This is a genomic window from Novosphingobium sp. PY1, from assembly GCF_017312445.1.
Lineage (GTDB): Bacteria > Pseudomonadota > Alphaproteobacteria > Sphingomonadales > Sphingomonadaceae > Novosphingobium.
The window spans coordinates 504,675-620,017 of record NZ_BLTI01000004.1; the positions used below are offsets into that span (position 1 = coordinate 504,675).

At 65.9% G+C, this 115,343-nt stretch carries 85 protein-coding genes (2 of these 85 cut by a window edge); 45 read left to right on the forward strand and 40 right to left on the reverse strand.

The annotated features are described in order from the left end of the window. From J3474_RS06545 to J3474_RS06595, 11 genes are all read right to left on the reverse strand, one after another. Positions 1-2,911, reverse strand: the 5' portion of a protein-coding gene (locus tag J3474_RS06545) for an LVIVD repeat-containing protein (protein ID WP_207093468.1). 1,193 nt of this gene lie to the left of the window's left edge; only the first 2,911 of its 4,104 coding nucleotides appear in the window; the start codon lies at positions 2,909-2,911; its stop codon lies beyond the left edge, outside the window. Next, the gene (locus J3474_RS06550) at positions 2,911-4,782 is read right to left on the reverse strand and encodes a hypothetical protein (protein ID WP_207093469.1); all 1,872 of its coding nucleotides are present in this window, start codon (positions 4,780-4,782) and stop codon (positions 2,911-2,913) included. The genes J3474_RS06545 and J3474_RS06550 overlap by 1 nt, the downstream gene beginning before the upstream one ends. 2 nt (positions 4,783-4,784) lie before the next feature. After that, positions 4,785-6,782: a heme-binding protein gene (locus tag J3474_RS06555; protein WP_207093470.1), complete on the reverse strand. Its 1,998-nt coding sequence runs from the start codon at positions 6,780-6,782 to the stop codon at positions 4,785-4,787. Then, positions 6,782-8,074: a multiheme c-type cytochrome gene (locus J3474_RS06560; protein ID WP_207093604.1), complete on the reverse strand. Its 1,293-nt coding sequence runs from the start codon at positions 8,072-8,074 to the stop codon at positions 6,782-6,784. The genes J3474_RS06555 and J3474_RS06560 overlap by 1 nt, the downstream gene beginning before the upstream one ends. A gap of 83 nt (positions 8,075-8,157) precedes the next feature. Next, positions 8,158-14,880, reverse strand: a complete 6,723-nt coding sequence (locus J3474_RS06565; RefSeq protein ID WP_207093471.1) for a hypothetical protein — start codon at positions 14,878-14,880, stop codon at positions 8,158-8,160. Further along, complete coding sequence (locus J3474_RS06570; RefSeq protein ID WP_207093472.1) at positions 14,877-16,625, reverse strand: ShlB/FhaC/HecB family hemolysin secretion/activation protein; 1,749 nt, start codon at positions 16,623-16,625, stop codon at positions 14,877-14,879. The genes J3474_RS06565 and J3474_RS06570 overlap by 4 nt, the downstream gene beginning before the upstream one ends. A gap of 158 nt (positions 16,626-16,783) precedes the next feature. Beyond that, positions 16,784-17,527, reverse strand: coding sequence for a hypothetical protein (locus tag J3474_RS06575; RefSeq protein WP_207093473.1), 744 nt, complete (start codon positions 17,525-17,527; stop codon positions 16,784-16,786). After that, on the reverse strand, positions 17,514-19,550 hold the full coding sequence (locus tag J3474_RS06580; protein WP_207093474.1) for an adenylate/guanylate cyclase domain-containing protein: 2,037 nt from the start codon (positions 19,548-19,550) through the stop codon (positions 17,514-17,516). The genes J3474_RS06575 and J3474_RS06580 overlap by 14 nt, the downstream gene beginning before the upstream one ends. Before the next feature lie 13 nt (positions 19,551-19,563). After that, positions 19,564-22,602 carry a CHAT domain-containing protein gene (locus tag J3474_RS06585; RefSeq protein ID WP_242528221.1) on the reverse strand — a complete coding sequence of 1,013 codons (3,039 nt, stop codon included), beginning with the start codon at positions 22,600-22,602 and terminating at the stop codon, positions 19,564-19,566. Between the two features lie 325 nt (positions 22,603-22,927). After that, positions 22,928-23,323 carry a group II truncated hemoglobin gene (locus J3474_RS06590; protein WP_086000013.1) on the reverse strand — a complete coding sequence of 132 codons (396 nt, stop codon included), beginning with the start codon at positions 23,321-23,323 and terminating at the stop codon, positions 22,928-22,930. Further along, positions 23,320-23,649, reverse strand: coding sequence for an antibiotic biosynthesis monooxygenase (locus J3474_RS06595; protein WP_013832038.1), 330 nt, complete (start codon positions 23,647-23,649; stop codon positions 23,320-23,322). The genes J3474_RS06590 and J3474_RS06595 overlap by 4 nt, the downstream gene beginning before the upstream one ends. Before the next feature lie 195 nt (positions 23,650-23,844). Here J3474_RS06595 and J3474_RS22895 point away from each other — a divergent pair, with 195 nt between their 5' ends. Then, complete coding sequence (locus J3474_RS22895) at positions 23,845-24,444, forward strand: carbohydrate porin (protein WP_256437827.1); 600 nt, start codon at positions 23,845-23,847, stop codon at positions 24,442-24,444. Next, positions 24,441-25,061 carry a carbohydrate porin gene (locus tag J3474_RS22900; RefSeq protein ID WP_256437828.1) on the forward strand — a complete coding sequence of 207 codons (621 nt, stop codon included), beginning with the start codon at positions 24,441-24,443 and terminating at the stop codon, positions 25,059-25,061. The genes J3474_RS22895 and J3474_RS22900 overlap by 4 nt, the downstream gene beginning before the upstream one ends. A 52-nt stretch (positions 25,062-25,113) precedes the next feature. Here the strand turns inward: J3474_RS22900 and J3474_RS06605 are convergent, their stop codons facing one another. Continuing rightward, entirely contained in the window at positions 25,114-28,338 is a 3,225-nt protein-coding gene (locus J3474_RS06605; protein ID WP_207093475.1) for an amidohydrolase family protein, read from the reverse strand. 100 nt (positions 28,339-28,438) lie between these two features. Further along, positions 28,439-29,047: an FMN-binding negative transcriptional regulator gene (locus tag J3474_RS06610; protein ID WP_207093476.1), complete on the reverse strand. Its 609-nt coding sequence runs from the start codon at positions 29,045-29,047 to the stop codon at positions 28,439-28,441. 217 nt (positions 29,048-29,264) lie between these two features. On the opposite strand from J3474_RS06610, the gene J3474_RS06615 reads away from it, so the two are divergent. The 5 genes from J3474_RS06615 to J3474_RS06635 all read left to right on the forward strand — a co-directional run bounded on the left by J3474_RS06615 (position 29,265) and on the right by J3474_RS06635 (position 37,483). Next, on the forward strand, positions 29,265-30,728 hold the full coding sequence (locus J3474_RS06615; protein ID WP_013832042.1) for a PLP-dependent aminotransferase family protein: 1,464 nt from the start codon (positions 29,265-29,267) through the stop codon (positions 30,726-30,728). A gap of 641 nt (positions 30,729-31,369) precedes the next feature. Then, positions 31,370-33,529, forward strand: a complete 2,160-nt coding sequence (locus tag J3474_RS06620; protein ID WP_207093477.1) for a TonB-dependent siderophore receptor — start codon at positions 31,370-31,372, stop codon at positions 33,527-33,529. A gap of 99 nt (positions 33,530-33,628) precedes the next feature. Next, the gene (locus J3474_RS06625) at positions 33,629-34,600 is read left to right on the forward strand and encodes an alpha/beta hydrolase (protein ID WP_242528222.1); all 972 of its coding nucleotides are present in this window, start codon (positions 33,629-33,631) and stop codon (positions 34,598-34,600) included. Between the two features lie 61 nt (positions 34,601-34,661). After that, positions 34,662-36,296: an NAD(P)/FAD-dependent oxidoreductase gene (locus tag J3474_RS06630; protein ID WP_207093479.1), complete on the forward strand. Its 1,635-nt coding sequence runs from the start codon at positions 34,662-34,664 to the stop codon at positions 36,294-36,296. Continuing rightward, positions 36,293-37,483, forward strand: a complete 1,191-nt coding sequence (locus J3474_RS06635) for an NAD(P)/FAD-dependent oxidoreductase (RefSeq protein WP_207093480.1) — start codon at positions 36,293-36,295, stop codon at positions 37,481-37,483. Before J3474_RS06630 ends, J3474_RS06635 begins: the two co-directional genes overlap by 4 nt. Before the next feature lie 48 nt (positions 37,484-37,531). Here the strand turns inward: J3474_RS06635 and J3474_RS06640 are convergent, their stop codons facing one another. The 4 genes from J3474_RS06640 to J3474_RS06655 form a co-directional block, all read right to left on the reverse strand. Further along, complete coding sequence (locus J3474_RS06640; RefSeq protein WP_207093481.1) at positions 37,532-38,719, reverse strand: hypothetical protein; 1,188 nt, start codon at positions 38,717-38,719, stop codon at positions 37,532-37,534. A gap of 127 nt (positions 38,720-38,846) precedes the next feature. Next, on the reverse strand, positions 38,847-39,521 hold the full coding sequence (gene msrA, locus J3474_RS06645; protein WP_207093482.1) for a peptide-methionine (S)-S-oxide reductase MsrA: 675 nt from the start codon (positions 39,519-39,521) through the stop codon (positions 38,847-38,849). Positions 39,522-39,625: 104 nt separating this feature from the next. Then, positions 39,626-40,672 (reverse strand): LacI family DNA-binding transcriptional regulator, encoded by a 1,047-nt coding sequence (locus tag J3474_RS06650; RefSeq protein ID WP_207093483.1) that lies wholly within the window; start codon positions 40,670-40,672, stop codon positions 39,626-39,628. An 87-nt stretch (positions 40,673-40,759) separates the two neighbouring features. Continuing rightward, positions 40,760-42,079 (reverse strand): MFS transporter, encoded by a 1,320-nt coding sequence (locus tag J3474_RS06655; RefSeq protein WP_207093484.1) that lies wholly within the window; start codon positions 42,077-42,079, stop codon positions 40,760-40,762. 501 nt (positions 42,080-42,580) lie between these two features. Here J3474_RS06655 and J3474_RS06660 point away from each other — a divergent pair. Beyond that, positions 42,581-47,323 carry an NAD-glutamate dehydrogenase domain-containing protein gene (locus J3474_RS06660; RefSeq protein ID WP_207093485.1) on the forward strand — a complete coding sequence of 1,581 codons (4,743 nt, stop codon included), beginning with the start codon at positions 42,581-42,583 and terminating at the stop codon, positions 47,321-47,323. Positions 47,324-47,388: 65 nt separating this feature from the next. On the opposite strand, the gene J3474_RS06665 is transcribed toward J3474_RS06660, so the two are convergent. After that, on the reverse strand, positions 47,389-47,850 hold the full coding sequence (locus J3474_RS06665; RefSeq protein ID WP_007012129.1) for an Lrp/AsnC family transcriptional regulator: 462 nt from the start codon (positions 47,848-47,850) through the stop codon (positions 47,389-47,391). Positions 47,851-47,957: 107 nt separating this feature from the next. Here J3474_RS06665 and phhA point away from each other — a divergent pair, with 107 nt between their 5' ends. The 6 genes from phhA to J3474_RS06695 all read left to right on the forward strand — a co-directional run bounded on the left by phhA (position 47,958) and on the right by J3474_RS06695 (position 52,968). Further along, on the forward strand, positions 47,958-48,824 hold the full coding sequence (gene phhA, locus J3474_RS06670) for a phenylalanine 4-monooxygenase (protein WP_207093486.1): 867 nt from the start codon (positions 47,958-47,960) through the stop codon (positions 48,822-48,824). Continuing rightward, positions 48,821-49,936: a 4-hydroxyphenylpyruvate dioxygenase gene (gene hppD / locus J3474_RS06675; RefSeq protein ID WP_207093487.1), complete on the forward strand. Its 1,116-nt coding sequence runs from the start codon at positions 48,821-48,823 to the stop codon at positions 49,934-49,936. Before phhA ends, hppD begins: the two co-directional genes overlap by 4 nt. Positions 49,937-50,051: 115 nt before the next feature. Continuing rightward, positions 50,052-50,621, forward strand: coding sequence for a VOC family protein (locus J3474_RS06680; protein WP_013832052.1), 570 nt, complete (start codon positions 50,052-50,054; stop codon positions 50,619-50,621). A gap of 14 nt (positions 50,622-50,635) precedes the next feature. After that, positions 50,636-51,271 (forward strand): maleylacetoacetate isomerase, encoded by a 636-nt coding sequence (maiA, locus tag J3474_RS06685; RefSeq protein WP_207093488.1) that lies wholly within the window; start codon positions 50,636-50,638, stop codon positions 51,269-51,271. 129 nt (positions 51,272-51,400) lie between these two features. Then, entirely contained in the window at positions 51,401-52,366 is a 966-nt protein-coding gene (locus J3474_RS06690; RefSeq protein ID WP_242528223.1) for a GGDEF domain-containing protein, read from the forward strand. A gap of 95 nt (positions 52,367-52,461) precedes the next feature. After that, complete coding sequence (locus J3474_RS06695) at positions 52,462-52,968, forward strand: phosphatase PAP2 family protein (protein ID WP_242528224.1); 507 nt, start codon at positions 52,462-52,464, stop codon at positions 52,966-52,968. Positions 52,969-52,986: 18 nt separating this feature from the next. Here J3474_RS06695 and J3474_RS06700 read toward each other — a convergent pair whose 3' ends face one another. The 10 genes from J3474_RS06700 to zwf form a co-directional block, all read right to left on the reverse strand. Beyond that, on the reverse strand, positions 52,987-54,249 hold the full coding sequence (locus tag J3474_RS06700) for an N-succinylarginine dihydrolase (protein ID WP_207093490.1): 1,263 nt from the start codon (positions 54,247-54,249) through the stop codon (positions 52,987-52,989). A gap of 9 nt (positions 54,250-54,258) precedes the next feature. Next, positions 54,259-55,278 carry an arginine N-succinyltransferase gene (locus tag J3474_RS06705; RefSeq protein WP_207093491.1) on the reverse strand — a complete coding sequence of 340 codons (1,020 nt, stop codon included), beginning with the start codon at positions 55,276-55,278 and terminating at the stop codon, positions 54,259-54,261. Beyond that, on the reverse strand, positions 55,275-56,480 hold the full coding sequence (locus J3474_RS06710; protein WP_207093492.1) for a hydrolase: 1,206 nt from the start codon (positions 56,478-56,480) through the stop codon (positions 55,275-55,277). The genes J3474_RS06705 and J3474_RS06710 overlap by 4 nt, the downstream gene beginning before the upstream one ends. Continuing rightward, on the reverse strand, positions 56,480-57,895 hold the full coding sequence (gene astD / locus J3474_RS06715; protein ID WP_207093493.1) for a succinylglutamate-semialdehyde dehydrogenase: 1,416 nt from the start codon (positions 57,893-57,895) through the stop codon (positions 56,480-56,482). Before astD ends, J3474_RS06710 begins: the two co-directional genes overlap by 1 nt. Then, entirely contained in the window at positions 57,892-58,923 is a 1,032-nt protein-coding gene (locus J3474_RS06720; RefSeq protein WP_207093494.1) for a 2-oxoadipate dioxygenase/decarboxylase family protein, read from the reverse strand. Before J3474_RS06720 ends, astD begins: the two co-directional genes overlap by 4 nt. A 182-nt stretch (positions 58,924-59,105) precedes the next feature. Beyond that, on the reverse strand, positions 59,106-61,892 hold the full coding sequence (locus tag J3474_RS06725) for a phosphoenolpyruvate carboxylase (RefSeq protein WP_207093495.1): 2,787 nt from the start codon (positions 61,890-61,892) through the stop codon (positions 59,106-59,108). Beyond that, positions 61,889-62,515 carry a bifunctional 4-hydroxy-2-oxoglutarate aldolase/2-dehydro-3-deoxy-phosphogluconate aldolase gene (eda, locus tag J3474_RS06730; protein WP_013832060.1) on the reverse strand — a complete coding sequence of 209 codons (627 nt, stop codon included), beginning with the start codon at positions 62,513-62,515 and terminating at the stop codon, positions 61,889-61,891. Before eda ends, J3474_RS06725 begins: the two co-directional genes overlap by 4 nt. After that, positions 62,512-63,486, reverse strand: coding sequence for a glucokinase (locus J3474_RS06735; protein WP_207093496.1), 975 nt, complete (start codon positions 63,484-63,486; stop codon positions 62,512-62,514). The genes eda and J3474_RS06735 overlap by 4 nt, the downstream gene beginning before the upstream one ends. A 14-nt stretch (positions 63,487-63,500) precedes the next feature. Beyond that, positions 63,501-65,315: a phosphogluconate dehydratase gene (edd, locus tag J3474_RS06740; RefSeq protein WP_013832062.1), complete on the reverse strand. Its 1,815-nt coding sequence runs from the start codon at positions 65,313-65,315 to the stop codon at positions 63,501-63,503. Between the two features lie 78 nt (positions 65,316-65,393). Further along, positions 65,394-66,836, reverse strand: coding sequence for a glucose-6-phosphate dehydrogenase (gene zwf, locus J3474_RS06745; protein ID WP_207093497.1), 1,443 nt, complete (start codon positions 66,834-66,836; stop codon positions 65,394-65,396). A 297-nt stretch (positions 66,837-67,133) separates the two neighbouring features. On the opposite strand from zwf, the gene J3474_RS06750 reads away from it, so the two are divergent. After that, on the forward strand, positions 67,134-68,132 hold the full coding sequence (locus J3474_RS06750) for a cell wall metabolism sensor histidine kinase WalK (protein WP_013832064.1): 999 nt from the start codon (positions 67,134-67,136) through the stop codon (positions 68,130-68,132). A 49-nt stretch (positions 68,133-68,181) separates the two neighbouring features. Here the strand turns inward: J3474_RS06750 and J3474_RS06755 are convergent, their stop codons facing one another. Next, entirely contained in the window at positions 68,182-69,606 is a 1,425-nt protein-coding gene (locus J3474_RS06755; RefSeq protein ID WP_207093498.1) for an OprO/OprP family phosphate-selective porin, read from the reverse strand. Between the two features lie 349 nt (positions 69,607-69,955). Here J3474_RS06755 and J3474_RS06760 point away from each other — a divergent pair, with 349 nt between their 5' ends. The 7 genes from J3474_RS06760 to phoB all read left to right on the forward strand — a co-directional run bounded on the left by J3474_RS06760 (position 69,956) and on the right by phoB (position 77,100). After that, positions 69,956-71,359: a porin gene (locus J3474_RS06760; protein ID WP_207093499.1), complete on the forward strand. Its 1,404-nt coding sequence runs from the start codon at positions 69,956-69,958 to the stop codon at positions 71,357-71,359. Between the two features lie 261 nt (positions 71,360-71,620). Then, a complete protein-coding gene (locus tag J3474_RS06765) occupies positions 71,621-72,667 on the forward strand; it encodes a substrate-binding domain-containing protein (protein WP_013832067.1) in 1,047 nt (348 codons plus the stop codon). An 18-nt stretch (positions 72,668-72,685) separates the two neighbouring features. Continuing rightward, complete coding sequence (gene pstC / locus J3474_RS06770; RefSeq protein ID WP_013832068.1) at positions 72,686-74,059, forward strand: phosphate ABC transporter permease subunit PstC; 1,374 nt, start codon at positions 72,686-72,688, stop codon at positions 74,057-74,059. Beyond that, positions 74,052-74,942: a phosphate ABC transporter permease PstA gene (pstA, locus tag J3474_RS06775; RefSeq protein ID WP_041558732.1), complete on the forward strand. Its 891-nt coding sequence runs from the start codon at positions 74,052-74,054 to the stop codon at positions 74,940-74,942. The genes pstC and pstA overlap by 8 nt, the downstream gene beginning before the upstream one ends. A 4-nt stretch (positions 74,943-74,946) precedes the next feature. Continuing rightward, positions 74,947-75,708 (forward strand): phosphate ABC transporter ATP-binding protein PstB, encoded by a 762-nt coding sequence (gene pstB, locus J3474_RS06780; RefSeq protein WP_207093500.1) that lies wholly within the window; start codon positions 74,947-74,949, stop codon positions 75,706-75,708. Positions 75,709-75,721: 13 nt separating this feature from the next. Next, a complete protein-coding gene (gene phoU / locus J3474_RS06785; protein ID WP_007012105.1) occupies positions 75,722-76,417 on the forward strand; it encodes a phosphate signaling complex protein PhoU in 696 nt (231 codons plus the stop codon). Further along, positions 76,414-77,100 carry a phosphate regulon transcriptional regulator PhoB gene (gene phoB / locus J3474_RS06790; protein ID WP_007012104.1) on the forward strand — a complete coding sequence of 229 codons (687 nt, stop codon included), beginning with the start codon at positions 76,414-76,416 and terminating at the stop codon, positions 77,098-77,100. The genes phoU and phoB overlap by 4 nt, the downstream gene beginning before the upstream one ends. A 177-nt stretch (positions 77,101-77,277) precedes the next feature. On the opposite strand, the gene J3474_RS06795 is transcribed toward phoB, so the two are convergent. Together J3474_RS06795 and J3474_RS06800 are read right to left on the reverse strand one after the other, a co-directional pair. Next, entirely contained in the window at positions 77,278-78,348 is a 1,071-nt protein-coding gene (locus J3474_RS06795; RefSeq protein WP_207093501.1) for a glycosyltransferase family 1 protein, read from the reverse strand. Next, a complete protein-coding gene (locus J3474_RS06800; RefSeq protein ID WP_013832071.1) occupies positions 78,345-79,250 on the reverse strand; it encodes a UDP-2,3-diacylglucosamine diphosphatase in 906 nt (301 codons plus the stop codon). Before J3474_RS06800 ends, J3474_RS06795 begins: the two co-directional genes overlap by 4 nt. 179 nt (positions 79,251-79,429) lie before the next feature. Between J3474_RS06800 and J3474_RS06805 the strand changes: the two genes are divergently transcribed. After that, positions 79,430-80,104: a response regulator transcription factor gene (locus tag J3474_RS06805; protein ID WP_013832072.1), complete on the forward strand. Its 675-nt coding sequence runs from the start codon at positions 79,430-79,432 to the stop codon at positions 80,102-80,104. 3 nt (positions 80,105-80,107) lie between these two features. Here the strand turns inward: J3474_RS06805 and J3474_RS06810 are convergent, their stop codons facing one another. The 3 genes from J3474_RS06810 to J3474_RS06820 all read right to left on the reverse strand — a co-directional run bounded on the left by J3474_RS06810 (position 80,108) and on the right by J3474_RS06820 (position 85,400). Next, positions 80,108-80,683, reverse strand: a complete 576-nt coding sequence (locus J3474_RS06810) for a TMEM165/GDT1 family protein (protein WP_207093607.1) — start codon at positions 80,681-80,683, stop codon at positions 80,108-80,110. 328 nt (positions 80,684-81,011) lie between these two features. Then, entirely contained in the window at positions 81,012-83,711 is a 2,700-nt protein-coding gene (locus tag J3474_RS06815; protein WP_207093502.1) for a TonB-dependent receptor domain-containing protein, read from the reverse strand. A 90-nt stretch (positions 83,712-83,801) separates the two neighbouring features. Beyond that, on the reverse strand, positions 83,802-85,400 hold the full coding sequence (locus tag J3474_RS06820; protein WP_007012097.1) for a hypothetical protein: 1,599 nt from the start codon (positions 85,398-85,400) through the stop codon (positions 83,802-83,804). A gap of 289 nt (positions 85,401-85,689) precedes the next feature. Here J3474_RS06820 and J3474_RS06825 point away from each other — a divergent pair, with 289 nt between their 5' ends. From J3474_RS06825 to virB11, 8 genes are all read left to right on the forward strand, one after another. Beyond that, positions 85,690-86,064: a hypothetical protein gene (locus J3474_RS06825; RefSeq protein WP_207093503.1), complete on the forward strand. Its 375-nt coding sequence runs from the start codon at positions 85,690-85,692 to the stop codon at positions 86,062-86,064. Positions 86,065-86,311: 247 nt separating this feature from the next. After that, positions 86,312-86,668 (forward strand): TrbC/VirB2 family protein, encoded by a 357-nt coding sequence (locus tag J3474_RS06830; RefSeq protein ID WP_207093504.1) that lies wholly within the window; start codon positions 86,312-86,314, stop codon positions 86,666-86,668. An 11-nt stretch (positions 86,669-86,679) separates the two neighbouring features. Then, on the forward strand, positions 86,680-86,961 hold the full coding sequence (locus tag J3474_RS06835) for a type IV secretion system protein VirB3 (protein ID WP_007012094.1): 282 nt from the start codon (positions 86,680-86,682) through the stop codon (positions 86,959-86,961). 29 nt (positions 86,962-86,990) lie between these two features. Next, positions 86,991-89,423 carry a VirB4 family type IV secretion/conjugal transfer ATPase gene (locus J3474_RS06840; RefSeq protein WP_207093505.1) on the forward strand — a complete coding sequence of 811 codons (2,433 nt, stop codon included), beginning with the start codon at positions 86,991-86,993 and terminating at the stop codon, positions 89,421-89,423. Between the two features lie 7 nt (positions 89,424-89,430). After that, a complete protein-coding gene (locus tag J3474_RS06845; protein ID WP_207093506.1) occupies positions 89,431-90,663 on the forward strand; it encodes a type IV secretion system protein in 1,233 nt (410 codons plus the stop codon). Beyond that, positions 90,660-91,499, forward strand: coding sequence for a TrbG/VirB9 family P-type conjugative transfer protein (locus tag J3474_RS06850; protein ID WP_207093507.1), 840 nt, complete (start codon positions 90,660-90,662; stop codon positions 91,497-91,499). The genes J3474_RS06845 and J3474_RS06850 overlap by 4 nt, the downstream gene beginning before the upstream one ends. Before the next feature lie 3 nt (positions 91,500-91,502). Continuing rightward, positions 91,503-92,591, forward strand: a complete 1,089-nt coding sequence (locus tag J3474_RS06855) for a TrbI/VirB10 family protein (RefSeq protein ID WP_207093508.1) — start codon at positions 91,503-91,505, stop codon at positions 92,589-92,591. A gap of 6 nt (positions 92,592-92,597) precedes the next feature. After that, entirely contained in the window at positions 92,598-93,641 is a 1,044-nt protein-coding gene (virB11, locus tag J3474_RS06860; RefSeq protein WP_007012089.1) for a P-type DNA transfer ATPase VirB11, read from the forward strand. 48 nt (positions 93,642-93,689) lie between these two features. Here virB11 and J3474_RS06865 read toward each other — a convergent pair whose 3' ends face one another. Both J3474_RS06865 and J3474_RS06870 read right to left on the reverse strand, forming a co-directional pair. Further along, the gene (locus J3474_RS06865) at positions 93,690-95,183 is read right to left on the reverse strand and encodes a Ppx/GppA family phosphatase (protein WP_207093509.1); all 1,494 of its coding nucleotides are present in this window, start codon (positions 95,181-95,183) and stop codon (positions 93,690-93,692) included. Positions 95,184-95,228: 45 nt separating this feature from the next. Continuing rightward, complete coding sequence (locus tag J3474_RS06870) at positions 95,229-97,412, reverse strand: RNA degradosome polyphosphate kinase (protein ID WP_207093608.1); 2,184 nt, start codon at positions 97,410-97,412, stop codon at positions 95,229-95,231. 144 nt (positions 97,413-97,556) lie between these two features. Between J3474_RS06870 and J3474_RS06875 the strand changes: the two genes are divergently transcribed. The 4 genes from J3474_RS06875 to J3474_RS06890 are packed head-to-tail and all read left to right on the forward strand — an operon-like array spanning position 97,557 to position 104,625. Beyond that, positions 97,557-100,958 carry a DUF2126 domain-containing protein gene (locus tag J3474_RS06875; protein WP_207093510.1) on the forward strand — a complete coding sequence of 1,134 codons (3,402 nt, stop codon included), beginning with the start codon at positions 97,557-97,559 and terminating at the stop codon, positions 100,956-100,958. Beyond that, positions 100,948-103,437: a circularly permuted type 2 ATP-grasp protein gene (locus tag J3474_RS06880; RefSeq protein ID WP_207093511.1), complete on the forward strand. Its 2,490-nt coding sequence runs from the start codon at positions 100,948-100,950 to the stop codon at positions 103,435-103,437. The genes J3474_RS06875 and J3474_RS06880 overlap by 11 nt, the downstream gene beginning before the upstream one ends. Continuing rightward, complete coding sequence (locus J3474_RS06885) at positions 103,437-104,318, forward strand: transglutaminase family protein (RefSeq protein WP_013832085.1); 882 nt, start codon at positions 103,437-103,439, stop codon at positions 104,316-104,318. Before J3474_RS06880 ends, J3474_RS06885 begins: the two co-directional genes overlap by 1 nt. A gap of 13 nt (positions 104,319-104,331) precedes the next feature. Beyond that, positions 104,332-104,625 (forward strand): DUF1294 domain-containing protein, encoded by a 294-nt coding sequence (locus J3474_RS06890; RefSeq protein WP_007012083.1) that lies wholly within the window; start codon positions 104,332-104,334, stop codon positions 104,623-104,625. A gap of 123 nt (positions 104,626-104,748) precedes the next feature. On the opposite strand, the gene J3474_RS06895 is transcribed toward J3474_RS06890, so the two are convergent. The 3 genes from J3474_RS06895 to ccmA form a co-directional block, all read right to left on the reverse strand. Beyond that, positions 104,749-105,198, reverse strand: a complete 450-nt coding sequence (locus J3474_RS06895; RefSeq protein ID WP_207093512.1) for a hypothetical protein — start codon at positions 105,196-105,198, stop codon at positions 104,749-104,751. A 323-nt stretch (positions 105,199-105,521) separates the two neighbouring features. Further along, positions 105,522-106,181 carry a heme exporter protein CcmB gene (locus J3474_RS06900; RefSeq protein WP_207093513.1) on the reverse strand — a complete coding sequence of 220 codons (660 nt, stop codon included), beginning with the start codon at positions 106,179-106,181 and terminating at the stop codon, positions 105,522-105,524. Then, positions 106,178-106,756, reverse strand: coding sequence for a heme ABC exporter ATP-binding protein CcmA (gene ccmA, locus J3474_RS06905; protein ID WP_013832088.1), 579 nt, complete (start codon positions 106,754-106,756; stop codon positions 106,178-106,180). Before ccmA ends, J3474_RS06900 begins: the two co-directional genes overlap by 4 nt. 14 nt (positions 106,757-106,770) lie before the next feature. Here ccmA and J3474_RS06910 point away from each other — a divergent pair, with 14 nt between their 5' ends. Continuing rightward, the gene (locus tag J3474_RS06910; RefSeq protein ID WP_255327361.1) at positions 106,771-107,103 is read left to right on the forward strand and encodes a 4a-hydroxytetrahydrobiopterin dehydratase; all 333 of its coding nucleotides are present in this window, start codon (positions 106,771-106,773) and stop codon (positions 107,101-107,103) included. Positions 107,104-107,121: 18 nt separating this feature from the next. Then, entirely contained in the window at positions 107,122-108,228 is a 1,107-nt protein-coding gene (locus J3474_RS06915) for an acyltransferase (protein ID WP_207093514.1), read from the forward strand. Here J3474_RS06915 and J3474_RS06920 read toward each other — a convergent pair whose 3' ends face one another. Beyond that, on the reverse strand, positions 108,229-108,846 hold the full coding sequence (locus J3474_RS06920) for a DNA-3-methyladenine glycosylase (RefSeq protein WP_207093515.1): 618 nt from the start codon (positions 108,844-108,846) through the stop codon (positions 108,229-108,231). Positions 108,847-108,951: 105 nt separating this feature from the next. Here J3474_RS06920 and ddmB point away from each other — a divergent pair, with 105 nt between their 5' ends. The 8 genes from ddmB to J3474_RS06960 all read left to right on the forward strand — a co-directional run. Continuing rightward, complete coding sequence (gene ddmB / locus J3474_RS06925; RefSeq protein WP_013832091.1) at positions 108,952-109,269, forward strand: dicamba O-demethylase ferredoxin subunit DdmB; 318 nt, start codon at positions 108,952-108,954, stop codon at positions 109,267-109,269. Positions 109,270-109,353: 84 nt separating this feature from the next. Beyond that, on the forward strand, positions 109,354-110,364 hold the full coding sequence (locus tag J3474_RS06930; protein WP_207093516.1) for a cysteine synthase A: 1,011 nt from the start codon (positions 109,354-109,356) through the stop codon (positions 110,362-110,364). 40 nt (positions 110,365-110,404) lie between these two features. Next, complete coding sequence (locus tag J3474_RS06935; RefSeq protein WP_013832093.1) at positions 110,405-110,767, forward strand: hypothetical protein; 363 nt, start codon at positions 110,405-110,407, stop codon at positions 110,765-110,767. Then, complete coding sequence (locus tag J3474_RS06940) at positions 110,757-111,542, forward strand: GldG family protein (protein ID WP_242528225.1); 786 nt, start codon at positions 110,757-110,759, stop codon at positions 111,540-111,542. Before J3474_RS06935 ends, J3474_RS06940 begins: the two co-directional genes overlap by 11 nt. A 330-nt stretch (positions 111,543-111,872) precedes the next feature. Beyond that, positions 111,873-112,370, forward strand: a complete 498-nt coding sequence (locus tag J3474_RS06945) for a division/cell wall cluster transcriptional repressor MraZ (RefSeq protein WP_007012071.1) — start codon at positions 111,873-111,875, stop codon at positions 112,368-112,370. Further along, positions 112,367-113,386, forward strand: coding sequence for a 16S rRNA (cytosine(1402)-N(4))-methyltransferase RsmH (gene rsmH, locus J3474_RS06950; protein ID WP_007012072.1), 1,020 nt, complete (start codon positions 112,367-112,369; stop codon positions 113,384-113,386). Before J3474_RS06945 ends, rsmH begins: the two co-directional genes overlap by 4 nt. Continuing rightward, the gene (locus J3474_RS06955) at positions 113,383-113,934 is read left to right on the forward strand and encodes a hypothetical protein (protein ID WP_013832096.1); all 552 of its coding nucleotides are present in this window, start codon (positions 113,383-113,385) and stop codon (positions 113,932-113,934) included. The genes rsmH and J3474_RS06955 overlap by 4 nt, the downstream gene beginning before the upstream one ends. Next, on the forward strand, positions 113,931-115,343 hold the 5' portion of the coding sequence (locus J3474_RS06960) for a penicillin-binding protein 2 (protein ID WP_013832097.1). It continues 363 nt past the right edge of the window; only the first 1,413 of its 1,776 coding nucleotides appear in the window; its start codon is at positions 113,931-113,933; its stop codon lies off the right edge, out of view. Before J3474_RS06955 ends, J3474_RS06960 begins: the two co-directional genes overlap by 4 nt.

The window sequence follows — 115,343 nt, forward strand, 5'->3', positions numbered from 1 at the left end:
CGCGAAGCTGGAGGCAGCCGACCTCGCCGCTGGTGCCTTGCGTCACATTGCGGAACTGCTCGAAGGGATGGGTTTCGCCCGACAGGTTCTTGTCGAAGGCCTTGCCGCGCGTCCAGTTCTTCAGCTCGCGCCCGTTCCGCTCGACGTGGAGCTTGTAGTAGTCGGGGTAGGCGTACTTCTGGAGGTAGGAGCCGATCACGGCCTGCGGTTCGTCCCACTCGGTGACGCGCACGGCCTCGAAGCCGCCGTCCAGGCCGACCCATGAATTGAGGCCGACGAAGTTCACGAAATTGGTCCCGAGCAGCAGGGTCTGGGCCATGATCGCGTTGTTATCGTCCTTTTCGGACAGGTGGCAGTCGCTGCAGGTCTTGGTCTCGGTCAGGCGCACGGTGTGCGGGAAGTGCGGCGCGAAGGCCTGGCTGGAGAAGCCCGCCGCGCTGATCGGCGGCTGCTGGATGTAGATGCGCTCGCGATTGACGTTGGTAGAGGACAGGACCAGCGCCGAAGTCGACCGGATCGGGGCGACTTCCGCGCCCTTGGTCGTCATGTGCTTGCCGAGCTGGAACATCTCGTCGCGCGCGACCTGCGGGTTGTAGGTCGCGAAGTTGCGCGTTTCCTCACCCTCGTAGTGGTGCAGCGTGGTCTTCCAGTTCGCCTCGATCGGCAGGTGGCAGCCGCCGCAGCTTGTGGTCCACGAGAGGTGGCAGGTGAAGCACGCCATCTCGCCGTCCTTGTGGGCGCGGTCGCTCATCGGCACGCCGGGGCCGAAGCCGAAGGTGCCGTCGTCCGCGCCGGACTTGCTCATCAGCTTGGCGCGCGCCGACTTGGCGTTGAAGGTGGGAGAGGCGGGATCGACCGCGTCCCTGACCAGCGAGACTTCCCACGAAAGGTCCGGATCGACGATGGAGCGCTGGATCAGGTGCTTTCGGCCCGAGGCGTCGGTGTTCCACTCGAAGCGGCGCTTGCCGTCGGGATTGCGCAGCAGGGCCAGGTCGGTGCCCTTGGGCGGCGCGGCCGGGCCGCTGGTCAGCAGCGTCGGATAAGCGTCGGCGGTGCCGTGGCAGTCCTTGCAGCCGATCTCGACCGCGTTGGCGACTTCGCCATAGATCAGCCCGTTGCCGTGGCTGTCCTGCGAATAGTGGCAGTCTGCGCACTGCATGCCCTTTTCGGCATGGATGTCCATCATGTGGACGGTCTTGCCCGGATTGGTGCCGACGGGGACGAACTTGCCTTCACCCTCCTTGCGCCACTTTTCCGGATCGTCGGGCGAGACGATGTGTTCCTTGTCGGTGCCCCAGGTCGCCTGGTTGCCGCCGGCATCGAGCAGGTTGCCTTCGCGGTCGCGCTTGAAGATCGCGCGGAAGTTCCAGCCATGGCCGTGGTAGTCGGCGAACTGGGTATCCTTCAGTTCCGGATTGAGGTCGTAGACGTTGCGCAGGAAATCGAGGTCGGCCCACTTGCCCTTGGGTGATGCGCCCTCGGGGTTGCGTTCCAGCACCTTGTGGACTTCCTCGGCGGTCGGGTACTTCTGCTGCTTGGGCCACATCTTGGGCGCATCGGCCTCATAGTCCCACATGGTGTAGCCGAGGTAGCTGTTCAGGAAGATGTTGGGCTGGTGCATGTGGCAGTTCATGCACTGCGCAGTCGGGATCGCCCGGGTGAACACATGCTGGAGCGGGTGGCCTTTCTCCCGATCGTCGGCGGGCTTGGCGATGCCGTGATCGTCGGCCTCGTGCCCGGTCTTGAGCGAGCCGTGCCCGTTCTCGCCGTAGCCTTCGCCATGGCTCTTGAGCGCGGCGATGGTCGGGTCCCTGGTGACCGTCTGCCCGTCGCGGCCGAGCTTGGCGTAGATCAGCGAGTGGCGCGGTTCGCGGTCGTTCGCATAGATCACGTGGCACGCGGTGCAGCCGGATGAGCGGTAGTCGCCGGGCTGATCGTTGGTGCCCATGAACCAGGTATAGGGATCGTTGAGGCGCGTCTTGTGCAGGTTGAGCACGGGGATCGCCACGCGAAGGCCGGTGCCCGGGCCACGGTTCGACTGCTTGATGTCCGGGCGGCCCGGTTCCTCGAGCCGCTGGATCGAGCCGGTCGGGTTGGGCAGGCCGACTTCGGCGAATGTCGAGTTGATGACGCGCCCGCCGCGTTCGAACACGCGGAACACGTCGCCCGGCGGCGTGACGTTCCAGCGCGGCAGCGGATAGAGTGCGGCCAGCGCGCCGCGCGCCTTCTGCTCAGCGGTGACGGTGCCCGGCGGGTTGCCGGCCGAGACGATCTTCGCCGGCTCGCCGTCACGGGTATAGGCTTCGCCGAAGATGTAGTTCTTGTAGGGGACGATGCCGTTGTTATAGGCCGCGCCGCCGAACAGCATCGCGCCCGAGGCCATCAGCGAGCGTTCCGCCGCCTCGATGGCGGGCAGGTGGCAGGCGCCGCAGCTTTCGCGCGCGACGCGGTAGTCGCCCGGATTGACGAAACGGATGTATTCCGGCGCTTCCTTGTTGAGCAGGGTATAGCTGCGCTGCGGGTTGGCGGCGCTCGGCCAGTGCCAGCTTTCTGGGAACTGGGGCAGGACGTGCGCCTTGTCGCGCGCGGCGATGTAGTCGGGATGGTCGAAGCCCAGTTCGGGCCGTCCGGTGATCCGCGCATTTCCGCCGTGGCAATCGGTGCAGCCCAGCTTGACCGCGGGCGTCGCATGCATCGTGGGCGCATCGCTGGCGGTGTGGCAGGTGAGGCAGCCCGCCGACTTGGCATCCATGTCCACCGCCGACTGGCCAGCGGGCGCAGCGGGCGCGCGGACCAGCGAATAGTCGCGCTCTACCGGCTTTTCCTCCTCGCTGGCGAGCAGGCGTCCGGTGGGGATGGCCAGCGCCAGCAGGAGCGCGAAAGCGAGGAAGATCCGGCTGAGGCGCTGCATCAGTAACTCACGATGATGTTGGCGAGGACGGAGTAGTAGTTCCGGTGGCCCTCGGAATTGTCGAAGAGGTCGCGAAAGCCCTTGCCCGGAACGAGCGCGGCGGCGCTGAGGCGCGCGACGATGTTCTGCGTTGCCTTGGGGCGCCAGATCGCGGCGGCGGAGAGGTCCCAGCCGATGTCCTTGGGGATCGAGCCTTCATTGCGCAGGGTCTGCAGCGTGGCGGTGTTCTCGAACCACAGGTGATTGGCGTTGGTGGACAGGCGCACTTCGGGGCTGAGGTCGAAATCCGCGCCGGCGCCGACCAGCACGGTCCCCGGGTTGTTGAAGTTCGACTGGCCCTGCTCCTTGGAGGAGCGCAGCGAATTCAGGATGCCGTTGCGCCCGTTGACGCTGACCACGCGGCCGCCGCCGGCGAAGGGGATCGTCTGGCGGATCCAGTAGCTGGTGTCGGCGCCCGCGAAGATCGGGTTTTCGAACACCGCGTCGAAGCCGGTTTCCTTGTTGTCGTAGGGATCGCCGTCGCCGGTGGCGTAGAGGCCGGACAGGCGAAAGCGCATCCAGTCCTTGTCGTAGCTCAGCTCGGCAGCGCCGAAAAAGGCGCGAATATCGGCCTTGCGGTCGGTGAAGAAGCTGTTGCGGTCCTGTCCGAGCGCACCGTAGGCCGATGCCGTCAGGTTGATCCGGCCGACGCGGCCATCGGCGTTGTAGCCAAGGTAGACGACGTCGTAATTCCGGCCCTTGAGAGTGCCGAGCAGGGCCGGGCGCACCGGGAAGCCGTTATCGTCGACTTCGATCCGGCCGGCCTCGCGGTTGCGGTTGTAGGCAACGGTGAACTGGCTGGTCAGCGCCGGGATCAGGAAGTCCTGCCGGTAAATGTTGGCGACGAAAAGGAAATCGTCGCGCGGGCGCTGGACGACCGAGTTGAGGCCCGAGTTGGTGTCCTTTTCCAGACGCCAGAATGCGGCGAGGTTGTACTGAACCCGGTTGTTGTCGCGGTTGCCGAAGAAACGGATGCCGAGCTGGTTGTCGTTGAACAGGAAGCCCCGGAAATCCGCCTGGAAAGGCTGGATGCCAACGCGCACGGAATCGAAGTCGTAGCGGTCCGAGGTATTGCGCAGGTGGTAGTCGATGAAGGCTTCCTGCACGCCGACGAAATGGTCGGAGCGGTGCGAGGGCTTGCTCGGCTCGACGAAGAGCACGCGCTTTTCGGGCACGTTGACGTAGTTGTAGTTGAACGCCAGCGCGACGCGATATTCGACTGCGGGCGGTTTGAACGCGGTATTGCCCTTGGTCAGGCCGAGCCCGAGGATGAAGGTCTGCGAAAAGACGAGGCTGGCGTCCTTGCCGAAGACGTCGATGGATCCCGGTCGCTCGGTCGTCTGCACGCCCACCGGGATCGGGAAGGTGCGCGGTTCCAGAACGGTGTCGGAGATCAGGTTGAGGCCGAAGAACCAGTCGTCGCCCTTGATCGGCAGCCACTTGACCTTCTTGGGATCGAGCGGACGGTCACCCTTCAGCGTGTTCTGGTGATAGGGGTCGAACCAGCGTTCCTTGACCACGCCCAGCGTCTCGATCAGGCGCCAGCGGTCGGGGATGGGGACCTGGTCTGTCGGAAATGCCTCGGGCGGGGGCGCACGCACCGCGCCTTCGTTGTTCTGCGTCACCCGCTCGGGCAGGGGCGGGTTGTAGCCGGGGCGGCGACGGCCGTCGATCACGCCGGGATCGACGTCTTCGGGAGGGGTCTCGGTGCCCGGCGGTTCGAGGATCGGCTGCTCGGGCTGCGTATCCTCCTGCCCGAAGTTGGGGTCGGGGATTTCCTGCGGCGCGGCTTGCGCCGCAACCAGGGGGACCAGAAGAACCGGCACAGGCATCGTTACAGGCCCTCGCAGACGTTCTGGTCGCTGGAATCGAGGAACGGCGCGAAGGGACAGTTGACGAAGCGCAGGCGCACCATCGCGCCGTTGACGTTGACGACGATCCGGTCGGCGCGGATCGCTGCCGGGGCATTGCCGGTGGTGCCGAGGCGCACGCCGGCATTGTGGTTGCCCAGGAAGCTGATCATGTCGTCCTGGTCGATGCCGTCACCCGATACGCCGATGCCGCCGACCAGCACATTGCCGCGATAGACCGGGACCGAACCGGGGAAGATCTGGATGCCGTTCTGCAGCCGGTTCTGGTTCGTGGCGACGTCGGGCAGGAAAGTGCAGCGCTGCTGCGTATCGGTGGCGCTTGCCCCGGTGACGTATTGCAGGTGCTGGGCGAGGTTGGTCAGCACCAGCGCCGATTGCAGGCCGGTGGAGAACGGGCTCCACTGCGCGATCGGGCGCGAGAGCGGACCATTGGGATTGCCGACTTCGCCGTCGGGGAAATAGGGGCGCGACAGGTTGCCGCCCGAGCGGTCCGCAAAGGCGAAAGTGCCGGTCAGTGCGCTTTGGTCATCGAGGAAGGTGCGCACCTTGCCGACGAAGGCCTGCACATCGCTGCTGGGATCGGCCAGAAGCTGGGCGCCGGCCTGCGCGGCGGAAAAGAAGGTGGCCGTGCGCGCCTTCTGCAGCGAGACGTCGGTGCCGAAGATCGGCGCATCGGGTGAGCGCACGATGCCCAACACCTGTCCGCGCGTATCGACCAGCGAAATCGAGACTTGCGCGCGGCTGTCGAGCGGCTGGCGGATCTGCGCCCGGGCGCGGGTCATGACCTTGAAGGCTTCCTCGAGGATCGCCGTCGCCTCGTCCGCCGTGATCGGCTGGGCGATGTCGGCGCCGTCGGTTCCCGCGCGGATCGGGTAGCGGTTCGTGCCGCTGCCGTCGGTCAGGACGTAGGCGTCGCGGTCCGAGAATTCGGCGGTGGTCGAGGCGCGGATGCCCGAGGTTTCCGAGCCGTAGGCGGTACCGGCGCGCAAAGCTGCGGTTTCGAAGTAGCCCTTGACCGCCACCAGGCTGCCGAGCGCCGGGGCGGTCTGCGCATAAGTCGCTCCGGCCACGTCGAACAGGCCGGAATAGGTCGCGTCCGAGTAGCGCAGCTGGGTACCATCCACGTAGATGCGGTTGGCGCGGATCGCCTCCGGGGCCTCGAAGCCCACGGTGCCGGCCAGCGCGATCTGTTCCTCGAAGTCGGTGTCGGTGTCGAGCACGTTGTCGTCGAGGCCGTAGACCCCGTCGCCGCTCACGCCGATGCCGCCAACCAGCACGCCGTTGATGTAGAGCGGAAAGCCGCCGGGGTCCGCCGACAGACCGAGCGGCGACCGCTTGGGCCCGATCAGCGCGTCGGTGCCGGAAGCCTTGAAGCGTGATGCGAAGTCCGAACAGGGAAGCTGGCTGAACTGCACGCCGAACAGTGGCCCGCTTTCCAGGCCGACGGTGCTGGGCGCGGGCGGGAAATGCTCCTGCACGATCATGCTGGCAGTGCGACTGGTGAAGGCGTTGCCCGCGCTCGACAGGTAGGCGCCGGTGACTGCCTTGGCGATGGCCGCGGCTTCGGCCGGGACGGACAGGCCCTGGATGTCGACGTTGTCGCCATTGGGCGCATCGGGGATCCTGGCGTTGGCGGGCGCGCCATTCATGCGGAACACGGCAAGGACGTTGCCGACGCGGTCGACCACGGCGATGACCGAGGGATGGCCGGACTGGTTGGCCTGCGCCGCCGCCTGCGCCACGATCTTGCCGACATTCGCGCTGCTCAGCGACAGTTGCGCCGGGGCCTCGTAATCCTCCAGCGTCGTGCCGCTGCCCGAGGAGCCGCCACCGGAGCTGCCGCCTCCCGAAGAACTGCCGCCGCCGCCTGAACCGCTGGACGTACTGCCGTCTCCCCCGCCACAGGCGGCGAGCATCAGGGTCGCCGCGAGCGCTGCAATGGTGCCCCCCCGCCAGCGCATCAGCGCAGGGCCTCGATCGAGCGGGCAGCGCTTCCCAGTGCCGCGCGGAAGGAGCCGGGATCGAACTTCTCAGGCGCGGATACGGCGACGTAGGCGCGGTTGATCTGCGCGCGGATGCCGGCCGCAGCACCGACCGTGACGCGGCCTTCGCGGACCAGTGCATTGAGGAGGGTATCGACGGCCATGACCGCCTGGGCCGAGCCGGTGTAGTCGGTCAGGCGCGGGGTGATCGCCTTGCCGGAGATCGCCGCGATCACCTGGAAGGCGGTATCGTTCGAATAGTGGCGAGCGGCCAGCGCGTCCGAAAGCGTGCCCGCGGCGAAGGACAGTGCTCTCGCGGCTTCGGCGGCCTGCGGGCGGCCCCGCGCCATGGCGGCGTGGAAGGCCTTTGCGGCGGCGTCGTAGCGGGCGGCCTGACCGGGCGCGAGCGTCGAAGCGACGGCGGAGAGCATGATCATGTTCTCGTCGTTGTAGGGCGGGTTGCCGAAGGGGATCGGGCGCCCCGGATTGGTCTCGAACGTGCGCTTCGCGGCCGGATTGTCGGTGATCTGGCGGTGGCAGGAGTGGCAGTCGTAGAAATAGAACTGCGGGAACATGCCTTGGGTGGCGAGCGAGGTATTGGTGAACAGGCGCGTCGAGCGTTTGACCGCTTCGGCCTGGCCCACGGCCCAGAGCTGCAGGCTGTCCAGCCTTCCCTTGCGCTTCACGTAGTCGGCGTCGAGGTTGTAGTGGGCCTGCAGCGAGGAAAAGAGGTCGAGCTCGAAAGACACGCGCGGGTGGCCCGCCGCCATCATCGAATGCGTGACGAACTGGCCCGGCTTGTCGCTGCCAAAGTGGCAGTCGAGGCAGACCGAGGCGCGCACTTGCGGTTTTTCGAGCGGGATCATGCCCGCCGCGACGTTCGAGGCATGGGTAGCCGGCATTGCGTAGTGGCTGGAGAGCCAGCCCGAAGCCGGGCCATGGCAGGATTCGCAGCCCACCCCGTCGGATGCGAGGAAGCGTCCCCCGCGCGCGGCATTGGGCGCATTCGTGGCATGGCAGCCGAGGCAGGCAGAGGCCGAAGCGGCATTGCCCAGCCCCAGAGCCGAGGCGATGCGCTGGCCGCGCGGGGTGGAAAGGACTGCAGTGGCACGGCTGTGCGCGCCGGTCTCGCTCGACGGTTCCTGCCAGATGCGCAGTTCGTCCTGGCGCACGACCTTGCCGTCGCCTTCGCTGCGGCCGTGGCAGGTCGACCCGGCGCAACTGGCGACACCCTCGTAGCTGTCGGCCGTGGCGGCGTTGGACCAGACCATGACCAGAGCGGCTAAGATCGCCGCGATGGTCAGGTACAGGCGCGTCCTTGCGCGAAGTCCGGTTCCGATTACCCCCGAATGGGTCACTTGGATTGCCCCCCTACGCAGCCCTCCGTGTCCGGAGAACAGCTATCGCCCCATAGATCCTCGTTGCCAACCCCTGTAACCGGCTCGTCGACCAAGGGCAACGTAAGGTTACGTACAAGTTCCGGCAAATCCACGTTAATTTGGATTGGCGGCGGTGAAAGTAGTGCGGCGACATTATTTTCGGGCGTTACCGGATGTTCGATATCCGTCTTGGTGCGGATGATTGATTCGAGCCCATTGTCTGTTTGCAGCAAAGTACAGGGCAGCCCGATCACGCACCCGTTAACCGTCGAGAGCGGGTTGAAAGGTCCGCCCGCAGCCGCCGGATTGCCGTTGACGGTAACCAGGGTCACGGTGTCGAGGCCGGTCAGTGCGTTTCCGGCCGAATCGATGAGCACCCCGTTCACGACGATCCTTGTGCCCGTCCCTGCGGTGGTGATCGAAAGGGCATTGGCTGTGAAGCCGCGCCGGTCGGCGAAGGCGGTGGTTGTACCCAGGTTCTGGATGAAGATGCCATCGGTGACGCTGGCCTCGATCGCGCCGGCCAGCAGACCGCCTGCCGTACCCGCCGCCGGTTGGCCCATCAGCCCATCGATCGCGGTGATGTCCGGTGCTGTGTCGATCTGCCCGATGGCGCCCGAGGTGGCGGCGGTGAAGCGGTCGGCCGTGACCCGCAGGAGGCCAAGCGCGCCGCCATTCGCGTTGGTCATGGCGATTGCGCCCAGGTCCGTGGCGACTTCGACTCTCGGCGCAGCAAGGGCCAGTGTGTCGAGCGCGCCGGAAGTGGTGAGCGCGACGTTCCCGATGACAGAGATGCGCCCGTTCGATGTCAGCGAAAGCGTCCCGCCGGTGCCGAGCGCAAGGCCGGGGCCGAAGCCCAGCGCGATGTCGCCAACCCGGACTTCGCCGGTTCCGGTCTGGACCGAAAAGGCGATCGCACTGTCGGCGAAGACCTGTTGCAGTTCTCCATTATCGAGACTGTAGCCGCTCCCTGCAGCAGCACCGCCGATGCTGCTGAGGTTGGCGCCGTTGCTGTTCGTGAACGTCACGCTGGTCGTCCGCCCGCGCTGGCCGACCTGTGCGTCCGGCCCGATGACGATATCCTGCGAAGTGGCGGTCATCGTGCCGCCGACGGCGAACCCGTCGATGGTCAGGGTCTGTCCCGCGCTCATCGCAAGGAGGCCGCTTGCCGTCGCATTGCCGGCGATGGCGGCATTGGCACCCGCATCGACCGCCAGATCGGCGCTGGAGTTGAGCGCGCCGGTTGCCGTGACGTCCTGCCCGGCGGCAATCGCGATGCCGGCGCCCGATACGTTCCCGGTGTTCGAGAACGAGCCGGCCGTGCTTGCGAGGTCGACGCTGCCGGTGGCGCTTGCATTGACGATGTCGAGGTTGCCTTGCGTGCGAAGCGCCAGGTTTCCGCCTGTTGCAGTGGCATCGGCGAAGGCAAGACTGCCGCTCGAGGCGATGTCGAGCGAGGTGCCGCTTGCCGTGACCGGACCGGTCGAGAGCAGGTCGGCTACCGCCAGGGTACCATTCGCCTGCAGCAGGGTGCTTGCGCCCGACGAAAGGCCCTGCAGGCTCAGCGCGGTGCCGGACGTGATCGAGGCCTGGCCGCCGCTGACGATGGCGCCGCTTGCCGTGACCGCGTTGCCGGCCGCAGCCGTGAACGCGCCAGTGAGGTTGACGCTGGCAAGGCCAATGTTCTGGGCGGCGCCGATGGTGGCGTCGGTTCCGGTCAGTGGCCCGGTGAGGGTCACGGACCCGCCTGAACTGGTCAGCTGCGCGCCGCCGCCGGTCGCGAGGCCCTGGAGGGCGATGTTCCCGGTTGATGATAGGACTGTCTGCCCGCCGGTGACGATATCGCCTGTTGCGGTAATGGCGTTGCCCGCCGTGCCCGTGAGCGCGCCGGTGAGGTTGACGCTGCCGAGGCCGACGTTCTGCGAAGCGTCGATGGTGACATCCGGACCGGTCAATTGCCCGCCGATGCTTACCGAACCGGCCGTGCTGGTCAGCTGGGCTAGGCCGCCCGAGGTCAGGTCCTGCAGCGCGACATCGCCGGGGGCGGAGATCGTGGTCTGGCCCAGGGTGTTGATGGCGCCGGTGCCTGTCACCGTGTTGCCAGCCGTAATCGCCAGCGCATCGGCAGAGGTCAGGCTGGCGAAGGTCACGTCCTGTGCGCCGTTCAGTGTAACGCCGGTCCCGCTCAGCAGGCCGGTGATCGCGATGGAGCCGCCAGTGCTCGTAAGCTGGGCGGTCCCCGTTGCGTTGCCGTTGCCCAGGGTAAGGTCGCCTGCAGTCTGGATCGACAGGTTGCCTGCCGTGGCGTCGGCGGAAGCGAAGGTAAGTGCACCGGTCGAGGCAATGTCGATCGACTGGCCTAGCGCCGTGACAAGACCCGTCGAGGTGAGCTGGGTCACCGCAACCGGACCGGCGCTCGACTGCAGCAAGGTGGTGCCGCCCGAAACGAGGCTTGGCAGCGAAATTCCTGCGTCGGCCACGATCGCAGTATTGCCCGTCGCCGTGACGAGTGCGGTCGACGAGAATGTCCCGCCCGCGGCAACGTCAAGGGTTCCGCCAGAGGTGAGATTGGCGTTGGCGGTGACGTCCGTGCCCGCACCAAGTGCGATGCCGGCGCCATTGACCGCGCCGTTGATGGTGACCGCGCCATTGCTGCTGGTGAGCGTCACCGCGCCGGTGGCATCGACTGTCGCGACGACGAGGTCGTCGGTGACGGCCAGGGCCAGATCGCCGCCGGTCGCATCGGCATCGGCGAATGTCAGGCCGCCGCTGGACCCGATCGAGACCGACAGGCCGGAGACAGTCACCGGACCGGTCGAGAGCAGGTCGGCAATGTTTACCGGGCCCAGCGCGGAGAACAGGCCGGTTGTCCCACCCGAACTCAGACTCCCGAGATCGATGCCGGTCGCGCCGTCGATCAGCATGTTGCCGGCGCTGGTGATCAGGCCGGTGCCGGTGATCTGGCCTTGCGTCGAGGTGATCGTCAGCGCGCCGCCGGCATCGAGGCTGCCGGTGCCGAGAATATCGAAGACGGCATCGCCGGTGGTGGTGAAGGTCGTATCGCCCACGACCGATATCGCCGCGTCGGCGGTGCGCAGATAGAGGCCCTGGCCATCGGCCCGGGCGGTATCGCCGGTCGCGGTTGCATCGAACGTACCGAAGACGGTCAGCGCCCCGCTGGGGGTGGCCGCAGAGCTGCCGATCTTCAGGAATCCTGCGACGGTCGGCGGAGCGGTGCCGCCCGGATTTGTCCCGCCCGTGGCATCTGCAGTGAGGACTGCATTGCCTACCACGTCGAAAGTGCCCCCTTCCGAGGCGAGGCCGGCACTGCCGCCGCTCGCCAGGCCCTGCGTCAGCGAATCCACGCTGTTGGCGCCGCCCGTCGCGGAGCCGTCGACGCGCAGGTCGGTGCCCACGGTCATCGAGCCGGTGCCCTGCTGTCCGGCACTGGCGCTGCCGCCGAAGGCATTGCCGCCCAGCGCGCCCGCTGCCGAACCGTCGCCGCCGATGGCGTCGGCAAGGACGGAGACGAGGCCGTTGAGCGTAACAATGCCGCCGCCGCTGCCGGACAGCACGGCGAGGCCGCCGGTGCTGTTGCCGCCGATGCCGCCCAGACCGGCTGCGCCGGCAAGGCCCCGTGCAGTGACCTGGGTGATCCCGGCGACTGTGATGGTGCCGCCAGACCCTGCCAGCCGCGCCTGTCCGCCAGTACCGTCGCCGCTGCTGCCGTTGGCCGCAGGATCGACGTCGAGGCTCGAACCGCTGGCGTCCACCGAGATCCCGGTGCCGTTGACGATCAGGGCGCCTCCCGTGACGTCGACGCCCGCAAGGCCGCCAGTGCCATTGCCGCCCTTCGCGCCGCCGGTGACCGAGCCGCCGATGCCCTCGGCCGAAACGTCGAGCGTGGACGCCAGCGTCATGGTGCCGCCGCCGATCGCAACCTGTGCCGTGCCGCCGGTCCCGCTACCCAGCGAATCCGCGCCGCCGACCGAGGTGAAGATCCCGCCGATGGCCCCGGCGTAGACGAGAGCCGGGTCCGCCACGTCGATCGTGCCGCCATTGAGGATGAGGCTGGCCGTCCCACCCTGCGCAGCCGCACCATATTGGTCGGCGCCCGGCGAGGCGAAGAAATCGACGTAATCGCCGTAGGCTCCGGCCAGAATGTTGAGGCCGGGCAGCGAAGGCGAGAACACGCCAAGTGCGCTGTCGACGACGAGGCTGCCGTTGTTGGCAACCGAAACGGTCGCGGTTCCGCCCGTCGCGGTCCCCGCGCCCGATTGGCCGCCCGTGGTCTGGGCCTGCGCTTCGACCAGCAGGCTGGGCAGGGTGACTGCGGCGTTGTCGATTGTGAGTCCGGCCGTGCCTGCGGTCATGTCCGGTGAAAAAATGGATGGACCTGCCGAACTTTCCACCTGGAAGCCGGCATTGGCGGTGATGGAGGTGTCGGAGCCGACCGTGAGCGATCCGCCCGATCCCACGCTGACCAGCGCGTTGCCGCCGTTGGCGAAGCCGCCGGAGACGGTGTTTGCGGCGGTGTAGGAATCGGCATGGACGTCAAGACTGAATCCGAGGTTCAGCGCCGCGCCCTGGACGTTCACGTGCGCGCCGTTCACAAGGTCCGCAGTGGCATTGCCCGAGAAGCCGCCGCCATAGCTCTCGCCGCCATAGGCGCTGGCCTCGATGTACAGGCTGCCCCAGCTCTGGCCATTGCCGCTCAGCGAAACGAGGCCGGTGCCGCCGAAGCCGTCGCCGCCATTGCCGCTCCCGCCCGATCCATAGCCGCTGGCGTAGAGCCCCACGTTATCGAAGTCGAGCAGGCCGCCGTTGTCGGTAATCGTGATGGCCCCGCCGGTGCCGTCGCCGCCCTGAACGTCGGAATATCCGCCGTAGGAGGTTGCGTAAGTATAGAAGCTGGCGGCCGATCCCAGCGACCCGCCGGTATCGACCAGCACGTCGATCTGGCCGGCGGTGCCGTTGCCGCCGACATTGACGCCGTCACCGCCGTCGCCAGAAGCGTCCAGGCTGAAGTTCGTGGCGGGCACCGTTCCGCCGCCGGTGGCGGTAAGCTGGATCGTGCCGCCGAACCCGTTGCCGCCGGTATCGCCGCTGCCGCCGCGCCCGTAGGCGCTGACGTTCAGATCGTCCGCAGCCAGAGTACCGGCGCTGACAATGGTGACGCTGCCGCCGTTCCCATTACCGCCGATGCCGGCCGCAATGTCCTGTCCATAGCCGCTGACGTCGATCTCGAGATTGGGCGCGGTGATCGATCCGGCGCCCAGGTTGATGGCCACGCTGCCGCCCTGACCGTTGGCCGTGAGCGCGGCCGTGCTTGTGGCATCGCCGATTGCGCGCAGGCGAATGCGGCCTGCCGCAGTCAGTGCGCCGCCGCCGTCGACGTTGATGGCCACCGCGCCGCCCTGGTCGGCGTAGCCTGCGTTGACGTCGAGCGCATAGGCAATGCCGAAGGGCGGAAAAAGCAGGTCCGAAGGCAGGCCGGTCGTGTCGTTGGCAACGATCTGCGCACCGCCCAGTGCGTCGAGCTGGACAAGGTTGATGGCACTCAGCGTCGTGAAGCGATCGAACTGCGTCAGGGTCGTCGGCGCGACGGTGATCGTGTCGGTCGCCGATGCGGTGGTCACCGAAGTGAACTGCGCATCGCCGATGGCGATATTGCCGGTTGCGACAAGCGGATTCCCGGCATCGAAACCGATGCCATGTCCGGCCGAGAGCACGACCGAGCTGCCGTCGTCCGTAGCGACTGCGGCGGCGTCGTAGCCGATGCCGCCGTTCAGCAGCATCGTCAGGCCGTCGTTCTTGCCCACCGCCACCATGTAGGCGGTCTTGACGTCGGCCGCGCTGGTCGAGGCCGAGCCGCCGGTCGTGCCGGTATGAACCACGCCGTTGGCATCGGTGGTGCCGGTGGTGACGTTGATGTCGAACAGGCCGGCGTTGATCGTGATGTCCGCCACTTCCGCCGCGACATAGGCGATCGATCCGTCCGATCGCACGGTGCCGCCTTGCTCGATGCGCGGCGCGACGAGTGCGACGTAGGCCGCGTTCGTGGGCACTTGCGGGTTGAGCAGCGCATTGATCTGTGCCCCGCTCTGGATCGTTACCGGGGCCAGCGATCCGGCCGCGCCGGCGAACCGGATCTGGCCGGTCGGTCCGTATAGCCCGCCGGTCGTGTCGATCGGATTGGTGGTGAGCACCAGCCCGCCGACGTTGAAGGTGGCGGTCGAGCCGACGATCACGCCATTGGGCGAATAGAACCAGACATTGCCGCCGGTCCCGCCGGCCAGGGTACTGTTCACGGTGCCGTCGAACTGGATCGTCGAACTCGTGGGATTGCCCGTGCCATCGACGGGCACGATCCGGTTGAGCACCGTGTAGTCGGTGCCGTTGATTCCCGAATCGGTGAAGTTGGCGGTGGTCCCGCCAGTCTGGAAGATGACGTTGCCGCTGCCGCCCGGATCGTTCGTCGTCCAGTCGATTACGACTTCGGTGGAGCCGATGAAGACATCGGTCGTCCCGGTGCCGTCGACGATGGAGGCGATACCGGAGTTGACCGTCCCGGTGCCCTGGAAGGACTGCGCCGCGACCGGGGTGGCGGCGATGGCCAGGACCAGCGCGGAGAGGCTCGCTCCGCAAAGCGAGGCGCGGTGTCGGCGGACGATGGCGGTATGGGGCTTCATGGTCATGACGGATCCTGCGGCCAGAGCCGTGCCCTTATTGTGAAAAGAACGCGTACATCGCCGCGTTCCTGCTGGAACCCGGCGCGTCGCAGCGGAACTGCGAAAGAGAGGTTGGCGTCGATCTTGCCGCCCCAGCGCGCCCTCAGGCCGCCACCGGCGGAGTAGGCGCTCTGCCCGTCGCTGCCGTGGCGCCAGGCGCGCGCGGCATCGAGGAAGGCATAGGGCTGCACTGCAAGGGCCTTGTCAACGGCCCGGGCGATGCTGCCGTAGCGCAGCTCGAACGAGGAACCGATGCCGCTGTCGCCCAGCACCGTGCCGGGATCGAAGCCGCGCCCCACGGTGTAGTTGCCGATGCTGAACTGCTCGTAGGACAGCAGGCGATCGGGCGAATACTGTGCGCGGGGTGAAACCGCGAGGGCCAGCCTGGGCATGGGGCGGAATTCGGCCGTGGCCTCGGCCCGCAGCACGAAGGCACTGGGATCGGCGAGCAGGTTGCTGATCGGAACGTGCGGGGTCAGGCAGTTGGAGAGGGGCGAACAGTCCCGGCTGGCGCCCAGCGCATCGAGCCCGTGCCGGGCCTCGACCTGAACCCCCAGGCGCCAGCGCGGTTCGGCCGCGGTATAGCCGCCGTGGCCGACAAGGCTTGCACCGTCGGCGGTATCGGCCGCGAGTCGCGCGTAGAGCACGCGCAGGTGATCGCGGGTGAGCGGCGTGGTTGCGAAATCGATGTCCTGGTTGACGATTTCGAGGCCGCCGGCCGCCTTCACCGAGACGGCGCGCTTGCGGATCAGCGGATAGCTTACCCCGATGTCTGCGGCGATGGTGTCGCTTTCGAAGGGCAGGGCGCCCGACGGCTCGCTGCGGCCCCACAGCAGGCTGCCGCCCACGCGCAGCCCGCTGGCTCCCAGCGCGAAGTCGTGGGTCGCCTGCAGGACCGTCTGTTCCTTGAAGTCGAAAGTGTTGAACAGGCTTACGGTGGTCCGGTCGGCGAGGCCGGTGACACCGTTGAAGGTCGCCTGGATGAAGCCGCCTTCGCGTCCGTTCGCCTTCGAGCCGAGATTCTGGACACCGCCGACAAGCTCGAAGGGCTCGCGGCGGACGAGAACGTCGCCGATCACCTCGCCGGGCGCGCCCCGCGCCGGCTTGAGCGTCAGTCGGACCTGGTAGCCGGGCATGTCGCCCAGCAGCAGGAGCTGGCGTTCGGCGACATGGGTGTTGAACCAGGGCTGCTCGGTCAGCTGGGCCAGATGCGCCGCGATCGCCTTGTCGTTGGCGCCGACGTCGCCGCGCACCTGCACTTCGACCAGTCGTGCGACAAGCACGTCCATCTGCACCTGTCCGCCCTTTTCGATCCGCTGCGGCGGGATCTGCACGGCGGCCAGGTAGCCCATCTCGCGCAGGGCCGTGGCGGCGCGGTCGCGCACTTCGCACAGGGCGGCAACGGGCAGGTCCTGCCCGGCCATGTCGCTCCAGGTGTCGTCCAGTACGCTGGGGTCGACGGCTTCGAGATGCGCGAAATTCACGCGCGAGAACGTGACGCGGGTCTGGGCGAAAGCCGGGTCGGCCAGCGGGCAGGGTCCGCGCTCGATCTGGCTTTCGACTTCAAGGCGCGGACGCGGTGCGGGCAGCCTGTCGAGGACGCGGCCGGGATCGAGGGATTCGCGCGTCTGCGGCTGGGGTGTGGGCGCGGCCGTCTGTGCCCGTGCCGCCAGCGGGAATGCGGCCGCTGCAATCGCCGGGCCGAGCATCATGCTCCGCCGCAACGGACCGCTCCGCGCGCCGCATTTCCGTTTCAGATCCGCGATCGCAATCGCCCTCATTCTCATTCCCCCGGCCGGACCTGTCTGTCCGGCAAATCCTTCGTGTCAGGGCCCCGGCCGGGACCCCCTTACCCCTGTGTGCCGCGTGCTCAGTCGGTCGGCAGGACCAGCGAGCTTGCCAGCAGTGAAACCTGACTCTCGCAGCCCTTGGCCAGAAGTGCCTCGGCAAGGTCTTCGGGTGCGTAGTCCAACTGTGGCAGCAGTTCGAAGGTCACTTCCACATCCGACTGGCCCCTGCGCGAAATGACGTAGGATGCCCCGTCGGTCACTGGCATCGCGACTTCCCAGGGCGCGACCATCGAGCCGGTCTGGAAGGCAAGCGTCGTGGCGCTGCCGCCGCCGGCCGGCTTGACGCTGTAGCTTTCGTCGCCCTCGTTGCTGGGCCGCCAGGCGCGCACTTCGGCCGGATCGACCACGCAGACCGGGCCGGGGCTGGTGACATCGACATACCACAGGTTGGGGCGCAGGGGCTTGCCGTCCGGACCGCTGCCGCGAACGGCCCCGGTACGCACCCGGCTGGCGCTGCGCTGGGTGGTCAGCGCGACAAAAGTCGTCGTGCGGCTGGGGCCGGCGGTGGAGCCGACCGGGAAGGTGCCGGCCCCGCGCAGGACGCGGGTGCCGCGCTTGTCGAGGATGGTCACGCTGTCCGATGCCTTGAGCGTGATTTCGCCGTCGTCGGGCAGCTTGGTGCCCGGCGGGTAGGACTTTGCCGAGGGGCCGCTGGAGGCGACGACGATGCCGGCCATCGCGGTGGCCGGAAGGGCCATCAGGGCGATGGCGGTCATGCCGCGCAGTGCGGCGCGGGCGGCGTAGTGGCGCTTATCCGAGGACATAGGCCTTGTTCCCTTCAAGTTTACGGGTTCGTTCCGAGAGATTGCGCAAGGCCGGATCCTCCGGGTGGGCACTGGCAAGCGCGTCGATGCGGTCCGCGGCGGCGGCCGGGTCGCTGTCGATCAGGGCGACGGCATCGGCCAGCGCTTCGCGATCGGCGGCAGGAAAATCGGGGGCAGGCTCGAAGATGTCGACCGGCTTGGCCCGGCCGCGCAGGACGACGCGGCCCAGCGGGCGCCACCAGTCGAGGCCCGAACGCTCCGCGAATTCGCCGCTGGCGACGACCGAGGTCCCCAAACTCTTGTTTGCGGATTCTAGGCGGGCGGCCGTGTTCATCGCATCGCCCAGTGCGGTGTACTGGATGCGCCGCTCGCCGCCGAAGTTGCCGACCACCGCCTCGCCGAAATGCTGGCCGACGCGGGTGCGGCCGATCGGCGGCAGCGATGGATCGACTGACTTGCGGAATTCCTCGCCCGCCTGCCACATGGCATACGCGCATTTCGCGGCCTTCTGGGCATCGTCCGGCCTGGCGATGGGCGCCCCCCAGAAGGCGACCACGGCATCGCCCACGTATTTGTCGACGATCCCGCCATGCTCGAGGACGACCGTGGTCAGCTTGTCGAGATATTCGTTGAGCAGCTTGGCGACGACTTCCGGCTCGAGCTGGTGGGACAGCTTGGTGAAGCCCTCGAGATCGCTGAACAGGATGTAGAGTTCGCGCTTGCTGCCCGAGAGGGTCAGCCGTTCCGGGTTGTCGATGATTTCCTGCGCAATGTCGGCCGGCAGGTACTTGCCCAGCGCGCCCTGTGCGAAGCGGCGCTCGACCGCGCCCGACGCGCGCACCGCGCTGGATACGCCGATGAAGGCAAGTATCCAGCCGGCGATCCAGCCGAAGGCGGGGGTGCCGTAAGTCTCTACTCCTGAGGCTTCCAGGTAGAAGGGCAGGCCGATCATCATCGCCAACTGGAGGATGAACAGCGGAACGATCTTCCAGGTCCGTCCGTCCAGCAGTGCGGTCAGCGACGCAGCAAAGACGAAGATGAGCCCGACCGCCCAGCGTTCCCACCCGGTGACGGGGGTGCGGTGCGCGCCGTCGAGCATCTGCGCGATCATTGCCGCATGGACCTCGATCCCGGGTACGGTGGTGCCGGTATAGCTGGTGAGGGTGGTGGTGACCTGGTCGGTATCGATGATCTGGCCGCCGATCAGCACGTAGCGCCCTTCGACTTGCGCGGCGAAGGCGGCGGCCATTTCGGGATCGTCGAGCGAGGCGAACAGGTCGATGGGGATGGACGAGAAGACCGGCGCATCGCTGTTCGCGCGGCGATAGCGGATCGATCCGGTATATCCGGCGAAGGCCTTTTCCTGCCCGGTGCCGCCCGCGGCGACCATGGCGCGTCCGAGAAGCTGCGGCAGGCCCGGTTCGAGCGAAGGCCAGACGCGCGTCGCGCCCTGGTAGTTGCTCAGGCGGATGCTGGCCGGATGCGCATTGCTGCCCTTGAGCTGGCCGAGCAGGCTCTTCAGGTACTGTTGCTGCTCGTAGTTGATGTCGTCCTTGTTCGTTGCCTGATCGGCATAGGCGACGAACGTGGGCGTACGCATCGCCCGCAGGGTCTGGACGAGCTGCGCGTCCTCGTCCTGCGGCTGGTCGAAGAGGATGTCGATGCCGATGGCCTTGGCGCCCATCGCGTCGAGCGTGCGCAGCGCCGCGGCAAGCATGCCGCGATCGAGCGGCGAGCGCTTCTTGGCGTTGATCAGGGTCTGGTCGGTATAGGCGACGATCTGGATGCGCTGGTCCTGGTCGACCTGCGGGGCCATGACGAAACTGCGCAAGTCGTAAAGCGAATCCTCGGCATCGCCGACGACCGGAATGTTCCAGCTGAAGCGGGCCAGGATCACCCCGACCAATACCAGCATCACGGTCGCGGCCATCTGCCGCTTGCTGGCTGCGCGCACCTTGCGCCAGCCCTTGCGCAGCAGGGTGGCGGTGGGGGGCTGGGCCGTTGTGTCGGGAGTGCTTGCCATGGCCGTGCCGCGCTCAGTGCGCCGGGACCGGCCGCGCCGCGTCGCCGACGATGGCGAAACCTGCCCAGTAGTAGGGATGCGAGGTCAGCGGATCGTCCATCAGGCTTGTCTGCGAGGTACGCAGGGCATTGCCGATCGAGGCGTTCTTGGCCTTGTAGAAGCCGTTGAACAGCCGCTCGGTCGCGTCGAAATCGTCGGGTGCGGGCCAGTGGCTGGCGATCACCTGCCGTCCGCCCGCCGCGATGAAGGCGCGCACGAGGCCGTCGAGCGCCTCGCCCCCGCCAGTGGCAAGGCCGGCTTCGCGCGTCGCCTCCAGACCCGCGCCCGCTGCCGTGTCGCAGGCCGAGAGGATCACGAGGTCGGCGTCGAGATGCAGGTCGAAGATTTCGCGGAAGGAGAGCAGTCCGTCCGACCGGGAATCGCCGAAGGAAGTGAGCAGGGCCGGGCGTACCGGGCAACCGACGCGCGGGGCTGTGACAAGGCCGTGGGTGGCGAAATGGACGATGCGGAAGGCGCCGAGGTCCGGCCGGGCCATGATCGCCTCGTCGGTGAAATTCGCGCCGGTCATCAGGTCGGTACTGCCCGAAAGCAGGCTCGCTGCCTCGTTCAGTTCGCGCGGGGAAATCGGCTGGTTCCAGGTCGAGAGCGGCCAGGTGCAGTCGGCATCGATGGCCACCCCTTCGCCCGAGCGGATGCCGGGGCGCACGCTGACCGGGCCGAGCGGGACATTGTTGCCCAGGCCCAGGTATTCCTTCTTGGCCGCCGATCGCGGTGCGGCGCGGGCATCGCGGAAGCTGGCGGCGGACAGCGCGGTCGACACCTCGCGATCGCGGCCAAGCCAGTCGATCCCGGTGAAGTCGTACTCGTCGCCCCCGGCCTTTACCCTGGCATGGTAGGCGGCAACGCCCCCGGCATCGTCGGTCAGCAGGTTGATCGGCAGCTTGAGCATCGCGCCTGCCGGTTCGAAGATCAGGTGCGAAAGCGAGGCGATCTCGACGCGCGCGGGGCCGAGCAGAGCCGTGTCGAGGCTGACCGCGGTGTCGATGTCGAAGGGGTAGGTGGACTGTACCCCGTTGATCGTGAGCGAGATGGAATCGCGCAAGGTGTCGACCGCGTCCTCGGCCTCCTGCGCGCTCATCGCGACTTTCCAGCCGCGCGCCTGCGTTGGGGTGATGAGAACGCCGTAAAGCGAACCGGCCAGCTGGGCCAGCTTGAAGTAGCCTTCACCCGGCCTGAGCGAGGCGCGCAACTGCTCCACCGTTGCCGTGCGCTGCGCGACGGCGCGATAGCGCGGGAACTTGGCGAGCGCGTCCATCGCTTCGAGCTGCGCGCCGGCAAGCTGGTCGCGCCGGGCCCGCAGGGCGTCGATCCGCGCATCGGTCTCGCCCGGCTGCTGCGCGGCGGTGAGACGCGCGATCTCGACGCGGGTGCGCTCCAGTTCGCGCGAAATGCCGAGCGAGCGGCGATAGAGGCCGGCGGCATCGTCCGAGCCGCCTTCCAGCTGGCGGGAAAGCTGCGTCAGCGTTTCCGCCGCGCCGGGCTGCTGCAGCAACTGGCTGGCCGTGAACAGTTCCTCGACCCTTGCCGGATCCTGCGTGGCCTCGCCGGCCAGCAGATCGAAGTAGGGTCGCATGAGGTGTTCCATGCCGACCAGCACGCCCTGGTCGCGCTCGACGTCGGCGATGACGCCGCGATAGATCGCCAGCGCTTCGTCGGCCTTGCCGCGCCGGGCGAGGAAGCCCGCGAGGCGGGCGCTCACGACATGGACCGAGGCGCTGTCCGGATAGGTCGTCTCGACAAGCTCGAGTGCGCCGCGAAGGTTGCTCTCGGCCTCGCCAAAGCGCCCCTGTGCCTCGTAGCCGAGTGCGAGTTCGGACATGATCTGCGCGCGCAGGCGGGTGATCGAGATGATCCGGCCGTCCTGCACTTTCATCGCATCGGCATAAGCCCGGGCGAGCGCCTCGCGCGCTTCGTCGGGCTTGCCGTTCAGGCGCAGCGCTGTGCCGCGAAGTTGCAGGGCCTGCGCATCGATCACGGCGGCGCGGTCCTGCGGCGAAAGGCGGGTCGGCTGGCCGAGCAGTGCGGTCAGGCTTGCGCCTGCTGCCCCGTTGAGGCTTGCCGCCGTCTGCCGGTCGATGCTCAGGGCGCCATCAGCCGTGACGGTGGGCGTGAAGGGCGGGACTTCCCGCGACAGGATCTCCAGCGCTTCCTGCGGGGCGCCGCGGTTGAGCGCATCGATGGCGGCGTAGTTGCGGGCGAGGCGCGTCTGGACCGGATCGCGCAGGTCCATGCCCTGCGCCTCGGCGAAATTGCGCCGGGCCTGGCCGAAAGCGCCGAGGTTGGACAGCTGCAGAGCCCGGTTGACCAGCGCTTCGTGGATCTGTGCCTCGTGCGATACGGCGCCGTCCTGCGTGGTATCGGCCAGGATCGCCGGGGCTGCGGCGAAGAATTCGGCCGCTTCGGCATAGGAGCCGGCGCTGTTGCCGCGATACCCCTGGCCGAGAAGCAGGCCGGGATCGCTGTTCTCGGCGCGGGCGCGGGCAAGGCTCAGGCCGTCGCTGGCTGCAAGGTTGGCAATCGAGATCGGTCCTTCGACGACGCGGTCCGCAACAAGGGAGCGCAGCGTCAGACGCAGCGCGTCATCGTATGCGGCCAGCCCTTCGACCGCGACGGTACCGCGCTCCGTCTCCTGGATGTAGATACGCCATTCAAGGCCGGACTGGCTGTCCGTGCAGGTAAGGCCCTGCGCGCCCGGCGCATCGCTGCCTGCGGGGCAAACCAGCTTCTCCGTGCGTCCGGCAGCCGCGCGCTGGATGGCGTCGGACTTGTCGCGGAAGGTATAGGCGGTGCCCACGGCGCGGGACACGTCTGCGCACAGGATCATCCACTTGCGGTCGAACACGGAGCGGCGCTGGTCGCCCATCGCCGTGCCCTGGACTTCGCAGGCCGGCCCGGCATTGCCGATCGGGAAGCTTTCCTCCGCCGAAGGGCGAAGCGGGGCTGGCGAAGCCGCGGAGGCACCAGCCGGGACGGCGAGTGCAGCGACAGCCAAGATCGACCGAAACGTACGCACCTCAATATCCCCCCAATATATTCGCCATGTATTTCCGCACCGAAGACTTGATGCGGAACTTGACCAGTCGCGGCGTAACCCCTTGCGCCGAGCCTCGTGGCCAATAAGTGCGATGCATTGTAGACCGCAACACGCTATTTGTTAAAGCCCGGTAATAAGTGATTTTTATCACCTGCTGCGCGCTTGCATCTCTGTTGTACTAGCGCAAAAAGCACGCAGGTGCGCGCAATCGACAAGTTATCCGCGTGTTAAGCATCATTTTCTGGAATCGTTGCGCCTATTCCGGCCATGGCCTGAAACTGCGTCAAGCCGGCGAATCGTCGGTATTTCGCATCCAGTCGGCCAGCTTGGCCATCGCTTCGTAGATCGCGGTGCGCTCGGCCTCGCCCGATACGGTTTCGTCGAGCGCCCCGCGCATGCACAGCAGCCAGGCATCGCGCGCGGCGCTGTCGATCGGGACATGCATGTGCCGCATGCGCATGCGTGGATGACCGCGCTCGCTCGAGTAGGCAGGCGGTCCGCCAAGCCATTCGGTCAGGTAGCGCTTGAGGATCGATCGGCTCGGTTCAAGGTCCTCGCGGTGCATGGCGCGGATTGTTCGCGCCTCTTCGAGCCGTTCCATGCGGCCATAGAAACTGTCGACGAGGCGGTCGATGGTGTCGCCGCCGCCGATGCGCTGGAAGAGGGGGGCCTCGCTCAGCTGATCACTCCATCGGCATCAAGGGTCTGGATCGCCTCGAATCCCTCGAAACGCGGTGGGCCCAGGTAGCGCGGCTTGGCGGAACCCGCCCCGGCATGCGCCTTGCGGAATGCTTCCGAACGGGTCCAGCCTTCGAAGTCCGCCTTCGATTGCCAGACGGTATGCGTGGCATAGAGGGTGTGGTCTTCGCCCTGGGGGCCACGAAGCAGATGGAAGGCGACGAAGCCGGGCACTTCATGAAGGAAGCTCTCGCGGCTCTTCCACATGGTCTCGAAGCCTTCTTCCTCGCCCCGGATGACCTGGAAGCGGTTCATCGCGATGAACATGACGGTGTCCTCCTGCAGGTTCGTGCGGCGCGCTTAAGCCAACGGCACCGAAAAGGCGAGCGTGCAGTCTGTGCGGCGGGCTGCAATCGTGCAAGACCCGGCTTCGAGGTCCGAGCGACGGCACGGTGATTGGACCATCGCTTTGCGAAAATCTTGGATGTTTCACGTTCCAGCATAAGAAGTAGCCATTGCGGTATGCCTGAGACTTCATTCCTCGAAAGACGTGCCTGCTGGACAGGCGCTGCAGCGTTCGCCGCCTTGTTTGCCGTGCCTGAAAAGACCGGGGCGCAGGAAATGGACCCGGGCCATCCGGTGCAGACCACCTCGGAGCGGCGGCAAGGCGAAGCCGAACGGATGAAGCGCACCGAGGCGCCGCTGGACATCGCCGCGGCCTATACCGCCGATGTCTGGCACAATTCGGGCGGGATCGGCAGCGGTTGGCGTTATCTCGACAATCTGGACGTCACGGCCGAGCTCGATCTCGACGCCGCCGTGGGCTGGAAAGGCGCCCGGGTCTTCGGATACGTTCTGTATAACAACGGGCGCTCGCTCAGCGAACTGACCGGGGATGCCCAGGTTGTCAGCAATATCGAGACCGGCGTGCGGGCCCTGCGCCTCTACGAGGCATGGGTCGAGCAGGACATTGCGCCGGGCGCTTCGGTGAAGGTCGGGCTCTACGATCTCAATTCGGAATTCGATGCGCTCGACACCGGGGCCCTGTTCATCGGCAGCGCCCATGGGATCGGTACGGACATCAGCCAGTCGGGCGAAAGCGGCCCATCGATTTGCCGGTGACGAGCCTGGCGCTACGGGTTCAGGCCGATGTGGGCGAGGGGCTGACCGTGCGCTTTGCCGCGCTCGACGGCGTGCCGGGCGATCCCGATCATCCCAAGCGCACCGCGATCGAGCTGGGTCATGGCGACGGCGCGCTGCTGATCGGCGAGGCGGACTGGTCGAAGGGGCCTGTGCGCATTCTGGCAGGGGCCTGGGGATACACTGCCAGCTTCGACACGCACGATGGATCGGGCAAGGCAAAGAGCCGGGGCGCCTATCTGCGAGGCGAAATGGTCCTGTCCGAGAATGCCGATCACAAGCTCAGCGCTTTCGCGCGCGGCGGGGTGGCGAGCGGCGCGGTCAATCCCTTCGGCACGTTCCTTTCAGGCGGGTTCACGCTGGACCTGCCCGGCGACTGGCAACTCGGCGCGGCCATTGCCCATGCGCGTACTTCCGCCGATTACCGCAAGGCAGTGGCTTCGAGGCGCGCCGAGACGGCGCTGGAACTCACCGTCGCCAAGGCGCTAACGCCATGGCTCAGCATTCAGCCAGACCTGCAATACGTCATCGATCCCGGCGCCGCGCCCGGAGTGGAAGACGCACTGGCCGCGGGTCTGCGGGTGACATTGAGCATCTGACGCCGCCGCGCCGCGCGGCCGCGACCGGTGGATGCTCCTTCTCAGTGCTTTCTCAGTGCTCCGGTTCGTCCGGGCGCTGGGGTTCGGGCAGGGGCAGCCACTGTTCCGCGTCCATCCCTTCGAACCAGGCATGCGGCGCTTCGCCGGCCTTCGGCCATAGCGGGCGCAGCGTGTCGCCATCGTAAAGGAAGCCGCCGCGCATGACGGCATCGATGGCGCGGGCATTGCGGATGTCGCGGCGCGGGTCGGCGTCGAGCACCACGAGGTCGGCCAGCTTGCCCGGCTCGATCGTTCCGAGATCGGCAAGTCGCCCGATCGTCTCGGCAGAGCCCGCAGTCGCCGCGTGCAGCACCGCTTCGGGCGTCATCCCGCCCAGCGCGTGCGCTTCCATTTCCCAGTGATAGCCGATGCCCGGGGCCTCTCCGTGCGAGCCCATGCCGACGAGCCCACCTGCCTTGGCCAGCGTTGCCGCATCGCGCGCGATCTCGCGGAAGCGGGTTTCCCCGAGGGGATGAAAGTCGCGCCCGCTGGTGAGCTTCTGGCGAATGGCGCTGGGCGACCAGAACCGGCGGATCTTGGCATCGACCACCGGATCGTCGTGGGCGATGAACCAGTCCATCGCCGGTGAGCCGCTGTTGGTGATGCTCAGGGTCGTGGTGTAGCTTGTGCGCTGGGCAACGAGGACCTGGATCAGGTCGTCACCCAGTTGCGGGGCGGGCAGGGCGTGTTCGTTGCCCGCATAGCCATCGAGGATCTGCGTCAGGTCGAGCTTGAGCGAAAGCGCGCCTTCGGTGGTGGGCAGCAGGTGCTGCTCGCGCGCGGCCATCGCCACCCATTGGCGCACTTCGCGTTTCCCGGTGCGGTATTCCTTGAGGTTCGAAAGACGATAGCCCTGCGAATAGCGCGAAAGAACGCGCCGGGCATCGCCAAGAGAGGCGATGCGCTGGCGTGAGAACACCGCCGTTCCGGTCGAGCGCATGCGCGGGGCGAGGATGAGTCCGGCATCGACCATGCCTTCGTAGTCGAGGTGGTCGACCGACAGCGTCGAGGGGTCGAAGCTGGTGGTGACGCCGTAGGCCAGTCTCGCGCGCATCCCCCACAGCTCGCGTGCCGGGTTGTTGCGTCGGATCGAGCCGATGTGGTCGTGGACATCGATGTACCCGGGCACGACGAACTTGCCCGAAACGTCGCGTATAGCGGTGCCTGGGGGAACATCGAAGCTGCCGCGCGGACCGACCTGCACGAAGCGGTCTCCGCTCACGAGGACATCGGCGTTCTCGATAGCCCTGTCGCCCTGCGCCATGGTGAGGACGGTGGCGCCGCGCAGCAGGATCGATCCCTGCGGCACGGCGCGCGGCAGGCTCGCTTCAAGACGCATGGCGGCCAGTTCGCTGCCGCCTGCTGCCTCGCGGCGGGTGAACAGGGTGCCGCTGACCATGTCGATGCTGCGGTCCCCGCTCCATTCGAACCAGTCGACGCCCATGCCGGGCAGGACATGCGCGGGGCTGTCGGCGGCGGTGAGGTCCACTTCCTTTGCCGGATCGATGGGCGTGGGCAGCACGTAGAGGCGGTTCGCGATCATCGCCGCGACATGGCTGCCATCGGGGCTGATGCGCATGTCGTCGGCGTCGGCGTTGCCTTCGACGAAGTAGTACGCCGGTCCGGTGACATGGGCGACGGGTGTGACCTTGCCCGTGCCGATGTCGACCCGGGCAAGTCCGCCTGCATCGAGCAGGAAGACGCTGCCGGGGGCGGTCCGCGCAAAGTGCGGCCGCGCCCCGAAGTCGCCCTGTGCGACGAGGCGCAGGCCGCTGCCGTCGGCGTTCAACTCGATCAGTTCGCTCTTGCGCAAGGAGCCGAATTCGAAGTTTGTCTGCCGCCGCTCCTCCAGCGAGGAGCGCAGGACGAGCAGGTGTTTTCCGTCAGGCGTAAAGACAGGGAAACGGAAATATGCAGGGAACCGGGTCAGCCGCGTAGCTGTACCGCTGCCGCCGGCAGGCATGGTCCACACGGCGCCCCCTTCGGCCTCGGACCAGGTGACGAAAGTCAGGGTTCTGCCATCGGGCGACCAGGCCATCTGCGCCGGGCTTTCGCCATCGAACGGCAGGCGCCGTGCGATCTTGCCGCCGAGATCCTGCACCCACAGCGATCCCAGCGCGGCAAAGGCAATCCGCTGCCCGTCTGGCGAGGGCAATGCAGCCATCGCCAGCTTCGCCTCGACCGGCCCGGTCGGCTCGTGGATCGCAAAGCGCGTGGACAGGCCAAGAGCGACGCGTGCGGTCAGCTTGCGCTCGATTCCCCGGCTGCTGCCATCGGCAAGCTCGCGCCGTTCGAACCGGCCCCCATGGCTGAGGATCAGGGCGTCCCCCCCGGGCGTAAAGGCCATGCCCGGGACCATGCCCTGCCATGAAGACGCCTGCAGCGCGTCCAGCTCGGTTTCGCCCAGCGCCGCGTCCTCGCCGGTTTCCAGATTGCGCAGTCGCAGCAAGCTGCGCCCTTCGCGCCGGGTGACATAGGCGAGCCGGGTTCCGTCCGGCGAGACATGCGGCGCGAAGAAGGTTTCTTCCCCCGTTCCGCGTCCGCCCGACCCGGCGATCACTTCCACTTCCTTGCCGGTGGCAAGGTCGCGGCGCAGGATCGTCCACTTCGTCGGGACGTCGAATTCCAGCCCGTCGATCCGGCGTGCATAGTAGAGGTATCGACCATCGGGCGACGCAGCCGCGCCGAGCGTGGACCGCCAGGCCGAGCGCGGCGCGTCCCTGGCCGGCTTGATCGGTTCGAGCAGGCTCGCCGCGCCGGTCAGGGGAAACTGCCAGAACTCGTAATTGTTGAGGTCGGGTCGGTAGCGACTGGCAAAGACAGTCCTGCCGTCAGCGCTCCACGTCGGCGAGGCCATCGCGGTATCGTCGTCGAAGGCGGAAATGCGCCGGGCCTGCGAGCCATCGGTGCGTGCGATCCAGATGTTCTCGGACCCGCTGCGGTCGCTGGTAAAGGCGATCCATTGCCCGTCGGGCGAGAAGGTGGGCTGGGCATCGAAGGCAAGGCCTTCGCTTAGCTGCCGCGCTTTCCCGCCGCTGGCCGGCATCGTGTAGAGATCGCCGAGCACGTCGAAGACGAGCGTGCGGCCATCGGGCGAGACCGTTACCGAGGACCATGTGGTGCGCTCCGGGTGGAGCGTAAGCACCCGCTCGGGCTTGAGCGGAAGGTCCGCCAGCCCTGCGCCGGGAAGGCTCAGTGCCGTGACAAGCAGTGCTGCGGCGAGTGCTTTTCGCATCATGTCCCCGTGTCGTGGCGGCCCGGCAGACCGCTGCGGTGTTATATCGGTATGGCCGCCGCTCCCGGGCCAGGGCAATGGGTGAGGAAGTAACTTTTGCGGCTCACTTGCGCCGATCCCGGTTGAACGCCTCCATCCAGTTGCGCAAATCGGCGTCCGGATGGCTGGCAAGGATGGTCTCCAGCACTTCCGGGCTTTCGTCCTGCCCCAGCTTGAAGGTCGCATCGAGCGAGGTAACGCGCGCTTCGAAACCGATGATCATGCCAAGCATGCCGGCGTAGCGTTCTTCCAGTTCGGCCACGTCCCAGGGCTTCTCGCGCCCTTCCTCGCAAGCGGCGACGAGACGGGCGACGGCCCCTGCGGTCAACGCTTCGTCGATGCGCACATCGGCCTCGATGCGCGCCTGCGCGTAGTTCCAGGTCGGACCCCACTTGCGGCGACCGGCATGTTCGGCAGAGACATAGGCCTGCGGGCCGGTGAACAGGAACTGCGCCTTGCCACCTTGCGCGAACAGCGCGTGCAGCGGGTTGCGGCGCGACATGTGGCCGACAAGGCCGGTGAGCGCGCCATCCTCGTCATAAGTCCCCAGCATCGGCAGCAGACTGGCCGATGCCGCGGGCGCGCCCGGGCAAAGCACCCAGGCGAGCGGATATTCGGCGATCAGTCGCCGTATGTCCTCATGCCTGTATCGGTCGAATGCCGGGTTCAGCATGGGCCTGCGATCCGTTTCATGCCGTCCTGTCTCGTGCGCGCGGTCCAGTCTGCGCCCATTTTCATGCCCCCATAGTCGTACCCGAGGGTCCTTGATCATCTTCGGTCTGGTCCAGCACAAGTGCCAATACAGAATATCTCTATGGTCCAATGCGCTGGCGCCTGTTAGGCAGGCGGTGTGGAGGGAGCGTGAAGCACGCCCACGGGAGACTGAAAACATGCTGCGGCCCTGGCAGGTTACCTTGAGTGAACGGATCGATCCCGAACGCGGGACGCCGATCTACATGCAGATCATCCATGCCCTGATCCGGGACATCGAGACCGGGCGCCTGACTTCCGGCACGTTCCTGCCCAGCAGCCGCGAACTGGCCGGCGCGCTCGGCGTCAATCGCAAGACCGTCGTCCTCGCCTACGAGGATCTCATCGCGCAGGGCTGGCTATCGACCGAGGGCACGCGCGGGACCATGGTCTCGCGCTCGCTGCCCAGCAGCCCATCGGGAGAACCTTCGGTCGAAGCCGGGGCCAGGTTCGATCAGGCCCTTTACCGCTTTGCCGAGGCGCCGGACCGGCCGCTTGCCCTGCCCGGCGGCAAGGGCATCAAGCTCGACGAAGGTGCACCCGACGGGCGGCTGTTTCCCGCCGACCAGCTTGCCCGCGCCTATCGCTCGGCGATCAGCCGGGCTTCACGCTCGAACCGTCTGCAGTACCGCGACCCGCGTGGATCGGAAGGCCTGCGCGAACAAGTGGCCGAAATGCTGCGCACCCAGCGCGGCCTGCCGGTCTCGATGGAGAACATCTGCATCACCCGCGGCAGCCAGAACGGCCTGTTCCTGGCGCTGCAGGTGCTGATCGAGCCGGGCGATACGGTGATCGTCGAGGAACTGACTTACGAGCCCGCCGTCGCCGCGATCCGGGCGCTGGGCGGCAAGGTCATCCCGGTCGGTCTCGACGAGGAGGGCATCAACGTGGCGGAAGTGGAGGAATGCTGCCGCCGCCATGCGGTGCGCGCGATCTTCCTGACGCCGCACCACCAGTTCCCGACGACGGTCGCGCTGCGGCCCGAGCGGCGCCTGCAGCTCCTCGATCTCGCCCGCCAGTTCGGGGTGGCGATCATCGAGGACGATTACGACCACGAATTCCATTTCCAGTCGCAGCCGCTGCTGCCGATGGCGGGATATGCTCCGGCCCAGGTGATCTACCTGGGATCGATGTCCAAGCTGCTCCTGCCTGCCTTGCGCATCGGCTACATGGCCGCGCCGGAAAAGGTCATCGACGCCATCGCCCACCGTGTTTCGCTGACCGACGGCATGGGCAATACGGTGACCGAGGATGCCGCCGCCGAACTGATCCGCAGCGGTGAGGTGCGTCGCCACGCGCGCAAGGCCTGGAGGGTCTATTCCGAGCGGCGCGAGTCCTTTGCCAGGCTGCTGCACGAGCATCTTGGCGAGCATTGCAGTTTCGCGGTCCCGGATGGCGGGCTGGCCTTCTGGCTGCGCTTTTCCGGCGACCTTGACCTGATCGAGGCGCGGGCGCGGGAGCAGGGCCTGCGCTTTGCCAGCCACCGCTCGTTCATGGCCCGCGATACGGCGGCAAAGGGCATGCGGCTCGGGTTTGCGAGCCTCAACGAAGCGGAAGCCGAACGCGCCATCGCCGCCCTCGCGGCGGCCACCAGGGCGGACTGAGCCGCGAGAATGATCTGGCCCCATCGATTTCTTCGAATTGGGCGTTTTGGCCGACAAATAGGGCGCTAGTCGCGATCTATTAGAAACGAGCCTGACGGGTACGCATCGATCAGGAGTCTCGGCCGCCGTACCTTCCTCTCCCGCGCGGGATTTGCGGCGGCCGAGCAGTGTGCTTTCGGCCTGTACCGATCCGCTTCTCGCTGCCGCGGCCATTCCCGCTTGACGCTGACGGGTGCGGCCAGGCGTGTGATGCTGGCGGGGCCAATGCACAGTCCTGCCCGCCCGATCGGCATGTCGCATTTCACGATGCCATGCTATCTTGCGCGTGCGGCCCGGCCCGGCATCGGCGGCAGGAAACCTGCACAATAATCCATGTCTCAGCCCGGTGCGCCGATTTTGCCGTTTCCGATCCGTGGCTTGCACGGATTGATCGGGACGCGGCGGGCAATGTGCGGGTCGGAGAGGCCCGGTCAGGAGGGAAGAAAGTCCACGGCTGATCCTTTGGTCCCCTGAACTCGCAAAACTTGGATGTTTTGCTGGACTATGGGCCGGGGGATTGTGGCGAAGTGGCGGCCCGCAGGGAGGACCGCCCGATACGAGCAGATCGCAAGAGCGAAGATCGTTTGCCAGTGGGGGTTAACATGAAGAATGATTTTGAGGTCACTCGCACCAGTGTTTCCGCGGCGCTCCGGCAGCGCGGCAGCCTGACCGTCCTCGCCGCCGCGCTTTGCGCCATCGCCAGCCCGGCCGCCGCGCAGGACTCCAGGGAAATCGTCGTCACCGCACAGCGGGTCAACGCCACCCACGTCGAGAACGGCGGTTCGGCGGGTGTGCTGGGCAACAAGGCCGCCGAAGACCTGCCTTTCAACGTGCGCAGCTTCGATGAAACGCTGATCCTCAACCAGCAGCCAAAGTCGCTCGGCGAAGTGCTCGAGAACGATCCGACCGTGCGCACGACCTACGGGTTCGGCAATGCGGCGGAAAGCTTCGTCATCCGCGGCTTCGAGCTGTTCGGCGACGACGTCGGCCTCAACGGTCTCTACGGTATCACCCCGCGCCAGCTGATTGCGCCGGAACTTTTCGAAAGCGTCCAGGTGCTCAATGGCTCGTCGGCCTTCCTCAATGGCGCAGCGCCGGGCGGTTCGGGCCTTGGCGGTAGCGTCAACCTGCTGCTCAAGCGCGCCGGTGACGCGCCGCTCAACCGCGTGACTGCAGGCTATACCTCGGATTCGCACTTCGGCGGCAGCTTCGACGTCTCGCGCCGCTTCGGCGACTTCGGCGTGCGCGTGAACGGCAACTACCAGGACGGCCAGCTCGGCATCGACCGCGAGGATCGCATGTCGGGCGTTCTGGGCGCCGGCTTCGACTGGTCCAATGGCCCGGTCCGTGTCTCGCTCGACCTCGGTTACCAGAAGGTGCGCGTCGACGATCTGCGCCCCAAGGTGACGATCTATACCGCGACCATCCCGCGGGTGCCCAAGGCCAGCGCCAACTATTCGCAGAAGTACACCTACAGCAAGCTGCGCGATATCTTCGGCGTCTTCAACTTCGAGTACGACTTTGCTGAAAATGCGACGCTCTGGGCCAAGGCCGGCGCGCGCGACGGCAGCGAGGACGGTATCTACGGCGGCTTCAACCTGTTCGATGCGACCACTGGCGACGGTTCGGGCAATGCCCTTTACGTGCCGCGCACCGACAATAACGAAGCGGCCGAGGTCGGCGCGCGCGTCAAGCTGGGCAGCGCCGTCACGCATGAGATCGTCGTGGGCGGCAATGCCAGCTGGCAGGTCAACCGCAATGCCTTCGACTTCCTCTATGGCGACGGTTTTGCCGGCTTCCCGACCAATCTCTACGATACCCCGCAGCTCGATCCGCTGACTTCCTCGCTTGTCGGCGGCGATCTCAACGATCCCTACCCGATCTCGCGCACGCGGCTCTGGTCGGCCTTCGCCTCCGACACCGTCGGTTTCCTCGACGATCGCATCCTCGTGACCGGCGGCCTGCGTCTGCAGACGCTCAACATCAAGACCTATGGCTATTACGATGGCGGCCTGCCGGAATCGGCTTACGATGCCGACGAGGTGACGCCGGTCGTCGGCGTGGTCGTGAAACCGGTAGAGGGGCTGTCGCTCTACGCCAACCGGATCGAGGCGCTGCAACAGGGGCCCACCGCCGGCTTCGGCGCCGCCAACTTCGGCGAAGTCTTCCCGCCCTACGTCTCGACCCAGTACGAGTTCGGCGGCAAGGGCAAGATCGGCCCGATGTTCGTGAGCCTGGCGTTCTACCAGATCAAGAAGCCCAACGGGTACATCGACAACAATACGCTGGTTTTCGCGGTCAACGGCGAGCAGCGCAACCGCGGCATGGAGCTTACGCTCAACGGCGAACTGGCCCCCGGCCTGCGCCTGATCTCGGGTCTTGCGGTCAATGACGCCAAGCTGACCAAGACCGGCGACGCCACCGAGGGCAACGATGCCAAGGGCGTGCCCGATTGGACCGCGAACGCGAACATCGAGTGGGATACCCCGATGATCGAGGGCCTGACCCTGACCGGGCGCGTGATCTATACCGGCAAGCAGTGGGTCGATGCGGCCAATACGCTGCGCCTGCCGGACTGGGCCGTGTTCAACCTCGGCGCGCGCTATGTCCTTGCTGCGGGAGACGTGCCCGTCACGCTGCGCTTCAACGTCGATAACGTTGCCAACAAGCGGTACTGGGCCTCGGCCTACGACGCCTTCTCCTCGGCCCTGCTGCAAGGCGCGCCTCGGACCTTCAAGGCTTCCATCTCGGCTGACTTCTGACGAAGCCAGCCTAGACTGCGGCCCGGCGCCTTTCCTCTCCCTCCCGCCGGGCCGCAGATCCTTTCCGATATGAGGGGGCCAGCGCCGGACTTTCCGGCCATGCCCCAAGAGAAGGTCATGTTCGAAAACGACGACGTCGATCCGCAGATCCGGGACTTCCTGAACCGCATGTTCGCGTCCTCGGCCGCGCTCGGTTCGCGGCCCGGGCTGTCCGCGCCGGAACGGCGTGCGATTGCCGAGCGTCAGCGCGAGCCATGGGTGCGGGGCGGCCCTGCGATGCATGCCAGCGAGGAGCTGCGCGTCGGGCAGTCCCAGGTCCGCGTCCGGATCCACCGGCCGGTGGCGGACGCGGACCTGCCGGTGCTCGTCTATCTCCACGGCGGCGGCTGGACCCTGTTCAGCATCGACACGCATGACCGCCTGATGCGTGAGTATGCGGCGCGCTCGGGCTGCGCTGTTATCGGCATCGACTATGCACTGGCGCCCGAGCACCGCTTTCCGCGCGCGCTGGACGACATTGCGCAAGTGCTCGACTGGCTGGCCGCGAAAGGCGCCGACCACGGGCTCGATCCGGCGCGATATGCTCTCGGCGGCGACAGCGCCGGCGCCAATCTCTCGGTTGCCGCGGCCATCGACCGGCGCGACAGCGGTGCGGCGATGCCAAGCGGGTTGCTCCTCAATTACGGAGCCTTCGACGGCGAATGGCGGGCCAGCTACGAGCGCTACGGCGACGGCGACCGCTATATGCTGACCGGTCCCGAAATGGACGAGTTCTGGGAAAGCTACCTCGGCGCCGATGCCCTTTCACCGGAGAGGATGGATCCGCGCGCCCGGGTCTTCCACGCCGAATTGCATGGCCTGCCGCCGAGCTGGCTGTGCGTCGCGCGCTGCGACATCCTTCTGGACGAGAATGTGCTGATGGCCGAACGCCTGACCGCGGCGGGCGTCGAGGCGCACCTGAAGATCTACGATGGCGCCACGCACAGCTTCCTGGAAGCTGTGGCGATTTCCTCGATTGCCGACAGGGCCATTGCCGAAGCATCCGAGTGGCTTGCCGCAGTGCTGGATTAAAATCCTGCGAACTGGCTGCAAGGGCATGGCGTACGGGCGCTATCCCGTATAAGGCGGCGCCATGCTTCGCCTATCCGACCTGGCACTTCCACTCGATCACAGTTCCGCCGAGCTCGAGCAGGCCGTCATCGCCCGCCTGGGCATCGATCCTGCCGATCTTGAGCGGATGACCATCGTGCGCCGCGGCAACGACGCCCGGCGCAAGGCCGCGATCAAGCTGGTCTATTCGCTCGACATCGTGCTGCGCAACGAGGCCGAGGTGCTGGCCCGCTTCGCCGACGACCAGCACGTGCGGCAGACGCCGGACACGTCCTACAAGTTCGTGACCCATGCGCCCGCGAACTATGACGGTCCGCGCCCGGTCGTGATCGGGGCGGGGCCCTGCGGCCTGCTGGCCGGGCTGGTGCTGGCGCAGATGGGCTTCCGGCCGATCATCGTCGAACGCGGCAAGGCCGTGCGCGAGAGGACCAAGGATACCTGGGGTCTGTGGCGCCGCTCGGTCCTCAACCCGGAAAGCAACGTGCAGTTCGGCGAAGGCGGTGCCGGTACCTTCTCGGATGGCAAGCTCTACAGCCGCATCAAGGACCAGCGCCATCTGGGCCGCAAGGTCCTGTCCGAATTCGTCAAGGCGGGGGCGCCCGACGACATCCTCACCGAGGCGCATCCCCACATCGGCACCTTCCGCCTGGTGACGATGGTCATGTCGATGCGCGAGACGATCGAGAAGCTGGGCGGCGAGTACCGCTTCCAGACCCGGGTCGAGGACTTCGAGATCGAAGAGGGCGCCGACGGCGAACGCCGCCTCGTCGGCCTGCATCTGTCCGATGGCGAATATCTGCCCGCACGCCACGTGATCATGGCCGTCGGTCACTCTGCGCGCGATACCTTCTACAAGCTGCACGAGCGCGGCGTGCATATCGAGGCGAAGCCCTTTGCCATCGGTGTGCGCATCGAACATCCGCAAAGCTGGATCGATACCGCCCGCTACGGGCCGAGCGCGGGCAACAAGATTCTGGGCGCGGCGGCCTATTCGCTTTCGCACAAGTGCTCGAACGGGCGCGTGGTCTATTCGTTCTGCATGTGCCCGGGCGGTCGCGTCGTTGCCGCCACGTCCGAGGAGGGCCGTGTCGTCACCAACGGCATGAGCCAGTACTCGCGCGCCGAATTCAACGCCAATTCGGGTATCGTCGTCGATATCGATCCGGAGCGCGACTATCCCGGCGATCCGCTGGCGGGCATCGCCTTCCAGCGCAAGTTCGAGGAACTGGCCTACAAGGCGGGCGGCTCCAACTACAAGGCGCCGGGCCAGAAGCTCGGCGATTTCCTTGCCGGACGGCCTTCCACCGATTTCGGCGTAGTCACGCCCAGCTATCAGCCCGGCGTGCACCTGACCGACCTCAGCGAGTGTCTGCCCGACTATGTGATCGAATCCATTCGCGAGGCGCTGCCCGTGTTCGGACGACAGGTGCCGGGATACGATCATCCCGACGTGGTGATGACCGGTGTCGAAACGCGCACCTCCTCGCCGGTGCGGATTACCCGAGGTCGCGACTACCAGAGCCTCAACACCCGCGGTCTCTACCCGGCGGGTGAGGGTGCAGGCTATGCGGGCGGCATCCTCAGCGCCGCGGTCGACGGCATTCGCGTGGCCGAGGCGCTGGCTCTCGAACTGGTGTCCGAGCCGGTTCCGGCGTGACCGCAAGCTACGATGCGATCGTGCTCGGCGCAGGTGCGGCCGGGCTGTTCTGTGCTGCCACGGCGGGTCAGCGCGGTCGGCGCGTGCTGCTGCTCGACCATGCCGCGCAAGTGGGCAAGAAGATCCTGATTTCCGGCGGCGGGCGCTGCAACTTCACCAATATCCATACCGGACCTGACCGCTATCTTTCGCAGAACCCGCATTTCGCGAAGTCGGCGCTCAGCCGCTACACCGCGCAGGATTTCCTGGCGCTGGTCGAAAGCCATGGCATCGCCTGGCATGAAAAGACGCTGGGCCAGCTCTTCTGCGACCAGAGCGCCAGGCAGATCGTAGCGATGCTGCTGGACGAATGCGCCAAGGGCGGCGTCGAGGTACACTGCGGCGATGCCGTCGGCGGCGTCGACCATGCCGACGGCGCCTACCGCGTGCGCTACGGCGATAGCGAGGCGAGCGCGCCTGCGCTGGTGATCGCTACCGGCGGTCCCTCGATCCCGAAGATGGGCGCAAGCGGCTTCGCCTACGACCTGGCGCGCCAGTTCGGCCTGAAGGTCGTGCAGCCGCGTCCGGCGCTGGTGCCCTTGACCCTGCCGGGCGATGACACGCTGTTTCGCGAGCTTTCGGGCGTGTCCACCGAAGTGATCGCCCGTGTCGAGGGTAAGGGGAAGGGCGCCCCGGCCTTTCGCGAGGCGGCGCTGTTCACCCACCGCGGCCTTTCCGGCCCTGCGATCCTGCAGATCTCCAGCTATTGGCAGCGCGGCGATACCGTGACCACGCAGTTCGTGCCGGACCGCGTGGAGGGGTGGCTGAAGCAGGCGAAGCGCGATCGTCCGAAGGCGACATTGCGCAAACTGCTATCCGAAGACCTGCCCGATCGCCTGTCCCAGGCGCTGTGCGACAGGCTCGGCCTTGCCGGCGATCTGGGCAACCTCTCCGACAAGGCGCTCGGCGCGGCCGAAGCGAAGCTGGCGCGCTGGCCCTTCGTGCCCGACGGCAGCGAGGGCTTCGCCAAGGCGGAAGTGACGGCCGGCGGCATCGACACGCGCGGTATCTCGTCCAAGACCATGGAAGCGCTCAAGGTGCCCGGCCTCTACGTCATCGGCGAGGCTGCCGATGTCACGGGGTGGCTGGGCGGCTACAACTTCCAGTGGGCCTGGGCGAGCGCGAGGGCGGCCGGGCTGGCGATCTAGTTCCGGCGGGCTAGGCGTTTGTTGCCAGCCTGACTTATGCCTTCAGGTTCATTTGTCCAGCAACCTGGTCTGGATACTTTCGCGCGAGAACAGCCGTTCGACACGCTCGTCGTCTACGCTCAGGCCGGAGGTGAACTGGCCGTCGCCAAAGAGGGCGGCGAGCTGTTCGATGCTCTTGAGGCCCGAAAGGTCGGAGCCATTCCAGGTCAGACCATGGCGCAGGGCCGCGCGCCCCATAAGATCGCGGTGCATGGAGACAATTGCCGAGCGGGCAACGCATTCCTGCACGGTCACGGACTGGAAAATCCAGCCATCGCTCGTGCGAACGACATAGTCGATGTTCACTGCGTGGCTCGGGTTGTCCTCCTCCCCGTATTCCAGGTCCTTGATGGCCAGATACTGGCCTTCGGCTTCATTGAACGGGAACAGGCTGATGACAGCGCGCCTGCTGTCCTTGGTCGAAATCTCGAATTGGCCGGTGTCGAGAAGGCGAATGGTCGTCGGGAGGAGTCCGTCCTCATGATAGGGGTTGGCCTGAAGGTAGCGGCCGGCCAGCCCCTCGGGCTTTGCCAGTTCGCCCAGCGTTCCCAAGGTGCCGGGCTGCAGAGCCACTCCGACCAGCGCCGGTTGCATCGATTCCGGATCGAGCCGCAGTTCCTCGCCCGGCTCTCCGCGCGCGCGCGGCGCCAGCATTATTGTGCTGCGTTGCATGCTCAGGGCACCGAGAAAGTCCGGATCGCGAAACATTGCCAGCACGGCATCGGCCGTAAGCGGGCTTTCGATTGTGGTGCCATCGCCAACATGCAGGCTTAGTCCGTGACGCGCGGCAATGCTGCGTGCGTAAGCCACGTTCTGGTCTGCGAACGGCGACTCGCGGGACAGTTCGATCGTGCTCATGCCCCATGCGCCCGATTTCAGCCGTTCAAGCACTGCGTACTGAACCGTTTCCTCGTTCGTGTTCATCACGAAGAGGAAGGAGTCGGGCCCGGCAAGGGGGATCACCTGGTTGTGCGTCGTCTCCGCGCCCTTGCGGTCGGTGACCCAGATGACGCCGCCGTTCTTGTCCCGGCGGAACAGGTTGTAGGCGATGGATTTGGGCGCATTTTCGATATTCAGGCGCAGGCCGAGCAGGTCAGCCGGCTGAACCAGCGCCGAGCGCACGAAATGCGGATTTTCGCTCTGGAAGCATGCGGCCAACAGTAGCGGCAGCATCGCGATGCAAAGACGCCTGATCATGACAGCCCCCCGGCAGGTTTGATCGGCTAGACTCCTAACGCAGATTGGAAGGCTCTGCACGTCGTCTGTGCGACGCGCTGCAGTATTCGGACTGTGCGAGTTCGAGGACGGCCGTTAGGTGGTTCTTTCAATTGCGGTAGAGGCTGGGATATTCCTTGCGGAACGCGGCCAGCTTCGGCTTGTCCCAGCGTGCGATGTAGGGGTGCTGCGGGTTCTTGCGCATGAAGTCCTGATGATAGGCTTCGGCAGGATAGAAGGCCCCGCTCTCCAGCTTCGTGGCGATCGGCTTGGGAAAGCTCTTCGCCTTGGTCAGCTTGGCGATATAGGCCTGCGCCGTGGCGCGCTGGAGGGCGTTCTGCGGAAAGATCGCCGAGCGGTAGCTGGGGCCGACGTCGGGGTATTGCCGGTTCACCTGGGTCGGGTCATGCGCGACCGAGAAGTAGATCTGGAGCAGGGTGCCGTAGCTGACCTTGGCTGGATCGTAGACGATCCGCACGGCCTCGGCGTGGCCGGTCTTCTCGGAGGACACATCGCCGTAGTTGGCCGTACTCTTTTGTCCGCCGGCATATCCCGAGGTGACTGACTTTACCCCGCGCACATGCTCGTAGAGGCCTTCGATGCCCCAGAAGCAGCCGCCTGCCAGAACGGCCACCTGATCGCCGGACGGTACGGCCTTTTCCGCCGGGGGAGGCGGGATGCGGCTGGCCGCGCTGCTCGTTTCGGCGGGCAGCAGGGTGCCGGCAGCCAGGGCGAGGGCGCCTGCACCTGCCAGCAGGATGATGGGGACGGGGCGAATGGCCATGGTTGCTTCTCCCGGTATCTGGGCGCCTTGGACGACAGTCCGCCCCTTCTCTAGGGCATGCAACCTGAACCTGCGCTAAGCAGTGCCTTGTCGGCTGAAAAAGGTTAGGCGGCGCTTCTGGTCGTTCCGCGCACGATCAATTGTGGGGCATTCACGAAATGATCGGTATCCTCCCCGGCGATGCGCGCTTTGAGCTTTTCGACAAGAATCCTTGCACCCAGATCGATTTCCTGCCGGATCGTCGTGAGCGGCGGCATGGTCTGCGAAGCGAGCGGCAGGTCGTCGAAACCCACGATCTGCACGTCGTCGGGAACCGCGCGCCCATGCTGGTGCAGGACGCGCAAGGCTGACATCGCGATCAGGTCGGATGCGGCGAAAATGCCGTCGACCTTACAGTCGGGCAAAGTCCTTTCGATTTGCGATGCCATGGTGGCGGCGGCCAGGTCGATCGGCAGGTGGACGAGCGGGATGCCCGCTGCATCGGCGACGGATTTGGCCGCCCGATAGCGGGCCGCGATCTCGATGCCGGTCGTGACGCCGAGGAAGGCAAGGCTGCGCGCGCCGCAAGCAATCAGGTGCTCTGCCGCCATGCGACCGCCAAGGGCATTGTCGGTTCCGACCACGCAGTGCCTCTGTCCCGGGGTGTGATGTCCCCACACGGTCAGCGGATGGTAATGGCCGGCAACGCTTTCGATGATGTCGAACTGGTCCGACTGGCCGATGACGATGACGCCGTCGACCATCCCCGAGCCGGTCAACTGTTCCAGCCAGTCAGTCGTATCTTCCGGGATCACGCGGCGCAGCATGACGTCGTAGCCGACTTCCGTCAGTTCGTCGGCGATCTGGCCCAGCAGCGTGAGGAAGAACGGGTCGGAGATATGCTGACGCTTTTCGTGGCCGAGGGGAACGACCACGCCGATCAGGCCCGTCTTCTGCGAGCGCAGCTTGCTTGCCATCTGGTTGGGACGAAAGCCGTGCTCCCGCGCCAGCGTCTGGATACGATCGCGTGTTTCGGCATTGACCAGCGACTTGCCGGCGAGCGCTCGCGAAACCGTGCCGGCCGAAACGCCTGCGATGCGGGCAAGATCGGCAAGAGTGCGGACTTTTTGAGGTTCCCCGTTCTTACCGAGGTGATTTTCGCTATTTTTCATATGTCCCCATTCCGGCCGCGGCTCTTACCACCAAGGCTGGCGGGCAGGAAGTTGCTAGTCATCAAGGTGACTATTTGTTCATAATCATTAACATGTTCTTGGCTTGCCCCCTGCCGGAACGAACAGTGTTGCAATCGCGCCGGTCAACATCAGTACTCCGGCAAACATCAATGCATTACGCGAATCCCCGCCCAGCAGTGGCGTGTAGATCACCGGCATTGTCAAAGTTTCGATCAGCATGGGAATGACGATGAACATGTTGAAGATGCCCATGTAGATTCCATAGCGCTCGGACGGGATGGAATCGGCGAGCATGACGTAAGTGTTGCCCATCATGCCAGCCCAGCCCAGGCCGATGCCCAGCATCAGCGCGTAAAGCAGCGGCAGCGATCCGACGTTGGGGATGGCCAGCATGGCCAGCCCCGAGGCGGTCAGGCACACGGCGTGGGTGCTGCGTGCGCCCTGGCGCTTGACGATCGGGATGAGGGCAAGGGCGGCAAGAAAGGCGATGAAGTTGAAGAAGGCGCCCAGCTGCTGGGCGGTCAATGTGCCGGAACGGAAGCCTTCGGAACCGGGATCGGTCGTATCGAACAGAGAGCGCGACAGCGCGAAGGCGATGTACTGCCAGTACACGAACATCGCATACCACTGGCACAGCATGGCCAGGGCAAGCTGGCGCATGGGGCGCGGCATCTGCCGGATGGCGCTGCCGATCTCGCGCAAGGTGGCTCCTGTTGTGAGCGGCGATCTGTCGATATGTGCGCGCTGTTCCTCGGAGAGCGGCAGTTCCGGTACGCGCCAGACCGAATAGACGATCGTCGCGATCGACAGGATCGCGCCGATCACGAAGGCGATGCGGATCACGATGGGAATGCCATTGGGATCGAGCGCGTTGCGGTCGATCACGGCGGTGAGCAGCGAAGGGCTGAGATAGGACAGGGTCTGGGCAAGACCGGTAAAGGCGCTCTGGGTAAGGAAGCCGGTGGGGCGCTGGTCCGGTGCCAGGCGGTCCGCGACATAAGCGCGATAAGGTTCCATCGCAATGTTGTTGCCTGCATCCAGCAGCCAGAGCATGCTCGCCGCAACCCAGAGCGTGGGCGAATAGGGCATGGCCAGAAGGCACAGCGAACAGATCACCGCGCCGATCAGGAAATAGGGCGTGCGGCGGCCCAAGCGCGATCGGGTGCGGTCGCTCATGGCACCGATGATCGGCTGGACGAAAAGGCCGGTGATCGGGCCTGCCAGCCAGAGCAGCGGCATGATTGCCTCGCTGGCGCCGAGAATGCCGTAGAAGGGCCCCATGTTCGCCTGCTGCAGGCCGAAGCTGAACTGCAGGCCGAAGAAGCCGACGTTCATCTCGACAATGCGAGCGAGCGGCAGGCGCGGCTTCTTCTGTGCGATCGACATGGACCATTCTCCGCTGCAGGAGGCGCTCACTGCCGCTTGACTGGTCCATGGCTCGCACAATCGGCCTGCCCCTGCAAATCGATTGGGCAGCCTTGGCCCCCCAGCATCGAGAAGGCAGCGCCCCATGCCTTGGAATGGGCAGGGGCCGAAGTTTCGCGCATTCGCTTGGCCATCGGGGATGCAAGGTTTGAGCGGCGGGACGAGCGGGAACACCACGATCTCGCGTTGGCCCGACCAATTTCGACATGACATGCTGAAGATTGATTATTGTTCTGTGCCGTAATTTCGTTACACGCGTGGCAAGCATCATCTCGAGAAGCAACCGGCCCTCGGGTCGCAACCAGAAACAGAAAAAAAGCGTTTAAAAATAATGCCGCCTTCGCTCGTCATGCGAAGGCGGTTGATGCCGGAAGCCAATTCCGGGCCTATAACAGAGATTGTCGAGTCGGACCCTCCGGCGAGGGCAAGTTCCGATCCCGACAGCAAATCGCGGAGAAGGAAATGAGTGCAGGCGAAGTGGCCGTAACCGGCAAGGCGCGGTCGAAGCAGTCTTCCAAAGGCGCATCCGGGCGGCTGGAGGGGGTGATTGCGGATCGCATTCGCGACTCGCTGCTGCCGGTCGACGGACCCGCGGATGCCTCGTGGATCGAGGATGCCGCGCGCAGCCTTCTCGATGCAGCTACCAACCGTCCCACCGGTGAACCTGTGGTCGATCTCACTTCCGCGAGCGACGAACGGCGCTACCTGCGCATTGCCCTGATCAACGACGATATGCCGTTCCTCGTCGACTCGGTCGCCGCAGCGATTGCCGATGCCGGGCTCGTCATCGACCGCCTCGCCCACCCGGTGCTGTCGGTGAAGCGCAACGCCAAAGGCCAGCTCGAGGAATTCCCCGGGCTGGACGCGGCGGGCACCGTGCGTGAATCGATGATCTATATCGAGACAGCGCGCGTCGATGCCCGCCAGCGCCGTGCCCTGATCCGCTCGCTTGAATCCACCCTGGCCGACGTTCGCAGCGCTGTGAAGGACTGGCCGCGCATGGTCGAGGCGATGACCATCGATGCCGAGCAGGTCGACGACGCCGAAGGCGCCGCGCTGCTGCGCTGGTTCGCCGGGGGGATGCTCACCCAGCTCGGCCATGTCACGCGTCGGCGCGACGGTACGCACGGCCAGCTGCTGGGTGTGTGTCGCCGCGGAACCCGCGATATCCTCTCTGCAACCAGTTACGATCAGGCCTTTGCAGAGTTCGACCGCCAGGTCGAGGCGGGCACCATCGTTTCGCCGATGGTGATCAAGGCCAACCGCATCGCCACCGTCCACCGCCGCGTGCCGATGGACCTGTTCATTGTTCCGGTCATCGACGAGGGCCGGGTCACTGCCCTTTCGGTCCATGCCGGAATCTGGACGAGCGCCGCGCTCGCGGCGCCTCCGGGCGATGTCCCGCGCCTGCGCGTGCTGCTGACCGGTCTTGCCGGCAAGCTCGGCCTCGATCCGATCGGCCATACCGGCAAGGCACTGGCCCATGCGCTGACCAGCCTGCCGCATGATCTTGTCCTTGGCCTTGGTTCCTACGACGTGGAGCGGCTGGCGACGACGATGACGGGGTTGGTGGACCGCCCCCGGCCACGCCTGCTGATCACCAGCGCACCGCTTTCGCGCCACCTTTTCGTGTTCGTCTGGCTGCCGCGCGACATGGTCTCGACCCAGATGCGCCGCCGCATCCAGTCGATGATCGAGGAAGCGGCAGAAGCGCCGACCATCGACTGGAGCCTGCAGGTCGAGGCCGGCAACCTGGCCATGATGCGCTTCACGCTCGACATTCGCGAAGGCGCCAGCGCGCTCAATGAAGATGCGCTCGACCAGCACCTGCAGGTCATGCTGCGCGGCTGGGGCGAAGCGGTTGAGGCTGTCCTGGCGCAAGGGATGGACCCAGCGCGTGCGGCTGCCGTCGCCGGGCGCTATGCCGATGCCTTCCCGCTGTCCTACCGCACCGATTACGGCCCGGTCGAAGCCGCGCTGGACATCTCGCACATGCGCAAGGTGGTCGTGGGCGAGGCGGCGGAGGGCGAACATCGCCATGGCCTGCGCGACGCGCGCCTCTATCGCCATGCCAGCGACGATGCCGCGCACCTGCGCCTCAAGGTCTATCAGGCAGAGGGCAGCCTGCCATTGTCCGATGCGGTTCCGGCGCTTGAGAATTTCGGCTTCCGCGTCCTTGCCGAAGTCCCCACGCCGCTGGAGAGCGGCCGCATCGGCACGATCCACGATTTCACGCTGGCGCTGCCGGTCGGCCGCAATGCGGAGGAGGTTCTGGGCCTCGGCGAAATGATCGAGGATGCGCTGTGTTCGGTCCTCAACAACGAGAGCGAGAACGATGCGTTCAACCGCCTCGTGCCGATGCTCGGCCTCTCCAAGCGCGAGACCAACTGGCTGCGCGCCTGGTATCGTTACTTGCGCCAGGGCGGTACCCATTTCGGGATCGCCACCGTAGTCGATGCGCTGCAGGGCGCGCCCCGCGTGACGACAGCGATCATCGCGCTGTTCCGCGCCATTCACGACCCGCAGTTCCAGGGCGACAGGGAGCAGGCGAGGCTGGAGGCGGAAGAGCAGATTCGCGCAGGTCTCGCCGATGTCGTCGCCATCAACGACGACCGCCTGCTGCGCGCATACCGCGATCTCGTGCTGGCGATGCAGCGCACCAATGCCTTTGCCCATGCCGGGCAACTGGCATTGGCCTTCAAGTTCGATTCCGCGCTCGTTCCCGGCCTGCCCCGGCCGCTGCCCTGGCGCGAGATCTTCGTCTATTCCCGGCGCGTCGAAGGCATCCACTTGCGGGCCGGGCCGGTTGCACGCGGCGGCCTGCGCTGGTCCGATCGCCGCGACGACTATCGCACCGAGATCCTCGGGCTGATGAAGGCGCAGCGCGTCAAGAACGCGGTGATCGTGCCGACCGGGGCCAAGGGCGGCTTCTATCCCAAGCAGCTTCCCGATCCCGCGCTCGATCGGGCCGGATGGGCGGCAGAGGGGCAGGGCTGCTACGAGGTTTTCATCGCCACCCTGCTTTCGGTGACCGACAACATCGTCAAGGACAAGGTGGTCCATCCCGAAGACGTGGTGATCCTCGACGGTGAGGACCCCTATTTCGTCGTCGCGGCGGACAAGGGTACGGCCAAGTTCTCCGACGTTGCCAACGGCATCGCGGAATCGCGCGACTTCTGGCTCGACGATGCCTTCGCCAGCGGCGGATCCAATGGCTACGATCACAAGGCCATGGGCATCACCGCCCGCGGCGCCTGGCTTTCGGTGCGCCGCCATTTCCTCGAAATGGGCATCGACGTGCAAAGCCAGCCGGTACGCGTCATAGGCTGCGGCGACATGTCGGGCGACGTCTTCGGCAACGGAATGCTGCTGTCCAGGGCGATCAAGCTCGTCGCCGCCTTCGACCACCGGCACATCTTCTTCGATCCCGATCCGGACCCGGCAAGCAGCTGGGCTGAGCGCAAGCGCATGTTCGACCTGCCGCATTCCAGCTGGGACGATTATGACAAGTCGCTGATCTCGAAGGGAGGGGGAGTTTTCCCGCGCAAGCTCAAGTCGATCCCCCTCTCGCCGGAAATACGCGCGGCGCTGGGCATCGAGGCCGAGGCGCTCGATCCGGATTCGCTGATCACGGCGATCCTTTCCAGCAAGGCCGACCTGCTGTGGTTCGGCGGCATCGGCACTTACGTGAAGTCCGCCGGCGAAAACAATGTCGCCGTGGGCGATCCGGCCAACGACACGCTGCGCGTCAATGCGGCCGACCTGCACGTCAAAGTCATCGGCGAGGGCGCCAACCTCGGCGTGACGCAGGCGGGGCGCATCGAGTTCGCCGCGCGCGGCGGGCGCATCAATGCCGACTTCATCGACAATTCGGCCGGCGTCGACTGTTCGGACAACGAGGTCAACATCAAGATCGCGCTCGCAGCGGCGCGCCGCTCGGGCAAGCTCTCGGAAAAGAAGCGCAACGAACTGCTGCGCGAAATGACCGACGAAGTCGCCGAACTGGTACTGGAGGACAACCGCCTGCAGGCCCTTGCGCTTTCGATCGCGCAGCGGGGCGGGGCCTCGTCCATGCCGTCGCACATTCGCCTTATCGAAATGCTGGAGGAAAGCGGCAATCTCGACCGCCGGACCGAGGGGCTGGCCGAGAACGACCTGCTCCAGCGCCGCGCGCTCGACGGGCAGGGGCTTACCCGTCCCGAACTGGCCGTGCTGCTTTCCAGCGGCAAGCTGGTGTTGCAGGACGCCATCGAGCAGAGCGACCTGGCGGCCGATCCCAGCCTGACCGATCTGCTGCTGGGGGCCTTCCCGGAACCGATGCAGGACAAGTTCGCGCGCTTCATCAAGGGCCATCGCCTTGCGCCTGAAATCATTGCGACCAAGCTGGCCAACCGCATCGTCAATCGCCTTGGCATCGTCCATCCCTTCGAGCTGGCCGAAGAGGAAGGCGTGGGGCTGGCGCAAATCGCCGCGGCCTTCGCCCTTGCGGTCCAGCTGTTCGATCTCGAAACGCTGTGGGAACGGCTGGAAGCCGCGCCGATGTCGGAAGATGCGCGCCTGCTGATGTTCGACCGGGTGGCGGTGGCCACGCGCGGGCACATGGCCGACCTGCTGCGCGCAGGGGCCGGGCAGGTTCCGCCGCATGAGTTCTTCGAGCGGATTGGCAAGCACGTGGCAGCGCTGGGCGTGGGAACCCAGTCCCTCCTGGGTGAGCGGACCCTGGCCCATTCGCAGCGGCTGCGCGCGGCGCTGCTGGAACGCGGCGCACCGGAAGCGGAAGCCACGGACGTGGCGCACCTGTTCGATCTCGACGGTGCGGTCGGCATCGCCGAACTGGCCGACAGCACCCGCATCGATCCGCGCAAGCTGGTCAACGCCTTTACCCGTATCGGCACTGGCCTCGGGCTCGACTGGGCGCAGTCGAGCGCGGCGATCATGAACCCGTCCGATCCCTGGGAGCGCCTGCTGGTTGCCGGGCTGGCCCGCGATTTCCAGCAGATGCGGCTCGAGTTCCTGCGCTCGCTGGCGCGCAGCAAGCTGGGCAAGTCCGATCCGATCGCCGCCGTCGAGGAATGGGGGCGGCACCACCGCACCTCGATCAGCACGTTCCGGGCCACCGTGGCGCGGGCGGAGAACACCGCCCCGATCACGCCGGCCATGCTGGCCCAGATCGCCAGTCAGGCACGCAACCTGCTGGGCCGCTGAAGAGAAGCCCTCAAGTTCGCCGCCCCCCGGATCGGGTCCGGGGGGCGGCCATCAATCGAATTCGCTCAGTCCAGCGGCATCGCGCGCATTTCCTTGATCGTCTCAAGCACGATGATCGACTTGACGTCGCGCACCCCGGGAATGCGCAGCAGCGACTTGAGCGTGATCTGCGACAGGTGCTCGACATCGCGCGCGATCACGTGGACGAGGTAGTCCATGTCGCCGGTCACCGCGTGGCAGGCGATGACATAGGAATTGTCCTGAATCGCCTGCTCGAAGCGCGAGATGTTGTCGTCGCTGTGCGCGTCGAGATTGATCAGCACATAGGCGTCGAGCTCGAATCCAAGCTTTCGCGCGTCGAGGATCGGCTGGTAGCCGACGATTACGCCATCGTCCTCCAGCCGCTTGATCCGGCGGCTTACCGGGGTGGCGGAAAGGGCCGTGCGTTCCGCCACTTGCGCCACGGGCATGCGCGCATCGATCTGGAGCGACTGGACGATCTTGCGGTCGAATTCGTCTAGGGGCACGGATCACCTACCGGAATGACTGTTCATGGTGGAATCCACCAATACCACAGCTAAACCATGAGACAATCGCATGAATATGAAGTGAAGTTCGTGGTATTGTCCAATCCATGAAGAAGCCCAGCACGGATACCAGCGCCAGCGGCCTTCGTGGCGAGTACGAGGGTGCCTCCGACGATTATACCGTCGGGCAGGATTGGCATGCCTATACGCCCCAGATGCACGAGCGCTGGCGGCGGCTTCATGCGCGCCAGTCGGCACTCACCGACCGTTATGCATGCCGCTCCTTCCGCGAGGGTCTGGCCCGTCTCGACTGCGCCGTGGGGATCCCGCGCTTTGAGGATGCCAACGCCATCCTTGGCCCGGCCACTGGCTGGCAGCTCGTCGCGGTCCCCGGCTTCATTCCCGATGCGGTATTCTTCGATCATCTGGCCCACCGCCGATTTCCGGTGACGCGCTGGATCCGCGAGGAGCACGAGCTCGACTATCTGGTCGAGCCGGACGTGTTCCACGATTTCTTCGGCCACGTGCCGATGTTGCTCGATCCCGCGATCGCCGACTTCCTCGAACTCTATGGCAAGGCCGGCGAGCGGGCGATGGCAATGGACGCGCTGCCGATGCTGGCGCGCATCTACTGGTACACGATCGAATTCGGCCTCGTGCGCGAAGGCGATGAGCTGCGCGTGTTCGGCGCGGGCATCATCTCCTCCCATAGCGAGACGGTCTATTCGATCGACGATTCCGGCGTCCTGCGCCTGCCGTTCGATCCGGTCCGGGTCATGCGCACCGGCTACATGATCGACGATTTCCAGAAGACCTACTTCGTGCTCGAAAGCCTGCCCCAGCTCATCGACGACCTGGTCGGCCTCGATTTCGGGCCCGTCTACGAACAGTGGCGCGATGCGCCTGCGCTGCCGGCGGGCGAAAGCCTGCCCGGCGAAACCCCCTACAATCCGAAACGCGAGATGACCCCATGACCACCCAGTCCTCCACCGACCTGTTCGACAATCCCATCGGCCTCGACGGCTTCGAGTTCGTCGAATTCTCCGCGCCCGAAAAGGGCGTGCTGGAGCCGGTGTTCGAGGCCATGGGGTTCACGAAGATCGCCCGCCACCGCTCCAAGGACGTCGAGCTGTGGCGCCAGGGCGAGATCAACTTCATCACCAATTACGAGCCGCACAGCCCGGCCTGGTTCTTCAGCCGCGAGCATGGCCCGAGCGCCTGCGGCATGGGTTTCCGCGTGCGCGATGCGCGCAAGGCCTATGACGAACTGCTCGCCCGTTCGGCCGAGCCGGTGCAGGTCGCGACCGGGCCGATGGAACTGCACCTTCCCGGCATCCGCGGCATCGGCAACTCGATCATCTATCTCATCGACCGCTACGAGCGCGACGGTGATGGCGCGCTGTCGATCTACGACATCGATTTCGAATACCTGCCGGGCGTTGCACGGCACCCCGAAGGCGCCGGCTTCGACCGCATCGACCACCTGACGCACAACGTCTACGGCGGGCGCATGGCCTATTGGGCCGACTACTACGAGAAGCTCTTCAATTTCCGCGAGATCCGCTACTTCGACATCAAGGGCGAGTACACCGGCCTTACCTCCAAGGCGCTGACTGCGCCCGACGGCAAGATCCGCATTCCGCTCAACGAGGAAGGCGAAGGCGGCAAGGGCCAGATCGAGGAATTCCTGCGTCAGTTCAACGGTGAGGGCATCCAGCACATCGCGCTCATCACCGAAGATCTGCTGAAGGCCTGGGACCGCCTCAAGGCGCTGGGCGTACCGTTCATGACCGCTCCGCCCGAGACCTATTACGAGATGCTTGACGAGCGTCTGCCCGGTCACGGCCAGCCTGCCGGTGAACTCAAGGCGCGCGGCATCCTGCTTGACGGCACCACAGAAGGCGGAAGCCCGCGCCTTCTGCTGCAGATTTTCGCCGAGGCGCAGGTCGGGCCGGTCTTCTTCGAGTTCATCCAGCGCAAGGGTGACGAAGGCTTTGGCGAAGGCAACTTCAAGGCCCTGTTCGAATCCATGGAGCGCGACCAGGTTCGCCGCGGCGTGCTGAAGGTGGAAGAACCGGCCGAGTGACACCGATGGGGCCAGCGCGTCGGCGCCCGATGCGCGGCCCCGCAAGGCCTGCCGGACCGAAATCCATTCCGGGTCGCCGGTCCGGCAGGTTCACGAACAAGCGGAGAGCGATACGATGACTGAAGGCCAGCATGCTAACGGAGCGCCCCGACTGGGGGGCATTCACCACGTTGCCTATCGTTGCCGGGATGCGAAGGAGACGGTCGAGTTCTACCGCGATGTCATGGGCATGGATTTCATGCTTGCCATCGCCGAGGATAACGTGCCCTCCACAGGTGCGCCCGATCCGTACATGCACATCTTCATGGATGCCGGCGGCGGCAATGTGCTGGCATTCTTCGAGCTGCCCAATGCGCCTGACATGGGCCGCGACGAGGCCACCCCCGCGTGGGTCCAGCACATTGCCTTCAAGGTCGATAGCGAGGAAGACCTGCTCGCTGCCAAGGCACGGGCCGAGGAACGCGGGCTGGAAGTGGTCGGGCCGACGCATCATGGCGTCTTCAAGTCGATCTATTTCTTCGATCCCAACGGCCACCGTCTTGAACTGGCCTGGCAATTCGGTACGCCCGAACAGATGAAGCGCCTCAACGACGTGGCCGAGGACATGCTCGAGGAATGGTCGCGCACCAAGAAGGCGCCGCGCCATGCCGCCTGGCTGCACGAGAAGATCGCCCAGGAAAGCTGAAAGGGCGGACCGCAATGCGTCTCTATTCCTACTACCGCAGTTCGACGAGCTATCGCCTGCGCATCGCCCTCAACCTGAAGGGGCTGGAGTACGAGATCGTGCCGGTCAATCTGCTCAAGGCGGAGCAGCGCGGCGAGGAATTTCGCAGGATCAATCCCTTCGCGGGCGTGCCCGCGCTCAAGGCAGAGGGAAGGTTCTATGCGCAGTCGATGGCGGTGCTCGAATGGCTCGACGAGCGCCATCCCGACAGGCGGCTGCTGCCGGTGGATGTCGAGGACCGCTTCGTCATGCGCGAGCTGGCGATGGCGATCGCAACCGAACTGCACGCCCCTCTGAACCTGCCCGTACTCAAGTATCTCAAGGCCGAACTCGGCCACTCGCAGGAAGAGATCGACACCTGGTATCGCCACTGGCTGGAAAAGACCCTCGTCCCTCTTGAGGCGAAGCTGGCGGCGCGCGGATCGGGCGATTTCCTGTTCGATGCGCCCGGCCTGTTCGAATGCGTGCTGGTGCCGCAGCTCTACAATGCGCGGCGGTTCGATTTCGATCTTGCTGCAATGCCGCAGATGACCCGGATCGAGGCGGCATGCCTGGCCCATCCTGCCTTCGTGGCCGCACATCCCGACAATCAGCCGGATTGCCCGAAGTGACCTTGCAGCGCCGTTCCAGCGGCATCGTGTCAGGGGACTAAGGGCGTTTACTTAGAATTAGGCATAGTATGTACATAAGTGCGCATGACTTCCCGACGCCACACAGAACGGAGATTCGCCAGCCGGGAGGTGCATGGGCTGCAGCACTCCTATCTGTTTCGCGTCTCGCCGCGCATGGCCTGGGTCATCGTCGCCACGCTCCTGCCGATCCTGGCGATCATCGAGGTCCAGGCCTCTCCCGGCATCTGGTTCGGCCCGGTTTACCTGGCGATCCTTGCCTTCGCCGCATGGTCGCTCAACTCGCTGGTCGCCGTGGCCATCGGTTTCGGCATCATCGGCGTAAGGCTTGCAACGGGCGAGTTCCTGCTTGCCACTGGCAATGGTCCGGATGGCGCTCCGAACCTGGCGGTGCGGATCCTGGGCATCCTGATCGTGGTTCTCGTCATCGGTGCGGCCCGCAAGGCCTGCGAGCGCGAATGGCGCGCGGCCCGGATCGATGTGCTGACCGGGGCCTGGAACCGCTCCGCCTTCTTCGAGATCCTGCGCAAGAACCGGAAAAGCGGCGGCTGGCATGCGCTGATCTATGCGGACATCGACGGCCTCAAGCGCGTCAACGACGAGGAAGGTCACGCACAAGGGGACGAGAACCTCAAGGTCTTCGCCGAGACCGTGCGCAAGACCATCCGCAAGGGCGACGTGCTGGCGCGCATGGGCGGCGACGAGTTCGTCATCTTCATGAAGCTCAAGGACAAGGACTCCGGCACTGCGGTCGCCAACCGGCTCGACACCGCCCTGAACACCGAATTCGGCGAAAGCCGCTTTCACCTGACGTGCAGCCTTGGCGTCCTGCTCCTGCCGGAAGGCTCGACCTCCATCGACGGCGAACTGCGCGCGGCCGACGAACTCATGTACATGGCCAAGAAATCGCGGTCCGGCGTGCTCGTGTCGACCGCCTTCGAAAGTGGCGGCAGGGTCCAGTTTTCGCCGTGCCTGATCGAGCAGGACCAGCTCGGACACGATTCGGTAGTGCGCCAGGTCGACAGGGTGCCCATGGCCGAGCCATCCTCGGTTTCGGACAGTCACGCCGCCGCCTGACTGCGGAGTGAAGCCACGCGCGGCGTCTTGCACAAGTGACTGTATCTGCTCTTCCACCCAGGTTCCGAAACTTTCTCGGGCTTGCATTCGCTGCCGTGCTGGCAACGGGTGCCACGCCGGCCTGGGCGGGCGAGGGCACATGGCGCGACATCGGCAATGCCGGACGCGATGTGCTGGTGGTGGCCGCGCTCGGCATTCCCCTGGCACAGGGCGATACCGCCGGAGTGCTGCAGGCGGGAGGCAGCCTCGGCTCGGCCGAATTGGTTTCGCTGGGTCTCAAGGAGGCATTTCCAGAGACGCGGCCGGATGGCAGCGACCGCAAGAGCTTTCCCTCCGGCCACACGGCCATTTCCTTCGCCAGCGCGGCGACCCTGCAGAACCGCTACGGCTGGAAGATCGGCCTGCCTGCGCAAGTGCTGGCCGCCGTCGTCGGCGTCTCGCGCGTGAAGGCGGACAAGCATCACTGGTACGACGTTCTGGCCGGCGCCGCGATCGGCGAGGCCGCCGGGTTCCTGATCACCTCGCGCCGTGACGCGCAAGTGCGCGTCATGCCCTGGGGCGATACGGGAAGCGCGGGGGTGTCCGTTTCTGCCCGCTTCTAAGCGCGGCAGAAGTTTCGCTCAGAACGCGCCGCGATCCAGTTCTTCGAGGCCCAGTTCGCGGCAAAGTGCCGCGCGGGCGGTGACAAGCTCTTGCCATAGCGCGGGTGAGGCGAAGTCCTCTACTGCAAGCTGTTCCGGCCAGAGCCGGGCGACGAGCGCCTCGATTGCGCTGAGCTTTTCGGGTGTCGCGATGAATCGCGGGTCGACCGTCGCGGGATCGGCCACTACGCGCAGGCGCAGACAGGCCGGGCCGCCGCCGTTGGCCATCGATTCGCGCAAGTCGTGGACGAAGAGGTGCCGGATCGGTCCGTTGCCCGCGACATGCGCTTCCAGCCATTGCCAGACCGCGGGCGTCTCTCGCGCCTCGCCCGGAAGCACCAGCGCCATTTCGTCCGAGGGCAGCGTCACCAGCTGGGCGTTGAACAGATAGGAGGAAATCGCATCGGCGAGGCTGACCGCGCTGGCGGGCACTTCGACGATCTCGATTTCCGGCAGCTTGCCGCGCAGCTTGGCATAGAGGCCCTCGCGGTCGGCGAAGGCCTGTTCATGCGTGAAGAGGACCCGCTCGTTGGCAACGGCGACGACGTCGTTGTGGAACGCGCCCGCGGCGATGGCCGCCTCCGACTGCAGCGCGAGGACCGTGCGCTCCGGCGCAAGGCCATGCAGGCGAGCGACGGCGGCGCTTGCCTCGCGGTGCTGTCGCGCCGGGAAAGGGCCGCCGCTTTCGCCGTAGACGAAGACCTCGATGCCGGGTCGGTCATGGCCCGCACACAGTCGCATGTGATTGGCCGCCCCTTCGTCTCCGAAGGGGGCAGGGACCGGCGGGTGAACCGCGAAATGCGCTTCGTTGGCGAAGGCGATCTGCAATTGCGCCAGCGTTTCGCGCCATTCGTGGCTGCGGTGCGGCATCGTCACGAGGTTGGCCACGGTCAGGTGGCAGCGACCGTCGGCGGTGTCCGGGCCGGGCGAGACGGTCGCGGCATTGGCCGCCCACATCGACGAGGCGGACAGGGCATTGGCCCGCAAGGGCGCGCTGGCGGCAGCCATGTCGGTGCCGAGCTGACGCAACCAACCTTCGTCCGGACGGCGTTGCGGCAGGAAGAAACCCTGCGCCAGCCCGCGCTCGAGGTTCGCGCGCATTTTTGCCAGGCCCTGAAGCGCCGCGGCGCGGGGGCGCGCGACTTTCCCGGCGTTCTTCGCAGAAGCCAGATTGCCAAGGCTCAGGCCGGCATAGTTGTGGCTGGGTCCGACAATTCCATCGAAGTTGATTTCCGTCAGCATCAGAGTACCTCAGGCAGGGGCGTAAGTTACGGTATCGCCAACGCTCACGCCCAGCAGTCTGGCGGCCTGTTCGTCGAGGCTCACCCCGCCTTCGGTCTCGGCCAGGTGCCCAAGGCAGGCGCGGAATCCGGCAAGGTGGCCGGTGGAGACGAGATGCGAGGGCGAGCCTTCGACATTGGCCGTAATCAGCGTGACCTTGGCGTCCTTCGCCTCCTGGATGGTGCGGATGCGGTCGGTTTCGACCATCATCGAAGGGCCGCCGTCGAAGATGTCGATGTAGTTCTGGAAGGCAAAGCCCTCGCTCTCCAGCATGCGCATGGCCGGACGGCCGGAGAAATGGGGCTGGCCCATGACCTGCCGCGCCCCTTCGGACAGCAGCGCGGTATAGATCGGGTGCTTGGGCATGAGGTCGGCAATGAACTGGTTGCCGTGACGGCCGTTGAATTCGTCGGCATCGCGAAAGCTCATGTCGAAGAAGCGGCCTGCAAGTCCGTCCCAAAAGGGCGAATTGCCGGCATCGTCGATGGCTCCGCGCAGTTCGGCCAGGGTGCGGTCGGCGAAGCGCGCGCGATGGGCGCGAATGAACAGGTAGCGGCTGCGCGCCAGCAGCTTGCCGACGCCCGCCGAACGCTCGGTCGCATCGAGGTAGAGCCCGCCCACCTCGCTCGATCCGTCGAGGTCGGTGCACAAGGTCAGCATCTCGGCCCGGAAAGTGCGGTCCAGCTCCTTGGAGTGCTGGGTGATGCGCCCGATGCGATAGGAATAGAACGGCCACTCGGTGCCGACCTGCGAAAAGATCTGGCAGGTGCCGTGCACCTTGCCGGTCTCGGTATCCTCGAGGATGAAGACGAACAGGTCGTCGTTCAGCGTGTCCTCGTCGCGGGCAAAGGCGCGCGCGGCGCGTTCCAGCTTGCCCTTGAGCGTCGGCTTGTCGGGCGGCAGGTTGGTGAACCCGCCCCCGGTGCCCTTGGCCATGCGGTAGAGGGCATCGAGATCCTTTTCCCGGGCCGTGCGCAGCAGGAACGTCATCGGGCAACTCCGTGTCTGTCGAGGCGGTGCATGACCAGCGCCGTCAATTGCGCGCGGGCATCGAGCGAGTCGGCCAGCAGGAACTCGTCCGGTGAGTGGATCGCGCCGCCGCAGGCGCCCATCGTGTCGATCACCGGAACGCCGCAGGCGGCAATGTTGTTGCCATCGCACACGCCGCCGGTGTCCTTCCAGGTCATCGCCTGCCCCAGATCCGCCGCAGCCTGGGAAACGAGGCCGAACAGCTTCTCGGTCCTCTCGCCCACCTGCTTGGGAGGGCGCGAAACCCCGCCATGCAGGTGTATCTGAACTTCGTGGCGGACGGATACATCGGCGATGGCCGCCTCGATCATCTGCCGGGCATGCTCGGCCAGCTCGGGCGTGCGCGGGCGGATGTTGAAATGCACGATGGCAAGGTCGGGTACGGTATTGTTGGGCGCACCGCCCTCGATCCGCGCCGGGTTGACCGACAGTCCTTCGCGCTTGCCGGCGGCAAGACGCATGGCAAGGTCCGAAGCCGCGACGACGGCATTGCGCCCGTCCTCGGGGTTGCGCCCCGCATGGGCGGACTTGCCGGTAATCACTGCTGCGTAATTGCCCGAACCGGGGCGCGAGCGTGCCATGATCCCGCCGGGAAGCGCAGGTTCATAGGTCAGCGCAGCCAGCTTGCCCTCGGCAAGCCGGGCAATCAGCGGCGCCGAGGACAGCGAGCCGGTTTCCTCATCGGCGTTGATCATCACGTCGTAACCCAGCGTGGGCCCGCCCCGCTCATAGGCTTCCAGCCCCGCCAGCATCAGCGAGAGGCCGCCCTTCATGTCTGCGGTGCCGGGGCCGTGCAGGGTGTTGTCGTCAAGCCAGTCGCACGTCTGGAAGGGGTGGTCCTTGGCATAGACGGTGTCCATGTGGCCGGTCAGGATCACCCGGCGCCTGGCCGCTGGCCGCACGGAGACGACGAGATGGCGACCATGCGCGACCTCGTGGGTCTGGCCCGTGGCATCGACTTTCTCGACCGGCGCAGGCTCGACCAGCGATACCTCGCCCGGCAGCACGGCAAAGGCATCGGCAAGGCGTGAGGCCATGGCGGCAAGGCCCACGAGGTTGCCGGTGCCGCTGTTGATCGCGGCCCAGTCCAGAGTGCGTTCGAGGATCGGCGCGCGTTCCACCGGCGCCAGCAAGGTGCGTTCGTCGTGCGTCAACCCGGTCATCAACGCAGCTTTCCGTCGAGCGCGCCCATGTTGCCGCTCGCGTCGGAGGCTTCGAAGCTGGCCATCGGGTAAGCGCAGTAGTCGGCGGCGTAATAGGCGCTGGGGCGGTGGTTGCCGCTCTCGCCCAGGCCGCCGAAGGGCATCGAGCCTGCCGCGCCGGTCGTTGGCCGGTTGCGATTGACCACGCCCGCCCGGCTTTCGAGGACGAAGCGCTGCCACAGGCCGTCATCGGCGCTGACGAGACCGGCGGACAGCCCGAAGCGGGTGTCGTTTGCCGCTGCCATCGCGGCATCGAAGTCCGCCACGCGGCAGACCTGCAGGACCGGGGCGAAGATCTCTTCGTCCGGAACCGATACGCCGGTCACGTCGAGCATGGCAGGGCGCACGAAGGCGGCGCTGCGGCCCTCGACGCTGCCGAACGGCTCGATCACGCGCGCGCCGCGCTCGACCAGTCCCTCGAACTGCGCGCGGGCCTTCGCGGCGGCGCCGTTCGAGATAAGCGGGCCGATATAGGGCTCGGGAGTCTCGTCCCATGCGCCGATCAGCAGGCGCCCGGAAAGGTGCGCGACCGCTTCGACGAGGTCATTGCCGAAGGCAGTATCGGGTACGATCAGGCGGCGCGCGCAGGAGCAGCGCTGCCCGGTGGTGACGAAGGCGGACTGGACGACGATGGCCGCGGCTTCCTCCACGTCGCCGTCCCATGCGACGAGCGGGTTGTTGCCGCCCAGCTCCAGCGCGAGGATTACGTCGGGCCGGTCGGCGAAGAAGTGCCGGAAATGCGCGCCCGCACCGGCGGAACCGGTGAACAGCAGCCCGTCGATCGCGCCTGAGACCAGCGCCTCGCCGGTTTCCCGCGCGCCCTGGATGCACTGGAACACGCCCTCTGGAAGACCGGCCTCGACCCAGGCCTCGGCCATCGCCGCGCCAGTGGCAGGCGTCATTTCGGAGGGCTTGAAGACCACCGTGTTGCCCGCGAGCAGGGCGGGGACGATGTGGCCGTTGGGCAAGTGGCCGGGGAAGTTGAACGGGCCGAGCACAGCCATGACGCCATGCGGGCGATGCCGCAGGACCGCCGCGCCGAAGGGCATGTCGCTGCGCCTTTCACCGGCGCGCTCGGCCTGCGCGGTGATCGAGATGCCGACCTTGCCGATCATCGAGCCCAGTTCGGCAAGGCCCTCCCAGCGCGGTTTGCCGGTTTCGCGGCTGATTATCGCGGCAATCTGCTCCTTGCGCGCTTCCAGCACGGCCTTGAAGCGCTGGACGGCAGCGACCCGGTCGTCCACGGCAAGTGCTGCCCATCCGGGAAAGGCTTTGCGTGCGCAGCGCAGTGCCGCGTCCACTTCTGCCCGGCCGGCGGCTGCGCCTTCCCAGACCACAGCGCCGGTTGCGGGATCGATCGACTGAATATGGCTCATTGCTGCCTCGTGACTGCGAAGATGCCGGTGGCGTTCCCGGAGTCGAACGTCAGGTCCAGCATACCGGTTGCCGGGTCGATGTCTCGCGTGATGAATTCGTAGAACGATCCGGGCACCTCGCGCATGATTTCGGAGCCGTCGGCAAGGCGGAACGGGCGTTCGACCTTGTCGGCAAGGATCGCGGTCTGGCGCACGCGGCCGTTCTGCGACACCTCGACGCTGGGCTTCATGGGATAACCTTCCTCGCGAAGGTCCTCGGCAAGCTGGACGACATCGTCGGTGCGCGTGGTGGCGTGGTTGAAGGCGTTGCCTTCGGTGGCGATCCAGGCGGCTTCCTTGCTGTGTTCGAGCAGGGCTTCGTAGTCTGCGAGGGCCGGTGCCGGATGCTGCCGCCCGAAGGCGCGCAGGGCACCGGCAACGATGGTCGCCGCCTGTTCGGGCGAGCAGTCTCCTTGCGCATCGAGCGCCTGCAGCGCCGACCACTCTGCCGCGCCGATGGGATCCTGCGAACTTGCGAAGACGCGCTCGGCTGCCGCTTGCGTCGTCTCGGGCAGCTCGTTGACATGCAGTTCCGAGACGAAGAACTGCGGGACCGTTTCGGGCAGGTCGCGATGGACGAGGGCGCGGCCGGTCATCTTCAGCTTGGGCAGCGGGTAGAGCCCGCCGACTTCGTAGCCCATTGGCGCAAGGAAGCGCGTGAAGGCCTCGCAGCCCGAAGGCAGGTCGCCGGTCGCCCCGTCGATGGTGCGCAGCGCGCCGTGGTCGAAGGCGATCGTCTCACCTTTTGCGCGGATCTGCGCGACGTAGCGCGCGGCCGTGGGGACCCGCTCGAGCAGGTCCAGGAACAGCGCGGCATTGAGCGCCATGGCCACTTGCGCGCGGCTGGGCCGCTCGTCCGTGCCCCGCAGCACCGGGTCGATCGAAAGCGTCGTCAGCGCGAACGCGGCGCGGTCCTCGCCGACGGCTGAGGCGAGCAGGCGAAACAGGGTTTCCCGGCTGGAGATGGCGGTGCTGGGGGCGGCAACCATGACATCCTCTTTGTTTATTTATTGCGCGTACTTGCAATATATGTAACGCGCAGGGCGAAGTCCACCACCGCGCGAAACTTCGCGCAAATGGCTGGAAACCGACTTTTTTCGAGGATGTTTTGCAAGATCCGTGCGGCAGCGCCGGGTGGAAGACCGTTCCGCCCGGGCCGCCGTGCCGGATGTCAGCCGTGAGCGCCGAATTCGTTGGCGATGGCGGTGGTGATCCGCAGGCTCAGGGCATAGGACCGGGCGATGGGATCGATGTAGTCGCGGTGGATCTGCGAATAGCCCGACGCGCTCGAGTCCGGATAATCGCTCGGCAGGTCGACGCTGAAGTCGTTGATCGACGGGAAGCTGATCGGGAACGCCCGGCGCAGCTGCGACAGACCATCGTCGACGCGCAGCGAGAAGAACATCTCCAGCACGTCCTCGCGGCTGATGTCATTGGCGCGGCTGAAGGCCGGAACCATGACCGCGCGCAGGAACATGTGCTTGAACAGCGCGATCCGCAGCGATTGCAGAACGCCGAGGCTGCGGCGGGTATGCTCGCGGTCGGGCAGCGGCGATTCGTCCGGGATCTGGTCGAGCAGGCGGTGCAGCTTCATCGCATCGACCCGCAGGCGCGAGGCGAGGCGGCGGAACACGCCGGTCCGGTCGTCCTTGGTCAGGTACTCGCCGATCTTGAGGCAGGCATCGGAGATGTGCTGCTCGTCGCCGCGATAGGGGCGGCTGGCCCAGTAGGCCGAGTTGAACAGCTCGCCATAGGCCGCCACCGTCTTGATCGAACCCAGCGCATTGGCCGCGCGGGCGAGCCGGATGAGCTGGCGCCCGCGCTCGCTTTCGATGAGCAGGCTGGCGATTTCCTCGATGTTGCCATCGGCCGCCGTGCCGATCCCGGCGATCACGTTCACCGGATAGCCAAGCTGCTGGAGGATCGCATTGTGCGGGATCGCGCGGATCTGGCGCAGGCTCATGGTCCGGTCGCCGGAAAGATCCGACTGTCGGCGCGACTTGCGGCTGCCGGTATCGTTGAGCAGGCCCAGGCCGAAGGCGGTGATCGCGCGCGAGTAAGTGTGGCTTTCCAGGTGTTCGTGCTGGACGCCGCGGATCGCCCGGTAGAAGTCGAGGCTGAGGTCGGTACGGCGATAGAACACGTCGGTCGGCGAATTGGTATCCGCACCCCACAGCGGCCGTTCGGCCATGCGGGTCAGCGTCGCCAGGGCCAGTTCGTCCGATCCGAACCAGAGATAGCCGTCGCCGCCCTGGAACGAGACTTCGGGCTCCAGCCTGATCCCGGCGCGCAGGAAGCGGCGGCGGGCCCAGGGCGACATCTGCCAGTCGAAGCGGTCCTCGATGCTGGAAGGATGGGCGCCGCGGCCCATGGATTCGCCGCCGGTGTTGAAGATCAGCGCGGCAACGTCGGTCATCGCGTTCGCGGCCATGGCTTCGGCAAGGCGGCCCTGCAGGCGCTCGATGGCGAGTGCGGCGGGGATCTGGCCGACGAAGCGGCCCGCGTCGGAGAAGCCGGTCTGGATCGAGACGCGCCCGCGCTTGCGGGCATATTCGCGGTAAGCCGGTTCTGACAGCACTGCGTCGAGGAAGCGGCCGCCGTGTTCCAGCGCGCTCTCCGTCTCGAACAGGGGCGAGACATCGACTTTGTCGTCGATCCCGAACATGCGCGCGAAGTACAGGGCGGCCAGCACCGTAGTCGGCTGTTCGCACTCGGCCACGAGCATGCGGATCGGAGTATCGGAATCGATGTGCTGCAGGATCTGCGCCATCGCCAGGAACTGGCGCACCGCCGTGCTGTTCTCGATCGCCAGTGCCGCGAAGTTGGAACGCAGCGGCTTAACCTCGGCCAGCAGTTCGCGCATGCGGACCAGCGCCGCCTGGCTGGCGAGGCTGAGCTTGCCGTCCGGATCGATGCGGCGGCGGATCGCGTTCTGAAGCTGCGAGGAGTTCACCCGGAAGTGGATCCAGCCCATGCCCAGGCCATCGGAGCGCATCGCTGCGGCCACCACGAGCAACTGGCGCGCGACGTCCTGATCGGCGTGGCGCGCTTCCTCTTCCAGCTCAGCGATCACGCCTTCAAGGCTGACCAGCTTGTCGGGATGTTCGGCGGTCAGCGCATTGGCCGCAGCCGAGAGCGCTTCGGGCTGGGACAGGTCTTCGGCAAAGCGCGCGGCCATGTCCGTGGCGAGTTTGCCCGCGCGCTCGAGCCGCTCGGCAATCGCGGGCTCGGTGGACATGAGGTCCTGCGCATAGGCGGCCAGCCGCATCGCCTTTTCCTCGAGGCGATAACGGATCGAAGTGGACCACGAGATGTCGGTGCGCCCGTCCATGTCGTAGCCGACCCAGGTGGCGAAGCGCACCGGCATCGGCTGCAGGCTCTTCCAGCGCTTGGGCCAGCGGGTGGCGGCGATATCGAACAGGCGGGCACTGATCCGGTCGCGGGCCTTCTGGCCACGAGCGAGCGCGGCCATCGCCTTGTCGTGTTCGTAGTCGAGCGTGATCGTGTCGCGTTCGGGCGAAGCGGCGCAAACCGAGGCTTCGCTGAAATCGCCGTTGGATGCCGAATGCGTCACCGCTTCGGTCTGTCCTGCGGTGAGCAGGAACGTGGGATGCGCGGTGAAGACGACATGTGCGGCAGGACGCTGCCAGCGGGCGGCGAACTCGGTAAACTCTTCCTCGTTCGCGATTTCGTCGATCCGCACGTCGTTCTGCGCGACGGGGACCGGTTTGACGAGTCGGTCGAGCCGGGCGGCGCGGGCCCGCAGGCCCTCGCATTCCATTTCGGCGACCAGCCGCTCGATGTCATCGAGCGACATTTCGCCGTTCTCGAGCTTGCGCGAAAGCTCAAGCCCGAGCTGGAACACCGGATTGTAAAGCGGGGTCTGCGCCGTCAGGGGGTGCAGCTCCCGCAGGCGGGCGTTGAGGTCCTCGACCGTGTTCAACGCCGCCCCGCTCATCGTGCAAGCCCGGCTGCGGTTCTTGCGTCGGCTTCGATCTTCTTCGGATCGGGCTTGCCCTTGGGTACCATCCAGCTACCTCCAACACAGATTACGGCATCGAGAGCGAGCCATTCCGGCGCATTGGCCGGAGTGACGCCGCCGGTGGGACAGAACTTCGCCTGCGCCAGCGGGGCGGAGATCGCCTTGAGGGCGGGCGGTCCGCCGGCAGCCATGGCCGGGAAGAACTTGAGCCGGTCGAAGCCCATGTCGAGCGCAAGCATGACGTCGCTGGCATTGGCCGTACCGGGCAGGAACGGGATCTCGCGCTTGATTGCAGCTTCGCCCAGGCGCGGGGTGAGGCCGGGCGAGACGATGAATTCGGCGCCGGCATCCAGCGCCCTGTCGAGATCGTCGGGATTGAGCACGGTGCCGGCACCGACGACGGCGCCGGGTACCTGCTTCATGACCTTGATCGCCTCGATCGCGCAATCGGTGCGCAGCGTCACTTCCAGCGCGGGGAGTCCGCCGGCGACAAGCGCCTCGGCCACGGGCAGGGCGTGTTCGATATCTTCGATGACCAGCACCGGGATCACCGGTGCGAGGCGCATGACCTTTTCGACCGATGCGGAAAGGTTGCTCATGCAGTATGCTCCCTGACGAAGGCGGCAGCCGCGCCGAACAGGCCGGGCTGCGGATGGGTGATCAGCTTGACCGGCAGCTTCGCCATCATGCCGGCGAAGCGGCCCTTGGCGCAGAAACGGTCGGAAAAGCCTGACTTGAGAATGGTTTCGCGGATCCGGTAGCCCAGCCCGCCGGCGATCACGACGCCGCTGGCACCCTGGGCAAGGGCATAGTCGCCCGCCGCGGCGCCCAGCGAGAGGCAGAAGCGGTCCACGGCGGCGGCGGCGAGGCTGTCCTCGCCGGACGTACCGGCGGTCCAGATCTCGACATCGCTCAGTTCATGGATGGCGCGCCCTTCGAGGGCGGCGAGCGTCTGGTAGATGTCGACGATGGCGGGGCCGGAGACGACACGTTCCACCGAGACGCGGTTGTGGCGCTTGCGCAACCGGGCGAGGACGGCGTCCTCGATCTGGTCGAGCGGGGCGAAGTCGATGTGGCCGCCTTCGGTCGCCTGGACGTGATAGGTGCCTTTTCCGTCGCGCCAGAGATGGGCGACGCCAAGGCCGGTGCCCGGGCCGAGTACGCTCACCGTGCCCGACGCGGGCAGCGGCGTGTTTTCGGGGCCTGCCAGGTCGAGGAAATCGTCATCGGCGGCGCAGGCCACCGCATGGCCCACGGCAGCGAAGTCATTGACGATGGTGTGCCGCGTCGCGCCCAGCTTTTCCTCGATTAGGGCAGGGCGGATGATCCACGGGTTGTTGGTGAAGTGGATCACTTCGCCGCCAACCGGACCGGCCACCGACATCGCCACGGCATCGGGCAGGGTGCCGCCGTTCATTTCGCGAAAGGCCTGCCAGGCAAGCTGGAAGCTGGCGTGATCCTTGGTGTGCAGAGTCGCCGGATCACCCAGCGTAATCGCGCCGCCTGCGTCCACGCTGGCAATGGCGAAGCGGGCGTGGGTGCCGCCGATATCGACAGTGACGAGTTCCATCCCGGCAGCCACCGTCACAGACCGGCCACTTCGAGCATGGCCGATCCGCCCTGTTCGGCGCCGCCCGCGCTCATGCGGAACATGGCGAAGAGTTCACGGCCCATGCCCATTTCCGCGGCGGGTGCCGGGGCGGGCTGGCGTGCGGAGAGGTCGGCGGTCGTCTCGAGAGTGCCGTCCTCGGCCGAAAGGCGCACCACGTCGCCATCGCGCAGCAGCGAGAGCGGTCCGCCGCCCAGCGCTTCGGGAGTGACGTGGATCGCGGCGGGAACCTTGCCCGATGCGCCGGACATGCGCCCGTCGGTGACCAGTGCAACCTTGTGGCCGCGGTCCTGCAGCACGCCGAGCGGCGGGGTCAGCTTGTGCAGTTCGGGCATGCCGTTGGCGCGCGGTCCCTGGAAGCGCACGACGACGACGACGTCCTTGTCGAGTTCGCCGTTCTTGAACGCCTGGGCCACGGCTTCCTGCGTTTCGAACACGCGGCAGGGGGCCTCGATCGTCCAGCGCTCCTTGTCGACCGCCGAGGTCTTGAACGTGGCGCGGCCGAGATTGCCGGAGACGAGGCGCATGCCGCCGTCCGGCTGGAACGGTTCGGAAACCGGGCGCAACATGGTGTCGTCGCCGCTTTTCGCGGGAGCGGAAGTCCAGGCAAGGGCCTCGTCCATCAGCACCGGTTCCTGCGCATAGTCGCGCATGCCGCCCGGCGAGACGGTCAGCACGTCCTCGTGGGCAAGCCCCGCGTCGAGCAGTTCGCGTACGACCCAGGCCATGCCGCCGGCCGCGTGGAAGTGGTTCACGTCGCCCGAGCCGTTGGGATAGACGCGGGTGATCAGCGGCACGGCAGCGGACAGCTCCGACAGGTCGTCCCAGTCGAGGATGATGCCAGCCGCGCGGGCCATCGCGGGCAGGTGGATGGCGTGGTTGGTGGAACCGCCGGTCGCCAGCAGGCCGACACAGGCGTTGACGATGGCCTTCTCGTTCACGACCTGCGCCATCGGGCGGTAGTCTTCGCTCTTGCGGCCCATTCCGGCGAGGCGGTGGACGGCGGCGCGGGTCAGCGCCTGGCGCAGCGGCGTGTTGGGCGGGACGAAGGCGGCGCCCGGCATGTGCAGGCCCATCATCTCCATCATCATCTGGTTGGAGTTGGCAGTGCCATAGAAGGTGCAGGTGCCGGCCGAATGGTAGCTGGCGCTCTCGCTGGCGAGCAGGTCCTCGCGCGTGGCCTTGCCTTCGGCGTAGAGCTGGCGGGTCTTCTGCTTCTCCTTGTTGGAGATGCCGCTGGGCATGGGGCCCGACGGCACGAAGACGGCGGGCAGGTGGCCGAAGCGCAGCGCGCCGATCATCAGGCCGGGCACGATCTTGTCGCAAATGCCGAGCAGGGCCATGCCGTCGAACATGGCGTGGCTCATGGCGATGCCGGTCGACATGGCAATGGTATCGCGGCTGAACAGCGAAAGTTCCATGCCGTCGAAGCCCTGGGTGACGCCGTCGCACATGGCGGGCACGCCGCCGGCGACTTGCGCCGTCGCGCCCACTTCGCGGGCCCACAGCTTCATCTGCTCGGGATAGCGGCCATAGGGCTGGTGGGCAGAAAGCATGTCGTTGTAGGCGGTGACGATCGCCAGGTTGTTGGCGCTGCCGGTGGCGATGGCGGACTTGTCCTCGCCGGCCGCGGCAAATCCGTGGGCCAGGTTCGAGCATGAAAGGAAGCTGCGGTCCGAGTGCCGGTCGGCCTCGCGCGCGACGAGATCGAGATATCGGGCGCGGCTGTCCTTCGAGCGCTCGATGATGCGGTCGGTAACCCGAGCCACTGCCGGGGCGAGATCAGTCATTATGTCACTCCTGCTTTCCGGCCTCGCTCCTCTCCCCCTGAGAGCTTCGGCCTTTTATGGCCCTGCGACCGCCTAGAATTATTCGTGCCAGGTAACGCCATCGCGTTCGGCCAGGGCGATGGCGGCCGAGGGCCCCCAACTGCCGGCCGTGTAAGTCTTGGGTTCAAGCGCCTGCTCGTCCCAGCCGGCGCGGATCGCATCGATCCAGTCCCACTGCGCCTCGACTTCGTCGCGGCGCACGAACAGCGTCTGGTCGCCCTCGATCAGGTCGAGCAGCAGGCGTTCGTAGGCGATGCGCCGCTGCGGGCCGGCAAAGGCGTCGGGCATGGTGATCGCCAGCGGCACGCTGCGCAGGCCGATGCCTTCGCGGTCGAGACCGGGGATCTTCGCCATCAGCGAGAGGGTGATGTTCTCTTCGGGCTGGATGCCGATGACGAGGCGGTTGGGCACCGTCTTGGCGCCGCGGCCCGAGAAGATCGAGTGCGGCACGTTGCGGAACTGGACGACGATCTCGGTCGTGCGGCGCGGCAGCCGCTTGCCGGTGCGCAAGTAGAAGGGCACGCCCTGCCAGCGCCAGTTGTCGATGTGCGCCTTGATCGCGACGAAAGTTTCGGTGTTCGAATCCTTGCCGAGTTCCTCGTCGTAGCCGGGCACGGCCCCGCCCGAGATCGCGCCGGCGCGGTACTGGCCGGTGACCGTCTCGCTGACGTTGACCTTGCGCAGGCTGCGCAGGACCTTGACCTTCTCGTCGCGCACGTTGGTGGCATCGTAGGAAACCGGCGGTTCCATGGCGACGAGCGCGAGGAGCTGGAGGATATGGTTCTGCACCATGTCGCGCAGCGCGCCGGAATCGTCGTAGTAGCCGACGCGCGATTCCAGGCCGACCGTTTCGGCGACGGTGATCTGCACGTGATCGATGTGCGCCGCATTCCACAGCGGCTCGAACATCAGGTTGGCAAAGCGCAGCGCCAGCAGGTTCTGGACCGTTTCCTTGCCCAGGTAATGGTCGATCCGGTAGATCCGCTCCTCGGGAAAGGCCGAGGCGACGGCATCGTTGATGACGCGGCTCGATGCGAGGTCGACGCCGAGCGGCTTTTCCAGGCCGATGCGCACCTTGGGCCCGGCCAGGCCGCTGCTCTGCAGGCCGCGGATCGTCGGCTCGAACAGGCTGGGCGCGGTCGACAGGAAGATCGAGAGGCCTTCCTCCGGCTTGCCCACCTTCTCGGCCAGCGCCTTGAAGCCTTCCATCTCGTTGGCGTCGAGCGCCTGGTAGCTCAACCGGTTGAGGAACGTCGCCAGGCCGCCGCGGCGGTTGGCCGGCAGGAACTGCTCCAGCGACTGGCGCGCGAAGTTGCGGAACGACTGGTCGTCCATGTCAGAACGCGCGGTGGCGACGATTTCGATACTTGGATCGAGCAGCCCTTCGGCATCGAGCGCACACAATGACGGCAGCAGCATCCTGCGCGATAGATCGCCGGTGGCACCGAATAGCAGCAGGCGATCGGAAGTGAATTTCGTCACGTGTACGCTTCCATCATGGACAAGGTGCGCCGGGTCGGACGCGCATGGGAACTGGCGGGCGAATTGCCCCTCGCATTTGCAGCATATCAATAGTGCCCTGCGAGCGCTAGGTTATCGGCATACGAATTCCCACCCCGCTTCGCGGACAGGTCTCCGAATTGGCCGGTTCGCGACAAAAGCTGTCTATGCTTTGCTGCGGTACCGTTTCCAAGCGGCAAGAGCTGCCATATCACTGTCTTGCGGGTTTTCTACCCTGGCTGGCCCGACGATCGGGGATGGAGCAAGGAGAGTGCGTTCATGACGGTGGAGGGTGTCGGCCTTCTGGAACATCTGCAGACCCCGGCCATGGTCGTGGCGAGAGGGCAGGTCCGCTTCGCCAATTCCGCGGCCAAGGCGCTGCTGGGCGTGCACATCGTCGGGCAGGACGTGCGCATTGCCATTCGGGACCCTAAGGCGGTTGCGGCGATCCTCAGCGAAAAGGGCGGTACCGCGCAGGTTTCCGGGCTTTCGACGGGGGGCAGTGTCTGGCAGGTCGATTGCCGGGTGCTGGCCTCGAACGAGCGGCTGGTCAGTCTTTACGACCTGTCCGAGCGGGTCAGCGTCGCCAAGTCCCATGCCGATTTCGTCGCCAATGCCAGCCACGAACTGCGCACGCCGCTCGCCAATGTGCTGGGCTACGTCGAGACGCTGATGAATCCCAAGGCGGGCGGCGATGAAAGCGTGCGCCTGCGCTTCCTCGACACGATCCGGCACGAGGCGCAGCGCATGCAGTCGCTGATTTCCGATCTCATGTCGCTTTCCCGGATCGAGGCGGTGAAGCACGAAGTGCCCGCCGACCGTGTCGACATGGTTGCGCTCTCGAACGAGATCGGGGGCGAATTCCGCACCAGCGCGACGGTCACGGTCAAGGCGAACTGCGAAAAGGCAGTCATTGCCGGCGATCGCGGGCAGATCGGGCAAGTCTTGCGCAATCTCATCGACAACGCGCTGAAATACGGCAAGGCCGGCGGTCCGGTCGAGGTCTCGATCGAGGCGGCGAGCACCGGCTGGGTATTGCTTACCGTGCGCGACGAGGGCGAGGGCATCGCGCCCGAGCATCTGCCCCGCGTGACCGAGCGTTTCTATCGCGCCGACACCAGCCGCAGCCGGGCGGTCGGCGGCACCGGGCTGGGCCTCTCGATCGTCAAGCACATCGTCGAGCGCCACCGCGGCCGCTTCGACATCGACAGCCGCCCGGGAACCGGGACGACTGCCTCGATGATGCTTCCCTTGCGAGAGGAACAGCCGGCGGAGTAAGTCTGGCACCGCGGCGATGGAGATGCTTGCCCCACCGCCGCGGTAATCATCAGAAGTCCAGTTCGAAGCGGGTGCCGATGACCTGCGCGTTGTAGTCCCGGTCGCCCGAGGGCAGGGCCGTCGCACCGCTGTAGTCGAGCAGCGCATAGTTCACGTTGAAGCGCAGGTTCTGGATCGGCGACCAGATCAGGCCGACGATGTAGCCGTTCTGCGTTCCGCCCCGGATGTCGCGGCTGTTGAGGTCGAGCCAGTCGTAGCGCAGGTTGACCTGGATCGAGCCGATGCCGTCCTCACCCAGCGGGTGGGCCGGTGCAGATGACGTGAATACGCCGTCCTTGTAGCCCCGGCTGTCGCCCGAAGTGATGAAGTAGCCGACTTCGGCATAGGCGCCGCGGAACGTCACGTCGGGCTGGCCGATGCGGTTGGCGCGCTGGACGTGGACTTCGCCCACGCCGTGCCAGCGGCCCGAGATCGCCGCCAGTTCGAGGCCATAGTGGGTTTCATCCGAAAGGTTCATCGCCGGAGTGCCGATCAGGCGGGTATTGGTGGAGTGGACGAGCGGACGCTGGCGATAGCGCGTGGTGCTGTCTTCTAGACGGTTTAGCTTGCGCCAGTGCGCCGAGCCGCCGAAGTGCAGCTGCGTCTCGCCGATCTTCGGCGCGAAGACGAGGCGGCCATCGAAGCTGATGGAGTTGTTCTCATCGCCGCCGCTCGCTCCGTCGCTACTGTTGGAAAGCGCGTTGATGTCGTCGGTGAAGACACCCGCCTGCGCCAGCCACGGCCCGCGCGAATATTGCGCTGCCAGGCCAAGGCGGCGTTCGAAGTTGAAAGCATCGGTGAAGGCCGCGCGCTCCATGACGCTGCCGGTGGTGTCGCCGGTCAGTTCGTCGAGCGACTGGAAGCTGTTCTGGTTGCCGAGTGTGACCAGCCAGGGTCCCTTGGAATAGCTGAGATAGGTATCGACCAGGTCGACTGAGTTGTCGGAGAGTTCCAGCTCCAGCTTGTAGCCGAAGCCTGCACCCAGCTTGCCCTGCGCACCCAGACGGATGCGGCGCACCTCGTTCGAGAAGCCAAGCCCCTTGTCGGCAAGGCTCGAGGGGGCGGAAACGTAGTTGGCATCGGCCTGGATGCGGCCCTTGACCTTGAACTGCTTGTCGCCCTCGGTAAACTGGGGGCTGCCCTTCCATGCGATCTTCGTGCTGGGCTTGGCCACAGGCTGCTCGCTCGCAACCGGCGTTGCTGCCTGAATCGGTGACGTAGACGCAGGAGTGCCCGCATCGTTCGATGCCTGTGCGCCAGTCCCGTCCGCGCCAATGGCCAGACGGCTCTCAAGCGCTTCCAGGCGAGCTCGCAGCGCGCGAATCTCTTCGCGCATGGACTGCGCTTCGGCGTCCCCGATATCCTGCGCCATCGCAGGTGCAGGAAGTGCAGCGACAACGGCTGCAAGGGCGGTGGTGGCCAGCAATCGGCTCATTCTCATCAAACTCCGCATGGTTCCCCCGGGCATTCCCCGGCCCAGTGGGGACCGGCCTCTATGACCTTTCAGTGACACTTTGGTGACAAACATGACTGCAATGTAACAAAATGTTGACGGCGGAGGCCGGGGGTATGCCCCCCCTAACGACGGGCATCCGCGCAATCCCGTAGTTCTCCCAAAACGGGCAGACACAATTTGTAATTAAACGCGTGAACCAGCCGGTCGGAGCGATCGGTTCAAATCGTGGTTTGGTCCCAATCCTGAAGCAGAGCGTATTGTTGTTTTTGCATGGAAATCAATTCCGGGTCGCCGAACGAAATATAGTGGAAATAAAAGGACAGGTTCAGTGAGAAAATTACAGGCAATTTCGGCCCTGGCCGTTGCCGTGTCTGCCGGGTGGGCGCTTCCCGCTGCGGCGCAAGTCAGTAAGTCGGCGACAGTTCTGGAAGAACTGCAGGCCATGCGCGCCAAAATGGAAGTCATGGCGCAGCGTATCGACAATCTCGAATCTGAACTTGAACAGGCCAATGCCAAAGCCGAGGCCGCAAGCCAGTCGGCACAAGTCGCAAGGGCCGACGCCAGCACCGCCAGGAAATCCGCCGAAGAGGCCTCGCCCGTCAAGGTCGCCTGGAAAGGCGCACCCAAGTTCAGCGACGACAAGGGCTGGAGCTTCAAGCCCCGTGGCCGAATTCAGGTGGACATCGGCGGAACCGACGCGCCGAGCGGGCTTTCGAAGGGCGCCAATGCCTCGCTCGGCACTGCAACGGAGGTGCGCCGCGCCTGGTTGGGCTTCGAAGGGACCATGCCGGGCGGTATCGGCTATCGCTTCGATGCCGACCTGACCAATTCCAGCCTGGCACTGGCGGACGCCTACATCAGCTACAAGGCGAATCGGAACCTTACGCTCGTTCTGGGCAACCAGCGTCCCTTCACCGGGCTCGAGGACATGACCGCCGTCCTTAACACCACCTTCATGGAGCGCAGCAGCTTCAGCCAGGCCTTCGGCTTTGAGCGCCGCGTTGGTATCGCCGCGAACTACAAGACCAAGGACGTGCTGGTCGAAGCAGGCCTGTTTGCCGACGACATGTCGAGCATGAGCGCGGATACGGACAAGAGCTGGAGCCTCAACGGGCGCGTGGTCTTCATGCCCAAGCTGGGCAACGGCACGCTGCATCTGGGGGCCTCGGCCCAGTATCACGATCTCGCCGGTTCGGTTACAAGCACGCGCTATCGGACGCGGCCGTTCCTGCATACGGCGGACGTACGCCTGGTCGATACCGGCTCCATTACGGCCACCAGCGAGCGTCGTTACGGCGTTGAGGTTGCCTACATGACCGGGCCCTTCCATGCGGTCGTCGAAGGCAACGCGATCACGGCGGTGCGTCCCGGTCTCAGCAATCCGACCTTCAAGGGCGGCTACGCGGAAGTCGGATATGTCCTCACGGGTGAGAAGGCGCCTTACAAGGGCGGAATATTCGATCGGCTGAGGCCTGCCAAGGGAATCGACGAGGGCGGTATCGGCGCCATTCAGGTCAATCTGCGATTCGATCATCTCGATCTCAACGATTCAGACATCGTCGGTGGTCGCCAGGATACCGCGGGCGTGTCATTGGTCTGGGCCGCGACGAGCAATCTGCGCTTCACGGCCAATTACGGCCACCTGTGGTTGCGCGACGCAGCGATTACCGCTGACGGTGATGACAGCTACACCGCCGACAGCATGGGCATGCGCGCCCAGATCGACTTCTGACCTGCAGCAAGGGAAGCGCCGCCAGGATTTTGCTGGCCGCGCTTCCCTTGCAAGGCATTGTAACTACCCCTAGACCTGCCCCCGGTCGGCGCGCTTCGCCGGTCGGGGGCTGGCTCATTTTCGGGCCCAGTCGTCCGCGGTTGAAAACGGATGTTCTTTCCGTAATTTGAGGGGCAATCGTACAATGTCACTTCATCGTCATAGAAGTGTCATTGTACCCCAATAGGGGCGTCCCAGAATTGAAGCCCAAGGGGTATTGCCATGCATTCTACCAAGACGTTCTTCGTTGCCGCCGTCTCTGCGATGGCTCTCACCGCTTGCGGCGGTTCGGGTGGGGCGGGCTCCGGCGCGCGTGACCAGATCAAGGCCGTCGGCTCGTCGACTGTCTATCCTTTCGCTACCGCAGTGGCCGAAGCCTACGCCAAGGCGACCGGCGAAAAGTCGCCCGTCATCGAATCGACCGGCACCGGTGCCGGCATGAAGCTGTTCTGCGCCGGCGTCGGCGCCCAGCACCCCGACATCGAGGACGCCTCGCGCCGGATGAAGAAGTCCGAGTACGAGATGTGCCAGAAGAACGGCGTGACCGACATCGTCGAAATCCAGGTCGGCATCGACGGCATTGCCTTCGCCGAAGCCAAGAACGGCCCGGGCATGAAGCTCACCCCGACCGACATCTACAAGGCGCTGGCCGCCGACCCGTTCGGCAAGCCCAACACCGCCAAGACCTGGAAGGACGTCAATCCTTCGCTCCCCGACGAACCGATCCTCGTCTACGGCCCGCCGTCGACCTCGGGCACGCGTGACGCACTCAAGGAACTGATCCTTGAGGCCGGCTGCAAGACCGATCCGGCAATGGCGGCGCTCAAGGACAGCGACAAGGACAAGTACGAGGCGACCTGCCACGACATCCGTGAAGACGGTCCCTACGTCGATGCCGGCGAAAACGACAACCTGATCGTCCAGAAGATCTCGCAGAACCCGAAGGCCATCGGCATCTTCGGCTACTCGTTCCTCGAAGAGAACGCCGACACCATCAAGGGCATTCCGATGTCCGACGTCGAGCCGACCTACGAGACGATCTCGAACTTCTCCTACCCCGGCGCCCGTCCGCTCTACATCTACGTCAAGAAGCAGCACCTCGCCCCGATCAAGGGCCTCAAGGGCTACGTCGAGGAGTGGACCAAGCACTGGGGCCCCGATGGCGACCTCAAGGCGAAGGGCCTGATTGTCGCGCCGGAAGACGTGCGCGCCAAGAATGCCGAAGTCATCGCCAACATGACTCCGCTCGACCCCTCGGTCCTCAAGTAAGCGTGTAAACGGCCAGATATGATCTTCACTGCAGTCCTGCTGGCCGTTTTCGGCCTTGGCCTCGTCGGCTGGTTTGCCGCGCGGGCCAGGGCCAGGCTGCTCTATACCGGCCGGGGATCGATGCATTCGATGCCCGGCTACCATGGCTGGCACATGGCGCTGTGGATCGTGGTCCCGGCGCTGCTTGCCTGGGGCGTGTGGTCGGCGATCATGCCGGGCCTGGTCGAAAGCGCGGTCCTGGCCGATCCGGCTGCGGCCCAGCTTCCGCCGGACGACATGAACCGTGCGGCAATCCTTGCCGATGCCCGTGCCATCGCCGCCAATCCCGATGCCGTCGCCTTCAACCCGCTGTCCAACGCCCTGGCCGAGCCGATGCGCGCGGCCCAGCAGCGCTTCGGACTGATCGGAGCCCTGCTTGTCGTCATCGCGGCGCTGGCCGGCGGCGGCTATGGCTTCACCAAGATTCGTGCCGGCTTCAAGGCGCGCACGCAGGTTGAGCGCGCGGTTCTCGGGCTGCTGCTCGCCGCCTCGCTCATGGCGATCCTCACGACATTCGGCATCGTCGCTTCGCTGGTGTTCGAGGCTGGGCTGTTCTTCAAGGACGTCTCGCCCATCGCCTTCCTGACCGGTACCCACTGGGCGCCGGGCAATGCGGGCGGCACTGACCTTAACGACAATTTCGGCGCCGTGCCGCTGTTCTGGGGCACGATCTACATCGGCGCCGTCATCGCCATGCTGGTCGCCATCCCGCTCGGCCTGATGAGCGCGATCTACCTGACCCAGTACGCCTCGGGCCGCATTCGCAAGATCCTCAAGCCCGTGCTTGAAATCCTCGCGGGCATTCCGACCGTCGTCTATGGCTATTTCGCCGCGCTGACGGTGGCACCGATCATCCGCGACTTCGCAGGCTCGCTGGGCATGGCCAATCCCTCGACCGAGAGTGCGCTGGCCGCCGGCCTCGTGATGGGCGTGATGATCATTCCCTTCGTCTCCTCGATGGCGGACGATGCGCTGGCTGCGGTTCCCCGTGCCATGAGCGACGGTTCGCTCGCGCTGGGCGCCACCAAGTCGGAGACGATCAAGAGGGTGCTGCTGCCTGCCGCGCTGCCGGGCATCGTTGCCGGCGTGATGCTGGCGATCAGCCGTGCCATCGGCGAAACCATGATCGTGGTCATGGCCGCGGGTGCCGCCGCGCGACTTTCGGTCAATCCGTTCGATTCCATGACGACCGTGACCTACCAGATCGTCCAGCTGCTGACGGGCGACCAGGAATTCAACAGCCCCAAGACGCTTTCCGCCTTCGCGCTGGGCCTGGTGCTGTTCATCGTCACGCTGATCCTCAACATCATCGCCCTTCGGGTCGTGAAGCGTTTCCGGGAAGCATATGACTGACGCAGGCTGGCAATCGCCCGAGTTTACCCGGCGCCTGGCCAAGCGCCATGCTGCCGAGCGCCGGTTCAAGCGGCTCGGCTTCAGCGCCGTCGCCCTGAGCCTCGCCTTCCTGGCGCTGTTGCTCTTCATCATGCTGCGCAATGGTCTTGGCGGCATCGACTGGCAGTTCCTGTCCGGTTCGGATTCCACCAATGCCCATGTCGCGGGCGTCTGGGGCGCGACCAAGGGGTCGCTGCTGACGATGCTGGTCACCTTGCTGCTCTCGTTTCCGATGGGCGTGCTCGCTGCCGTCTATCTCGAGGAATTCGCGCCCAAGAACCGGCGCTGGGTGGAATGGGTCGAAGTCTCGATCAACAACTTGGCGGCGGTGCCGTCGATCATATTCGGCCTGCTGGGCCTTGCCGTGTTCATCAACACGCTGGGCTTTCCGCGCTCCTCGCCGCTGGTCGGCGGCCTGACGCTCGCGCTGATGACGATGCCGGTCATCGTCATCTCGGGCCGCAACGCGATCAAGGCCGTGCCCCCGTCGATCCGCGATGCCGCGTTGGCGATCGGCGCAAGCAAGGTGCAGACCGTGTTCCACCACGTGCTGCCGCTGGCCCTGCCGGGCATCCTGACCGGCACGATCATCGGCATGGCCCGCGCGCTGGGTGAAACCGCCCCGCTGCTGATGATCGGCATGCGCGCCTTCGTCGCCACGCCGCCGGGTGGGGTAACCGACCCTTCCAGCGTGCTGCCGATGCAGATTTTCCTGTGGTCGGACGAAATCGACAAGGCCTTCGTCCAGAACACTTCCGCCGCCATCATCGTCCTGCTGGTCTTCCTGCTGGCGATGAACGGCCTTGCGATCTACCTTCGAAACAAGTTCGAAGTCCGCTGGTAGGGACATGACCGAAACCAAGCTTACAGCCCGCAACGTCGACGTTTACTATGGTCAGAAGAAGGCCATCGACAACGTCTCTATCGATATCGACAACGGTCTCGTCACGGCATTCATCGGCCCTTCGGGCTGCGGCAAGTCGACCTTCCTGCGTTCGCTGAACCGCATGAACGACACGATTGCCGATGCCCGCGTGTCCGGCGAGATCCTGCTTGACGGCGAGGACATCTACGCCGCGTCGATGGATCCGGTCGCCTTGCGCGCCCGCGTCGGCATGGTGTTCCAGAAGCCGAACCCGTTCCCCAAGTCGATCTACGAGAACATCGCCTACGGCCCGCGCATCCATGGCCTCGCCTCGAACAAGGCCGACATGGACGTGGTGATCGAGCGTTCGCTGACCAAGGCCGGCCTGTGGGACGAAGTGAAGGACCGCCTGCACGATGCCGGCACCGCGCTTTCGGGCGGCCAGCAGCAGCGCCTGTGCATCGCGCGCGCTATTGCGGTCAGCCCCGAGGTGATCCTGATGGACGAACCGTGCTCGGCGCTGGACCCGATCGCGACGGCAAAGATCGAGGAGCTCATCGACGAGCTCAAGGAGAACTACGCGATCGTCATCGTGACGCACTCGATGCAGCAGGCCGCGCGCGTTTCGCAGCGCACCGCTTTCTTCCACCTTGGCAACCTTGTGGAGTATGGTGAGACCGACCAGGTCTTCACCAACCCGCGCGAGGAAAAGACCAAGGACTACATTACCGGCCGCTACGGCTGACAAGGAAATAGCCATGGTTGACCATACCGTTAAGGCCTTTGACTCCGAGATCGGACAGCTGCGTGGCCTCGTCGCCGAAATGGGCGGACTGGCAGAAGTGGCGATCCGCGATGCGATCCAGGCGCTGACCAATCACGACGAGGAACTCGCCGGGCAGGTCGTCGCCGCCGATGCCAAGCTCGACGCGCTCGAGGCGGAAGTGGATCGTCTCGCGGTGCGCACGATCGCCCTGCGCGCGCCGATGGCGGACGATCTTCGCGACGTCATCGCCGCGCTCAAGATCTCCGGCGTGATCGAGCGCATCGGCGACTATGCCAAGAACATCGCCAAGCGCGTCAATGCGCTCGACGGGCGCAACAAGGTCGAGCCGATCACGCTCGTACCGGCGATGGCCGAGATCGCCGAGGGCATGGTTCGCGACGTGCTCAACGCCTACGGCTCGCGCGATGCCGCGCTTGCCGTCGAAGTCATCCGCCGCGACCAGAAGCTGGACCAGTTCTACAACACGCTGTTCCGTTCGCTGCTGACGCACATGATGGAAAGCCCCTCGACCATCACCGTGGCGACGCAGCTGCTCTTCATCGCCCGCAACCTGGAACGCATCGGCGATCATGCGACCAATGTCGCCGAAATGGTCTACTACGCCGCGACCGGCGAATATTGCACCGAGCGCGACAGCCAGACCGATGACACAGGGGCTCCCGAATGAACCCGAATGTCCTTGTCGTCGAAGACGACCGCGCGCTGTGCGAACTGCTGACCTGGAACCTCAGCGCCGAAGGCTATGAGGTGCGGAGCACCGGCGACGGCGAGGAAGCGCTCCTGCTGGTGCAGGAACAGGCGCCCGATGCCATCGTGCTCGACTGGATGATCGAGAACGTGCCGGGCATCGAAGTCTGCCGCCAGTTGCGCAAGGACAAGGAAACCGCGCAGATCCCGATCCTCATGCTGACCGCGCGCGGCGAGGAAGAGGACATGATCCGCGGCCTCAAGACCGGTGCCGACGACTATGTCACCAAGCCGTTCAGCCCGCGCGAACTGCTGGCCCGGATCGAGGCGCTGCTGCGTCGCTCGCGGCCTTCGCTGGCCGGTAGCGTGCTGCAGTGGGGCGACATCGAACTCGATGCCACCTCCCACCGCGTCCGCCGTGGCGGTGAGCCGCTGCACCTCGGTCCCACCGAGTTCCGCTTGCTGCGCTACTTCATGGAGCGGCCCAATCGCGTCGTGTCGCGCCAGCAGATCCTCGACGGCGTATGGGGCATGGATTCCGACATCGACGAACGTACTGTCGACGTTCACATCCGCCGCCTGCGCAAGGCGATCAACCGCCCCGGCGAGACCGACCCGATCCGCACCGTCCGCGCGGCGGGCTATGCGATGGACGTCAACTGACGCCGATCCGGTGAGGCGAGGGGCCAGCGCTGGAATTGCGCGGCCCCGGCTTCTTGCTCTCTTGCTCACGGCGAAGCGGGCAACCCGCCCAGCTGCAACTCACACCCGGCTCAGGCTGAGCTTGTCGCCGCCCGTGCAGGTGGCGTGCCTATTCTGTTCAATCTTCGACGCGGCTGCTCAGGCGGCCGACAGCAGGTCGCGTTCGGCGTCGTCGGCCGCAGTCGAGATAGCGCTCAGGAACTGATCGGTTGCGCGCTCCCAGGAATAGAGTTCGCCCAGCAATGCTGCATCCTCGCGGCCGACCGTCAGGGCGCGGGTGATCGCGCAGGCGAGCGAATCGTCGACGGCTCCCGCCGGGCGCGGCAGACGGGCTTCCACGCCGCAACCGTCGCGCCCGAGAATGTCGGCAGGGCCGGTAACCGGAAAGGCCGCGACCGGTGTGCCGCAGGCCAGCGCCTCGATCACCACGAGCCCGAAAGTGTCGGTGAGGCTGGGAAACACGAAGCAGTCGGCGGCGCGGTACGCGCTCGCCAGTTCCTCGCCCGAAAGCGCGCCGAGGAAATGAACATGCGGATAGCGCCGGCGCAGGCTTTCGAGCGCCGGACCGTCGCCGACCACGACCTTGCTGCCCGTCACATCGGCATCGAGGAATGCTTCCAGGTTCTTTTCCGGCGCGACGCGGCCGACGTTGAGCAGGACCGGGCCGGGCAGGGCACGCATGGCCGGATGGCGCGCACCCTGGGGTGTGAATAGTTGCTGGTCGATGCCGCGGCTCCAGCGCCGCGTATGGCTGATGCCGCGCGATGCCAGCTCCCGTGCGAAGCTGCAGGTGGAGACGAGTACGGCGCGGCTCGGCGCATGGAAGCGCTGCATGATCGGCCAGAAGCGCTCGGCGCTGATCCCGGTGCGCACTGCGGCATATTCGGGAAAGCGGGTGTGGAACGCCGATGTGAACGGCACCCCGCGCGACAGGCACCAGCCGCGTGCGGCCCAGCCGATCGGGCCTTCGGTCGCGATGTGGACGATGTCGGGCCGGGTCCGGTCAAGCATCCGGCGCACCCCGAAGCGCGGCGCCATGGCGAGACGGATCGAGGCATAACCGGGCATCGGCAGGGTCAGGAAGTGTTCGGGCGTGACCCGGTCGACTTCGTGCCCCCGGCGCTGCAGCTCGTCGAGCGTCGCCGCGAGCGAGCGGACGACGCCGTTGACTTGCGGAAGCCAGGCGTCGGTCGCGAGCGTCAGCCTCACGCGCCGACCCTGGCCGTACTTTCCGCGGGGGCAGCCGCCCCGGCAGGGGTGGCTACAGGGGCTGCCTGGTCGTGGCCGCCGGTTTCCGCGATCCAGTCGATGATCGCGATTTCGCCGGAGAGGCTCTCGGCCAGCGCCGTGCAGCTTTCGACCCAGTCACCGTCGTTGTAATAGGTGATGCCGCCGAACTGGCGGATCTCGGCGCAGTGGATATGGCCGCAGACAACGCCGTCGAAGCCGCGGTTGATCGCCTCGCTCGCAACCGCTTCCTCGTAGCTGCACACGTACTGGACCGCGTTCTTGACCTTCTTCTTCATGTAGGCGGAAAGCGACCAGTACGGCATCTTCAGGCGCCGGCGCACGGCGTTGAAGGCGATGTTGGCGCGCAGCAGCATGCCGTATGCCTTGTCACCCAGGAAGGCGAGCCACTTGTGGTAGAGCACGACGCCGTCGAAGGCATCGCCGTGGGTCACCAGCAGGCGGCGCCCGTCGAGCGTCTCGTGCACCGCCTCCAGCACCAGTTCGACGCCGCCGAAGGTCAGACCGGCATAGTCGCGCAGCATTTCGTCGTGGTTGCCGGCAATGAAGACGACGCGGGTGCCCCGGTGCGCCATCTTGAGGATGCGGCGGATCACTTCGTTGTGGGCATCGGGCCAGTACCAGCCCTTGCGCAGCCGCCAGCCGTCGACGATGTCGCCGACCAGATAGAGCGTCTGGCATTCCACCGAACGCAGGAAGTCCACCAGCATCGCGGCATTGCAGCCGCGCGTGCCCAGGTGAACGTCGGAAATCCAGATGGTGCGATACTTTCGCTTGGGCCGAAAGCCCTTCGGGTCCGGCAAGTCGAGCCAGGCCGGAATCTTGCCGCTACGTTCGAGAAGACTGTCGACATCGGTCCGCATCAGAATGCTTCCCCCCGGTTGTTACCGATGTTTTTCTTCGCATTTTCCGGTTGCGCGGGCGTGACGGTTGCGGGTCAGTTTAATGACAGCGCCAGTTTTCACGCGCTTGTCATCGATATGTCACCCGTTCGTCACACTAGAGCGCCACTAACCCCAACGTATTGACAAGGCAGGGGGCAATGCGGCGCATCGACATTCTATTGGCAAGCGAACTGACCGGAGGGCTGGCGCCTTTCCGGCACGACGACTTCGAGGTCGTCCTCCATCGCTGGACCGATTTTGCCGAACTGCCGCTGATCGAAGGCGCGCTCTGGATCTTCATCGACTGGGTCCTGCCCGAGATGTCGGGTCTGGAGCTGTGCCGGCGGCTGCGTGCAGATGCGATCACCTCGCACGCGCATGTCACCATCGTGCTTGAGGAAGACAACGTCGAGGACCGCAAGCGCGCGCTGCGCATGGGCGCGGACGACTACATGGTCGGCCCGCTCACCCGCAATGCGCTGCTCGACCGGGTTCTGGGCGCGAGCCTGAGCGAACAGGACAGCGCCGGAATCCGGATTGTCGCGCAAGGGGACCTGACCGTCGATCTTGCCGCATTCCAGGCCCGCTGGCAGGGCAAGCCGATCTCGCTGATGCCCAACGAACTGCGCCTGCTGCGTTACTTCATCGAGCATCCCGGCCGGGTCTTCACCCGCACGCAGCTCATCGCCGCGCTGGGCAAGCAGGAACCGCCGGTGGACGAACGCACCGTCGATGTCTGGATCGGGCGCCTGCGCCGGGCCCTCAAGGGCGTGGGCGCAGGCAATCCTTTGCGCACGGTGCGCTCGCTCGGCTACGTCTTCGATACGCTCTGAGGCTCAGCCGAGCCAGCCCGCCGTCTGCGCCAGCAGCCACAGGCCGATCACCAGGAACAGCAGCGCGGCCACCATGCGCACGACATTGAGCGGTACCCGCTTGATGATCTCGTGCCCCAGGAACACCGCCGGCACGTTGGCTATCATCATGCCGATGGTGGTCCCGCTCATGACCGGCAGGACGCTCTGGAAGCGGGCGCCCAGCGCGATCGTGGCGAGCTGCGTCTTGTCGCCCATCTCGACGATGAAGAAGGCTATCGTGGTGGCCACGAAAGGACCGAAGCGGCTGGGCCTGGCTTCCTCGTCCTCGTCGAACGTGTCGGGGATCAGCGTCCAGGCGGCCATCAGGATGAAGCTGGCGGCCACCAGGTAGCGGAACCACTGGCCGTCGAGGAACGCGGCAGCCTGTTCGCCGACCAGCGCGGCCAGGAAGTGGTTGGCCAGCGTTGCAACGAAGATACCGGCAACGATGGGCCAGGGACGCTTGAACCGGGTGGCCAGGACGATGGCGAGCAACTGCGTCTTGTCGCCGATCTCGGCGAGGGCGACGACGGCTGTCGATGTGAGCAGGGCTTCCAAGGTATTCTCCGGGCCGGGCGACAGACAAGACAATAGCGTGGCAGAACCCGCCCGGCCGAGCGGAGCTGCAACGCCATTGGTCTCGCCCGAACGGTTGCCCGTTCTCCTGTGCGCCATGGTCTCTCGACCAAGTATGTTGACGACAGGGCACTGACGGTCCGCTTGCACGGACGCCAGCTGGCTACTCCCCAGATGACGGGGCGCGTCTAACCGCTCGCCGACCGCTTTGCAAGGCGCAGAAAAAGGGGCCCGATCGCATGAGCGACCGGACCCCGAGGTTGCCGTAGGAAGGGCAGGGACCTTCCCAGTGAGGATCAGGATCCTCGGGTCAGAACTTGAACGAGGCCGAAGCCGAGAAGGTGCGGCCCACCTTGTAGGTGTTGTAGTCCACCCGGCCGTCGACGAAGGACTGGTATTCCTCGTGCTTCCGGCCGGTCAGGTTGCGGCCTTCGAGCTTCAGCTCCACTTCCTTGCCGCCGACCATGAAGCCCTGGCGAAGGACCACGTCGATGGTCAGGCCCGGATATTCGAAGATGTCCGGCTGGCCCGAGTTCGCAAGGCCGCGGCTGACCGCGCGCTTGCTGGCGTAGTTGAACAGGATCGTCTGCTGCGAAAGGCTGTCGGTGTCTTCCAGGCCGATCTGCAGGTTGGCGATGTGTTCGGACTGGCCGGTCAGCGGGGCGCCGTCGACGAAGTAGTCGGTGGCGAGCGACGTGCCGGTGCCGGCGCCGTAGATGCGTACGACGTCGCTGTCGCTGACCTTCAGCTTGGACTTCGTGTAGGTGTAGTTGCCCATGAGCATCAGCCTGCGCGTTTCGAAGAACTTGCCGCCCAGGCTATCCAGGTAGAAGTACTTCTGCAGCTCCAGCTCGGCGCCGTAAAGATCGGCGGTCGGCGCGTTGGCGTAGGACGTGATGAAGGTTTCCGAACCGGTCAGGAAGGATTCGATCGGCTTGTCGATCTTCTTGTAGAAGGCGCCCACCGACATGCGCTGGTCGCGATCGAAGTACCATTCGTAACGGCCTTCGATATTGGTCAGCTTGCTGTCCTCGAGGAACGGGTTGCCCTGATAGGTGCGGTTCGTGTCGGGGTCGAAGTACGGTTGGTACAGCAGTTCGCGGAACTGCGGGCGGGCAATCGTCTTCGAACCGTTGAGGCGCACCTGCATGCTCGGATTGATCTCGTAGGTGAGCGTCAGGGCCGGCAGGAAGTACTCGTTCTTGAGATCGGTGGCCTTGCTGGGATCGGCTCCGATCGGGCGCAGGATGGTCGATTCCTTGGCATATTCCCAGCGCACGCCCAGATCGAAGGAAAGCTGGTCGGTCAGGGCGCCTTCGAGCTTGCCGTAAAAGGCGTGGTTGAGCAGGCGGGAATCGAACTGGGCGGTGCTGGCTTCGGGCTCGCGCAGCTCCAGGCCATAGTTCACGCCGAAGTCCTGCAGGTACCAGGTGCCCGGCTGCAGCAGGACGTCGAGGCGAAGCAGGCCGAAGTTGGAGATCTGCGTCTGGTCGCCGTTCGCGTAGATCGCGAAGGAACGCCGCGTGTTGGTGCGCGAATTGATCTGGTAGGCATAGCCGACGCTGCCGGTCCAGCCGGGGCTGAAGGTATGCGAAAGATCGACGCCGGCGGACCAGACGTCTTCGTTCAGGCGCGAGAAGGTGATCGTCGTCGGGTCCTGGTTGCCGTTGCCCAGGCGGTTGACGAAGTACTGCCCGTAGTTGTCGCTATCGACGTTGGTGCGCAGGTACTCGGCCTCGATCTCGAAGGGCGCGAGGCGCTTGGAGTTCGCGTAGCCGGCGCGCACGTCGATCGAGGTGTCGTCTGCCGGCTTGAACTCGCCGACGAACTGGGTGTCGATCAGCTGACGTTCGTACCAGGCCGTCGTCTGGTTCATGTAGTCGGCCTGGATGTTGTTCTCGCGCTTGCCCAGGCTCAGGCTGGTGTGCTTGACCGTGTCGTGGATGTAGACGTTGGTCCAGCGGATCTTGTTCTCACCCCATTCGAGGCCAAGGCCGAGCAGGCCGTTGCCGACGATGCGGTTGTCGGTGTTGACTGCGTTGAAGTTCTCGAACAGCTGGCTCGGTTCTGCCGTGGTGCCCTGCGCGCGCTGACGGATAATGTCCTTGGTCTGCGTCGTGTTCGAGTAGCTGGCGGCGGCGATCACGCCAAGCGTGGCGTCGCCGAGTTCGATCGCGGTGCCGCCGGTTATCCCGCCCGAGAAGTTCGGCTGGGTCTTGGTGTCCTTCTGGATGACGGCATTGCGGCCATTGACCAGAATTCCGCCAAGCTGCTTGGCGAGGTCACCGGTGGGATCGATGACGGTGTTGCTGTTGAAATAGCTCTGCAGCGACTTGGGAATGGAACGGTTGCCGTTGTCCCAGCCCGTCCAGTCGGTCTTGCTGCCATAGTAGCTGTAGCTGAGCTTGTTGGTGGTCTCGGTATCCCAGCCGAGGCCGCCGCTGACCGTGAGGAAGGTCTCGGTCGGGATGGCCTTGGTGGTGAGGTTGATGACACCGCCGCCGAACTCGCCGGGGAAATTGACCGAGTAGCTCTTCTGGACGAGCGACGAGGCCACGATGCTGGTCGGGAACAGGTCCAGCGGCACGACGCGCTTGAGCGGTTCGGGGCTGGGCAGCGGCGAGCCGTTGAGCAGGGCGAGCGAATAACGGTCGCCAAGGCCGCGTACGTAGACGTAGCCGTTGCCGACGACGCTGAGGCCGGTCACGCGGCCAAGGGCGCCGGCGATGTCGCCTTCACCGGTGCGTGCGATTTCCTGGGTGGAGAGCACCGAAATGACCTGCGGGGCGATGCGCTGGATGTTGCGATCGCGGTGGCCGGTGACGATGATCGCGCCGCCGGGCAGCGATACGTCCGGCGCGTCTTCCTCCTGGGTGGAAGTGTCTGCCTGATCGTTCGATGCGCTGTTGGCGTCATTGCTGGTCGTGGCACTTTCCTGAGCCGAAGCCATGGCAGGCGTCAGCATCGCGGTGGAAAGCAGCAGCAGCGAAACAAGCCGCGGCTTGGTCATTTGATGTCCCCCTGGAACAAGTATTTATGCGAAGAGGGGGACGGCCGAATTCGGACCGCCCCCCCTTGTCGTCAGTTATGGGCGGCCGGATCAGGTGGTCGGCAGAGCCGTGCAGCTTTCACCCGAACCGAAGTTGGCGGTCGCGTTGTCGCAGGTCCAACCCTTGTACCAGGTGTCGCTCGAGTCCTTCACGGCGCCGATGTAGGTGACTGCATCGAAGAAGCTCGAGAGCGTCTTGATGTCGGCGTAACCGGCCACGCCGGCTTCGTTGGTGCCGTTGACGAAGGTGCTCGAAAGCGTCGAGGTGAAGGCATCATCGTTCAGGTTGGTGCCCGAAGCGAACTGCGAAGCCGAGTAGCCCGAAGCGTTCGTGCCGCTGTCGATGTACTTGGTCGAACCGCAGGACATGACGGTCGAGTAGGCCTTCAGCGTCGCCGGGGTGGTGCCCGAGCCGTTCAGGCGCAGACATTCGTTGTTCGGCGTGTTGATGATGCCGTTGACCCAGGTGATGTCCGAGTTGCCGCGGATCAGTACCGAAGCCTGGTCGTTCGATTCGTTGTTCGAGCTCGAGCTGGGCTGGACGCCGGTGAAGTTGGCGATGACGGTCTTCTGACGCGGGGTGTCGGTTTCGGCACCGTTCGAGTCGATTTCCATCAGCGCGTCGCCGCCGCCGTCACGCTGCAGCAGCATGACATACTGGAAGTAGCCTTCCAGGCCGGTGTCGAGGTCAAGGCTGTCATCGTCGGCGTTGACCGAGATGTAGTGCTTGAACTGGACCTTGCCGCCGAAGAATTCGGCACCGTCGTCCGAGCTGTTGACCGACTGGAAGTAGTCGAGCGTGGTGCCCGAGCCGACGCCTTCGGCGGTCAGCGACTGCAGTTCCTTGCCGTTGCTCAGGACATAGCCCGAGTAGCGGATCTGGACGTACTTCATGGTGCCGGCGTTGTAGGCGTTGTCCTGACCGCCGAAGACGGCCTTGTTGACCGCGCCTTCGGTGTCGCGCTCACAGGTCTTCGCGGCGGTCGAGCCGTAGTTGCAGTCGGTCACGATGCCGCGGCCGAGCAGCACGACGCCGCCCCACTGGCCCTGCGAGCTGTCGTCGTTGGTGCCGACGACGTTCTGGCGGCTGGTGAAGATGATCGGCTGCGAGGCCGTGCCGACGGCATTGATCTTGTTGCCGCGGTTGACGGCGAGCCAGGCGGCTTCCGAACCGTTTTCACCGTAGATGATGACGCCAGGATCGATCGTCAGGGTGACGTCGGTGTCGGCGGTCAGCGAACGGCCGTTGCAGCTGGCAGTGGTGGTGGTGAAGGGCGAACCCGAAGTCGGGGCCGAGAAGCCGCCGTCGCAGCCGACGTCGACGCGGCCGTTCAGGCGATAGACGACGCCGGCGACCTTGGGCAGGCTCGAGCTGACGTCGACCAGGGCGGGAAGGGTGCACACGCGCCACGAACCTTCGGGGCCGGAGATCGTGCCGCTGTCGGTCAGGCCGCCGGTGGCGTTGAAGGTGGGGCAGCTGTCAGCCGCGACGACGGTGCCGGAACCCGAAGTCGGGGTCGGGGTCGGAGCGGGCGTCGGGTTGTTGATCGTGATGCCGCCAGCACCCGGCGACGAGATGTCGTCGGCGCCGCAACCGGCAAGAGCAAGTGCGCTGCAGCCAACCAGCAGCAGACCAGAAATTTTCTTCACGTGAGTTCCCCCGTTTTTCAGGTCGGACGAAGCGGCGAATCCGCCTTCGTTGAGGGGCCGTTTAGGATGAGGGGGTGACAGTTTGTTGGCGATCCAATGACAGAAATATGCACTTATGTGACGGGGATATGACCGTTATTCGATATCGACCGGACCATGGCTTGCGACTCGCCCTTATCGGGGCGATTCACAGCCAGATTGCAGTTTTATGACAGTCCCGTCATTTTCTTGAGGTCGCGGGTTTTTCCGCAGAAGATGCACTCATCGCAAGAATGTCCGGGAGAGTTGCATGTCGCTATCCATACTCGTCGCAAGTGTCCTCATGGGGCAGTCGGCCTTTTCGCTGACGCTCGAAGTTCGTCCCCAGGACGAAGTCGATGTCGCTTATGAGGAGCTGGCGGCCGGGAAGAATGAAGAGGCCATCGCCAAGCTGCAGCGCATGGGCGCTGCGCAATCGAACGATCCTGCGGCCCTGATCAATCTGGGGACCGCCTATGCCCGCGTCGGCATGGCCCAGCAGGCCATGGTCAGCTACAAGGCCGCGGCGGCCAGCCCGGAGCGCTACGATCTCGAACTGGCGGACGGTTCCTGGATGGATTCGCGCTGGGCCGCCCGCACGGCCATGAAGTGCATCGCCACCGGCCAGACCCTGGCGGTGCGCTGATCGCCTCCAAATCCTGATTTCAGGGCCGGGGCCGCGCCCCGGTCGACAACCGGCAATCGCACGCTGGCCTTTCGGGTAACACTTTATAATAATGGTCGCCAGTATAGTGGGGCCGTCGAGGAGGGCCGGCGGCCTTTGCTACGTACCTGAAACAGTGACTGGCGATTGCAATATGACTGTCTCTTTAGCCGTCTCATCGTCACACACTTGTCATCATGGTGGCGCACTTGGCCCTCACACGGAGGGCATGGTGATTCGAGATTCTATCATTCGCACCCGCACTTTTAGCGGAATTTCGAAGGCTTTCGCCGCGTTCCTCGCGGCCATGGGCCTCGCACTGACGCCGAACCTGGCCAGTGCGCAGACCGTGACGACGCAGGATCCGGCCGGCAGCGGCCCGATCGTCGCCGCGCTGGGCTGGCTGCAGGGCACACTGCTCGGCAATGTCGCTACCGCGGTCGCGGTCATGGCGGTGGCGGCCGTCGGCTTCATGATGCTGACCGGCCGCATGAACTGGCGCTTCGGCGCGACCGTCATCATCGGCTGCTTCGTCCTGTTCGGCGCCGGTGCGATCGTTTCCGGCATCCAGTCGGCGGCGGGCTGAGGGCGCGGCTGATGAGCCTGGCCCGCTATCCCGTCCATCGCGCGCTCACCCGGCCGCAGATGTTCGCCGGGGTGACATACAGCTTCTTCATCATCAATGCTGCGGTGACGACGGAGATCTTCCTCATCACCAAGAGCTTCTGGGCGCTGCCTGCAGCGCTCGCGATCCATGGGGTCGGATACCTCGCATGCTTGCGCGAACCCCGGGTATTCGACCTCTGGATCGCCAAAGTTAGCAAGTGCCCGCGCGTTGCCAACTGGCAGCGCTGGGGTTGCAACAGTTACGCACCCTGAGATCGATTCGGGGGGTGGGGAGTACAGACATGGCGCCAAAGACGAAGTCGCGACGCGCAATCCCGGGCCTGAAGGGCTGGGCCGGCAAGGAAGCCCTTGTCGGCGACCGGCTGCCCTACCAGGCGCTGGTGGACGAGAACGTCGTGCTGCTGCGCGACGGTTCGGTGATGCTGTCGCTGATGGTCCCGGGCCTCGCGTTCGAAACTGCCGATACCGACGAGCTGAACGCCCACGTCGCCACCCGTGAAGTGCTGCTGCGTTCCTCGCTCGATGCGCGTTTCGTGCTGTACCACCACGTGATCCGCCGCCGCGTCGAGATCGAGTTGGAAGGTCACTTCGACGATCCGCTTGCGGCGCACATCGATTCGCGCTGGCGGGCCCGCACCGGTTCGGGCGCGCTGTTCGTGAACGACCAGTTCATTACCCTTGTCCGCCGCCCCGCGCGCGGCAAGGCGGGCTGGGCCGACAAGCTGTCCCGCATGATGAAGCGCAAGGGCGGCGAGGCGGTCGAGGCCGATCCCGCCGACGTGCGCTCGCTGCGTGCCGCCGCCAGTGCGATGGTCGCCTCGCTCGGCTCCTACGGCGCGCGCATGCTGGGCGACTACGACACCGCCAAGGGCCAGTGCTCCGAGGTCCTCGAACTGCTTTCGGCGCTCTACAACGGCGAGATGCGGCCCGTACGCCGCCCTGCCGAGGGCACCGATATCGGCCATATGCTGCCCTATCGCCGGATCAACTTCGGCATGGACGCGCTGGAACTGCGCGGGGCTTCGAATGCCTCGTTCGCCTCGGTCGTCAGCCTCAAGGACTATCCCGATTCGACCGCTCCGGGACTGACTGACGCCTTGCTGCGCCTGCCCTGCGAGCTGGTCCTGACCGAGACATATGCGCCTTGCGACCGCCAGATCGCGCGTGAACGCATCGATCTTGCGATCCGCCGCCTGCGTTCGGCGGACGAAGAAGCGATGGCCGAGCGCCGCGAAATGGCGAGCGCCCGCGATTCGCTCGGCACCGGCGCGGTCGGTTTCGGCGATCATCACCTCTCGGTGCTGGTGCGTGCCGATTCGCTGGAAGGCCTCGATGAAGTGACCGCGATGTGCGCGGCCTCGCTGGCCGATGCCGGTGCCGTCGCCGTACGCGAGGAAGTCAATCTCGAGCCCGCCTTCTGGGGCCAGCTTCCCGGCAACGAGGGCTTCATCGTCCGCCGCGCGCTGATTTCCAGCGCCAACATGGCCTGTTTCGGCAGCCTGCACGGCTTTGCGATGGGCCAGGCGAGCGGCAATCACTGGGGCGATGCGGTGACGCTGCTGTCGACCACCAGCTCGACGCCGTTCTTCTTCAACTTCCATCAGGGCGACCTCGGTAACTTCACTGTCATCGGTCCGTCAGGTTCCGGCAAGACGGTGGTCATGAACTTCCTCGCCGCCCAGGCGCAGAAGTTCGCGCCGCGCACGATCCTGTTCGACAAGGACCGCGGCGCCGAAGTCTTCCTGCGCGGCATCGGCGGCACTTACAGCCGCGTCGCCGCCGGACATCCGACCGGGTTCAACCCGCTCTCGCTGCCCGACACCGCCACCAACCGCGCTTTCCTGCGCGATTGGCTCGGCGTCCTGCTTTCGGCCAACGGCCCCGAGGAACTGGCGACGATCGCCGGCGCGGTCGATGCCGCCTATGCCAACGATCCGAGCCTGCGCCGCCTCTCGTATTTCCGCGAGTTGCTGGCCGGTTCGCGCCGTCCGCAGCCGGGCGACCTCGCGTCGCGGCTCGATGCCTGGATCGGCGGGGGCGAGCATGGCTGGCTGTTCGATAACCAGCAGGACCGGCTCGACCTTTCGGCTCGCGTGCTGGGCTTCGACATGACCGCGCTGCTGGAAAGCCCGCGCCTGCGCACGCCGGTGATGATGTACCTGTTCCACCGGATCGAGGAACGCCTCGACGGCGAACCGACGATGATCCTGATCGACGAGGGCTGGAAGGCGCTCGACGACGAGGTTTTCGCCGCGCGCATCCGTGACTGGCTCAAGACCCTGCGCAAGCGCAACGCGCTGGTCGGTTTCGCGACCCAGTCCGCGCGCGATGCGCTCGACAGCAAGATTGCCACGGCGCTGGTCGAGCAGACCGCGACGATGATCTTCATGCCCAATGCGCGCGCCCGCGCCGAGGACTACTGCGAAGGCTTCGGCCTGACCCACCACGAACTCGACGTGATCCGCACGCTGCCCGCGCATTCGCGCTGCTTCCTGATCCGCCAGTCCGATGCCTCGGTCGTGGTCCGGCTCGACCTTGCGGGAATGCCCGAGGTTCTGACCGTCCTGTCAGGGCGCGAGAGCACGGTGCGCAAGCTCGACACCTTGCGTGAGCGCTATGGCGACGATCCGGCCGCATGGTACCCGGTACTGACCGGGATGACCTGGCCGGGCGACGCCGAGGATGGAGCCGCCTGGATCCAGGCGGCCGAGTGAGCGGGCGATGAGCGGCACCTGTCAGCAACTCGCGGAAGTGGCTTCGGCCGGCGTCGCACCGGCACTGCGCGCGGTCGACTGCATGGCCGGCGAGACGATTTCCTCGGCCTTCGCCCGCCTGTTCGGTGCAGACGGCGCGCTTGCGCCGGTGCTGACGATCCTGCTCACGCTCTACATCGCTTTCTTCGCCTTTTCGCTCATCACCGGCCGTTCCACGCTCGGCATCTCGGCGCTGACGCCGCGGATGCTCACGCTCGGTCTGGTGCTGACTTTCGCGACGAGCTGGATCGCCTACCAGAACGTCGTGTGGAACCTCGCCATCGGCGGGCCCGACTGGATCGCCTCGATCCTGATGGGGGCCAAGGGTTCGGCGACGCAAATCTTCGGCGACCGTATCGACATCGTCTTCCAGGCCATCGGCGAGGCATCGCAAAACGTCAGCAATGGCGCGGGCGGTGAAGGCGGAGCGCAGGCGCAGGCCGCCGCGCAAGGGGGCATGTTCACCCCGACCAGCGTGATGTGGCTGGGCGCGCTGATCCTGCTGCTTGGCACTGTCGGCATCCTGCTGACCGCGCGCATCGCACTGGCGGTTCTGCTGGCGCTGGGCCCGATCTTCGTTGTCATGGCGCTGTTCGGCGGCACCCGCGGATTGACGGCGGGCTGGCTGCGCGGGGTCGTGCTGACCGCGGTCACGCCTCTCTTCGTGGTGCTGGGCGGGGGTATTTCGCTCGAACTGCTGGTGCCTATCGTCGCCAAGCTGGTGCAGGGCGCGCAGCTCGGCGAGATCGACGGTCGGGCGGCGATGGCGCTGTTCCTCGTCGCTGCCGTGCACATGGCGCTTATGGGCATGGTGCTCAAGGTTGCCGGAACGCTGGTCTCGGGCTGGAATGTCTTTGGCCTGGCCGGAGCGGGCTCTTCGGGCAAGTCGCGGGCCGACGCCGGATATGCCGCTGCGCAGACCTATGCCGCGCCTGCACCCGCCGCGCCGCTGCTTCCGGCGCAAAGCCGTACCCCGGCGGTTTCGGCCGCAAGCGCTGCGGCCATGCACGAATCCACGCACGGCGGCGGCTCCGAAGCGGGCCGCTCGGGCGATCGCCGCACCGTCGTGACGCAAGTGACGGGCGGCGGTGTCGAGCCGGTCGGCCCGAGCAGGGACGCGCGGGCGCGCGGCATCGGCAGCCGCTTTCGCAGCGCATCAAACGATACCGGCCGGATGCCGGCAAAGGAGAAGATTCGATGATCCGCCACAAGGCACGGGGCCTCGCCTCCGCACTGTTGGCCCCCGCAGCGCTCGCGCCCGTCCTGCTGGCCCTCGCCACACCGGCCATGGCCGAGGACCCGCGGCTGGTCGATCATCCTTATGACGAAAACGAAGTCGTGCGCATCGACGGCAAGGCCGGGGTGCAGGCGACGATCGCTTTCGGCAAGAACGAGGCGATCGAGAACGTCGCGGTCGGGGATTCGCAGAAGTGGCAGATCACGCCGAACAAGCGTGCAGACCTGCTCTTCGTGAAGCCGTTGGAGGCCAGCGCGCGTACCAACATGACCGTGGTGACCAATCGCCACACCTATTTCTTCGACCTCGTCGCTGCGCCCCGCGCGAAGCCGCTCTACATGCTGCGCTTCACCTACAAGGACGAACCGCAGGATGCACCGGTCCCGGGCAGCGAGGGGCTTGAGGGCCTGCAGCCCGCCGAGCGCGCGCTGGCAGAGGGCGACCCCATGGCGCTGCCCGCCGATCCGGCGGCCCTGAACTTCTCGTGGAAGCGCACCGGCTCGGCCAGGCTGCAGCCGACACGCGTCTATGACGATGGCGAGCAGACCTACCTGCTCTGGCCCGAGCGCACGTCCGTTCCGGCCATCCTGATCAAGAACGAGAAAGGCGATGAAGGCCCGGTCAACTATGCGGTGCGCGGGTCGACCATCGTCCTGGCCGAAGTGCCCAGCCTGATCATCCTGCGCTCTGGCAAGGCCACGGCCGAACTGGAACGCACCGGTGAAGTCCGCACCAGCGCGGCGGTGGCCGCAAACACGCCCGACGCCGGCTCGACCGCGGCGTCTTCGAAGGGGAACTGAGACATGGCGCCCAATTCTTCCCTGCGCGAACGCTTCGACAATGCAGCCCAGGACGACCCGCGCGAAGGCGAGGGCGCACAGGTCATCGACCTGGCGACCCGCAATGTCCTGCCGCAGGTCAGCCAGCGCAAGAAGGGCGACGGCTTCGGACTTGCCGCCGGTGTCCTGATCGTCGCGGCGCTGGGCGGCGTGACGCTGTGGACCATGGACGCGGCGCGCAACGGTGCACCGCAGCAGGCGCCTGCGCCGGCCGTCAATCCCAATGAGGTTCCGGCTGCGGCCCCGGCTCAGGCCGCGCAAAGGCCGGCCCCGGCGATGCCCGCGCCGCAGCCTGCCCCGGCGCCGCAACCGGTTCTCGCCGCGCCGCCCGCGGCCAACCTCGGCGCCGCCACTGCATCCAATCCCTACGCCAGCCCGACCGTCGTCTTCGATTCCAGCGGCTCGGGCGCCGCGGCACCGGTTGCCGGCCCGGCCGATGGCAAGGGCACCGGCAATGCCAACGACGATTTCGCCGCCCGCGTCGGCGGGACCGGCACGACCGCGGCAGCCGCGCGCTCGTTCGATCCCTCGACCACGGTCACGCAGGGCACGCTGATCCCGGCAGTGCTGGAAACCGCGATCGATACCGACGTGCCCGGCTACGTGCGCGCCATCGTCTCGACCGACGTGCGCAGCTTCGATGGCAAGCACGTCCTCGTGCCCCGTTCCTCGCGCCTGATCGGCCAGTACAAGAGCGGCTTGTCCGCAGGTCAGAAGCGCGCCTACGTGATCTGGAGCCGCCTGATCCGTCCCGATGGCGTTTCGGTGAACCTGGGATCGCCTGCGATTTCCTTCGGCGGCGAAACCGGCCTGCCGGGCAAGGTGAACAGCCACTTTTTCGAACGCTTCGGTTCGGCGATGCTGCTCTCGGTGGTCGGCGGACTGACGACGATTGCTTCGGGCGGAACCGGCGTGGTGATCTCCGGCGGCCAGTCCGCAGCGGCCAGCGCCGTGCAGTCGGGCGCGACCATCGGCCCGACGATCCGCGTGCGCCAGGGCGAGCCGATCCGCGTCTTCACCGCCAAGGACCTCGACTTCAGCGAGGTCCAGTGATCCATTATGGCAGACGTCCTTCCCCTGCAGCCGGACCGCGCGGCGCCCGTGTCTGAGTTCGAGGCCGAACTCGATCCGCAATTGCCGCGCAGCGTCTATCTCGACGCTTATCTTGCGCCGCTGCGCCACTGGCTCGACCGCGAGACGGTGACCGAGATTCTCGTCAACCGACCGGGCGAAGTCTGGGTGGAAGACGCTGCCCATCCGGGCATGCAGCGCATTGCCCTGCCGGAAATGGACAGCCGGCTGCTGCAGCGCCTTGCAGAGCAGGTGGCGCGCATCAGCCATCAGGGCATCAACCGCGAACACCCGCTGCTTTCCGCGACGCTCCCGGCTTATGGCGGGCAGAGCGGCGCGCGCATCCAGCTCGTCGGGCCGCCGGCCACGCGTGCCAACTGGGCACTGGCGATCCGTCGCCATCGCCTGCTGGAACTGCCGCTCGATGCCTACGATCGCGGGCCGATCCCGGCCCCTGTCGAAGAAGCGATGCCCGATCCGCTGGCCCAGCCGATCGCGTTCCTGCGCGAAGCGATCCGTCGCCGCCGGACGATCCTGATTTCGGGCGGAACCTCGACCGGCAAGACGACCTTCCTCAACGCCATGCTGTCCGAAATTCCCGCGCATGAGCGCGTCGTCCTCGTCGAGGATACCGCGGAACTGCGCCTGCCCGGCGCGAACGGCGTGGGCCTGATCGCGGTGAAGGGCGAACTGGGCGAGGCCAAGGTCTCGGCCAACGACCTGCTGCAGGCCGCGCTGCGCCTGCGCCCGGACCGCATCGTCCTGGGCGAACTGCGCGGCAACGAGACGGTGAGCTTCCTGCGCGCTATCAACACCGGCCACCCCGGTTCGTTTTCGACCGTCCACGCCAATTCGCCGCGCGGTGCGCTGGAGCAGATCGCGCTGATGTCGATGCAGACCGGCATCGGCCTGACCCGCGCCGAGACGCTGGAATATGCAGCTTCGGTGATCGACATCGTTGTCCAGCTCGACCGGCGCGAAGGCAAGCGCGGCATCAGCATGATCGCCGAGAGCCAGACGCTGGTGCATTGAAATTCGCGGCCGGTGCCGGTCGTGATCCGTCTCTGACCTGCCGGTATGTCAGCTCGCGGCGAGTGCCTGCGTCTCGTTGCGACCGCAAACCATGACGCTCCATTCCAGCTTGAGCCATTCGGCCAGCGCGCGCAGGTCTTTGCCGATTCCCGCGCTGTAGAGTGCCTGTACCGTTTCATCGAGCGAGAGCACGAGGCGGCCCCCTTCGAGGGTGAGCGAGCTGTGTTCCAACGCCAGCGGCGTGCAGCCGGTGAGGCGGCGGCACAGGCGCACGGCAAGGCCCCAGGTGATGCCGCGGTCGAGGTCGCTGCGGTCGGCGAGCTTGCAGAACTGCTCGGGAATTTCGGTCAGGCCAGAATTGGCAAAGACGGTCATGGCCATCATGGCGCGCCCGCGCTTGTCGAGGCCGATCCAGCGCTTGCGCAGCGCCCAGGTCATGGCTTCCTCCGTACGCATGTTGGGCTCGGTACGCATGGCCGCCAGCGCGAGCAGGGTGGAAGCCTTGCGCAGATTGCCTTCGCCGGGGGCGTCCTCGCAAACCTGCGCGGTCCACGCGGTGACGGCCGTGGCGGCCTTGGGCGAGGCGAAAGCGCTGCGGGCAAAGCCGCTCACGCTCGCCAGCATCGGGTCCTGGGCCTTCATCTCGTCCGGCAGGTGCTGGAACAGCAGGCCCTCGCGCAGGCCCCACGATGAGAAGATCAGGCGCGAGGGCGCGGTCTCGTCGATGAGCTGGGCCAGCAGGGCCGCCGCATCGGGGAGGGTTGCCATGCGCGAATTGGTAATGCGCGGGTCGGCTTTCTCGAGCTTGCCCTTTTCGAACTTGCGGCACAGCTTGAGCGCTTCCTGGGCCGAGATCTCGAAATCGTGGGGATCGTCGAGCGGCCAGTCGATCTCGCGCATCGCCTGCAGGGCGAGCGCGCGCCACGACCCGCCGACGATGTAGAGCGGCTGATCCTTGCCCCGTTTCCATCCGCGCTCGGCAAGGGCGGCGCGCACGGTTTCGGCAAAGCTGTCCGGTCCCGCTGCGCGCAGGTCGGGCAGGCGCAGGGTGCCGAAGGGCAGGGTGATGCCGCCAGGCAGGACCTCGCCGTCGATCTCCACAAGCTCCAGGCTGCCGCCCCCGAGGTCGGCTGCGATGCCCTTCGCGCCGGGGAAGGCCGCGATCACGCCGGTCGCACTCGTGCGCGCTTCCTCGTCGCCCGAAAGCAGGCGCGGCGAGAGCCCGTAGCTGCGCACTTCGGCCAGGAATTCAGGGCCATTGGAAGCATCGCGCGCGGCCGCCGTGGCAACGCATTCGATGTTGTCCACCTGCATCAGCCGGAGCAGCTCGGCGAAGCGGGCGAGCGCGGACAGCGCCGTGCGCATCGACTTTTCGGAGATCGCCCCGGTCTTGCCCATGTCCTTGCCGAGGCGGGCATTGACCTTTTCGTTGAGAATCACGACGGGTGCGCGCGCCGGGCCGTTATAGACCACCAGACGCACGGTATTCGACCCGATGTCGATGATCGCGCGCTTCTCGCTTGTGTGGCTGATGCTGTTCATTCTGACTGGACGAATCGCATGGCCCCGGGTTCAGGGGCCCGTATGTCAGATATTACCGCGTCGAAGCGAGAGCTTTGGTACCTTTCGTCCACTGGCAATCGATGCACCGCGTCCTGACAGCGACGGATTGGTCATGAAATAGCGATGGAGATTGAAGGGGTTGTCGCTTTCGCCGACCCTTTCGTAGTGCCCGTCGGGTTCAAGCATCCAGCTTTGCTCGGTGTCGAGCAGGTTGGCCAGCATGACCTGGTCGAGCACCTGGTCGTGAACGGTCTTGTTGCGCATGGGCACCATGACCTCGACGCGGCGGTCGAGATTGCGGCTCATGCCGTCGGCAGAAGTGATGAAGACGTGGGCCTTGCGGTTGGGCATTTCCGCGCCGTTGGCGAAGGCCCAGATCCGCACGTGCTCAAGGAAGCGACCGATCACCGACTTGACCATGATGTGTTCGGAAAGACCGTGAATGCCGGGGCGCAGGCAGCAGATACCGCGCACCACCAGCATGATCTCCACGCCCGCCTGGCTGGCGTCGTAGAGCCGGTCGATCAGTTCGGGGTCGGTCAGCGAGTTCATCTTCGCCCAGATCGCGGCCGGCTTGCCTGCGGTGGCATTGGCAATTTCGGCATCGATGCATGCGTAGAGCCTCGCACGCAGCGAGATCGGCGATATCGCAAGCACCTCGGTGGTCTTGGGCTCGACATAGCCGGTGATGAAGTTGAACAGGCGCACCGCATCGCGCCCCGCAGCCGGATCGGCGGTGAAATAGGACAGGTCGGTATAGATGCGCGCGGTGATCGGGTGGTAGTTGCCGGTGCCGAAATGGCAGTAGGTGCGATGCCCTTCGCCTTCGCGGCGCACGACCATCGAGACCTTGGCGTGGGTCTTCCAGTCGACGAAGCCATAGATCACCTGGACCCCGGCGCGTTCCAGCTGGCTGGCCCAGAGCAGGTTCTGCTCCTCGTCGAAGCGGGCCTTGAGCTCGACGACGGCGGTGACCGACTTGCCGGCCTCGGCCGCGGCGATGAGCGCCGAGATGATCGCCGACTGCTTGCCCGCACGGTAGAGCGTCTGCTTGATCGCCACGACGTCGGGGTCCTGCGCGGCCTGGCGCAGGAAGTCGATCACCACTTCGAAGCTTTCGTAGGGGTGCTGGATGACGATGTCCTTCTCGCGAATGGCGGCGAAGATGTCGCCGTCATGTTCGAGAATGCGTTCGGGATAGCGCGGCGAATAGGGTTCGAACTTCAGTTCGGGCCGGTCTTCGTCGCAGATCGCGGAAAGGCCCGAGAAACCGATGATTCCCTCGGTCTTCATGATCAGCGCGCGGTCAAGGCCGAGCTGGTTGCGCAAGAGGTCCTCTGCGGCCGGATCGAACTTGCCCTGCAGTTGCAGGACGATGACGATGCCGCGGCGCCGGCGCTGGATGGCGGTACGGTAATAGCGCACCAGATCCTCGGCATCTTCCTCGATCTCGATGTCGCTGTCGCGCAGGATGCGGAACACGCCGTGGCCGTTGACGGTAAAGCCCGGGAAGATCTGGTCGGTGTTGCGGCAGATCAGGTCCTCGATCGAGATCCAGGCCGCTTCCTCGCCGGGAATGCGCACGAAGCGCGGCAGCGAGGAGGGGATCAGCACCATCTCCATCACCGGGGAATCGTCGGCCTCGCGGGTCAGCGAGAACAGCACGCCGATCCCCTGGTTGGCGACGAAGGGGAAGGGATGCGCGGGGTCGATCGCCTGCGGCGTGATCACCGCCATGATATGTTCGAGGAAGTAGTCGGTCAGCCAGGCCTCACCCGCCTTGTCGAGCGGCTCGTCGCCGATCACGCGCACACCGGCATCGCCCAGCAGGCGCTTGAGTTCGCTCCACGCTTCCTGCTGGACCGTTTCCAGCTGCAGCACTTTTTCGTGGATCGCGGAGAGCGCCTGTGACGGCGTGGCGCCGTCGATGGAGATTTCCTCGATCTGGCGGCGGACCTGGCCGGCGATGCCGGCGACGCGCACCATCAGGAATTCGTCGAGGTTGCTGCCCGAGATCGAGAGGAAGCGCAGCCGTTCCAGCAGCGGATAGTTGCGGTTCGTTGCTTCGGCGAGGACGCGCTCGTTGAAGGCCAGCCAGCTTAGTTCGCGGTTGAAGTAACGCGCAGGCAAAGTCGCCAGCTTCGAATTGTCGCAGCTTTCCGAGATTTCGACCGATTCGCTTGCCTGAAGCATGTTTTCCTTGTTCATCCCGTACTGACTGGCAGTCCAGAAGCATGCCATGATGACAGTTCTGCGGCAATTGCGTCACTTGGCGCGAAAACCTGCCCGTTATCTGCCATTGAACACCGAACATCGTTGCAGTGCAACATGGTTTGCCGCAATGTTGCGTCGATGATCAAAGCGGCACTGCACCATCTCACGCGCTACCGCTACTCGCGGCGGGTGCATCTCGGCCCTCAGGTGATCCGGCTGAGGCCGGCGCCGCACAGTCGCACGCAGGTGCCGAACTATTCGCTCAAGATCAGTCCGCCCGAACATTTCCTCAACTGGCAGCAGGATCCGCACGGCAACTGGCTGGCGCGGGTCGTCTTTCCCGATCCGGTCGATCACTTCTCGATCGAGGTGGACCTGCTGGCCGAACTAGCTGTCATCAATCCCTTCGATTTCTTCGTCGAACCGGACGCTGAGGAATATCCCTTCGCTTATTCCGAGGCGATGCAGGCGGATCTTTCCGCCTATTTCGAAACCGAGCCGCAGGGTCCGCTGTTCGAGCAACTGGTCGCCAGCCATGCGAACTACCAGGGGCGCACGGTCGACTTCCTGGTCGCGATCAACCGCAAGCTGCAGGAGCGGATCAACTACGTCATCCGGATGGAATCGGGTGTCATGACGCCGGAGGAAACCTTGCAGTTGGGCACCGGCTCATGCCGCGATTCGGCCTGGCTGCTGGTCCAGCTGCTGCGCCGCCTCGGCTTCGCGGCGCGTTTCGTCTCCGGCTACTCGATCCAGCTTGTCGCCGATGTCATTCCCAAGGAAGGCCCCAAGGGCGTTCTTGAGGATGTGACCGACCTGCATGCCTGGGCCGAGGCCTATGTGCCCGGGGCCGGGTGGATCGCGCTCGACGCCACTTCGGGCATGTTCGCGGGCGAAGGGCACATCCCGCTGTGCGCGACCCCGCACTATCGCTCGGCAACCCCGATCGAGGGCATGGCGGAGCCGGCGGAAGTCGACTTCCATTTCGAGATGGACGTCAGCCGCATTGCCGAGGCAGTGCGTATCACCAAGCCCTTCACCGACGAACGCTGGGACGCGCTGCTCGAACTGGGCGACAAGGTCGATGCCGACCTCGAAGCCGGCGGCGTCAACCTGACGATGGGCGGCGAGCCGACATTCATCGCCGCCACCGACTTCGAGGCGGACGAATGGAACGGCGGTGCGGTCGGCCCGACCAAGGCGGCCTATGCCGACAAGCTGATCCGTCTCCTTCGTGAGAAATTCGCGCCCGGATCGCTGCTGCACCACGGGCAGGGCAAGTGGTACCCGGGCGAAAGCCTGCCGCGTTGGGGATTCTCGATCTACTGGCGCAAGGACGGCGTGCCGATCTGGAAGGACCAGTCGCTGATCGCGGCCGAAAGCCCGTTGGAAAAGGGCGGCGATCCCGATCCGGTGCCGACGATGGATGTTTCCGCCGCGGAAACCCTGCTGCGCGAGACGGCACGGGGGCTGGGGCTGGAGGACGATTTCGTCCAGCCCGTCTTCGAGGACATTCCCGCCTGGAACGAGCGGGAGCAGGACCTGCCGGTCAACGTCACGCCGCTCGAGCCCAGGATCGACGACGAGGAGCTGGCGCGCCGCTTCAGGCGGACCTATCGGCGCGGTCTGACCAAGCCGGTCGGTTATGTCCTGCCGGTGCAGCGCTGGAATGCGGCCGATCAGTCGATCCCGCGCTGGAAAAGCGAACGCTGGAAAGTGCGCAAGGGCCTGCTGACGGCCGTGCCGGGCGATTCCGCGATCGGCTATCGCCTGCCGCTCGGGGCGCTGCCGTTCGTGCCGCCCTCGGACTATCCCTATATCCACCCGCGCGACACGGCCGAGCCGCGTGAGCCGCTGGCCGATTTCCGCGCGCAAGTGGTCGCCAAGGGGCAGGACATGCGTGAAGTGGGCGCTGCCGGCGGCGACCGCCCCGCTTCGCGCGAAAGCCAGCGGGCCGAGCGCGTCGCCAGCGCCGATGGGCCGCAGGCGCAGGCGATCGTCGAGCAGGAGATCATCGACGGCGCGGTGCGCACGGCCATGACCGTGGAGCCGCGAGGGGACTACCTGGCCGTCTTCATCCCGCCGACCGAGCGGCTGGAGGACTATCTCGAACTTGTCGCCGCGATTGAGGTGGTGGCCGAGGAGAAAGGCCTGCCGGTGCGCATCGAAGGCTATGCGCCGCCGCCCGACCCGCGCCTGCAGGTGCTCAAGGTCACGCCGGACCCGGGCGTCATCGAAGTGAACATTCATCCCTCGGCATCGTGGCGCGAAACGGTGGAGATCACCGAGACGCTTTACGACTGCGCCCGGGAAGTGGGCCTGACCGCCGACAAGTTCATGGTCGATGGCCGCTCCATCGGCACCGGCGGGGGCAACCATATCGTGCTGGGCGGGCCGAGCCTGCTGGACAGCCCCTTCATCCGCCGTCCGGACCTGCTCAAGAGCTTCGTTACCTACTGGCAGCGCCACCCGTCGCTCAGCTACCTGTTTTCCGGCCTGTTCATCGGCCCCACGAGCCAGGCTCCGCGCATCGACGAGGCGCGCCACGATGCGCTCTACGAGCTGGAGATCGCGCTGGCCCAGGTGCCCGGCCCGGATCGGGAGCAGCCCGCGCCCTGGGTGGTCGATCGGCTGTTTCGCAACCTGCTGGTCGACGTGACCGGCAATACGCACCGCACCGAGATCTGCATCGACAAGATGTTCTCGCCCGATGGTCCGACCGGACGGCTTGGCCTTGTCGAGTTCCGCGGCTTCGAGATGCCGCCAGACGCGCGCATGTCGCTGGCGCAGCAGCTCCTCCTGCGGGCGCTGACGGCGTGGTTCTGGAAGCAGCCGCTCGATGGCTCGCTGGTGCGCTGGGGAACCCAGCTGCACGACCGCTTCATGCTGGGCCATTTCGTCTGGGCCGACTTCCTCGACGTGCTCGATGACCTTGCACAGGCCGGCTACGATTTCGATCCGGCCTGGTTCGAGGCCCAGCGCATGTTCCGCTTCCCGGTTCACGGTGAAGTCGAGGGCGGGGGCGTGACGCTGGAGATCAGCCACGCTCTCGAGCCGTGGAACGTGCTTGGGGAAACCGGCGCGATCGGCGGGACGGTGCGCTATGTCGACAGTTCGACCGAGCGCCTGCAGGTCAAGGCCACCGGACTCGTTCCCGGTCGCCACGTCATCTCGTGCAACGGGCGCCGCGTACCGCTGACGATGACCGCCTCGGGCGAAGGCGTGGGCGGCGTGCGCTACAAGGCTTGGGCCCCTGCGGAGTGCCTGCACCCGATGATGGCCGCCCATGCGCCGCTGACTTTCGACATCCTCGACTTGTGGAACAACCGCTCGCTGGGCGGCTGCGTCTATCACGTCGCGCATCCCGGGGGACGCAATTACGATAGCGTTCCGGTCAATGGCTACGAGGCCGAAGCCCGCCGCAAGGCGCGCTTCCAGGACCATGGCCATTCTCCGGGCCCCCAGCCGATGCCACCCGAGGAGTCTCCGGGGGAATTCCCCTATTCGCTGGACCTGAGGCGACCGCCGCGTGTCATCTAGTCCACCCAGCGAGGCCAGGGAGAGGCCGCCCGGATGGCTTGACGAATATCCTGCCGAGGCATCCCGCGGCGATCTGTTCCGCGATGCGACCGAGCCCATGGCCGCGCGCTGGAAGGCCGTGGTAGAAAGCCTGGCCAGCAAGGCAGATGGCGATCCTTCCTCCCTGCAGGATGCAGCGGCCCGTCATGCGGCAGACCTTGGCGTCACGTTCCGCGTAACCGGCGATGAGGATGAACGGGCCTGGCCGCTCAACGTCATGCCGCTGATCATCGCTGCCGACGAATGGGCCAAGGTCGAGCGCGGCCTCGTCCAGCGGGCCACGCTGATGGAGCAGCTCGCCGCCGACATCTATGGCCCGCAGCGGCTGGTCAAGGAGGGCCATCTGCCCGCTGGCGTGATTGCCGGCAGCCCCTTCTTCGCCCGCAAGATGATGGCGATGAAGCCCCGGCAGGGCCGCTTCATCCATGTCTATTCCGCCGATCTTGCCCGTGGGCCCAAGGGGCAGTGGCGCATCCTCAACGACCGGGTGCGCATTGCCAGCGGCGTGGGCTATGCGCTCGAAAACCGGCTGGCGATGGGGCGCACGACCGACAACCTGATGGTCGAGACGCGCGTTCGCCGCCTGACCGAATTCTTCGTTCACATGCGTGAGGGGATGGCTGCGGCCTGCAACCGCGATCAACCGCGCGTCGCCCTGCTGACGCCGGGGCGCTTCAACCAGACTTACGCGGAGCAGGCCCACCTTGCCCGCTACCTCGGTTTTCCGCTGGTCGAAGGGCGCGATCTCTCGGTGCTGGACCAGCGGCTCTACGTCGGCACCATCGCCGGGCCAAAGCGCGTCGATGCGGTCTGGCGATGGATGAATACCAATTCGCTCGATCCGCTGACTTTCGATGCCAAGTCGCAGATCGGTGTGGCCAACCTCTACGACGCCTGGGACGCGGGCGGCGTGGAAATGGTCAACTGGCCGGGCACGGAAGTCCTCGAGTCCCCAGCCTTCGCCGCCTTCATGCCGCGCCTGTGCCGGGTGCTGCTGGGCCAGGAGCCGCTGCTGCCCAATATCGCCACCTGGTGGTGCGGGCAGGCGGCGGAAAGCTCGGCGGTCGCCGCCCGGCTCGACGAGCTGACGCTGCTCCCGGCCTTCGGCCAGCGGGTGGAGGGCCTGCCTTCGCGGCGCGCGGTGGAAGGGCGATCGCTCAATGACAGGCAACGCACGGCCCTGCTCGAGGCGCTGTGGCGGCGGCCGATGGACTATTGCGGCCAGGAAATCGTTCACCTGTCCACCACGCCCGCAGTCATCGACGGCGAGATCGTGCCGCGCCCCTTCACGGTACGCGCCTTCGTGGCCCGGACTGCCGACGGCAGCTGGACGGTTATGCCCGGCGGCTTTGCGCGCCTGTCCTCCTCGAATGGGTTGCCGACGACGCTGATGGGCGCGGGCGACCTCTCCGCCGATGTCTGGATCGTCGACGACAGGCCGATGGAGGCGCATTCGCGCGCTATGCTCTACGAGGAGCCGCCGATATCGCGCGGTGGGGGTATCCTGGCATCGCAGGCGGCGGACAATCTGTTCTGGTTCGGACGCTACAACGAGCGGGCGGAAATGACGGTGCGGATTGTGCGCACCATCCTCGACAGTTCGGTGGAGATCGACGGCAGCCTATCTGCGCAGGGCAACGTGCTGCAGGGCCTGATCGGGATGCTCGTCGCGCGCGGGGCAATCGCGCCGAAGACGTCCGGCCAGCCCGCCGCGGCCATCTGCGCCGCCGCACTGTCCGATGCCGCCGAACCGGGCAGTGCCGCCGCCCTGCTGCATCGCCGCCAGGAAGTGGGCCTCTCCCTGCGAGAGCGCTTTGCGCGTGACTTCTGGCGCATCGTCAGCCGGCCGATGCCGATGGTCGACATGCGCAGGCCGCAGAGCATGCTTTCGACGGTGCGCTGGCTGACCGAACATTTCAGCGCGCTGGCCGGGCTCGTTTCGGAAAACATGGTGCGCAGCGCCGCCTGGCGTTTCCTCGAGATCGGCAAGCGGCTTGAGCGCGCGCAGGCGCTGTGCCGCACGGTCAACTGCCTGGTGCGCGACGAGGATGACAGCGAGGTGCTGGGCGCCTTGCTGGACTTGTGCGACAGCCAGATCATCTACGGCTCGCGCTATCTCTCGCAGCCGATGATCAATCCGGTGCGCGACCTCGTCCTGCTCGACCCCGACAATCCGCGCGCGCTTGTCTTCCAGGTGGCCGAGATCGTCGCTCATCTCGAAGCCTTGCCAAGCGTCAGCGACGACAATCTGCCCGAGCCGCCCTTGCGCGCGGCGCGGGCGCTTTTCGGCGAACTTCAGGCCGCGGCGGCGCAGGACATGACCTCGGATCGGCTGGCTGACATCGAATCGCGCCTGCTTGAGCTTTCCGATGCCATCTCCGTGCGCTATTTCCTGCAATTCGATCGCGACGAGGCAGAGAAGCGAACGCGACTTTTGTAATGCGCTATTCCGTCAGTCATATCACGACGCTGGATTACGCAGCGCCGGTCAGTCTTGCGCAGTTCAACGTGCGGCTGCGTCCGGCGGCGTGGCCGGGACAGGCGGTGGGCGATTTTACCCTGAGCGTCGATCCGCAGCCGGCCCAGATCGTCGACAGCGACGGCGGCTATTACATAAATGAATCGCGCTTCACGCTGCGGCAGCCGATCCGTCACCTGCAGATCGAGAGCCGTTTCACGGTCGAGAAGGAATCGCTTCCGTTCTTCGTGACCGGGGCGCCGGGCCCCGATCTGGCGGAGATCCGCGAAACCGCGATGAAACTGCCCGACCTTTCGCCGCTGGGTCCGGCCTCGTACATATATGCCTCGCCGATCGCCGCGCCCGAGCGTGACATTGCCTTGTGGGCGAGCGGGTTCCTGACCGAAACGATGCCGGTGATGGAAGCCGGGCGCATGCTGATGGACACCATCCACCAGCAGTTCGCCTACGATGCCAAGGCCACGGCAACCGACACGCCGCCGATCGAGGCGTTCAACAATCGCCACGGGGTCTGCCAGGACTTCAGCCACATCATGATCATCGCCGCGCGGGCGCACGGCATACCCGCCGCCTATGTGAGCGGCTACCTGCGCACGATTCCGCCGCCGGGGCAGGCGCGGCTGGTCGGGGCCGATGCCATGCATGCCTGGGTCAACCTGTGGTGCGGGGAGGACCTGGGCTGGGTCGGATTCGACCCGACCAACGCGATGTTGGCGGATACCGACCACATCTTCATCGGCATGGGCCGCGACTATGGCGATGTCGCGCCGCTCGACGGGACGTTCCGCGGCGGGGCGCAGCAGAGCATGCATTTTTCCGTCGACGTGGCCCCGCTGGACTGAGCTTTCACGCACCATGGAATGGATCGTGGCGGGCGCCGCATGGTTGCTGCTTATCAACTTCGTGACGTTCGCCAGCTTCGGCTTCGACAAGGTGCGGGCCCGCAAGGGTGGGCGGCGCGTGCCTGAATTCGATCTACTGCTGATGGCGCTGCTGGGTGGAAGTCCGGCTGCTTTTGCGGCGCGCTGGGCATTCCGGCACAAGACCCGCAAGCAGCCGTTCTCATGGCGCCTGTCCGTCATTGCCGCCCTGCAGGTGGGTGCGCTGATCGGGCTGGTTTTCGCCCAGGCGCCTTTCCTGCCTGCCTAGAGCGCTTCCCGATTTGATTGCATCAGATCGCGCGCTCTAGGTTTTTAATTTGTCGTATTTTCCGAGTCGTCAGGTGATCCCACCTGACTAGAAAATGCTCTAGGCCAGCGGCGTGCTACCCGTTCACAAGGAACGGGGTGTGTGCAGGGTGGCTGGCTCCTGCGGGAAGATCCCGGCCAACGCGAGCGCCGCGCCGAGCTTCGAGAGCGTTTCGAGCACGTCGCCGACGCTATCCTCGAGCACGAGCAGGTCCAGCGTATCCCGAGTCGCACCGGGGCCGCGATCGCGCAACGAGGTCACGAGTTCGAGAATCAGCGCTTCGTGCTCGGATACATGCTCGCAGGGCAGCGGGCAGAAGGCGAACGTCTCCAGCGCATCGCGATTGAACAGTAACATGGCGCGGTGGAAGGGCTGGAGCCCGCCGATCATCCGCCAGCGCGCGAAAGCCGGGGCCAGGGTCTGCGCCGGACAGCGCTTGCTGGCGATGGCCGTGACCCATGCGCGCATCGACCAGACGAGGAAGCGGCTGCCTTCATCGAGGACGCTGAGGGGGCGATCGACATATTGATACATCAGGCAGACTCCAAAGGGTTGCAAATGCGAATGATTATCATTAGCTATTGATACGTGGCTGACGCGCTTCGTCAAGCCCCTCAGGAGCGGCAATTGTCATGGGTTGTCGTTCTCATCCTGCACCTTGGCCGGGGCCGCCCTCCAGTGACCCACCCAATGCCCCGGCCAACTTTTCCCACTTTATGAGTCCGTTATCCCGGGGTTCTGCCGGGCTTTTGCGCAAGGTTGTCCACAGGCTGCGGCCAAGTGCGACACGATGCCTGCCTGACACCGGCTCTTGATCGATCCGGACTGGAGAGTTGGGGCGAAGGGCCCGGCAGGCCTCAGCCGCGCGCGGCGCGCACGGCTGCGCCGCCGGCGAAGGGCGCGATGGCCAGCAGGACGAGACTGGCCGCGGCAGTCAAGGCCAGGCCGCTTTCGCCGCCGAGCGACAGGCTGCCCGCGCCGAAGATCAGCAGCGGTACGGCCATCGGGATGACCAGCAGGCCGGAGAGCGCCGCGCCTCCGCGCAGTCCTGCAGTCAGGGCCGCCACGGTCACGCCAAGGGCCGCAAGGCCCGGTGTGCCGGCCAGCAGTCCGATTTCGACGATTCGCAGCGTCCGGGCATCGATGCCCAGCAGCGCCGAAGCGGGAAGGGCCGCCAGCATGAGCGGCGGCCCGAAGCTGAGCCAATGGGCCAGCACCCGCACGGTGATCACCATTTCCTCGGAAATGCCGCGCAGGGCCCACTGGTCGAACATGCCCTGTTCGATGTCGGGTTCGATCAGGCGGTCGAGCGGCAGGATCGCGGCGAGCAGGGCAGCGACCCAGATCACCCCGCCGCCGGTGCGCGCCAGCAGGCGGGCGTCAGGGCCAACGGCGAAGGGATAGAGCATCGCCACGGACAGGAAGAACAGGATCGGCAGTACCGCGCCGCCGCCGCGTCCGCCCAGCAGCAGGCGTGCAAGATCGCGGCGCAGCAGGGCTGAGAATCGGCCGCTCATGCCGCGTAGTCCGCGAGGGCCAGCTTTTCCATGCCGGGCAGGGAGAATGTCTGGTGCGAGGCAATCAGGGCGATCCCGCCTGCCGCACAGTGTTCCGCTGTCAGTTGCTCGGTCAGTTCCACGGCATGTCCGTCGAGTCCGTTGAGCGGCTCATCGAGGAGCCAGATCGGCGCCTTCTGCCCGATCAGGCGCGAGAGCGCGGCGCGCTTCTTCTGGCCGGTGGAAAGGTAGCGCACCGGCACGTCCAGCAGGCCGGCAAGGCCAAGGCGCGCCAGTCCGTTGTCCGCTGCGTTGTCGATCCCCTGCCAGAAGTCCAGCGCCTTGCCGAGCGGGAGGTGCGGGTCGAGGGCGGGGCGTTCGTCGACGAGGCCGATGGTGCCTTGCGATTCGACCGAACCGGCATAGGCGGGCGCAAGACCGGCGACGATGCGCAGCAGGCTCGATTTGCCGATGCCGTTGCTGCCTGCAACCTGCAGCGCCTGTCCGGCGTTGAGGGTCAGGGAAAGATTACGAAACAACAGCCTGTCCCCACGTCGACACGCGAGATCCCGGACGACGATAAAGGCCTCTTGCATGGAGGCAGTCGATAGTGGAAAGGCGGCGAACTGCCAAGGAGACCATAATGGCGATCGAGCGACTATCTGGTGCGAAGTTGGACGAGGTGCTGGCAGGGCTGCCCGGGTGGTCGCTTCGCGAGGATGGCCTTGCCATTACCCGCGAGCTCAAGTTCGCGGATTTCAACGAGGCTTTCGGGTTCATGACCCGGGTCGCGATCCAGGCCGACAAGGTCGATCACCACCCCGAATGGTTCAACGTCTACAATCGCGTCGTGATCACGCTCACGACTCACGATGCCGACGGCCTCAGCCAGCGCGACGTGGACCTGGCGTCGTTCATCGACGGCCTCGCTCCGGCTACCTGATCCATTCGGTCTCGCTCCATGGATGAGCGTTTCCTCAATCGGCCGCTTTCGGTGGTCCTCGATTTCGTGCGCTTCGGCGCAGCACTGCTCGTCGCCCTGGGCCACGCGGTGCAACTGGGCCTGTATGCCGGCGACTTTCCCTTCGGCGTGCGCATGCAGCACTATTGCGTCATCGTCTTCTTCGTCCTCTCGGGGCTGGTGATCAGCAGTTCGGTGCTCGGCGGGCGGTCCGACCTGCGCCGCTTTGCGATCTCGCGAATTTCGCGGATCCTGCCCGTGGCGGTCCCGGCGCTACTGTTCGGCCTCCTGGCCGCATATGTGCTGGCGGGGCCTGCGCATGTGCCCATAGACAACAGTCCGAACGAGGCGGCCGAGGTCGCCGAGCGCTTCATTCCGCCGCTTGCTTTCGTCAGCGCCTGGCCGGGCATGCCTGCGCCGGTCTGGAATCCCCCTTATTGGTCGCTGTGCTACGAAGTCTGGTACTACGCGATCTTCGCGCTGGCCTTCTTTCTGCGCGGTTGGGGGCGCTATGTGGCGACCGGACTTGCCTGCCTGCTGGCAGGGCCTTCGATTCTGCTGCTCATGCCGGTCTGGCTGGTCGGCGTCGCGCTGACTCATTTCGGCCTCGTGCGGCGCGTGCCGCTTGCGCTCGCGCCGATCCTGCTCGTCCTGTGCCCACTTCTGGCGCTCCAGCTGTTCGAAATCGACCGCGAGGTGCTGATCCCCTTCCTCAAGTCCTGGTGGCCTTTCGCGATCCAGTGGTCGGTCTGGGCGGTTGCCGATCTTGCGATGGCGCTGATCATGGCGCTGGCGATCCTGGCCGCCCGGCCGCTGGTCACCGCGCTGGAGCCGCAGGTCATGCGCCTTGCCGGGCTTGCGCAGGGCCTCGCCGGTTTCTCCTTCACGCTCTACCTGTTCCACTGGCCGCTCATCCAGTTCCTGCTCTCTCACGGCTTGGGTCGGACCGAGAGCGTTCCGGAGTTCACCGCACTGCTGGCGCTGGTCGTCGGCGCCTGCGCGGCGATCTCGATCCTGACCGAGCGTCAGTCGCCCCGGCTGCGCCGCTGGATCGAGGCGAAATTTCCTGCGCGCGCCAGCCTGCCGGTCGCGATCCTTCCGGCCTGATCAGAGGGCGGCGTTGTTGTAGCAGTGCCAGGTGAAGATGGCAGCGCTGCCGCGGTGCGGGCGCCAGTTTTCTGCCAGTTCGCGGGTTTCCTTCTCGCTTGGGCGTGCATCGAGACCGAGTATCCGGTGCAGCCCGGCCTGCACGGCGAGGTCACCGGCCGGCCAGATGTCGGGGCGGCCCTCGGCGAAGAGAAGGTAGATCTCGGCAGACCAGCGGCCGATGCCCTTGATCCGCACGAGGTCGGCAATCGCTGCCTCGTCGTCTTCGGGCAGGTTCTCCAGGTCCAGTGCGCCGGCCACGACCAGCTCGCAAAGCGATCGCGCATAGCCCTGCTTCTGGCGCGAGAGGCCGCAGCCGCGCAGGGCATCGAAGTCGGCCTCCAGCAGCGCATCGGGGGGCAGACCTTCGCCCAGTAGCGACTCGAGCCGGGACCAGACCGAAGCTGCGGCAGCCACACTTACCTGCTGGCCGACGATGGTGCGCAACAGCGTTGCATAACCGCGCTGGCGAATCCGCGGTTCGGGATAGCCCGCCAGGTCCAGCGCCCGCGCGAACCCGGGCTCCCGCGCCGCGAGAGCATCGAGTCCAAGTTTAATGGTGTTGGCGTTCAGGCCCATGCTTCGATTGCCTTGCAAATGGTCTGCACCGCGATTAGCAGCCTAGGCCAAGTGCTGAAACATGCCAAATTGCGCTATGTCGAGATTTAAAGGGGACCCCTGAGAATGCCGCAGATTACCGTCGTCAACCAGTCGGGTGAAGAATCCAGCGTCGAGGCCAGCGAAGGTCGTACCCTGATGGAAGTCATCCGCGACAGCGGTTTCGACGAACTTCTGGCGCTTTGCGGCGGCTGCTGCTCGTGCGCGACCTGCCACGTCCACATCGATCCGGCCTTCATGGAGAAGCTGCCGGAGATGAGCGAAGACGAGAACGACCTGCTCGACAGCTCGGATCACCGCAACGAGTACTCGCGTCTCTCGTGCCAGATTCCGGTCACCGGCGCCCTCGAAGGCCTGAAGGTGACGATCGCACAGGAAGACTGAGCTTTTCCGCGCTGGAAGTTTGAATTGAGGGGGGTAAGGCGCAATTCGTTTGCGCCTTGCGCTCCGAATTCCTAATTCCCGGTCATGACCGTACCGCAAGCCAAACGCTCCACGCTCGATCTCATCGGCAACACGCCGCTCGTCCTGCTCAAGGGACCTAGCGAGGCTGCCGGTTGCGAGATCTGGGGCAAGTGCGAATTCGCCAACCCGGGCGCCTCGGTGAAGGACCGCGCTGCCTTGTGGATCGTGCGTGATGCCGAAGCGCGCGGAACCTTGCAGCCGGGCGGCACGATCGTCGAAGGCACGGCGGGCAACACCGGCATCGGCCTTGCGCTCGTTGCCAATGCGCTGGGCTACAAGACCGTCATCGTCATGCCCGAGACGCAGTCGCGCGAGAAGATGGACACGCTGCGCGCGCTCGGCGCGGAGCTGGTCCTGGTACCTGCCGCGCCGTTCTCGAACCCCGGGCACTTCGTGCACACCTCGCGCCGCATCGCCGAGGAGACCGAAAACGCGGTCTGGGCCAACCAGTTCGACAATATCGCCAATCGCAAGGCGCACATCGAATCGACCGCGCCCGAACTGTGGGAGCAGATGGGCGGCCGGATCGACGGCTTCACCTGCGCGGCCGGCACAGGCGGCACGATCGCGGGCACCGGGCTTGGCCTCAAGGCGCTCGACGAGAAGGTGACGGTTGCACTGACCGACCCCCACGGCGCGGCGCTCTACAACTATTACGCCTGCGGTGAACTGAAGGCGGAAGGCTCCTCGGTTGCCGAAGGCATCGGGCAGGGCCGCATCACCGCCAATCTCGAAGGCGCTCCGATCGACACCCAGTTCCGCATCTCCGATGAGGAGGGGCTGGAGTGGGTGACGCGCCTGCTCGCCGAAGAAGGCCTGTGTCTTGGCCTGTCCTCCGGCATCAACGTGGCGGGGGCGGTTGCGTTGGGCAAGCAGTTGGTGGCCCAGGGCAATACGGATGCGCGCGTCGCGACGATCCTGTGCGATACGGGCTTCCGTTATCTGTCCACGCTTTACAACCCGGAATGGCTGGAAGCGAAGGGCTTGCCGGTCTTCCCTTGGTTGGCAAGGTAAGTTAGAACTCCTGCCGATGGCAGGGCACTATCCGCCTCCTATGGTCGAACCGATCACGACCCCGCAGCACTATGTGCCGCCTTCCGCGCGCGACTTGCGCTCACAGGCGGTGCATCGCCTGCAGGTGGGCGCTTTCGGGCTGTGCGCGATGCTGCTGCTGGTCGGGCTTGCTAACATCATCACCGACCGGGTCGACCGCAATACCGATGTCGAGGATCCGATCCACGAAGTGGTCGCGGTCGATGCCAAGCCCAAGAAGGCCGCGTCCGATCCGCTGGCCGACATCGGCGTCGTTCCGGCTTCCGATCCCACGCCCACCCCCACGCCCACCCCGACTGTGACAGCAGGGCCGCGGCCTGCGCCGATGCAGAGCGGAGAGGCCGCACCTCTCGTTGATCAGTAGTCGCATGGCGCTGCTGGCGCTGCTGGCGCCTAGTCTCGCCTTGGCGGGATGCAACCTGCTGGGCGGATCGGATGCGGCGGGGAAAAGTGGGGAGGCGCAAGCGCCTGTGCCACTGGGGGTCTATTCGAGCCTTCCGTTGTTTTGGGGTGAGAGCGATGACATTCGCGGTTTCCTCTCGAGCGACAAGGATCAGGGCTGGGCGCATGCCTTCATTCAGGCGCGGGCCGGGCTTGTGCCGCTGGACCATCTGGCAGACGCTTCGGGAGCATTGCCTCTGGCGAAGGATCACGTCCTTTTGCTGGCTCAGCCGCGGCCTCTGACGCCGCAGGAAAACGTCGCGCTCGACGATTGGGTCAATGCCGGGGGCAGGGTTCTGCTCTTTGCCGATCCCATGCTCACGGCTCATTCGATATTCGCGCTGGGCGATGCGCGGCGCCCGCAGGATATCGCGATGCTCTCGCCGATCCTGGGGCGATGGGGCCTTGAGCTCGAGTTCGACGAATCGCAGCAACCCGGTGAGCGTCTTGTAGAGCTCGAGGCCGGTGCGGTCCCGGTGAACCTGCCGGGGCGCTTCCGGCTCAGGCAGGAAGATGGATACTGCACGCTGGAAGCAGCGGGTTTCCTGGCCGATTGCCGGGTGGGGAAAGGGCGGGTCGTCGCGCTGGCGGATGCCGCTCTGTTCGAGGATTCGCACGATCTGCGCGACGCGGAAAGCCGCGGCAAGCTGCTGGACGCGCTGTTGACCCGGGTTTCGGTGGGGATCGGGCGGGAATAACCGGTGTGACCCGGGGATGGCGCGGGTGAGCCTGCTTATCTCTAAAAATACACATTAAAAACAGCACTTTATATTGATCATGATTTCTCATCGAGGAGTGGTGATCCCATGGGATCGCCGCATTTCGTCGCAAATTCGGCGGAAAAAACCGGCTGATCCCCGATTTTCCCTTTCGTCCCCAAATTTCCCGCGATACAAAGACAGCCAATCGGAATGGTTGAGTCTCGCCGTGTTCATGCGTGAGCACGGAACCCGATGGCGTGAGCGCGCGGTCGGGGCGGGGTCAGTCATTGTTCCGAGACTTGGACCCTCAGGGGGAAATGGGGCGGCATGGCTGGGCAGCCATACATCTACAACGGACAGGGCTTTTCGCTTCAACGCGACAAGAACCGTTTCGTGCTGCCCAACGTCTTTCGCGGCACCGTGCGCGAATCCAGCGGCAAGGATCTGGTCTGCCTGATGCCGCACGATCGTTGGCCCTGCCTCATGGGCTTTGGCCTTTCGCGCATCGCCGACTTCGAGCAGGAGCTCAAGGAAATGCAGGACGTCGCCCTGCGCGCGGGCAGGGAATTCGACGCCGAGAAGCGCGCCAGCGACATCTATTCCTCCTACGAGGTCCCCTTCGACGGCAGCGGCCGCTTCGTTCTGCCCGACGATCTCGTCGCGCTCGCCGAAATCTCCGACCAGCTCTACTTCCGCGGCAACGGCAAGTTCTTCACCGTATGGGCGCCCGAGCAGCTCTACGCGATGGAAGACGACTGGAAGGCGGCAAAGACCGCCTGCCGCAGCCTTGCGGAAAAGGAACTGGCAAAGGCGCGCAAGAAATGACGCGGCCGCAAGACCATACGCCCGAGCACTCCGAGGAGCACGTTCCCCATGTCCCGGTGCTTCTCGACGAAGTCGTCGCCGCCCTGAACCCCCAGGGCGGCGACGTCATCGTGGATGCCACGTTCGGAGCGGGCGGCTACACCCGGCGCCTGCTTGATGCCGGGGCGACGGTCCATGCTTTCGATCGCGATCCCGATGCCATTGCCGCGGTCGAACGCAACCGTGGAAAATGGCCCGAGCTGGACAGCGATCCGCCGCGGCTCGTCTTGCACCCCAGGCGCTTCTCGGAAATGGTCGAGGGCCTGGGAGAATCCGGCGTTTCCGGGGTGGATGGCGTCGTCATGGACATCGGTGTTTCCTCGATGCAGCTCGATCAGGCGGAGCGCGGCTTCGCCTTCGGTTCCGATGGCCCGCTCGACATGCGCATGTCGCAGCAGGGGCTTTCGGCTGCGGACTTCGTGAACGAGGCGGACGAGGCCGAGATCGCCGACGTGCTCTACCTCTACGGGGAAGAGCGTCAGTCGCGCCGGATCGCCCGCGCCATCGTCGCTGCACGGCCGCTGGCCACCACCGGGGAACTGGCCCGGGTGGTGCGCAAGGCCCTTGGCTACAATCCGAAGTACAAGGGCGCAAACGCCCCTAAGGATCCGGCAACGCGGACCTTCCAGGCCATACGAATCCATGTGAACGGAGAGCTCGACGAGCTCGATGCAGGCCTTTCGGGCGCAGAAAACCTGCTCAATCCGGGCGGCCGCCTTGCGGTCGTCACCTTCCACAGCCTCGAGGACCGCAAGGTAAAGCGCTTCCTGCGCGATGCCAGTGGCGGCGGGGCTTCCACTTCCCGCCACCTGCCGCAGGTCGGTAGCGGTTCGGTGGCCACTTTCACCAAGCTGTCGAAGGCAATCCGGCCTGGCGAGGCCGAACTCGACGCCAACCCCAGATCCCGATCCGCCACTCTGCGCAGCGCCGTGCGCACCGATGCCCCCGCCAGAGATACCCACAGGAGCGCAGCATGAACCTCACCCGCGATCGCGTACATTCGATCGGCTGGATCTCGGTGCTGCTGGTCTGCGGCGCGATGACGATCGGCCTGACCCTGCGGGTGAATGCGGTGAAGAGCCAGGTGCACGATGCCGAGAAGAGCATCGTCTACGTGCAGCGCGACATCGACTTCCTGGAGACGGAGTTCCAGACGCGCTCGAACCAGCAGGCGCTCAAGCAGCTCAACGATCTCGAGTTCGGCTACAAGGCGCCGGGCGCAGGGCAGTACATCGAGGGCGAGCGCCAGCTTGCCGCGCTGGGCAAGGCGGCGGCGCCGGGCGCGCCCGAACCGATCCGCTATGCCAATGCCGAAGCGCCTGCCGACAAGGCTTCGGAAAGCTCGTTGCTGGCGATGGTTTCGCCGGTCAGCGGCGCCACTGCGGCAGTGCCGGAAAAGGCTGAAAAGTCCCAGGAAACGGCGACCAAGGACCTCGATCCCGAACTCAAGGCGCTCAAGCATGACGCTGCCAGCCTGAGCAAGCGCCTGGCCCGCATCGAACTGGCGGAGGCTGCCCAGCAGTGACCGCGATTGCGATCCCGACAACGATATCGTCAGGAAGGCGCAAGCTCGTCAACGTCCGCCAGCGCTCGCTGCTTGTCGCCAAGCTGCGCACGCTCTGGATCCTGGGCGTTTTCGTGCTTGTGGGCACCTGCGCGCTGCTCAGGATCGTCTATCTCGGGATGACCGGTGTTTCCGCGCACGACGGCAGCCTTTCCGACCTGCTCGTGCCCGACCGGGGTGAAATCGTCGATCGCAACGGCGTGCCGCTTGCGCGCGAGTTCCGTGCCTATTCGCTGTGGTTCAATCCGCGCGCGATGACCGAGGGCGACGCGCTGATCCACACGCCCGACGAAGTGGCCGACGGACTGCTGCGCATCTTCCCCGATCTCGACCGCGCACAGGTGCTTGAGCGTCTGAAGTCGGGCAAGGCGGGCTACATCCGCAAGTCGATCCTTCCCGAGGACGCGAACAAGGTCCACGCTCTGGGCGAACCGGCGCTGGAATTTCCGCTCGAGGCGACGCGCTACTATCCGCAAGGCTCGATGGCCGCGCACGTGCTCGGCTATGTCGACAGCTACGGCAAGGGCAAGGTCGGCATGGAAGAGGCCTTCGACGACAAGCTCGTCTCGCCTGAGGGGCGCACCCATCCTGCCGTCCTCTCGATCGACTTTCGCGTGCAGAGCGCGCTGGAAGACGAACTCGGCCGCGCCATGGCGGAATCGAAGGCCAAGGGCGCAGGCGGCGTGATCCTCGACGTCGACACCGGCGAAGTGCTGGCGCTCGCCTCGCTGCCCTCGTTCGACCCGAACCACGTCAAGCCGACCGACATGGTCATTTCCGAAGAGCAGGCCAGGCTCGGCGAGGTGCCACACGGTTTCAACCGCGTCACCAACCAGGTCTATGAACTGGGTTCCACCTTCAAGCCGCTGGCGGTGGCATCGGCGATGGATGCCGGCACGATCACCGATCTTGGCCGTCGCTGGTCGGCGCACCCGCTGCATGTCGGGCGCTTCACGATCAAGGACAGCCACGCGATGGGCGATTCGCTCAACGTGGCCGAAACCCTGATCCATTCCTCGAACGTGGTGACCGCGCAGATTGCCGACGAACTGGGCGGCGTGCGCCTCAAGAAGACGATGGAAGCGCTGGGCATGGATCGCCGCCCCGACATCGAGCTTCCCGCGCGCGGTTTCCCGATCTGGCCCAAGGGCGAATGGCCGCGCCTGCGCACGATGACGGTGTCCTACGGGCACGGCATCGCCGTTACCCCGCTGCACCTGGCCAGCGCCTATGCCGCGCTCGTCAATGGCGGGATCTGGCGTCCGGCGACGCTCAAGAAGCTCGATCCGTCCGACATTCCGGCCGGACACCGCGTGTTCAAGGCCTCGACCAGCGCACGCAGCCGCCAGCTCCTGCGCATGATCGTGCGC

What these genes read in the sequence shown, in the direction of transcription:
- J3474_RS06830 (WP_207093504.1), top strand. Translation starts at nt 86,312, where the DNA reads ATGGTGATTCGAGATTCTATCATTCGCACCCGCACTTTTAGCGGAATT.
- J3474_RS06680 (WP_013832052.1), top strand. Translation starts at nt 50,052, where the DNA reads ATGACTGAAGGCCAGCATGCTAACGGAGCGCCCCGACTGGGGGGCATT.
- pstC (WP_013832068.1), top strand. Translation starts at nt 72,686, where the DNA reads ATGATCTTCACTGCAGTCCTGCTGGCCGTTTTCGGCCTTGGCCTCGTC.
- J3474_RS06850 (WP_207093507.1), top strand. Translation starts at nt 90,660, where the DNA reads ATGATCCGCCACAAGGCACGGGGCCTCGCCTCCGCACTGTTGGCCCCC.
- J3474_RS06855 (WP_207093508.1), top strand. Translation starts at nt 91,503, where the DNA reads ATGGCGCCCAATTCTTCCCTGCGCGAACGCTTCGACAATGCAGCCCAG.
- J3474_RS06845 (WP_207093506.1), top strand. Translation starts at nt 89,431, where the DNA reads ATGAGCGGCACCTGTCAGCAACTCGCGGAAGTGGCTTCGGCCGGCGTC.
- J3474_RS06835 (WP_007012094.1), top strand. Translation starts at nt 86,680, where the DNA reads ATGAGCCTGGCCCGCTATCCCGTCCATCGCGCGCTCACCCGGCCGCAG.
- J3474_RS06955 (WP_013832096.1), top strand. Translation starts at nt 113,383, where the DNA reads ATGAACCTCACCCGCGATCGCGTACATTCGATCGGCTGGATCTCGGTG.
- ccmA (WP_013832088.1), bottom strand. Translation starts at nt 106,756, where the DNA reads ATGCAAGAGGCCTTTATCGTCGTCCGGGATCTCGCGTGTCGACGTGGG.
- J3474_RS06575 (WP_207093473.1), bottom strand. Translation starts at nt 17,527, where the DNA reads ATGTCCTCGGATAAGCGCCACTACGCCGCCCGCGCCGCACTGCGCGGC.
- J3474_RS06560 (WP_207093604.1), bottom strand. Translation starts at nt 8,074, where the DNA reads ATGGTCTGGTCCAACGCCGCCACGGCCGACAGCTACGAGGGTGTCGCC.
- J3474_RS06640 (WP_207093481.1), bottom strand. Translation starts at nt 38,719, where the DNA reads ATGATCAGGCGTCTTTGCATCGCGATGCTGCCGCTACTGTTGGCCGCA.
- phhA (WP_207093486.1), top strand. Translation starts at nt 47,958, where the DNA reads ATGAAGAAGCCCAGCACGGATACCAGCGCCAGCGGCCTTCGTGGCGAG.
- edd (WP_013832062.1), bottom strand. Translation starts at nt 65,315, where the DNA reads ATGACTGATCTCGCCCCGGCAGTGGCTCGGGTTACCGACCGCATCATC.
- J3474_RS06885 (WP_013832085.1), top strand. Translation starts at nt 103,437, where the DNA reads ATGCGCTATTCCGTCAGTCATATCACGACGCTGGATTACGCAGCGCCG.
- rsmH (WP_007012072.1), top strand. Translation starts at nt 112,367, where the DNA reads ATGACGCGGCCGCAAGACCATACGCCCGAGCACTCCGAGGAGCACGTT.
- J3474_RS06610 (WP_207093476.1), bottom strand. Translation starts at nt 29,047, where the DNA reads ATGCTGAACCCGGCATTCGACCGATACAGGCATGAGGACATACGGCGA.
- J3474_RS06700 (WP_207093490.1), bottom strand. Translation starts at nt 54,249, where the DNA reads ATGCTGACGGAAATCAACTTCGATGGAATTGTCGGACCCAGCCACAAC.
- J3474_RS06625 (WP_242528222.1), top strand. Translation starts at nt 33,629, where the DNA reads ATGCCCCAAGAGAAGGTCATGTTCGAAAACGACGACGTCGATCCGCAG.
- J3474_RS06595 (WP_013832038.1), bottom strand. Translation starts at nt 23,649, where the DNA reads ATGTTCATCGCGATGAACCGCTTCCAGGTCATCCGGGGCGAGGAAGAA.
- J3474_RS06870 (WP_207093608.1), bottom strand. Translation starts at nt 97,412, where the DNA reads ATGAACAAGGAAAACATGCTTCAGGCAAGCGAATCGGTCGAAATCTCG.
- J3474_RS06615 (WP_013832042.1), top strand. Translation starts at nt 29,265, where the DNA reads ATGCTGCGGCCCTGGCAGGTTACCTTGAGTGAACGGATCGATCCCGAA.
- J3474_RS06750 (WP_013832064.1), top strand. Translation starts at nt 67,134, where the DNA reads ATGACGGTGGAGGGTGTCGGCCTTCTGGAACATCTGCAGACCCCGGCC.
- J3474_RS06915 (WP_207093514.1), top strand. Translation starts at nt 107,122, where the DNA reads ATGGATGAGCGTTTCCTCAATCGGCCGCTTTCGGTGGTCCTCGATTTC.
- J3474_RS06720 (WP_207093494.1), bottom strand. Translation starts at nt 58,923, where the DNA reads ATGGTTGCCGCCCCCAGCACCGCCATCTCCAGCCGGGAAACCCTGTTT.
- J3474_RS22895 (WP_256437827.1), top strand. Translation starts at nt 23,845, where the DNA reads ATGCCTGAGACTTCATTCCTCGAAAGACGTGCCTGCTGGACAGGCGCT.
- maiA (WP_207093488.1), top strand. Translation starts at nt 50,636, where the DNA reads ATGCGTCTCTATTCCTACTACCGCAGTTCGACGAGCTATCGCCTGCGC.
- J3474_RS06890 (WP_007012083.1), top strand. Translation starts at nt 104,332, where the DNA reads ATGGAATGGATCGTGGCGGGCGCCGCATGGTTGCTGCTTATCAACTTC.
- msrA (WP_207093482.1), bottom strand. Translation starts at nt 39,521, where the DNA reads ATGGCCATTCGCCCCGTCCCCATCATCCTGCTGGCAGGTGCAGGCGCC.
- virB11 (WP_007012089.1), top strand. Translation starts at nt 92,598, where the DNA reads ATGGCAGACGTCCTTCCCCTGCAGCCGGACCGCGCGGCGCCCGTGTCT.
- J3474_RS06900 (WP_207093513.1), bottom strand. Translation starts at nt 106,181, where the DNA reads ATGAGCGGCCGATTCTCAGCCCTGCTGCGCCGCGATCTTGCACGCCTG.
- ddmB (WP_013832091.1), top strand. Translation starts at nt 108,952, where the DNA reads ATGCCGCAGATTACCGTCGTCAACCAGTCGGGTGAAGAATCCAGCGTC.
- J3474_RS06655 (WP_207093484.1), bottom strand. Translation starts at nt 42,079, where the DNA reads ATGTCGATCGCACAGAAGAAGCCGCGCCTGCCGCTCGCTCGCATTGTC.
- J3474_RS06800 (WP_013832071.1), bottom strand. Translation starts at nt 79,250, where the DNA reads ATGCGGACCGATGTCGACAGTCTTCTCGAACGTAGCGGCAAGATTCCG.
- hppD (WP_207093487.1), top strand. Translation starts at nt 48,821, where the DNA reads ATGACCACCCAGTCCTCCACCGACCTGTTCGACAATCCCATCGGCCTC.
- phoB (WP_007012104.1), top strand. Translation starts at nt 76,414, where the DNA reads ATGAACCCGAATGTCCTTGTCGTCGAAGACGACCGCGCGCTGTGCGAA.
- J3474_RS06875 (WP_207093510.1), top strand. Translation starts at nt 97,557, where the DNA reads ATGATCAAAGCGGCACTGCACCATCTCACGCGCTACCGCTACTCGCGG.
- astD (WP_207093493.1), bottom strand. Translation starts at nt 57,895, where the DNA reads ATGAGCCATATTCAGTCGATCGATCCCGCAACCGGCGCTGTGGTCTGG.
- J3474_RS06605 (WP_207093475.1), bottom strand. Translation starts at nt 28,338, where the DNA reads ATGATGCGAAAAGCACTCGCCGCAGCACTGCTTGTCACGGCACTGAGC.
- J3474_RS06550 (WP_207093469.1), bottom strand. Translation starts at nt 4,782, where the DNA reads ATGCCTGTGCCGGTTCTTCTGGTCCCCCTGGTTGCGGCGCAAGCCGCG.
- J3474_RS06765 (WP_013832067.1), top strand. Translation starts at nt 71,621, where the DNA reads ATGCATTCTACCAAGACGTTCTTCGTTGCCGCCGTCTCTGCGATGGCT.
- J3474_RS06705 (WP_207093491.1), bottom strand. Translation starts at nt 55,278, where the DNA reads ATGACGTTCCTGCTGCGCACGGCCCGGGAAAAGGATCTCGATGCCCTC.
- J3474_RS06650 (WP_207093483.1), bottom strand. Translation starts at nt 40,672, where the DNA reads ATGAAAAATAGCGAAAATCACCTCGGTAAGAACGGGGAACCTCAAAAA.
- pstB (WP_207093500.1), top strand. Translation starts at nt 74,947, where the DNA reads ATGACCGAAACCAAGCTTACAGCCCGCAACGTCGACGTTTACTATGGT.
- pstA (WP_041558732.1), top strand. Translation starts at nt 74,052, where the DNA reads ATGACTGACGCAGGCTGGCAATCGCCCGAGTTTACCCGGCGCCTGGCC.
- J3474_RS06865 (WP_207093509.1), bottom strand. Translation starts at nt 95,183, where the DNA reads ATGAACAGCATCAGCCACACAAGCGAGAAGCGCGCGATCATCGACATC.
- J3474_RS06630 (WP_207093479.1), top strand. Translation starts at nt 34,662, where the DNA reads ATGCTTCGCCTATCCGACCTGGCACTTCCACTCGATCACAGTTCCGCC.
- J3474_RS06555 (WP_207093470.1), bottom strand. Translation starts at nt 6,782, where the DNA reads ATGCGCTGGCGGGGGGGCACCATTGCAGCGCTCGCGGCGACCCTGATG.
- J3474_RS06755 (WP_207093498.1), bottom strand. Translation starts at nt 69,606, where the DNA reads ATGAGCCGATTGCTGGCCACCACCGCCCTTGCAGCCGTTGTCGCTGCA.
- J3474_RS06935 (WP_013832093.1), top strand. Translation starts at nt 110,405, where the DNA reads ATGGTCGAACCGATCACGACCCCGCAGCACTATGTGCCGCCTTCCGCG.
- J3474_RS06565 (WP_207093471.1), bottom strand. Translation starts at nt 14,880, where the DNA reads ATGACCATGAAGCCCCATACCGCCATCGTCCGCCGACACCGCGCCTCG.
- J3474_RS06805 (WP_013832072.1), top strand. Translation starts at nt 79,430, where the DNA reads ATGCGGCGCATCGACATTCTATTGGCAAGCGAACTGACCGGAGGGCTG.
- eda (WP_013832060.1), bottom strand. Translation starts at nt 62,515, where the DNA reads ATGAGCAACCTTTCCGCATCGGTCGAAAAGGTCATGCGCCTCGCACCG.
- J3474_RS06735 (WP_207093496.1), bottom strand. Translation starts at nt 63,486, where the DNA reads ATGGAACTCGTCACTGTCGATATCGGCGGCACCCACGCCCGCTTCGCC.
- J3474_RS06710 (WP_207093492.1), bottom strand. Translation starts at nt 56,480, where the DNA reads ATGACCGGGTTGACGCACGACGAACGCACCTTGCTGGCGCCGGTGGAA.
- J3474_RS06930 (WP_207093516.1), top strand. Translation starts at nt 109,354, where the DNA reads ATGACCGTACCGCAAGCCAAACGCTCCACGCTCGATCTCATCGGCAAC.
- J3474_RS06825 (WP_207093503.1), top strand. Translation starts at nt 85,690, where the DNA reads ATGTCGCTATCCATACTCGTCGCAAGTGTCCTCATGGGGCAGTCGGCC.
- phoU (WP_007012105.1), top strand. Translation starts at nt 75,722, where the DNA reads ATGGTTGACCATACCGTTAAGGCCTTTGACTCCGAGATCGGACAGCTG.
- J3474_RS06620 (WP_207093477.1), top strand. Translation starts at nt 31,370, where the DNA reads ATGAAGAATGATTTTGAGGTCACTCGCACCAGTGTTTCCGCGGCGCTC.
- J3474_RS06840 (WP_207093505.1), top strand. Translation starts at nt 86,991, where the DNA reads ATGGCGCCAAAGACGAAGTCGCGACGCGCAATCCCGGGCCTGAAGGGC.
- J3474_RS06815 (WP_207093502.1), bottom strand. Translation starts at nt 83,711, where the DNA reads ATGACCAAGCCGCGGCTTGTTTCGCTGCTGCTGCTTTCCACCGCGATG.
- J3474_RS06895 (WP_207093512.1), bottom strand. Translation starts at nt 105,198, where the DNA reads ATGTATCAATATGTCGATCGCCCCCTCAGCGTCCTCGATGAAGGCAGC.
- J3474_RS06580 (WP_207093474.1), bottom strand. Translation starts at nt 19,550, where the DNA reads ATGGCAAGCACTCCCGACACAACGGCCCAGCCCCCCACCGCCACCCTG.
- J3474_RS06570 (WP_207093472.1), bottom strand. Translation starts at nt 16,625, where the DNA reads ATGATGCTCGGCCCGGCGATTGCAGCGGCCGCATTCCCGCTGGCGGCA.
- J3474_RS06920 (WP_207093515.1), bottom strand. Translation starts at nt 108,846, where the DNA reads ATGGGCCTGAACGCCAACACCATTAAACTTGGACTCGATGCTCTCGCG.
- J3474_RS06945 (WP_007012071.1), top strand. Translation starts at nt 111,873, where the DNA reads ATGGCTGGGCAGCCATACATCTACAACGGACAGGGCTTTTCGCTTCAA.
- J3474_RS06725 (WP_207093495.1), bottom strand. Translation starts at nt 61,892, where the DNA reads ATGAGCGGGGCGGCGTTGAACACGGTCGAGGACCTCAACGCCCGCCTG.
- J3474_RS06660 (WP_207093485.1), top strand. Translation starts at nt 42,581, where the DNA reads ATGAGTGCAGGCGAAGTGGCCGTAACCGGCAAGGCGCGGTCGAAGCAG.